Source organism: Acinetobacter sp. WU_MDCI_Abxb74 (assembly GCF_025513915.1).
In the GTDB taxonomy this organism is placed as follows: domain Bacteria; phylum Pseudomonadota; class Gammaproteobacteria; order Pseudomonadales; family Moraxellaceae; genus Acinetobacter; species Acinetobacter calcoaceticus_C.
On sequence record NZ_JAHPRP010000004.1, the window covers coordinates 115,343 to 230,685 of the forward strand.

Here is a 115,343-nt window from a genome sequence, read left to right on the forward strand (position 1 = left end):
TGACGATATTCAAGGGTAAAACCTGGCCAGTTATTGGTATTTTTGCCATCAGCAGTCTGGTACCAACTCGTACAACCTTGCGCCCATACGGTTTTCTTCATTTTTTCTTGAATGTTTTGGTTAAACTCGTGTTGAACTTCCGCACGAACATTGGTGAATAACAACTTATTTTTTATCAGTGTTTGAATGGCATCTAAAATATAATTCACCTGACTTTCAATCATATAGACAATTGAATTATGTCCAAGATTGGTATTTGGACCATAAAGCATAAAGAAATTAGGGAAACCGCTAACAGTTAAGCCAAGATATGCTTCTGCACCATCTTTCCATGTGTCTTTTAAGGTACGTCCGTCTAATCCAGTAATTTGCATTGGTGCCATAAATTCAGTTGCAGCAAAACCAGTACCATAAATAATGGTATCAACTTCGCGCAGATTTCCGTCCGTATCTAAAATGCCATTTTCAGTGATTTCTTGAATGCCTGTATGAATGACATCAACATGAGGTTGAGTGAGCGTTTCATACCAGTGGTTGGAAATTAAAATACGTTTACAGCCAATTGGATAGTCCGGCATTAAACGGTGACGTAATTTGGAGTCTTTCACCACTTTACGAATATGGCGCTGGAATAAATATTCCACTAAAGGCATTTCATTTAAAGATGTAGTGAAGGCAAGTAGGCGAATTTCATGGTGACCATATTGCAAAGCACGATCTAAACTTTGCAAAATCGGTAATTTACGAAAAGCTTTTTTCTCTAAAGGTTGATAAACCCGATCTGGTTTTGGAATGACGTAAGGTGCCGAACGTTGATAAACATCAAGATGAGCAACCTGTTTAGCAATTTCGGGAACAAACTGAATGGCGCTTGCACCTGTACCAATTACAGCAACACGTTTGCCAGTTAAGTCGTATTCATGGTCCCAGCGAGCGGAGTGAAAAGCTTTACCTTTAAAGTTTTCAATGCCCTTAAGTTTTGGATAGGCGGGGCGGTTGAGCTGGCCCACGGCACCTACTAAAAATTCGGCTTCAAAACGTTCGCCATTGGTACTTTGAATGTGCCAGACACCTTGTAGGGCATCAAATTCGGCACTGGCAATTTCGGTATTAAATTGAACATGCGGGCGAAGGTCATATTTATCAGCGCAGTGGCGTAAATATTGATAAATCTCTTGAGATGTGCCGTAACGGTTTTTCCAGCCGAGTTCCTGTTCAAAAGAAAAAGAATAAAGATGTGACGGAACATCACACGCAGCACCCGGATAAGTATTGTCGCGCCAGACACCACCAACATCGGCGGCTTTTTCATAGAGTGTAAATTGATCAAAACCAGCTTGTTTGAGTCGAATCGCCAGACCTAAACCACCAAAACCAGTGCCTATAATGGCGATACGTACATTTTTATTTGAATTAGATAACGAATTAAACATAGGCTGCTCTAAAATCCTTAAAAACAGTGGGCGAAAAAATCGCAATTTCCTATATACAGCATAGACATTTATTCTCTTGATTTAGAGGATGGATGAGGACAAAATATTGTGATTCGAGGACATTCTGGATGGTACAGTGACGTACACTTGGGCTTTTGAACGTAGCATACACAGTGTTCGCCTTATGGCTGATTTTGCAGCAGAAGCAGGTGTTTGTTATCAGACCATTTTAAAAGAGACAGGAATTAATCAACAGCAATTGCTTGACCCTAATATGGTGGTTTCAGGCCAACAAGAATTGCAGTTGATTCATAATCTAGTTGAGCAATTTGTAGATCGGCCTACTTTAGGCTTAGAAGTGGGAGCACGATACCACTTTACAACATTTGGACCATTAGGTATGGCCCTTATGAGTAGTGCCAGCATTCGTGAAGCCCTTGATTTTGCACTGACCTATTTTTCACTTACTTTTGCTTTTACTCGTTTTTTAGTTTCTGATACCGATGAAGGCACACGTATTGAGATTGAAGGTGAGGGCATACCTCCTTCAGTTAAAAAGTTTATTATTGAACGTGATGCCGCTGCTCTTATCACTGTGCAACGTGATTTAGTACAAGATAATTTTTGCCAATATTTGGCTTTTGCTTTTCAGCTTAAAGGGGATGCACAACCTTATATCGATTTGTTTGGAATTCTGCCGGAGTTTGGTGCAGCTCAGAACTTTGTTTTACTCGATCCACACAAAGTGGATCAAAAACTGCAAATGGCCAATGACCTGATTTTACATACGGCTGAAGAGCAGTGTCGGCAAATTTTAGATAAACGCCAATCGCAAAAAAAGTTTACGGCTTTAGTGCAGCAGCAATTAATGCATATTCGTGGAGAAATGCCATCTATGGAAATAGTTGCAGATCGATTGCATATAAATGCCCGTACTTTACGCCGTCATTTGGCACAAGAAGAGATGACTTTTATTCAAATACGTGAAGAAGTTAGGCAGGTTTTAGCAGAACAATATTTGGCTTTGCCTAAAATTTCAGTTGAGCAAATTGCCGAATGGTTAGGCTATGCAGAACCTGCCAGTTTTATTCATGCCTATAAAAGATGGTATGGAAAGACACCGCATGCGATGCGGTTAAGCATTAAATAATAACTGATTTTATTTATTCAAACGCAAATGCAATAAGCGTGTTGCTGCCGTATGACGGATTTCATCTGGGCGCGCATTGAAATAACGTTCAGTAATAGCTTCACCTGACAGATCTTCAACGACTTCAAATCCCATCTGTTCAACTGCACCATGTAAATCAGTTGGTTTGAATTGTCCCAATAAAGGTTCTTTGAGCAAATGCGTAAACTGTGCAACACCCATGCTACCAATGCGTTCAATGCCAGTTAACTCTTGAAAATCGGTTGAATAGTCGAGTACAACTTCACTGCCATTTACCGCAAATTCAGCAATACTTTTTAAAGTTTGCAAGGTGGTTTGAGGGTTTAAATAGTGAGTAGTACCCAGCCAAGAAAAGAAAGCTGGTGCTGTTTGTTGATATAAACTCCGAGCCAAAGCATCTGAAATCGATTCTTTCTCAAAATTAATTGCGACAAACTCAACAGTAGAGGGAAGGTCGCCTAGTTTTTTTAATTTAGATTGTTTTGCAGCTTGCGTATCGGGGTGATCAACTTCAAAGATTTTTAAAGTTGGGTAATGGTGCGATTGGCGTAATACAAAAGAGTCTAAGCCTGCACCCACTAATACATATTGTTGGATGTTTTGATGAACTGCCTGATCAAGCAAATCTTCGGCATAACGAGAGCGTCCGACGACTTGCCCAGTGAGTAAACCTAAAGTGCGGTTTAAAACCGCAGAATTCATTAATTTAACAAGAAGTGGGCTAGATAGAAGTTTTTTCCAGCCTTTGCTGGTCAGTTCAAAAGCATAAGGATCTGAAAATACAGGGCTGACCGTATTTTTAAAGTGATTTGCTCGTAATGCAGCAGCGGCTTCGGCAGTACGGCTTGATTGGCCTTCTTTCATCTTTATCCTGTTCTTTTATTTCTTGAAGATATTCAACGAAGAAGGCAGTGTATTTCATGAAAACATAAAAAACACTGCCCACTTCTTACAACTGATTTGATCAAAATTACAAATTAATGAGTTTTCGTCGTTTGATACGTTACTTCATAATCTTTCAAATCGACGCTTTTCAAACGTTGTTTAAGCTTTTTCAATGACCATGGCCATGCAGCAAAGTTACGTCCGTTGGCATCAAGATAATAGCTCTTACAACCACCACTATTAAAGACAGTTGTTTTTAAGTGCTTTTGCACCAGATCATTATGCTTTTTAATCACTTCGGGCTTAACATTGAACTTGCTAATACCTTTGTTCTTAATTTTCAATAAGCCATCTACAATATAGTCTAGCTGTGCTTCAGCCAAGCCAATAAAAGAGTCATAGACCAAGACATTCGGTCCTAAAATTAAAAATGCATTCGGTACATTTTCAATGTTGGTCCCTAAATAAGCCTCAGGCGAACTATCTTTCCATAAATCTTGTAAACGTTGACCTTTTTCATTATGAACACGTTTACCAATTGGTGGGTGAGATACCTCAAAACCAGTACCCCAAATAATTACATCAACTTCATGTCGTTCGCCATTGGCAGCAACAACCGTATTACCTTCAACTTTAACCAAACCATGAGGAATCAGGGTCGTGTTTGGTGCTTGTAGAGCTGGATAATAATTATTGGCAAATAAAATACGTTTACAGCCGATATCAAAGTTCGGTGTCACATTTTTACGCAGTACAGGGTCATTAATTTGTAGTTTTAGTAATTGCTTGCCCAGTAAGTTTACTGGTTTAAGTGCAAGTGGGTTACGTAAACCAAAATTAATTGCATTCAGTGTGAGAGCTACACTTTTACGCCAGCTCGCCTGAATGGATGGATATTTTGCAATGACTGATTTACTAAATTCGCCCAAGTCAGTGTCTGGTTTTGGTAGTACCCACGGAGCTGTGCGCTGGAACACCAAAAGCTCTTTCGCTTTTGGTTGAATTTGTGGCACAAACTGAATGGCAGAAGCACCTGTACCAATTACGGCAATTCGTTTACCAGTTAAATCATAATCATGATTCCATTTTGCTGAATGGAACATCTCGCCTTTAAACGTATCCAAACCTTCAAGACGTGGAATTTGAGCTTCGGTAATTGGACCTGTAGCGAAAATAACGGTTTTAGATAAATACTGACCTGTCGTTGTATCAAGCACCCATAAATGGCGTGAGTCATCCCATGCGGCATTTAGCAGTTCGTTGTTAAACTCGATTTTTGATGCGACATTAAACTCGTTACTTACATCTTCCAGATAACTTAAAATTTCCGGCTGACGAGCAAATAAATGGCTCCATTTTGCACTGGGTGCAAACGAGTAAGAATAAAGTGCTGAAGGGACATCACAACCACAACCTGGATAGGTGTTTTCACGCCATGTACCGCCTACACGACTCGCTTTTTCAATAATTTTATAATTGGTATAGCCCACTTGATCTAGGCGAATGGCAGTGGCTATACCTGAAATGCCGGCACCTACAATAAAGGTGTCGAAAACGTGGTTGGGTGAATTGACAGCTTTTTTTGCTGATGCATTTGTTTTCATTTGAGCAGTCATATGCGTACTACCTATAAATTTCTTATTTAAATAATTTGTAAGATGTGCCAAGGAACTTGGTATACAAGCTCGGTGATGCCCGCTTCATTAACCAGAATAACTTTGCATCAAGTTGAGGAATGGTATACAGCTCATCCTGATCTAATCGGTTAAGTGTTAATTTGGCTACATCATCACTTGTAGTCAGGGCATAGTTCATGAGTGCATGGTCTGCAAGCTTGGAGTAGCGTCCCGGAATCCGACCATTTTTAATGATATTGGTTGGAACCAAAGTAGGGCAGAGTACATTAACTTTAATATTGAACTTATGCAGTTCGGCAGAAAGCGTTTCTGACAGCGCACGCACACCTGCTTTAGTCACGTTGTAGGCTGTCATTTCTGGTGCGGCTGTATAAGATGCAGCAGATGCAACATTAATAATCGCGCCGTAACCCAACTTTTTAAACTTTGGAACGAATGCATGACAGCCATGAATAACACCCCAAAGGTTAATATTCATTACCCAGTTCCAGTCTTCCAAGCTAAGCTCATCAAACTTGCCACCTAAACCTACACCAGCATTATTAATCAGTAGGGTCACAGGGTGTTGCATTAAAATTTCAGCTTTTTCAGCTAGATGTGTAACCTGTTCAGCATTACCTACATCACAACGTATGGCAAAAGCTTTTGCACCTTGTTGCTCAAGTAATTTTACGGTCTCTTCAGCAGCTTCCAGATTAATGTCTGCACAAACTACACTGCCACCACGTTTTGCAAGTTCAATTGCAAAACTGCGTCCAATCCCACTGCCTGCACCTGTCACCACGGCATAAGCTTTTTGGCTTGGTTTAACTTTCTTTTTGCCAAATAAAATCATGATTCATCCATAAATAACTTTAAGAGAAACTAGCTATCTACGAGATAGCTAGTCATAAAGGACGATTAAGATACGCGTACAGGCGGGGTAAATTCTTTAACAAAGTAAGGGGCAATGGCTCCGCCTTCGTTCAGTAATTTCTTTTTGTAATACTCAAGATATTCAGTTGTATCATGGTCATTTGGGTGAAAGTCTGGGCGTAAATAGTCAAGAATCTGACCAATTGTACTTCCGAAAACACCATCTTTCGGACCAAAGATTAAACCTACGCCACGGCGGGCATCTTTCCAGAATTTTAAGGTGAACATCTCTTGCGGTTTTCTTAAAACTGGTACAAACAAAGTAGTCGCAGGAATTAGTCCCAAAATGGTAACTAGAGCAAGTAAGAAACCTGAAATTCGTAATGGATAGTTGCCATTTAAGAGTTGATAGACATCATAGGCAATATCTTTATGCTCAGATTCTTCAAGCATATGCCACATCCATAAAGCACGGCTCTTGGCATCATCTGAATGATAGAAATTCTTTTCATGCTTCATCATATATTCAGCAAGTACCGCGGTAAAATGCTCAATACCAGCCATCATCGATAACTTAAGCGGCTGTGGAAACTTCAAAAACACATATTTAAAGAAGTTCGAGCCAAGGAAACGATAGAGTGCAACAGGATAATTAGCATCCTGAAGTGCATCATTATATTCATTGTGCAATTTTGAATGAATTGCTTCTTGACCAATGAGCGACGTAACACGTTGTTTAAGTATCGGATCTTTAATAAACTCACGATGATGACGAGCTGTTTCGATCACCAGATCTTCACCATAAGTCAAAAACACAGAAAGTGTGGCAAAGAACAAGGTGGCAAATTGATTGTTCATATAGAACTTGACATCAATTTCCTTGCCATCAAAACCAATATTTAAATGACGGATTGGAATAGAGGCTTTACTAGCAAAATCAGGTAACTCGATTTCACGGTGAAATTTAAGTTTATTTAATGATTTTTTAACTGTGGTCGAGATCATGGCGACACCTTGAGACAAGTAGTGGTGCATTTTGCTGAAAACTAATAAATTCAATGATCAACAAAGCACTAATAAATTCCATTTTCAAAGGCAGAGTATTCTCTGTAATTGACTACGGTGTTGTTGCTCCGTTATTTATTTGATTATTTGGCTGAATAACGGAAAGAAGAGTCGATGCAGGCTAAAGCCAATGAATGACTCTTCTTTAATTTTTTCATATTAATCTGACTTTATGTTCGGATTCAATTCGGGTAAATTTTTAAATATAGCAACACTAATTTTACTTAAACTTTATAAAGTGATTATTAAATTTTAAAACAATATATATTTGAAAAATATCAATAAATTAAATTTTTAAATATGTAGAATCATAGATAGAATACATCTTAAATGATTTAGATAAGCTTGATTTTTTAGCTTTCTTTTAATGAAGTTTGACAACTATTCGGATTTTGTTTTTTTATTTCAACCGTGTCTGATTACATGCTAATCTGACTTTATGTTCGGATTATTGATTAGATCGTATGACCACGCGTAAACCTCGTCAAACTCGAGCCAAAGTTACTGTCGACACAATTATTGAAGCTGGTTTTATTGCGGTCGCGCTTCATGGTCCCAGCGGCACCACTACACGTCATATTGCAGAAATGGCAGGGGTGAGTGTCGGATCTTTATATGAATATTTTAAAAATAAAGAAGAAATTTATGATGCGATGAATCATTTTTTTGTTCGGGAAATTCTGGACATGATTACGGAACTTACACCGACGATTTTACAGTTGGAGTTAGAGCCTGTCATTGAAATGATTTTTTATACCTTTAGTGATTTACTAAAGAAAAATAATGACCGTTATTTGACTGTTTTACGTTATGCAGGTGAGTTGCAATACGATAAATATATTCCAAAAATTGAGCAGGCTTTAATGGAAGTCATCATGAAATATATGATGCATAATCCAAAATACCTAAAAATCAATAATTTGGCTGTTATCACTTATATCTGTATTAATAGTGGGATTTTTAATGTGGCACGACATCTTATTTTGCCAAATCCCTTCATTAGTTTCGATGAGATGGTGCAAGGTTTAACCACAATGATCATGAGCTATATCAATACAGAGATGGCACGCTCAGAAGAGCATTCATAAATTAGAATTTTTTCAATCGCAATATTAATGAAAAGCCCTCACATAAAGCTGTATGTGAGGGCTTAGTTATATTATGGCATGGTTGGAACTTCTTCCGGACGCATATCGAAAATCAAGATTTCGGCATTATCGCCATGGGTAAACGATAAGTTTCCGCCATCACGAATACGAGCAGCATCACCTGTGTTAAAGGTTTTACCATTTACATCAATACGGCCTTTCGCCACATGTAAGTACACATATCGACCATCAGGAATCGTAAAATCAGCAGTTTCTTCACCATCAAAAAGACCTGAATAAATATGAATGTCTTGTTTGATTGTTAAAGTTTTCTCACCACCTTTTGGTGAAATGATCAAATGCAATTTACCGCGTTTGTCTGCTTCATCAACGTGAATTTGTTGATAACCTGGATCTGTATTTACTTCATTTGGAACGACCCAAATTTGCAAGAAATGTACACCTTCTTGTGCTGAATGGTTAAATTCACTATGGGCAACTCCACGACCTGCACTCATCAACTGAATATCACCTGGGACAATCACAGAACCCGTACCCATTGAATCTTTATGCTCTAATGCACCTTCAAGTACATATGAAATAATTTCCATATTACGATGAGGGTGAGTACCAAAACCTTTAGATGGAGCAACGTTGTCATCATTAATTACGAGTAAATCTGAAAAACCGACTTGTTTTGGGTCCCAATAGTTAGCAAACGAAAAGCTATGTTTTGACTGTAACCAGCCGTGATGTGCTGCACCACGTTCATGAGATAAACGCATATCAAACATGATCTACTCCTAATTTAGTTTTTTCTGTCTATGAGCACATTTTATCGTATCGATTATTGTAATAAAGCTCTGAAAATGGAAAGCTTGGTGCGATTTATGGAACGATGAAAAAAGCTATAAAATGACTACTTTTCTAGTCGCTACAGATAGAGTAAAGGGGTATTCGAACTTAAAAAATAATTACTTCTTAAATGAGAAGGTGGAGGTTTTATTTGGAGCTGAAAATATCTTTTTAAGCTCGAGATGAATTCAAAAAAAAACAATCTAAATAGAAAATTTATAAGATAGAAAATTAAGTAAAAATAAAATTTTTTTATCCTATAGAATTTTTACAAAAACAGAGATATTTCAATTTATGTGTACCATTATTTTTAATCTATATATTTAAGTAAGCTTAAGAATTAAACCTGATAAAAACCTAATGTTAAAAATAACTAAACATTACAGATTGATAAATAAATTACTTTTCAAGAGAAAAGTTTTATATTTATCAATTAATAGTTGTGTATATCTAAAATCACTTTTCTTTTCAAATATTTGAGTAAATATGTGTTATTGTAAATAAATGTGAAAACATTCACAAAGCTATTTTTTTTTGTTAAGATCATTAACATTAAAAACATAGAGATAATAATAATGATCAATAAAGTATTAATAGTGTTATGTGTGGGTATTGTCTTTGTATTAGGGTATTGGGCTTACTTAGATACTCAAAATAAAAGACATCAAGAATTGATGCGGATTATTCAAGAAGCAGAAATAAATCTACAAAGTATCGAACGCAATCCGAATCATGCTCATCACAGCAATTTAGCTTCCTATAACATACAAGAATATATCGGCGAGAAAAAAGTTATTTTCTAATAATAAAGCGCTATAAATTTTTTAATTTTAACAATGTTATTGGTCATATCTTTTCATAAATTTTGATCATGTTTCTGTTGAATCTGTTAAACTTATTGAACGTATAGTAAAAAAGCTGCATAGGGGTTATGCAGCTTTTTTGTGTTTCAAGAGGGGCTGTGGTTATTTCCTATGTATGAACTAGAAACCAAATGAGTGGCATATTTGTTGCTTCTTTTATTTGAGGTTCTTGTTTATAGGTCTGAACAGAAAAACAATATTGTTCAGTTATCTACATAGAAGTAAATATTTCATAGTTCAGATTTTGCATAGAGGCTACTTATGGCGGCGCCCAATTCTTCGGCAGGCTGGTTAGAGCGTTTATTTAAGTTAAGCGACAACAAAACCACTTTCCGAACTGAAGTTCTTGCTGGTGTAACTACATTTCTAACGATGTGTTACATCATTATTGTCAATCCACTCATTTTATCTGAAACCGGCATGGATCATGGCGCCGTATTCGTTGCGACCTGTTTGGCAGCAGCAATCGGCTGTTTAGTGATGGGGATCATTGCTAATTATCCAATCGCATTGGCCCCTGGTATGGGTTTAAATGCTTACTTTACCTATTCAGTCTGTATGGGTATGGGTGTGCCATGGCAAACAGCTTTGGCTGCTGTTTTTGTTTCAGGTCTTGTCTTCCTTGCAATTAGCTTTTTCAAAATTCGTGAAGCGATTGTAAATGCAATTCCAATGTCGCTGAAGTTTGCGATTGGTGGAGGGATTGGTTTATTCCTTGCGCTTATTGCTTTAAAAAATTCAGGCATTATTGTTGCCAATCAAGCGACATTAGTTGGCTTAGGTGATATTAAACAACCTACAGTATTGTTAGCGTTATTTGGATTTTTAATGATTGTGGTTTTACACCAGTTAAAAGTTCGTGGCGCAATCATTATTAGTATTTTGGTTGTTACCGCAATTGCGACTGCTTTAGGTCTAAACGAATTTAAGGGTGTAGTGGGCCAAATTCCTTCAATTGCCCCAACATTCATGCAAATGGACTTTAAAGGTCTATTTACTGCAAGTATGGTTGGCGTAATCTTTGTATTCTTTATTGTCGACTTGTTTGATAGTACGGGTACTTTGGTTGGTGTTTCACATCGCGCCGGTCTTTTGCAAGATGGTAAATTACCTCGTTTGAAAAAAGCATTATTTGCAGACTCTACTGCAATTGTTGCGGGTGCCGCATTAGGTACATCTTCAACTACGCCATATATTGAGTCGGCTTCAGGTGTTGCGGCAGGTGGACGTACTGGTTTAACTGCTGTTGTGGTTGCGGTCTTATTTATTTGCTGTTTATTTCTAGCACCTCTTGCTCAATCTGTACCAGGTTTTGCAACAGCACCAGCTTTATTGTTCATTGGTGTGTTGATGATTCAAGGGATCACTCACATCGATTGGGATGATATTACAGAAGCTGTTCCAGCATTTTTAACCATTGTATTTATGCCATTTACCTATTCAATTGCTGATGGCATCGCAATGGGCTTTATCAGCTATGCATTAGTTAAATTATTCACGGGTAAGGCAAAAACTGTACCGTACATGGTATGGATTATTGCTGCACTTTGGGTATTTAAATTTATCGCGTTTGGCGGTTAATATGATTTTTTATAATTTTCTTCTTGAGCTGTCTTAGTCATAGTTTTTAATAAGAAGAAAATTATAGAAGGGTGTGATTTTTACCACACCCTTTTTTTCTTTAGATGTGGAGTTAATATGAATCAAGTCGAGCTGATTCGTGCCTTACCAAAAGCCGAATTGCATGTACATATTGAAGGGACGTTTGAACCTGAATTAATGTTTGCAATTGCCCAGCGCAATCAGATTCAGATTCCTTACAAATCTGTTGAAGAAGTAAAGCAAGCTTATAACTTTCATAATCTTCAATCATTTTTAGATATTTACTATGCTGGTGCAAATGTTCTTGTACATGAACAAGACTTTTATGATTTAGCATGGGCTTATTTTGAAAAATGTGCAGAAGATCATGTTGTTCATACAGAGATGTTCTTCGACCCGCAAACCCACACCGACCGTGGCGTTGCTTTCTCAACAGTTATTGGTGGTTTAAAGCGTGCATGTGCTGATGCCAAAGCTAAGTTTGGTATTAGTTCTCAACTGATTATGTGTTTCTTACGCCATTTAAGTGAAGAAGCTGCATTTGAAACACTTGAGCAGGCTTTGCCATTTAAGCAAGACATTATTGCTGTAGGGCTTGATTCAAGTGAAGTGGGGCATCCACCCGCTAAGTTTGAACGTGTTTTTGCTAAGGCACGTGAAGAGGGCTTCTTGATCGTTGCTCACGCTGGTGAAGAAGGTCCACCTGAATATGTTTGGGAAGCTTTAGATTTACTTAAGGTAAACCGTATTGACCATGGCGTTCGTTCTGAAGAAGATGAACAGTTAATGGAGCGTTTAATTAACGAAAAAATGCCTTTAACGGTTTGTCCTTTAAGTAATTTAAAGCTTTGTGTTGTAAATGATATGAAAGATCATAATATCCGCCGTCTATTGCAAAAAGGCGTAAACGTGACTGTTAACTCAGATGATCCTTCATATTTCGGTGGATATATGAATGATAACTTCTTTGCAATTCAGCAAGCACTAGACCTAAGCAATGACGAGTTAAAACAGCTCGCAGTGAACTCTTTTGAAGCTTCTTTCATCTCAGATGAAGAGAAACAGAAGTGGGTTACAGAAATCCAGAAAATCTAAATAAAAAAACCGCCTATCTCAGGCGGTTTTTTATATAATAAAATTATTTCGGTTGTTTGGTCATACTATTTAAAATATTGTCTTTATCAACAAAGTGATGTTTTAAAGCAGCAAGTACATGCCCAACAATGAGTAAGCCAGCAAACCAAGAAATATAAATATGTAAAGGTTTAACAACAGCTAAAAGCTCTGGGTTATCTTGTACTAAACGCGGAATTTCAAATAAATATAAAACAGGGGCAGGGTGACCAGCACTCCAGCTAAATAAGCAACCAGTGACAGGTAAAGCGACCAAAATCACATAAAGGAATAGATGACCAATATGTGCCAATGTTTTCATGGTCGGTGACATCGTATCTGGTAATTTTGGAGCTGGATGTGTATAGCGCCATAAAATCCGGATAATCACTAAAAAGATAATGGTTGTTGCAATATTCTTATGCAACGTAATCACGTCGCCTTTAAAGCTGCCATCAACGTCATAATTTAAAAAATTTCCACTATAGAAGCCAATAACCCACGCTGCGATGAAAATGATTGCCATCACCCAATGCAGGATTTGTGCGGTACGGGTGTAATACTGAGATGAAACAGCAGGCATAAAAGACCCTATTTTTTTGTCGTTTTGATTTTTGATTCTAGGGCAAAGTGCTGATTTTGAGAAATGTTTTAAATGTAACGGAGCGTGCTAAAAACAGAACGTTTAAGGAAAAATGCATTTGATAGCTAAGTTTTGCCAGGGAAAATAGATTGCATAAATGCATCAAATTATTTGTTTCTTCTAAAGTCGAGTTTAGGCACAATACGCGCTGCCAACGTTCAATCAAAGGAAAAAATGATGAAAAAATTGATGCTCGCTTTAGCACCAGTTGTTTTAGCTTTAACTGCATGTGCAACCACTACAGGTACTGGTACAGGCGCTACTTCAGCACAAACCACAACTCAACAGTTGGGTATGGCTGCATTAAAAGTTGCTGTAAATGCTAAATGTGTGACAGAAATTAATAATGTTGCGGCTTGGAAAACAGCAACAAAATATATGACTGCTGAACAAAGTGAGAGCATTCAAGCGAATGTTTGTGGTTGCGTAAGTGAAAAAGCACCGAATAGCGTTACTGCTGTTGATTTAGCTGCGGCTGCATTGGATGTGAATGCACGCGCAACAATTGTAAATCAAGTCGTATCTAAAACTGTAAATGCTTGCGTAGCAGAAGCTTTACAAAAATAATTAATGATTTGTGTGTTAAAGAAGGCTGATTACTATTGATCAGCCTCTTTTTTTAAAGGTGGAGAATTCATGTTTATTGCTGGCGTAGATGAGGCCGGGCGAGGTCCTTTAGTAGGTTCTGTTGTTGCAGCGGCTGTTATTTTAGATCCCAATAACCCAATTTTAGGGTTGAATGATTCTAAAAAATTAACTGAAAAGAAACGTGAAAAGTTGTTTATTGAAATACAAGAAAAAGCCTTAGCTTGGTCTATTGCTGAAGCAACGCATGGCGAAATTGATCAATTAAATATTTTGCAAGCGACTTTTTTAGCAATGCAGCGTGCAGTTGAAGGCTTAAAAACTCAGCCGCAAAAAGTAATTGTAGATGGTAATCAAATTCCAAAAGGAATCATTATTCCTTGTGAAGCGATTATTGGGGGAGATGCAAGTCATGCTGAAATTAGTGCTGCTAGTATTTTAGCAAAGGTTACGCGGGACCGACAAATGGTAGAATTAGATCAACAATATCCACTATTTGGTTTTGCTAAGCATAAAGGATATCCAACTAAAGCGCACTTTGAAGCTATTGCTGCACATGGAGTGATTGATCAACATCGCCGTAGTTATGCGCCTGTTAAACGTGCTTTAGGCTTATAAATACATTGTCCTAAAAAATTTAAAGCGACTAGAAAGTCGCTTTAATTAGGGAGAGAACAACTTCATACTAACGATTGAAGTTTTTCTGTGCATAATTTTCATCTTCAAATGTAACTTGATAATCTTGATCAAGGTGTTGAAGGTGTTCATGCATTGCACGTTCGTGTTGAATACGTTGGTAAATTTCTTCACGATGAACAGAAACCTCTTTTGGTGCATTTACACCAATACGAACTTGGTTTCCTTTGACGCCAAGCACAGTAACACTGACTTGATCCCCAATCATTAACGTTTCCCCGACACGGCGGGTCAGAATCAGCATGTTTATCTCCTTGCTAAACGCTTAAAACTGCAATAGTAATACCCAAATAAAAGCTCAACCTCAGTTTTCAGTCAGATTCTAACAGAAATATGAGAACAAAGTCATATTTTGATAATCTCTGCTAAAAAACTTTCCCTTTAATATAACAGAGCCGCTATAAAAAAAACTATAGCGGCTCTGTGTTTTATTTGATTATTGTCGGACAAGTATACATTTTTTAATGAATTATTGACCGATTGGTAAAATTAAGCGCGCGCGCTGCTTTCACCATGTTCACGATCTAAACCAAAAGCGGTGTGTAGACAACGAACAGCAAGTTCAAGATATTTCTCGTCAATAATGACAGAAACTTTAATTTCAGATGTTGAAATCATGAGGATATTAATACCTTCATCAGCAAGGGCAGTGAACATCTTGCTCGCTACGCCTGCATGTGAACGCATACCTACACCCACGATAGACACTTTAACGATATCATCACGTGTTGAAACTTCACGTGCACCAATATTTTTGGCAGTTTCGTTTAAGATTTTTTCAGCTTTAGCTAAATCAACACGGTTTACAGTAAAGGTGAAATCTGTTGTGCCATCTTCTTCAACATTTTGCACTATCATATCGACTTCGATATTGGCATCACTTACTGGTGATAAAATTTTAGAAGCAATACCTGGTTCATCAGGTACACCTAAAATCGTTAATTTTGCTTCGTCACGGTTAAAAGCAATACCTGCAATAATTGGCTGTTCCATAGTATCTTCCGCCTCAGTAGTAATGAGTGTACCTACATTTTCTTTAAATTCGTCGTCAAACACGCCGTCGTTATCATTATCAAAACTTGATAATACACGCAAAGGAACTTGATATTTTCCGGCAAATTCTACTGAGCGAATTTGTAAAACTTTTGAACCTAATGAAGCCATTTCTAACATTTCTTCAAAAGAAATACGGTCGATTTTTTTGGCTTTAGGAGCAACACGAGGGTCAGTGGTGTAAACGCCATCTACATCAGTGTAAATTTGGCATTCATCTGCTTTTAGAGCAGCAGCAAGAGCAACACCAGAAGTATCTGAACCGCCACGACCTAGAGTTGTGATATTTCCGTTAGCATCAAAGCCTTGGAAACCCGCAACGACAATAACACGGCCTGCATTTAGGTCATTGGTCATGACATCTGTATCAATAGACTCAATACGCGCCTTGGTAAATGCACTGTCAGTTTTAATACCGACTTGACGTCCGGTATAGGATTTAGCTTCCACACCAATCGAGTTAAGTGCCATAGCTAACATGGAAATCGTCACCTGTTCACCGGTTGAAACCATTTGGTCTAACTCGCGTGGGTCAGGTGTTTCGGTAATGGCTTTAGCGAGAGCTAGTAAGCGGTTTGTTTCACCACTCATTGCAGATACGACCACAACAACCTTGTGACCGTGATCATGCCAACGCTTCACACGACGAGCAACATTTAAAATGCGCTCGGGGGTACCCATAGAAGTACCGCCATATTTTTGAACGATTAATGCCATAGTTTTTCCATATAAGCCATGACCCTGAGAGGCTTTTCAGGGTCAGTTACACAAAAAGTGAAGTCTTATTTTTGTTCAAGCCATGCAGGTAATGCAGCAATAACTTGTCCAAACTTCTCGTTAAGTGGCGCGCCACCTTGTGCTAAGTCAGGTTTACCACCACCTTTACCACCTAGCTCGGTTGCTAGATGCTTGATGATGTCACCTGCTTTTAGATTTGCAGTGTATTGTGATGCAACTGAAGCAAGCAGGCTAACTTTGTCACCCTCTACGCCAGCTAACACAATGACTGCGTTCTCTAATTTTGATTTAACACTGTCGTGCAAGTTGCGAAGTGATTTCGCATCTACACCTTGAACAGTGGTAATAAGCGTTTGACGACCAGAAATCGTTTGTACCTGATCAATCAATTCTGACGCTTGGAAGTTTGCCAATTTCTGATTGAGTTGTTCAATCTGCTTTTGTAATGTAGAAACAAGCTCTACATTGGCTTGTACACGCTCAACAGTTTGGTCTTTCTGTGCTTTTAATAAGCCATTAATGTGCTGGATATCTGAATCAGTTTTTTGTACTACATCTAAAGCTTTAGTGCCTGTAACTGCTTCAATACGGCGTACACCAGCAGCCACACCACCTTCAGAAGTGATTTTAAATAAACCAATATCACCTGTACGCTTAACGTGAATACCACCACAAAGTTCAATCGAGAAGTTTTTCTCATCAATTACTGAACCCATAGCAAGAACACGAACTTCATTACCGTATTTTTCACCGAACAACATCATGGCACCTTTGGCTTTTGCCGCTTCGATGTCAAGTAGTTCAGTGGTTACTGCGGTATTTGCAATAATTTCTGCATTGACCAAACGCTCAACCTGTTGCAACTGTTCAAAAGTTACTGGTTGGTCATTAGCAAAGTCAAAACGTAAGATATCACTTGCAACTAAAGAACCTTTTTGTTGTACGTGTGATCCTAAAATTTGACGTAGAGCAGCATGTAATAGGTGAGTTGCCGAGTGGTTACGAGCTGTTGCATCACGAATGTCTGCTTTAACAATCGCTTCAACGTTTTGATCGGCTTTAAGATTACCAACGGTCACAATACCTTGATGAACAAAGGCACCTCCTGACTTTTTCGTATCTTGAACTTCAAAAATACCAGTTTCATTTTTGAAGATACCCGTATCACCAATCTGACCACCACTTTCTGCATAGAAAGGAGTTTGGTTTAAAACGATAAGTGCTTCATCACCTTCAGAAACTTCATCAACCTGTACGCCATCTTTGTAGATCGCTACAATTTGGCCTTGACCAGTGGTGTTGATATAACCGTCAAATTGGGTTTCGCCTTCAACTTGTACAATGCTGTTGTAATCAACTGCGAATTTACCAGCATCACGTGCACGTTGACGTTGTGCAGCCATTTCTACTTCGAAACCAGCTTCATCAATAATAAAGTCACGTTCACGTGCAATATCAGCAGTTAAGTCTGTTGGGAAGCCATAAGTGTCGTAAAGCTTAAATACAGTCGCGCCAGGAATGGTCTTATCTTTTAATTGAGCAAGTTCACCTTCGAGTAGTTTTAAACCTTGCTCAAGTGTTTTAGCAAATTGTTCTTCTTCACGAATTAAAGTTGCTTCAATTACATCTTTGCGCGCTATAAGTTCTGGATAAGCCTCACCCATAACTTCGATTAACGGTTGCAACATTTTGTAGAAGAATGTACCTGTTGCACCAAGTTTATTACCGTGACGCACAGCGCGGCGGATAATACGACGTAATACATAGCCGCGGCCTTCATTACTTGGATTTACACCATCAGCAATTAAGAAACAGCAAGAACGCGCATGGTCTGCAACTACGCGTAAAGAAGGTTGGCCTTCATCTTCAATACCAATAATATTTGCGGCAGCTTTTAATAAGTGCTGGAACAAGTCAATGTCATAGTTTGAATTAACATGTTGCAATACAGCTGAGATGCGTTCCAAGCCCATACCTGTATCAACAGATGGGGCAGGGAGTGGGTGAAGTACGCCATCAGCAGTACGATTAAACTGCATGAAAACGTTATTCCAAATTTCAATGAAACGGTCGCCATCTTCTTCTGGAGAGCCTGGTAAACCACCCCAAATGTGATCGCCATGGTCAAAGAAAATTTCAGAACATGGACCACATGGACCTGTGTCACCCATTGCCCAGAAGTTATCAGATGCGTATTTTTCGCCTTTATTATCACCAATACGGATAATGCGTTCAGGCGCTAAACCAATTTCTTTATTCCAGATGTCATAAGCTTCATCATCGGTGTGATAAACGGTCGCATATAAACGATCTTTAGGAAGTGCTAGCCACTCATCGCTAGTCAAAAATTCCCAAGCAAATTTAAGTGCATCACGCTTGAAATAATCACCAAATGAGAAATTACCTAACATTTCAAAGAATGTATGGTGACGAGCAGTGTAACCAACGTTGTCTAAATCATTATGTTTGCCGCCAGCACGTACACATTTTTGTGATGTGGTTGCACGTACATAGTCACGTTTTTCAAGACCTAAGAAGCAGTCTTTAAACTGGTTCATCCCAGCATTTGTAAATAATAAAGTTGGGTCGTTGGCAGGAACAAGAGAACTCGACGCGACACGTGTATGCCCTTGCGTCTCAAAGTAGCGCAAAAATGCTTCACGAATTTCAGCAGATGTCATTAAACGAGTACTCACAACCAAGTCACTCCATATTTTCGAATTTGGCTAAATGTATCAATGCCTGTTTGTTTATGCCAAACCTGAGCATTTGATACGGGGCTTATTTTTTAAAAACGCTAAATTGTAGCGGAAAAACCCCACCGAACCAACGATTTTAAAAGGAATATCTTACAAAACTGTGATTTGGCTAAAAATCTATATTCAATTGGCCGTGACGTGCTTTACTATATGCCTTCTTTAGCTTGTAGTTTTGTAGATAAGGATAGGTCATGCAACGTATCGCCATTAATGGGTTTGGTCGAATTGGACGTAATGTTTTACGTGCCTGGTTTGAGAGTCCAAAACAATTTCATTTTGAAATCGTGGCGATTAACGACATAGCAGATGTACAAACACTCGTACATTTATTTAAATATGACTCAACACATGGCCGTTTTAATGGAAATGTGGAAATCTTTATTGAAAATGAAAAAGTTTTTTTGAACATTCAATCAAATCAAAGAATGCTAAAAGTTGAAGTTTTGAAACAGGAAAAACCTGAGCTTTTGCCGTGGTCTAGTTTAGATATTGATGTCGTACTTGAGTGTACTGGACTGTTCCGTTCCCATGCCGATGCAACTCGCCATCTACAAGCTGGAGCAAAACGGGTAATTATTGGTGCAGCACCTTTTGACCATGTTGATGCAGCAATTGTTTATGGTGTGAACCATAATGAAGTTAAAGTAACAGATCAGATCATATCGAGTGTTTCATGTACTACGCAGGCTTTGGTCCCATTGGTAAAAATCATTGATGATGCTTTTGGTATTGAAACTGCGCTTATGACAGAAATCCATGCGGTGACAGCAGACCAGTCTGTACTTGATCACGCGCATCGTGATTTACGTCGTGCTAGAGCTTCTGGGCAAAATATTATACCGACCACTTCTAGCGCACTCGGTGCATTAAAGCGTGTTATGCCTAAAATGGAAGACCGTATCGATGGTTATTCAATTCGAGTACCTACCATTAATGTGGCGGCAATTGACTTAACTTTTATCGCTCAATCGCCAATTACTATTCATCATATTAATGAAGTATTGATTAAAGCTTCTCAAACAGATTATGCGGAAATTATGGCTGTTACTGATGAACCATTAGTTTCAAGTGATTTCAACCATTCTCCTTATTCTCTTATTGTTGATTTAACCCAGACAATGGTGGTGGGGCATCAGGCTAAAGTATTTGCTTGGTACGATAATGAATGGGGCTATGCAAATCGATTATTGGATTTGTGTGATTCTTTCTAAAAGTGAATTTAAATAATTTAAGGATGTTAAATTAACATCCTTTTTTATAATTACTAATTTGAAATATAAAAAGTTAAAAATAATTAAAATTCTAAATATTAGTGTTGTGTAAAATTATATCTATTTGTATGATTCGCAAACATTAAAATTTTAATTATAGAGTTCATATGAAATTTAACTCAAAAAAAATAAGTGGTTTTTTAGTTTTTACATCTACTATTATTTTAACTGCTTGTGGTGGTGGAGGCTCAGATCAAAATACTAATGATCAAGCTGAAAATAATTTAGAAAAAGACGATGCGATTTATCAAGTTTATTATCAACCTTCTAATTTTTCTTCAGAAGTTTATAGTGATTTTTTTGAAATCACTCAATATCCAATTAAAAATGATGAAATCTTCTTTGCAAAGTCACATAACAAACCGTTAGAAGCCGAACTTTTAACTGAAAAGAAAGTTTTAAATAAAGGCACACTACAAAAAAATGTTGTAAAAAGATTGAATCCTAGTAGTTGGACTTATGAACTAACCTCTGATCTGAAACAAAACTTAAATTTTGAAATCGTTAAGTTAGATGGGGAAAATATCTTTGACCGTGTATTACCGGGCTATAAAGAACATAAAAATCTAGAAACGGGCCTTCATAATCAACTTGATAAAAATTTAATTGAATTCTATCAAAACTATAATAGTGCTACATTTCCTAAAAATAGTTATTGTTACCGTTTAAAAGAGATGCAGTGGAATCAATCTTATATTTCATATATGTCTAGCTTTAATACAAACTCGTCTTTTAGTGAGCGAAAGCAGCAAATCATCGAAAGGTATAATAACTTAAGCCAAGATAGAAAGTATTTTAGGCTCCTAAATTCGCAATGGTATGGCTATAAATTAACTGTGTTGGAAAACTTAGAAACTGGTGATATTCAAAGTGCATTAGGAAATAATAATGACCAGTCTGCTTTGATCGATTTTGTATCAAGCAGCTTATGGAATGCTGATAGAAGTTTGGCATATGAGAAATCTCATCTTGTTTCTATAGAAGATAACCCGCTTAACCCTGTGTATTCATCAATTGCTTTAAAACAGAAACTAAAAATCGCAAATCTTGAAAAAGGTTGCTTTGCTTTTAATACTCAAGCAGCTCAAGCTATTCAAAGATTAAATCTGGTGAATTGGAAACAAGGCGATAGTTCAGTTATTGGCCCTTTCTTTGGTCGAAGAACTTTTGATTATAATTTAAGTGAGTGATAGTAAGATATTGAATCCATTTACTAATTCATGAAAACTTCTTTTTGACTTTAGAGTTTATTCAGAAAGATTTATGCAAATTGTCAGGTGCATGGCAGAAAGTATCATGCTACACTAAGAGAAATCGGGTGTGTTCCCGATTTTTTTATGTGGGGTCGTTCCACGTTGATCAGATTTTAGGCTTGAAATATGACCATTTCAGAGACATGGTTGCTGCCTGACGGGGTAGCAGATGTATTGCCGGAACAGGCACAAGTCATTGAAAAACTTCGCCGTGAAGCTTTAGATTTCCTCGCGGTGCGAGGTTATCAATTGGTATATACACCATTTATCGAATACATTGAATCGTTGTCTTCATTATCAGAATCAAATCAAGACTTAGATTTAGTAACTTTTAAGGTTATTGATCAGCTCTCAGGCCGTTTACTCGGTGTTCGTGCTGATATGACACCACAAGTTGCACGTATTGATGCACATGTAAGACCAGTTGAAGGCGTTGCACGTTACTGTTATTCAGGGACTGTATTACATACTAAACCACAAAATTTCAATGCTACTCGTGCACCTTTACAATTAGGTGCAGAGTTATATGGCCACGACAGTATCGAAGCTGATGTCGAAATGGTCGGTGTTATGCTGGGGTTGATTGAGAACATCTATACTTTGCAAGGCGCGCATTTAGATTTGGGCCATGTAGGGTTGTTCCGTAGTCTAGTCAAGTATGCTGGACTGCCAAAAAATGAAGAACATGAGCTGTCTGATCTTTATCAAAGAAAAGCGTTACCAGAGTTAGCAGAATTTACTCAAAGCCTGAATATGGGTTCTGATTTCTATGCGCTTGGCCGTTATTCTAGTGATCTAGAAGCATTACAGACGAATTTAAGTGCCAATATTTTGCAAGATTCTGAATTTAAGTCAGCATTAGATGCACTTAAAACGACGCTTAAGCAAATTAAAGGTCGTTGGCCAAATCTCAATATCGGTATCGATGTTGTAGAGCTACGTAGTTACCACTACCACACTGGTTTAATGTATGCAGTCTATGCGCCGAACCGTGCTGCGCCGTTAGCGCAGGGTGGTCGTTACGATGGTATTGGTGAGCATTTTGGTCGCGCACGTCCTGCTACTGGCTTTAGTTGTGATTTATATGCCTTAGGTGCAAATCAGTTCGCAGAGATCGAAACTGTTGTTGCTCCAAAAGGTACAGAACAGGATTTACTCAAAGCAATTTCTAATGCACGTGCTCAAGGTTTACGTGTGGTTCAATTGCTCGGTAATGATGATTTAAATTCTATTCCTTATTCTACACATCAACTTGTGTCGCAAAATGGACAATGGAATATTGAAAAGATTTAATCGCCACCAGTAAGTTTTACTGGCGGCTCTCAATTTTAACAGCATGATGTAATGAGGCTATTATGGGCAAAAATGTTGTGGTACTTGGTACCCAATGGGGCGACGAAGGTAAAGGTAAAATCGTCGACCTGCTCACAGATCAGGCGGCTGCGGTAGTACGTTATCAAGGCGGACATAACGCAGGTCATACTCTTGTCGTAGGTGGTAAAAAAACTGTATTGCACCTCATTCCATCAGGTATTTTACGTGAAAACGTATTGTGCTTAATTGGTAATGGCGTGGTACTTTCACCAGCCGCGTTAATTGAAGAAATGGGAATTTTGGAAGCGGAAGGAGTTCCTGTTAAAGAACGCCTTCGTATTTCTCCAAACTGTCCACTCATTTTGCCTAACCACATTGCACTTGATCAGGCGCGTGAAAAGAAACGTGGTAATGCTAAAATCGGTACTACAGGTCGTGGTATCGGCCCTGCGTACGAAGATAAAGTAGCTCGTCGTGCAGTGCGTGTTGCTGATCTTGTTCGTGGTGGCGCAGCATTAGAAGAAAAACTGTCTGAAATGCTTGAGTTACATAACTTCCAGTTAACTCAGTTCTACGGTGTAGAAGCTGTTAAATTTGAAGATGTATTGGCTCTTTGCAACCAATGGCGTGAAGTTCTTGCTCCATTAATAGTTGATGTTACTAAAGTGTTGCATGACTATCGCAAAGAAGGTAAGGCTGTAATGTTTGAAGGAGCTCAAGGCTCACTTCTAGATATTGACCACGGTACTTATCCATATGTTACAAGTTCAAATACAACTGCTGGTGGCGTAAGCTCTGGTTCAGGTATGGGACCTTTACATCTTGATTATGTATTAGGTATTACTAAAGCTTATACAACTCGTGTAGGTGCTGGTCCATTCCCAACTGAATTGGTTTACGATGCAGCAGCTGATGCTGGTGATCCAGTGGGTAAACACTTGGGTACAGTAGGTCATGAGTTTGGTGCTTCTACTGGTCGTCAACGTCGTTGCGGATGGTTTGATGCTGAAATCCTTCGCCGTTCTGTAGATGTAAACTCACTTTCTGGTATTTGCTTAACTAAACTTGACGTTTTAGATGGTTTAGAAGAAGTGAAAATCTGTGTGGGCTATGAAAATACAGATTCAGGTTGTGTAGGTTCTTCTGATGCGGTTTCTTTTGAATGCTTGAAACCAATTTATGAAACTATGCCTGGTTGGAGCGAGTCGACTGTTGGTTTAACCAGTATCGACCAATTACCAGCAAATGCTTTGGCATATGTGAAGCGTATTGAACAGTTAATCGAATGTCCGATTGATATTGTTTCAACTGGTCCAGACCGCGCAGAAACAATTGTTTTACGTCATCCATTCTCTGCTTAATTAGGCAAAGATTGAAAAGCCTCCTGAAAGGGGGGCTTTTTTTATACGCGACTAAAGTGCAGTTTTTGTTTTATTCGATTCAGATTAAAACGTTATATATAGATAAGGAATGATGGGCTCAGGATGAAGCTGCAACCAACTATTTCAAAAACAATTTTTTATTCTTTTTTATTTGCTATAGGTGGTTCACCAACATTAGCGATGTTAGTCATTTATGGACAAACATATCATAAAGATTTCTTTATGACTGCTTTTATGAGTTTGTCAGTATTGTTCGCATGCCTGTTAATTCCTGTTGTTTTCATACAAAATAGCTATTTACTCTGGAAAAGGAAAAGTCCTAATCTTGAAGAGAAAGTTAAGACCTTAAGTCATGTCTATCTTGGCTTAAATATAATATGTTTGATTTTCTGGATTTATTTGATGACTTTATCTGCTTGATCGTTACATAAATACTATGATCATGAAGAAATGAGACATTCAAAGCGTGAGCAGTATTTCTTATAATAAGTGTAAAAGAATAAACAGCTTTTTTAACGATTTAGGTGATCCATGTTATGAATAAAAAACTCTTTTTAAGCTTGTGTGCTGCAAGTGTGATGACCATTTCTGGCTGTGCAACCGTAGCTGATATGGCAGGTGCCGATACAGCGACCTTAAATGCTCAATCGGCTCAAGGTTTTAGTAAAATGGTGCAGGAAGCACGTGGTAAGGGTGCTCTCGATACAAGTTCTAGTACATATAACCGTATTAATTCTGTATTCAACCGTCTAAAGCCTTATGCTAACCAGATGAACCAGACTGGCCAGCCATTTAGTTGGCAGTTGGCAGTGTTGAAATCAGACACTATTAATGCTTATGTGGCGCCAGGCGGTAAGGTTGTCTTCTATACTGGTATTGTCAATAAATTGAACCTCACTGATGCGGAAATTGCAGCAGTTATGGGACATGAAATGACTCACGCTTTAGAAGAGCATGCAAAAAGTAAAATCGGTGCTCAGGCTTTAACTGATTTAGCTTTAGGCATTGGTCTAAGCTATGCTGGTAATAATGTCGGCCAACTTGGTACTGCTGCGGCTCAGTTGGGTTCGCAAGTGGGTGTAGGCTTACCATATTCTCGTAGCTTGGAAAGTCGTGCTGACCAAGGTGGTTTAATGTTGATGGCGCGCGCAGGTTATAATCCCAATGCAGCTATTACACTTTGGGAGAAAATGAACAAGCTTGAAGGTGGCGGTGGTTCATCTTTCTTGTCTACTCACCCATCTAACTCTCAGCGTATTGGCGAAATGCGTAAAAACTTGCCTGCGGCAATGGCAGTTTATAATAGCCGTAAATAAGATATAGATTTTTTATAGATAAAGAAAACGGATGCTTAAGCATCCGTTTTTTATTTAAGGCGCAGGGTTGGGTTGTTGGGTGTGTATGGCCTCAATACCTTGTAAAACTTCAGCAGATAATTCAATTTCAAATGCCTGAATATTTTCTTTAAGTTGGTCTAGATTAGTGGCGCCAATAATTGTGCTGGTCACAAAGAATTGTTGTTTGATAAATGCTAATGCCATTTGGGTTAAGCTTAACCCATGTTTCTCTGCTAGTTGTGCATATTGCTCAGTTGCCCACTCGCTTTGAGGGTTACTGTAGCGGCTAAAACGTGGAAATAATGTGACACGAGCATTGGCTGGTCGAGCGCCATTTCTAAACTTGCCAGAGAGATAGCCAAAAGCAAGAGGAGAGTAAGCGAGCAAACCAACATCTTCATATTTAGCAATTTCAGACATACCTATTTCATAAGTACGGTTGAGTAGACTATATGGATTTTGAACGCTTACGAACTTGCTTACACCTAACTTTTCAGCCAAATGTAAAAACTTCATAGTGCCCCATGGCGTTTCATTCGATAAACCAATATAGCGAATGCGCCCGCGGTTAATCTCTTCTTGTAGAGCAAGTAATGTTTCTTCTAAAGGAGTGGTGTCGTAATCATTTTGAGCTTGTTGGTTGCCATAAGCTAGCGTACCAAAAAAGTTGGTGTGACGTTCAGGCCAATGGAGTTGATAAAGGTCGATATAATCGGTTTGGAGACGTTTTAGTGAGTTATCTAGGGCTTTAGCAATATGATCGCTGTTGAAGCGCGTATGGCCTTCTCTGATGTGTGTTCCTCCAAAGCCTGGTCCGGCAATCTTAGAGGCGAGAAAGACTTTATCACGTTGACCATTTTGAGCAAACCAATTGCCAATAATGGTTTCTGTTGCACCATAAGTTTCAGGTTTTGGCGGAACCGAATACATCTCTGCCGTATCCCAAAAATATAAACCGTGTGCCAAAGCATAATTGATTTGTTCAAATGCTTCTTGCTGGGAGTTTTGCTCACCAAATGTCATGGTGCCTAAACAAATTTCTGGAAGCTTGAGGCCTGTGCGACTAAGTGGGTTAAATTGCATACAGCGGAATCCTTGGAAATTTTGAGTTAGCCTAACGGAGAATATGTATTCAACTTAAATCATAAAATTAGAATAGTTTGTAAGTTTTGTGTATTAACTCATTGTTGCATATAAAAAAAGCAAACCGAAGTTTGCTTTTTATTAAAAATTTAATAAATTTTATTCTTCATCTTCGAATTCTTCATCAGTAACAGGTGCCTCTTCTAATGAAACATCAAAAATAAGAATAGCTTTACCATCTGTCTGGATCATGCCTTGATCTTCTAAGGTTTTGAGTACACGGCCAACCATCTCACGTGAACAACCTACAATACGGCCAATTTCTTGACGAGTAATACGAATTTGACGACCATTTGGCAAAATCATTGCTTCTGGCTGTGAAGAGAGATCGATTAAACAACGCGCAATACGCCCAGACACATCAATAAATGCAAGATCTGTCATTTTACGGGTCGTATTTTTTAGACGGCGAACAAGCTGTGCAAAAACAGCATAACTTAAGTCTGGATATTGTTTGCTAAGTTCGTGGAAGTTGTCATAAGAAATTTCTGCAATTTCACAGACATCACGAGTACGAACTTCAGCTGTACGTTGAGGGTTCGGTTCGAAAAGCCCCATTTCCCCAAAGAAGTCGCCCGGATTCAAATATGCAACAACAATTTCACGTTCATCATCTTCACGTAAAATAATTGAAACTGAACCTTTTAAAATTAAATATAAAGATTTCGACTCTGTTCCTGCATCAACAATTGTGGTTCGTTTTGGATATCTGTTGATGTGAGCACGTTTTAACAATGCTTTAACGGATTCAGGTAGTTGCCCCGGGGATAAAGCATCTGTGCTGAGTTGTGAAAAATTTGAAGTCATGCTTAATATGTTCCGAATAGGGTAAACAATTCACACAAGCCCGAGATGAGCTATTACACAGAAGAGATGAAATTCCTTATCAACTCATTTTATGTTAGTGTACAAAACAAGGGTCTGTTGACATTTCACAGATGGTTGCGACATAAGACAATTCTTTTAGACGTTACCAAGCAAGAGCTATGAAATTTAGCCATTCTAAATAAATAGATCTTAACAACGGAACGTACAAAATAAAATAGTCTTGCGCTATGCCTGCGCTGCTTAAATGGCAACTCAGATTATGGCTGAAATTTCACAAACTATATAACAAAACTGGACAAAGGATTGCCATTGTCTGGGTTTTGCGTCTTATTTGGATTAATTTTTAGCTCTAACGCAATCCATAGATGAAATGTCAACAGACCCTGCTTAAATTTATAATTTTTTTTAGGTAGTTGCAATGCAAACAAGTGTACATTGGCTAGAGAATGTTGCTTTTGAAGCGAAATCTGATAGTGGGCATAGTATCATCATGGACGGCTCACCTGAGTATGGTGGTGAAAACCGTGGCCCACGTCCTATGGAGTTGCTATTAATGGGACTTGGTGGGTGTGCTTCGTTTGATATTGTGACTATTTTAAAGAAATCTCGACAAGATGTGACGAATGTCGTATGTAATTTAAAAGCTGAGCGCGCTGACACAATTCCGGCTGTTTTTACTAAAATCCACTTACACTTTGTGGTAACGGGCAAAGCTGTGAAAGAAAAACAGGTTGCGAAAGCGGTTGAATTGTCTGCTGAAAAATATTGTTCAGCGAGTAAAATGCTTTCCGATGGTGGTGTTGAAATTACCCATGACTTCGAAATTATTGAAGCGGAATAAGGCAGTTTTTTGATAGATAGAAAGAAGAAGCTAACATTAGAGTTGGCTTTTTTATTGTCAAAAATAACTAAAAAATAAGAGGGGGGATGAAAGTGAATATTCGTTTTGCTAAATGGGAAGATACTCATGCAATATGCGATTTACTTAAACAGATGGGCTACTCACAGCCACTAATTCTTATTCAAGAAAAATTTAAAATCTTACATAACGACCCAAAAGCAGTAATCTTGATTGCTGAAGAGGATGACCAGATTTTCGGTTTTTTATCGCTTTATTTTATTCCACAAATTGCATTACAAGGGGACTTTGCCAAAGTATGCTATTTGTGTGTTGATGAAAATATACGAAGTAAAGGTATTGGGCATTTGCTCTTACAACAGGCTGAGCAATTGGCAAGGCAGCAGGGATGTGACCGGATGGAACTGCATTCTGGAGAACAGAGAACATTGGCGCACCAGTTTTACTTGCGAGAAGGTTATGTTGATGCACCTAAATATTTTCGAAAAAAACTAAATTAGTGCGTTTTACCTAAGAATAACTGAGGATCTACTCGTGCATTATTCAGACTCATACCCCAATGTAAGTGCGGACCTGTAACACGTCCAGTTTTACCTACCAAGCCTAAAACTTCTCCTTGGCGAATATGTTGACCTTTCTCTACTTTAATTGCGCTTAAATGGCAGAACATACTGATTAAGCCTTGCCCATGATCAATTAATACCGTTTGACCATTAAAAAAATAAGATCCTGTTTGGATTACAACACCATCTGCTGGTGCAACTGCTTTTTGTCCTACTGGTGCAGGGATGTCTAAACCTGAGTGGGGTGCACGCTCTTCACCATTAAAGAAGCGTTTTCTTCCAAAAGAGTTGCTGAATTTCCCTGAAGTTGGGCGTATAAATGCTGGTAGGGCTTGCCATGAACTCTGTGTAAATGAGCTATACACATTATTTTGTTCTTTCGCTTCTTGAGCATAACGATCTAACTGACTTTGGTTGGGATTCACATAGTCTTGGTTAGTAACTTTAATCCGTTGCTCAGCGTAAGGATAGGACTTAACTTCTATTTGAATAGGGGTTTTGTTCGTATCAAGTTGTACAGTACCAAGTGGGGTAGATAACGGAATACCGAATACAGCATAACGCTGCTGGCCTTCCTGACTGATTAAAACTGGCTTTTGTTGAAAGGTGACCCGAGTAATATCACTTGTTAAAGGAATCACTGCGATTCCGCCAGCTCTTCTGGAGTCTTGGGGAAGCTCGGCAAAGCAGTAAAAAGGTATTGATGTAAAAATTAAAGTGGAGATGAGTTTTTTTATTAGCATAACAACAATAATTTTATAAAAGAATATTAGAGATTATATCAGTAAGTTTTAATTAAGAGATATTTTAATTTTTTTAACAATGAGTTTTATTTGTTATTTTATTTTAATAATTCAGTATTTTTTTAATATATTCATCTTTGTTTTTATATTTTTTATCTTATATTTTAAATTTTCTAAACTCATTTTTTATTAAAATTATTTGTTAATCCTTAGTATTTTTCTTTTATTTTAAATATCTTGTTATTTTAATTTTTATTGTCAATAATGATTTTTTGGTTAAATTTGTAATCAAAATTCTAATTATTATATAAATATTTTAAAGGACTTTAATATAATGTTAAATAACTCTTATGAAAATCGTTTTACTGAAGTATGGAAATATATGCAACGTGGGTTGGTTTATCCTTCACCCCATGCAATTTTTAGTACGGTTTGGCTTAATAAAGAGATTACACGGGAAAGAATTCGTCAGTTAATGATAGCTGTGCGTCAAGAGGTCAATAAGAATCCTGCACTTTCTAGTAAAAATACAACTTTGGCGATTGGAGTATCTTTTGATAACTGGGATGCAATTTGTAAAAAAGATGGTTTATCACGACCAAAAGGAATGCAATTACATTATCCAGAAGAAAAAAATCCAAATATCTCAAAAGTTTTTACTGATTCTAATGAAAGTTTTAAAAACTCGAATGGTGATATTTGGCTGCATGTGAAAAGTGATGATGCTAATGCATGTAAGATATTACAGGAATATATTAAGAAATTTTTAGCTTCAGATATTAAGGAAGTAGTGAGTCAGGTTACTGCTTCACAATCTAAAACTGGTCGCAATGGTAAGGTTCTAGGTTGTCGTTTTTCTGAGAACTTAAATAATCCGTCTGATCCAATTTCACTGGCAAAGCATACTTTAATTGGTGCAGAGGATATTGAGCACTTTGGTGGTTCATACATTTTATCTCAAAGGTTTCTGATTAACTGGGATCAAATCAACATGATGTCGGAAGATCAAATTGAAGATTTGATTGGACGTAAAACTGACGACACGATTATTCCAGACCGTGATAGCCGTTCGCACATTAAAGCTTCTCGTGTGCAAGATGAAAATGGAAATACTACACCTGTTTTGCGTCTGGGCTTACCGTTTGGCCGTGCTGAGGCAAATTCAAGTTTTAGAGTACCCAAATCGGTAACTAAAGCAGATGAAGAAGGGATTTACTTTGCTGGTTTTGCAAAAACTGCTGCCATTTTAGAAGAAGTGATGGCAAACCAAATTGGACCAAGACAAGATTCCATGAAAGGCTTCATGAATGATCGTCTATTCAATAATCTTCACTCAGACTTGGGCGGTATCTTCTATGTTCCGAGTTTAAAAGATTTAAAATTAGACGATGCTCCAGAATATTTAAATAATTTTAATTATCTGAACGACAACGACAACGACAACGACAACGACAACGACAACGACAACGACAACGACAACGACAACGACAACGACAACGACAACATGGATTGGGAGTCATTCCCAGGTATGGACTGGACGCGTTTTGATCGACATTATACGAACAGTTCTGATAATGGGTTAATGTATTACAACCACAGTAATTATCTTTTTAATATGGCGACTGGGCTAAATCCCCATAGTGATTTTTTTAATCCACCTTCTAATCGTATTTTAAGTCTACTAGAGAATACATTTTCTTTATGGCAAGACAACTGGTATTTCAATCGAAAACAAGAAGAAATTGAGCAAGGTGTAGATTATTACATTAACCAGTTTAATATCCATGATAAGCCTGAAAATATTATGGGTTTATCAATTATGCTACGTAAAGGCTGGGCCATCCGATTAAGCTTACAGTTATTCTCATCAGAAAAATATGGTTTCCGTGGACGGAAAATATTATTAAAAAATGGTGAAATGATTCCCTATTCGAGTAGACGTGAATGTGAAGGTAAGGTCATTTATGGATCAGATACGTATCGCATTATGCCTGATGAAATTATTGTTGGAGCTATGCCAAACCTGACTTTGGGTGAAGGCCGCTATGTAATGAAATATTTATCTGAGGAGGAGCGTCTTCAGGGCTTTCTGCGTAACTTAAGTGAAGCCTCAGGTGTAGGGCATGTTATTCCGAATTATAAAAAAGCACTAGATTTAGGTTTAGCTGGTCTACAACAAGAAATTGCTAAACATGCAAATAATGCTCAGACTCCAGAGAAGAAAGATTTCTATCAAGCTTCAGTATTGGCATTGAAAGGTATTTCTGAATATTTTTTAAATTACTCAAAACTCGCATTTAAAATTGCAGGGCAGATGCAAGAAGGACAAAAATTTGAAAAAGATAATTTAACTGCGATTGGTCATCGAATGGAAAAGTTGTCGAAGGATAAACCAGAGACATTTATTGAGGCAGTTCAATTTATTTTTACATTGCATAGCTGTTTGCATTTAAATGGGGAACCAACCGCATTTGGACGAATGGATCAACTGTTGCAACCTTTCTTGGACAACCATTCGGCTACGCTTGAAGAAGCGCAAGAAATTATCGATGCGTTCTATATTAAGTTAGATGAAAAAGTACAGCAGAACCGTATTTTTATGGAAGATCATCAACCTTTCGGTAATCTTGCGATGGGTGGCAGTTCAGGCCCTTATCCTCAAGGAGCATCATTGGGGCAATGGATTCAACAGATTACAGTGGGTGGCACAGTAGCTGATGGTGAAGCAGATTTTTTGAAAACCAAACCAGCTTACAATGAGGTCACCAAATTATTCATTCGTGCATCAGGTCGCTTACCATTAAATGCCCCGTGTTTGTCTTTAAGAACCCGAAAAGATATTCCTGAAGATATTTTAGAAGAAGCTGCCCATGCAATTTTGTCTGGTGGCGCTCATCCGATTTTATTAAATGATGAAAAACTCATTCCTAGTCTTCACCAGAGTGGAAATGGTGTAGGGGGAGATGCCCTATCTAATTTGCCAACTTGGAATTCTAAAGTCGATATTCGTTCAGCTCAAAATTATGCTTGCGATGGTTGTTATGAACCTCAGTTCCCAGGCGAAAACTGGTTCTCTTTAGGTGGTTTCTCAACTTTACAGCCGTTGGAGTGTGCACTAAATCAGGGTAAAACAATTTCAAGTGCTGGACAAAGTTATCTGTTTGGGCAAACTGTTTCATTAAATACTAAACCTGCCGATCAGATTGATAGTTTTGAAGAATTATTAGAGTTATACAAACAGCATTTTGAATTGCTCAATCGTAAGGCATTCAATGGGCAAATTCTAGGTTACGGTGCCAATACAGATATTTGTCCATCTCCAATTCTAAATATCTTGATGGATGACTGCTTGGCTAAAGGGCAAGATTTTTATAGTGGCGGTGCTAAATATAATATTTATGGACCGTGTTATATCTCGCTCAGTAATACGATTAACTCGTTGTATGCCATTAAGGCGATGGTTTTTGACCCGTTAACTGCAGTTACTACATTGCCTGAACTATTAGAGTGTCTGTGCTGTGACTGGGGATATAAAATGACTGAGCCATTTATTAGCAATTTAGCTGGCCATGCCCGTATTGCTGCTCAAGCGGATCGTTATAAGCGCTTACGTGAAATTGCTTTGGCACAACCACGTTATGGGCGAGGGAGTTCTGAAGTTGATAAACTAGGTGATGAGATTGTTAAAATGATTGCTGAGATATCAGTCAAGACATTTACTCATCCATGGCCACAATTCGCACAAAGTCTTAAAAGTTTGGCTGTACGCTATGGTTCAACAGAGCATCCATTTGGTATTCAGATTCAACCGGGTGTAGGAACTTTTGAAAATCATGTAGAAATGGGGGCATGGAATGGTGCGAGTGCTGATGGTCGCCGTTTAGGTACGACAGTAGCTTCTGATCTAAGTCCATCACCAAGTCCAGCAGATTTGGAAATTGATCATCAAAAAGTTGAGTTTAGCCGTGCTTTACAAGGTTTTGATGGTATCGGCACAGACTTAATGGCTGATGGAGCACCTACAGATTTTAATATTGGTGAAGACTTTGGAGTTAAAGAACTTGTAGCTATCCTGAAGCAATTTAGTCAAGGTAGTTCATCTAATATTTTAACAATAACAGTAGCTGACCCAGAAACATTTGCTCAAGCTGTGACATCACCTGAGCAATATAATTTGTTAAGAGTACGTACTGGTGGTTGGTCAAACTTCTTTACATCTGTGTTCCCTACTATTCAGGAGCAACATCAACGTCGTCCAGTGTCAACGCCAGACTTATCCAAAGAAAAAACAGAACAAGCAAAATGCCCATTTCATCAATAGATTAATCATTTTGTTAAGGCAGTCTTTTTAAATAAAGGCTGCCTTCAATTATTTTAATATTTAACAGTTATAACTTTTAAAAATATCACAGCTTTCAAATTGCCATTTGTTATAAAAATTCAGATAAAAACATGACATTTTTGCTTTCTCTTAAAAATTATACAAAATGTACTTGAAATAGGTCATTCATAAACCCATATTATAATGGAGTTTTACTCATTGTTATTTTAATAACATTATGAAAAATATATAAAAATTTATTTGAAATCCGAAGAAGTGTTCCCATCTATTAGACAAGTACAAATTTGTTGTGAGGAATAACAAGAATGCGTTTTGAAAAATTTACAAACCGCTTGCAGCAAGCCCTTTCAGATGCTCAATCTTTAGCGATGGGTAAAGACCATACCGCGATCGCAGGTATTCATATTTTGTCTACCCTATTACAAGAGCCATCAAATATTAGTTTGTTGCAACAAGCAGGTGCACGGTTACCTGAACTTAAACAAAAGCTTGAGCAAGCTATAAAAGATGCTCCGATCATTGCGAATCCGACTGGAGATGTCAATTTAAACCCTGAAGCTGTTAAAGCGCTTAATCTGGCAGATAGATATGCGCAAAAAGCGGGTGATGAATTTTTATCAACTGACTGGGTTCTATTAGGCTTAGCAGAGACAGGCGAAACTAAAAATATTTTAAGTGCCGTAGGTGTAACTCCTGACAGCTTACGTAAAGTTATTGAACATATTCGAGGTAGTGACAAAGTCATGAGTAATAATCACGAAGATCAGCGTGACTCACTTAATAAATATACGATTGATTTAACTGAACGTGCCTTAGCGGGAAAACTTGATCCGGTGATTGGGCGTGATGATGAAATTCGTCGTACTATTCAGGTCTTATCGCGTCGTACAAAAAACAACCCTGTACTCATTGGTGAGCCGGGTGTTGGTAAAACCGCTATTGTTGAAGGTTTGGCACAGCGTATTGTAAATGGTGAAGTACCAGAAGGCTTAAAAAGCAAACGAGTTTTATCATTAGATTTAGGTTCATTACTTGCTGGTGCTAAATATCGTGGTGAGTTTGAGGAACGCTTGAAAGCTGTTTTAAAAGATTTGGCTAAACATGAAGGCGAAATCATCCTGTTTATTGACGAGCTACATACACTTGTAGGCGCAGGTAAGGGTGATGGCGCAATGGACGCAGGTAATATGTTAAAACCTGCTTTAGCGCGTGGTGAGTTGCGTTGTGTAGGTGCAACAACCTTAGATGAGTATCGCCAATATATTGAAAAAGATGCTGCATTAGAGCGTCGCTTCCAAAAAGTGTTGGTTGATGAACCAAGTGTTGAAGATACCATTGCGATTTTACGTGGTCTAAAAGAGAAATATGCCACTCACCATGGTGTGCAGATTTTAGACTCAGCGATTATTGCTGCGGCAAAAATGTCTCATCGCTACATTACAGATCGTCAATTACCAGACAAAGCAATTGACTTGATTGATGAAGCAGCTTCTCGTATTAAGATGGAAATTGACTCCAAACCAGAAGCGCTTGATAAGCTCGATCGCCGTTTAATTCAGTTGAAAATGCAATTGGAAGCTGTAAAAAAAGATGAAGATGTAGGCAGTAAAGCCGAAGTTACTCATCTTGAAAAACAGATTGCTGAAGTCGAGAAAGAATACAACGATCTGGAAGAAATCTGGAAATCTGAGAAGACTCTTGTAGAAGGTACTAAACAAGCTCAGGTTGAACTTGATAAAGCGCGTATTGCATTTGAAAAGGCTCAGCGTGAGGGTGATTTGGCTGAAGCAGCACGTTTACAGTATGGTGTAATTCCAGAGCTTCAAAAACAACTTGAGCAAGATGAAGTTGCAGAAGAGAACGAAGAGCCAAAACTTATTCGTACTAAAGTAACTGAAAATGAAATTGCTGAAGTCGTGAGTGCTGCAACCGGAATTCCAGTTGCGAAAATGCTGCAAGGCGAGCGTGAAAAGCTACTTAATATGGAAGGTTTTTTACACGACCGCGTTGTAGGGCAAGATGAAGCTGTGGTTGCCGTTTCGAATGCAGTTCGTCGTTCGCGTGCAGGCTTGTCCGATCCGAATCGTCCAAGTGGTTCATTCTTGTTCTTGGGGCCAACAGGTGTTGGTAAAACTGAGTTAACAAAAGCGCTAGCGAACTTCTTGTTTGACAGTGATGATGCCATGATTCGTATCGATATGAGTGAATTCATGGAGAAACATTCGGTCAGCCGTTTGGTTGGTGCGCCTCCAGGATATGTGGGTTATGAAGAAGGTGGGGTTTTAACTGAAGCTGTTCGCCGTAAACCATATAGTGTGGTGTTGTTTGATGAGGTTGAAAAAGCGCATCCAGATGTATTCAATATCTTGCTACAAGTGTTGGACGACGGACGTTTAACAGACTCACAGGGTCGAGTAGTCGACTTTAAAAACACAGTTATTGTGATGACATCCAACTTAGGTTCACAAGATGTACGTGAGCTAGGTGAGGGTGCAACAGATGATGACGTGCGTGCCATTGTAATGAATGCGGTAAGTCAGCATTTCCGTCCGGAATTTATTAACCGGATTGATGAGCTTGTGATTTTCCATTCACTCAAGAAAGCACAAATTCGAGGCATTGCCGATATTCAGTTGGATCGATTACGTTCACGCCTTGTTGATCGTGATATGAGTTTAACTGTAGATGATACTGCCTTTGATTTATTGATTGATGCTGGTTTCGACCCTGTATATGGAGCGCGCCCATTGAAACGTGCGATTCAACAACAGATTGAAAACACATTAGCTCAAAAAATCTTGTCAGGTGATTTTGTCGCAGGCGATACCATTTTGGTTAAAGGCGAAAATGGGCATTTAGTCTTCGATAAAATGAAACTCAGCTAAGCTTTTTCTGCTAAAACCGAAAAGAGAATATGGAAACATATTCTCTTTTTTTATGGTGAGGCTGTTTGTGTTGTTGATGTGAGTAAAGCAACTAATGCATCTGAAACTTTCTGAGTTAATGTTCTTAATTTTTGTTCGGGGTGGCCAGATAAAAAATAATGGTAATGATAAATATGCTCTTGGTAAGAAATGCAGATAAAAAAAGTACCTACAGGCTTTTCTGGAGTTTCACTCCCTCCAGATTTTAATAGACCAGTACAACTTACAATAAGATCGGCTTGTTGAAATAACCTTTGACCCAGCTTACACATTTCTTCTGTGACTTGTGGTGACTCTGCTGTGTAAGTCTCTATTAACTTTGGATTGATATTTAAAATACTAACTTTAATGCTGGGGTCATAACTGACTAAACCGCCGAGTAAAATATCTGCACCGCTATTTTTATGAATGGAAAATTGGCTAGTCAAATAACCAGAACTGGCACTTTCAATAAATGCGACTTTAAGTTGAAGATTTTCTAATAATTGGCAGCACTGCTGAAGCATTATGTCACCTCGTATTGTGTCTACTTATAAATAAAATCAAATACAAATAAATTATAAAATCACAGTAAGTGATTTAGAGGTATCGTTCAAGTCTGAGATAACAATCTATAAAACGAATTGAATATTCAAAAATCTCTGTGAAAAAAATCAGATTTTAAAATGATCCATGTTAATGGTCGGGAAGTTTATTTATAACATTGCGACATGCTCAAAAAATTGTTAATTTTGTTCGATATAACAAACAATAACAATTTTAGGATGAATGAAATGAACAATAAACAAGGGTATATGCTGGGAATTTTGAGCGGTGTATCTGTATTATTATCAAATACATGGGCAGCACAACCAATGTCAGAAAGTGCGCTTGCAACTCAAACAGGAGCGATAACCACGTCTTTACCCGTCATTATTGCAAAAGCTCAGGACGATGCCAAAAAACCTGCGATAGAACAACAACAAGTGCGGCAGGCATTAGGAGATAACTATTTACAGCAAGTTCGATGGAATGCGCTTAGAACTAGCGTACTTTCTCCTTATCAAGAACAAAAACAGAATCATGTTATTGATAATAAAGAAAAGAAGAAGTTAGAAATGATTGCATTACCTGAAAGAGCAGATCGATTTACTAAATATGATTTTGAGTCAAAAAATGTTCATGGCGAGGTTATTATAACCGTGAAGTAATAATAACCTCTGATTCCATTAATATTGATCTAGAGCAGGGTGCTGGATTTTCCATGCACGGTGGATTTTTTGGTTACGTTTAAAATCAAGACCGATAGTTTCAGAAGTGATTTCTTCAATCTGAAAAATAGCTTCAATTTCTTCGTCCATTTCAAAACCGCGATAATTATTCGAGAAATAGAGCGTACCCTCACTGTGCAAACGGTTCATTGCGCGTTTAATAAGTGAAACATGGTCACGTTGTACATCGAATGTACCATAGAATTTTTTCGAGTTTGAGAATGTCGGTGGGTCAATAAAAATAAGGTCGTATTGTTCATGACCCTCTTTTAACCACTCAAAACAGTCACTGGCAAAGAACATGTGTTGTTCATCTGGGTGATCTACAGTTAAGCCATTTAAAACGAAGTTTTCTTTTGACCAGTTTAAGTAGGTATTCGACAAATCTACACTTGTTGTGCTGGCAGCACCGCCCAGCGCAGCATGTAAGCTTGCAGTAGACGTATAACTATATAAGTTCAAGAAGTGTTTGCCACGTGCTTCTTGAGCAATACGTAAACGCATCTGACGGTGATCAAGGAACAAACCTGTATCGAGATAGTCAGTCAAGTTAACTAAAATTTTAGCTTTACCTTCTTGAACGATAAAACGTTTTGAAGCCGTACTTTGTTTCGTATATTGAGTTGTACCAGTTTGACGTGCACGTGTCTTAATAAAGATGGCATCGCGGTTTAAACCAGTAACAGCACGAATCGCAGCAAGCGCTAAATTAAAACGTTTTTTAGCTTTTTCAGGATCAATTGTTTTTGGTGGTGCATATTCCTGAACGTGTAAACGGTCACCATATAAGTCAACAGCGACATTAAAGTCAGGTAAGTCTGCATCATACAAACGTAAGCAATAAATATTTTCTTTAGTTGCCCATTTTTTCAAGGCAATCATATTTTTTTGCAAGCGATTAGCGAAGTCTTGTGCTTCTTCCATCTCAATAGGTTGGGCTTGCCAATTTACTAAAAATGGTTGATTCACTTTTTCTGGTTTGATTACACCGAAACGAATATAGATTGGCAACTTACCATTCATTAAACGTAAAGTTTCAGGTGCTTCAAACGCTAAAACATCAGATTGTTCAATTTGAGCTGCAATAATTGCTGCATATTGATTTGGAAAATGTTTTTGTAAAAGTGCTGATAAACCTAGGTATAGAGAACGGTTTGAAGCTTTTTCACCTAAACGTTCACCATACGGCGGGTTAGTCACAATAAATGCAGTTTTGCCTTCAGCAGCAAAATCCGGCCAGTCAGCTAAAGTACGTTCTTCGATTTGAATCTGGCCTAATATATTTTCAAAGCCTGCCGCAATAATATTTTCACGGGTTGCTTTAATCGCTTCCCAGTCTGCATCGTAGGCATAAAATTTAGGTAAAGGTAACTCAAGTGCCTTTTCGTGACGCTCTGCTGCTTCTGCTTTAATTGAAAGCCAAAGGTCGCGGTCATGACCATGCCAGCCATTAAATCCGAAACGGCGAACAAGTCCTGGTGCACGGTCAGTTAAAATCATTAATGCTTCAATGATAAATGTGCCTGAACCACACATTGGGTCAAGTATAATCTCTGGATTACGCTGTTTGAGCTGAGCTTTTTGTAAAATTGCAGCAGCAAGGTTTTCTTTAATTGGTGCATCCGTCATAAAACGACGATAGCCACGTTTATGTAGTGAGTCACCTGATAAATCTAGGCAGTAAGTGTGTTCAGTTTTACCTGCCAAAGCATATATCGTAATTTCTGGCTGTTTGGTGTCAATGCTAGGACGGCGACCTACAGCTTCCATAAAGGAATCAACAACGCCATCTTTTACACGTAATGTAGCAAATTGCGTATTTACCATAATTTCACGTTCTGCATGTAAGCGGATTGCGAACGTACTTTGTGGTGCAAAAATAAGCGACCAATCAAAGCTCATTGCGCCTTCATAAAGCTCTTCTGCTACATCACGGGCATCATGCGTAAATTCAAGTTCATACGTATGAATAGGAAGTAAAACACGAGAAGCGAGACGCGACCACATACAAATGCGGTAAGCTTCTTCAAGCGTCCCTTCAATGATTAAACGTCCTGCTTTACGTTCTGTCACTTTGGTGCCAAGTTGTTCTATTTCTTCTTGTAAGAGGGGTTCTAAACCATCAGCACAAGTAATCCAATAGTGGTTTAAACGTAAAGAGGTATTCATAAACTCGATTGACCAAAACATATAAATATTAACGATGCAAAGTTTAACGTATTTTGATGCCTAAAGGTTTTTAAATTATTGCAACCTATCATTTAGCAACCAATAAACTGATTTTTAAAGAGGAATAGCTTGAAAATGGTATGTATTTTGCTAGACCGATATTATGGATGGTTATTTATTTAACAGACATAGTCGGTTTTTAACCATTTTTATAATTTTAATGGATGGGGATGTTATAAATGAAAGACATGATGGGGAATGGTTTTATTGCTAATGCGGATGCTTTCTCAGTAACCGCACAAATATATGTACGTATGCGTAGAGTGACAGGGCGAGTAATAGATGCAATGTACGTGATTCAAAATAAAGATTACGCAAAGTATGTAATTGCGTTGGCATTAGAAACAGAGGATGACGATTTAAGACGATGCGTTGAGAGATTAAAAATGTTGGTAGACACGCTACCTGAGCCTTCTGAAAAAGAAAAAATTGCTGTTGTTAAAGCCGATGAAGATTCAGAAATCACCGCCGAAGACATTTATCGGGCACAAGTTCCGCACCATTATATAGGTGCATTGAGATAATCTAGATCACGGTCTTAAATTTTCTGGTCAATTTAGGGCCTTATTCTGTAAAGTTCTTCTGCGAAAAGAGCGGAATTCAGCTACACTATGCACGTTTTCGCGATTCGACCCATAGGAATCCATTATGCATATTGCAGCGTTGCATCAGCCGAGTCAGGTTCAGCTCAATCAAGACGGAAATTTAAAACATTTTTTAACAATTGAGGGGCTTTCAAAAGAAAACCTCACTAAGATTTTAGATACCGCACAAAGCTTTTTAGATGATAATAATAATTTAATTAACCGTCCGCTCTTAGAAGGGTTGACGGTGATGAATCTTTTCTTTGAAAACTCCACCCGTACTCGTACTACTTTTGAAGCAGCAGCAAAACGCTTGTCTGCCAATGTACTGAATATTGATATTGCACGTTCAAGTACATCAAAAGGTGAGACGCTACGAGATACACTCTGGAACCTTGAGGCAATGGCTGCCGATATTTTTGTTGTCCGCCATTCATCTTCGGGTGCTGCACATTTCATTGCTAAAGATGTGTGTCCAAAGGTCGCGATTATTAATGCTGGAGATGGTCGTCATGCCCACCCAACGCAAGCGATGCTCGATATGCTTACAATTCGCCGTGAAACAAAGAAACCGTTTGAAGAGTTGAGCGTTGCCATTATTGGTGACATTAAACATTCTCGTGTAGCACGTTCTGATGTGGCTGCATTACAAACACTAGGCTGTAAAGATATTCGTGTGATTGCACCGAATACGTTATTACCAGTGGGCTTTTCCGAATATGGCGAACATGTCCGTTTGTTTAACAACATGGATGCAGGGATCGCAGATTGTGATGTGATTATTGCTCTACGTATTCAAAATGAGCGTATTGACTCTCCAGCATTATCTTCACAGTCTGAATTCTACCGAATGTATGGCCTAAACAAAGAACGTCTTGGTTTGGCTAAACCGGACTGTATCGTGATGCATCCGGGGCCAATGAATCGTGGTGTGGAAATTGACTCAAGTGTTGCGGATGGAGACCAGTCGGTTATTTTAAAACAAGTAACCAACGGTATTGCTGTACGTATGGCTGTGTTGGCACTGTCAATGCAAGGCCAACTCCAAGAGCAAGGTTTAATTGAAGCGATTACGTTGTAAGGAATGGATCACATGAGTATTGTAAAAATTGAAAATGTACGTGTGTTAGACCCAATCCAGAAAACAGACAACGTACAAACTGTATATATTCAAAATGGCAAGCTGATTGCTCCAGTAGAACAAGTTGAACAAACACTTGATGGCCAAGGCAAATGGTTAATGCCAACCATGGTTGATTTGTGCGCACGTTTACGTGAACCTGGCCAACAGCAACACGGTACACTTAAATCTGAAGGTAAGGCAGCACGTGCTAATGGCATTCTGCATGTCATTACCCCACCAGATTCAAAGCCGATTGTACAAGACAACGGTGCGCTTATTCATGGTTTGATTGAAAAGGCATGGCTTGATGGTGGCATTCATATGCATATCATTGGTGCTCAGACGCAAGGCTTAAATGGTAAACAACCTGCAAATATGGCTGGTCTGAAAAAGGGTGGTTGTACTGCTGTTTCAAATGCCAACGCCGCTTTTGAAAATGATGATGTGGTTATTCGTACTTTGGAATATGCAGCGGGTCTTGGCTTAACGGTTGTGTTCTATGCCGAAGAACCACAGATTGCTAAAGATGGATGTACACACGAAGGTTTTATTGCTTCTCGCCAAGGTCTGCCAATGATTCCGGCGCTTGCTGAAACTGTAGCGATTGCCAAATATTTGCTTATGATTGAAGCAACTGGCGTAAAAGCTCACTTTGGTTTGTTGTCTTGTGGTGCATCGGTTGACCTAATTCGTGCTGCTAAAGCAAAGGGCTTACCTGTGACTGCCGATGTTGCAATGCACCAGCTACATTTAACTGAACATTTAATAGACGGTTTTAATTCACTTGCACACGTTCGCCCACCATTGCGTTCTGAGCAAGATAAAGAACTTTTACGTCAAGGATTAAAAGAAGGTGTAATTGATGCAATTTGTACGCACCATGAGCCTTTAAGCAGTTCGGCAAAAATGGCGCCATTTGCAGAAACTCAGCCGGGTATTACAGCTTTTGATACCTATGTATCTTTAGGGATTCAACTCATTAATGAGGGTTTATTCGAACCACTCGAATGGGTTGCTAAAGTAACGAGCGTGCCAGCGCAGGTTGCCAATATGACCTCACGTTGGGAAGATGAAGCCGGATGGGTATTGGTAGATCCTGCTTTAAACTGGACAGTAAGCAAAGATACGATTTTATCGCAAGGGAAAAACACCCCTTTGTTAGGACAAACCTTAACGGGTAAAGTGCTTCAGACTTTTGCTAAATAATCAGACGATTAGTTAAAGTAATTTTAAAATATAAACAGGCAGATCAATACGATCTGCCTGTTTTGTAAATACTAGATGGAAAATTGTATATAAATTATATAAAAAACAACAAAAGGTTGAAGGAAGATTAGAATAAAAAACTATCAGCAAAGAGAACTATTTGAATAATCAAAAGTTGCTGGTTACGACGTATAAGATTCGGGAGAATAACCAATGTCGATAAACCCTATAGAATTGCTTAAAGAAAAAGTATCTTCAATATTATTAGATGAACAGGATGGATACCTAGGCGAAAAATCGAATGCTTTATCTAAGTTTTATCCAATTTTACTTTCATTATTAGCTGCTAAACCTGATCTTATCGGACAATTGAAAAACAGTTTGGCTCCTTCTTTATCAGACCTTTTTTCTCATAATGACCAAATCAAGAATACCGTGCTTACCCATTTAAGCGGTACAGCACCAAATAATGAAATAGAAAGTACACTCAACAGTGCAATTAAACCTAGCCTTAATGCAATTTCAGATGTTGCCGGAAATGATCAACAAAGTATTGTGAATTACTTGCGCCAACATGCAGATACTATTCGTTCATATTTACCAGCATGGGCAGTGGGTCTATTAGCGCCTTTAGGTGTTGGTGCAGGCTTATCTTCGGTTCCTCATTCAACTTCAACAGCTCCACCATTAGCTGCAGCAACTGAAAATACAGGTAAGTCTCGTGGGTTTTTGCCCATTATTGCTCTAATTATTTTGGGTCTTATCATTGCTTGGCTATGGCGTTCTTGTCAGCATAAAGAAGCTGTACCAGCACCAGAACCGTCAGCTGCAAGTGGTGTTGAAGCTGCTGCTGCACCCGCTAGCTTAACTTTAAGTACAGATGATAAAGGAGCAGTGAGTCAGTGTCAGGCTGGGATTGGTGATCAAGGCTTCTTGGCAACGCTACAAACCAACGTTAAGAAGGTTTTTTCGACAAATCAAGATTGTAATGTAGATACAAGCCAAACTTATGCGGCTTCATTTACAGATAAAGATGCGCTTGCAGGTGTGTTAGGTGCATTAAAAGGTGTGCCAAATGCATCTTTAGAATGGGTGGGTGACAAAATTACTTTGAAAGCGGGTGATGCGGCAGCATTAGAAGCTTTAACTGCAAAAGTAAAAGCATTGGTGCCACATACTGAGGTTGTTGGTACAGCACCAGCAACAGCTGAGCAATCTGTAAGCAATAGTTTAACTGCTTCGCAAACTGCTCTAGGCTCAATTGATCCGAACAATGTCGATGTAAATGCTTTGGTGAAAGCGCTTAACTTGCAAATTATTAATTTTGCGAGTGGTTCAAGTGATATTCCAGCAGATAACAAAGCCATTCTTGATCAAGCTGCAACGCTTTTAAATAAAGTGACTAGCGTCAAATTAAATGTCGGCGGGCATACCGACTCAACTGGTAATGCTGCTGCAAATAAAGCTTTGTCTCAACGTCGTGCTCAAGCTGTAGTAGATTATTTAACATCTAAAGGTGTAGACGCGTCTAAATTAGTTGCACAGGGTCATGGTTCTGATCAGCCCGTTGCAGAAAATACAACTGACGAAGGTCGCTTTAAAAACCGTCGTATTGAGTTTTCAGTAGCCCAATAATCGACTGATTTATGAAAAATTAGTTATTTTAATTTGAAAAAAGCTTCTCATTTTGAGAAGCTTTTTTTATAGAGATAAATAGTGTTGGGTTAATATGAAAATCAGTTTGATAGGAAGTGGACGAGTTGCCTTTCATTTGGCACAGGCTTTATTGGCTCAAGGGCATAACATCGTACAAGTCTATGCACGTGATTTTGAGAAAACCCAAAAATTTGCAGAGAAAATTCAAGCCAAAGCATGTCAGTCTCTTCAAGATTTTCAAATAACTGATTTAATTATTCTGGCAGTTTCAGATAGTGCAATTGCTGAGCTTGCAAAACAGGTACATGAATTATTTCCTAAAATACTTATTGTCCACACTTCGGGTAGCACCAATATTGAAGTCATCAGTCATGTGCATGAAAAAGCAGGGGTGTTTTATCCATTACAAACATTTAGCTTTGAAAGAGAGGTTGACTGGTCTGCAACGCCGTTGTTTGTTGAAGCAATTTATAAAGATGACTTAATCTTACTTTCAGATTTAGCAAATAGCCTAAGTAGTCGAGTATATCAATACACCTCGAAACAGCGCTTAACTTTGCATTTGGCGGCAGTGTTTGCCTGTAATTTTAGTAATTATTGTTTTGACATGGCAAAGCAGGTTACAGATGAAGAGCAGGTCGACTTTAGTTTACTTTATCCATTAATTGTGGAAACAGCAAAAAAAGCTACTGAAAATGATCCAAAGCAAATGCAGACAGGGCCAGCAGTACGAGGCGATCAAAATATCTTGGCTATGCATCAAAACTTATTAGCTCAAGCAGAACGAGATGATTTAAAACATGTCTATCAACTTTTAAGTGATGGCATCTTACAACGCCATCACTCGGCTTAAAGCTTATTTAAAAATTAAGGTTCGCCGTTATTTCCCCATTTTAAAAAGCCCGCACGTTGATTTAAACGTTCAAAATATTGGTCAACATGGTTAAGCGTTGGATGGTCAAAAGGCGTTGCCTTCCAGCGTTGTACAGACAGACCAATTGGAATATCAGCTAGAGTGAACTCTGTACCTGCAACATAGGCTTGAGTTTTTGCAAGTTGTTGATCAAGAATCTGCATATGATGATTCCAGTTATCAATACCTTGCTGTAATAAATTTGGATCTTGGTGATTTGGTGAATGTCTCAGCAGAGACATAATCGTATAAGTCCAGCTGTTATTCAGCTCGATCGCTTGCCAATCAAGCCACTGGTCTACAAAAAATCTTTCTTTCGCTTGAGTAGGGTAAAGCTGTTTTTCTTTATCGTAGGCATTTGCTAGATAACGGATAATACTATTGGACTGCCAAAGGACTAAATCACCATCTAAAACAACAGGAATTTGTCCATTTGGGTTTAATTGCAAAAATTCAGGCGATTGTGCTGAACGAACGCCTCTTCCCCAATCTTCTCTTTCATATTCAAGATTTAATTCTTCGCAGAGCCACAAGACTTTACGAACATTAATTGAGTTATCACGCCCTAAAATTTTTAGCATGTGTTGTCCTTATCGATTTTTAGTGTGACAAGTAAGTATTTCTATAAATATCTAGATTTGGCTCGATTGGCAATGATTAATTGGAAAGAAGAAATGAATAGATTGGCGCAGTGAATAAGATAGATTTTTTACTTATATAATTTTTTATAATCAAAAGAAAAAAGGCTTAGAGTGATTCTAAGCCTTTTTATTATTTACCTAATCTTTTTAAAAATAAAGTCATTAATCTTATGGCCTGACTCAATACCACGGCGTTCGAACTTGGTCACTGGGCGCCATTCTGGACGAGGGTAACTGTTGCCTTTACCTGCCAAGTTTTCAAGGTCTGGACGGTTATCTAATACATCAAGCATCCATTCTGCGTACGGTTCCCAATCTGTTGCAGCATGGAACGTACCGCCAAGCTCAAGTTTTTGTTCAACCAATGGCATACGCTCATGGGCAACAAAACGGCGTTTAAAATGACGTTTCTTTTGCCAAGGGTCAGGGAAGTAAAGTTGTACGCAGTTAATGCTGTTATCTGGCATTTCACGTAAAACCTGAATCGCGTCTGCATCAAGTACACGTAAGTTTTTAACTTCGGCTATACCTGCTTCATATAGGCATTGAGCAATACCAGGTACATGGACTTCAATACCCACATAGTTACGTTCAGGGTTCGCTTTTGCCATAAGTACTAACGAACGACCCATACCAAAACCGATTTCAACAGTTAAAGGACGCTCTGGGTGTTCGAAGTGTTGACGTAAGTCGCCAACAGGATATTCCAAAATTAAATCGCGATGTTGTTCTAATGCCGTGCGTTGAGACGTATTAAGTGGTGCTGAACGACGCATAAACGTCACAATTTCACGGTGTTCAGGCAAATTGTCTAAGTCTGCAATTTGCGTTTCTAACTGATCGATCGACATAACCTTGGCAATATTGAAATTCAAATGCGGTATTTTAAGTCTTCGGGTGGTCAAGTCAAATGTTTCGGTGTTTTTCTTCATGTAGATGTCATGTTCAATATTTAATCTATGAATCTATATAAATTTCAAATGAACATTTTTACTCATGAAAACTTTTCAATTAAGAACACTTTCTGTCTTTTTAAGTGCATTAGGCGCATTTTCATATAGTTCTGTTGCTCAGGCACAGCTCATGTTTAGCCAATATGTTGATGGCAGCAGCAATAAAAAAGGTTTGGAAATTTATAATCCAGATGGTGCTACAGTTAATTTAGCTGATTATGAGATTCAACAATTTAATAATGGTGGAACAGCAAAGACAGTGGCTTTTCGTTTACAAGGCACGTTAACCAGTAAGCAGAAGTTTTTGGTGGGTCGCTCTGAGTTGCAAACAGAACTTGGAAGCAAAGTTAATCAGGTTGCAGCGTTATCTTTTAATGGAGATGATGCAGTTGTACTTGTTTATAAAGGTACGCCTGTAGACCGTTTTGGCCGTATTGGTGAACGCCCAGCAGCGGGATGGGGGACGGTAGTTTCAAGCCTCGGAAATAGTTTTAAGCGTATTGAAACAGAAAATCCAGCTTTAAGTGTTGATGCAACAGCAGCATTTGATTTGGACCATTCATGGTCTGCTTGGACAAACCGAAATGACTTTTCAAATTTATCGGGTTCTACAACTCAGCCTCCTGTTGAAACGGTAAGTTGTTCAAGCTCAGATACAGCCATTGCTGACTTAACCACCGCAGCTCAAGACCAGACTTATACTGTGCGTGGTGTGATTACAGCTGACTATCGTTATGCCAATGGATTCTCTGGTTTTTATGTTCAGACGCCAGATACGAAAGCACGTGCACATGTCAGCAATGCAATTTTTGTTTATATTCCAAATAGTAGTGCTGTGAAAGGCGGACAAGTTGGTGATGAAGTTATTTTACGTGGCCGTTTAACAAGCTATCAAAACCAGCTACAGATAGATCAATTACAACAAGATATTCAAACCTGTAATAGCAATATGGCAAATCAGGTTCAGCCGATTAGCCTTGAACTTCCGTTTGCTAGTTTAACAGGTGGCTCAATTAATTCTCCGCAGCGTTATCAAGGTATGTTGGTCAAATTACCTCAGACTTTAACGGTGAGTGAGAACTATAATTATGGTCGCTATGGTGAGTTATCGCTAAGTTTAGGCCGTTTATATATTCCAACCAATTTATTTCCTGCGCTGTCTCCTGAAGCCAAAGCCCTAGCTCAGAAAAACTTATTATCGAAAATTATTTTTGATGATGGTTATAACAACCAAAACCGTACGCCATGGTTACCAAGTAATTTTAGTGCTGCCAATACGCTACGCTCGGGTTATCAACTTAAAAATGCTGAAGGTATTTTAGAGTACCGTTTTAATGGTTGGCGTGTGCAACCTGTGCTTGGGCGCAATCAACCTGAAGTTATTGCTCAACCAAATCCGCGTCAAAGTGTCCTTACCAAAAATGCCAATCATATTCGTGTTGCTTCATTTAACGTTTTGAATTATGACAACGGCGCAACAGGTTTCCCAACAGAACGTGGTGCAACGACCCAAGCTGAGTTTGATAAACAGCATCGTAAAATTGTGAGTGCACTCAAAGCGATTGATGCCGATGTATACGGTTTGATGGAAATTGCCAACAACGGTTATGGTCCAGACAGTGCTATTGCTAATTTGACCAAAGCTTTAGGTAGTGATTGGAAATACGTTGTTCCTGAAAATCTGGATCGTTTAGGTACTGATGCAATTGCGGTTGCCATTATCTATAACAGCAAACGTGTTAAACCATTAAATAAGCCTGTTGTGCTTGATTTGGGCGACAAGAACCGAACAACTTTGGCGCAAAGTTTCCAAGCAGTTCGTGGTAATAAAACGTTTACTGTTATTCCAAATCATCTTAAATCGAAAAGCTGTAGTGGGGTGGATGCTAGTTCTACTGATGCCGATCAGAAAGATGGACAAGGCTGCTGGAATCCAACTCGTGTGAAAGCCGTTGATCAAATTGTGCAATGGTTAGCGAAAAATCCAACTCAAGTGCAAAAGCAAAATGCTTTACTTGTAGGGGATATGAATAGTTACGCAAAAGAAGAGCCTATTTTGTCGTTTGAAAAAGCGAACTATAAAGTTTTGCTTAATGACGCTAAAGTAGGTCAGGGCACTCAGGCATATAGCTATGTTTTTGGTGTTGCGAGTGATGCTAACGGTAATGGTGGAGCAGGTAACTTAGACCATGCAATTGCTGATGCAGCTTTATATCCAAAAGTGGTCAGAACCTTTGCATGGCATATCAATGCAGATGAGCCAACAGTTCTAGATTACAACGAAGAATATAAAAAGGATGAGCAAAAGGCATTGTTCTATGGTGAAGATGCTTATCGTTCTTCGGATCATGACCCTATAATTGTAGATCTAGATTTAAATGGAAAAGACTCAAGCCATCCCGATGATGATAAGAAAAATGGTATTTTTGATTTCTTATCTGAATTAATGAATTGGCTTAGCCAGCTTTTTAAGCGTAATTAACGGAAAAATTGCGTGACGCAAATGTGTTTTATCATATTTTAAACAATCGTCACGCAAGACAACTTGCAAGGAATGATTTTTTCAAGAATATTAGATGGTGTAAGTATTTTATAAGTTTACGCTTTTTTACAATTAAAGAATTGTGCAAACCTTGCAGGTTTTCTAGAAGCAATTTAAAACGTTAATATGAGATAACAAGGATCAGATATGAAATTATATTATTCGCCAGGCGCATGTTCTTTAGCTGCACATATTATTTTAAATGAAATTAATGTTGATTTTGACTTAGAACGGGTAAATTTAAAAACACATAAAACAGAAAAAGGTGCGGATTATTACGAGATTAACCCGAAGGGATATGTACCCGCTTTAGAAATTAATCCGGGTTTGATGTTAACTGAAAATGTAGCGATTTTACCGTTTCTTGCTCAGCATGATCCTAAGCAGGATTTAATTCCGCCATCTGGTATGGGTCGTGCGAAAGTATTGGAGTGGTTGGGGTATTTAAACTCTGAATTACATGATGCTTATGCAGTCTTCTTTGGGACGCCTTTAACAACTGATGAAAAAACCAAAGCTTATGCAGAAATTGATCGCCTTTTAAAATATATCGATAATTATTTATCTGAATCTGATTACGATTATTTGGTAAATGATAATTTCGGTCCAGCAGATGCTTATCTATTTGTTTTAACAAATTGGTCAAACTCAATTGAGCACGATTTAACGCCTTATAAGCATATTATTGCATTGCGTAATAAAGTAGCAGAACGTCAATCTGTACAAATTGCGATGCGTGATGAAGGTTTAATTTCATAAAAGATTTTAAAGCCTAAAAAAAGCCCCTGTATGAACAGGGGCTTTTTTAATTCTGGAGATTAGTGCTGAGCATCTTTTTTTACTTCAGCAGCGGTATTTTCAACAGCTTGAGCTGTATCAGCAGTTGCTTTACGTGCAGTCGCTTCAGTTTGAGCAGCGGCATTAGCAGTTGCATCAGCAGCGTGATCTGTAGCAGCATCGATTTTATCAGTAGCATTATCAGTTGCAGTTGCAATATCGTCTGCAGCCTTGTCACCAGCAGATTTGATATCTGCACTTGCTTGTTGAGCTGCATTTTCTAAGTGTTCACCCGTTGTCGCACCTGTTTCTGGAGCTTTATCTTTATTACAACCAACAAGAGCAACGGTCGCAGCAAGACCTAAAGCAACAAGTAATTTATTCATTGTGTTTTTCCTTTTTTAATTTAAGGCATCCAAAAAATGGATGTTTAAAATATAAACATAAACTAACTAATTAATAAAGATCGAAAATTGTTAAAGAGTTGTAACTCTAATATTAAAAAAGCCTAGCATTTTGTAATGCTAGGCTTGATTTAAATAATTATGGTTTGATGATTTTACTGCCCAGAACGGATGATGTAGTCAAATGCAGAGAGTGATGCTTTAGCACCTTCACCTGTGGCAATAATGATTTGTTTGTACGGAACTGTCGTACAGTCTCCCGCAGCAAACACACCTTTCACATTGGTTTCGTTGCGGTCATTCACCATGATCTCACCACGATTGGTTAATTCAAGCTCACTGTCTTTTAAGAAATCAGTGTTTGGTAACAAACCAATCTGAACAAAGATGCCTGCAAGTTCTACCACATGCTCTTGATCAGTCGCACGATCTTTATATTTAAGACCCGTCACTTGTGAACCATCACCCAACACTTCTGTACTTAATGCATTCATAATCACAGTTGTATTTGGCAAGCTATGCAATTTGTTTTGCAACACTTGGTCAGCACGAAGTTTGGTGTCAAATTCAACCAAAGTGACATGCTCAACAATCCCTGCAAGGTCAATCGCAGCTTCTACACCTGAGTTACCCCCACCAATCACTGCAACACGTTTGCCTTTGAACAATGGACCATCACAGTGTGGGCAATACGCTACACCACGAGTACGGTATTCTTGTTCACCTGGTACATTCATTTCTCTCCAACGTGCACCTGTTGAAAGGATCACTGTTTTTGATTCAAGCTTTGCACCATTTTCAAGTTCAACTTCGACCAGACCATTTGTAGTCTGATCTGCACCAACGATTTTGCTGACACGTTGCAGGTTCATAATATCGACATCGTATTCACGGACATGTGCTTCCATTTCGGCAGCAAACTTAGGACCTTGAGTCTTTTGCACAGACGTGAAGTTTTCAATGTCCATGGTATCCATGACCTGACCACCGAAGCGTTCAGCCACAATACCTGTGTTAATGCCTTTACGTGCCGCATAGATTGCAGCCGTTGCACCCGCAGGGCCACCACCAATCACCAATACATCAAAGGCATCTTTGGCATTAAGCGCTGCTGCATCTTTTTCAGCAGAGTTGGTGTCGAGTTTCGCCACGATTTCTTCAATGGTCATACGGCCTTGACCAATGTGTTCGTTGTCTTGGAACACCATTGGAACCGCCATGATTTTGCGTTGTTCCACTTCGTCTTGGAAGAATGAACCATCAATCATGGTTGCGGTTGTGTTCGGGTTATAAATGGCAATCAGGTTAAGCGCTTGCACCACGTCCGGACAGTTATGACAGCTTAGCGATACAAATACATCGAAGTTGGCTTTCAGGTTTAAACCTTTAATCTGGTTCAGCACTTCATCAGAAACTTTAGGCGCATAACCAGACACCTGTAACAGTGCCAAGATCAAAGACGTAAACTCATGACCCATTGGTAAGCCGGCAAAGAACACACGAGGTTGTTCACCTGCGTTAGCCACACCAAAGCTTGGACGGCGTGTATTGTTGCCATCAAAACGGGCAGTCACCTTCTCAGAAAGTTCAGCAATTTCACTCACTAGCTCTTTAATTTGAGCAGCTTTATCCGATTCATCCAAAGCAGCAACTAATTCGATTGGACTTTCTAAACGTTCTAAATAAGCTTTTAATTGAGTTTTAATGTTTTGATCTAACATCTGTTTTTACTCCAATGCATCCAAATTCTTTCAATAGATGCATAGTACGTCAAAACATAAAATAGGTAAAACAGTATGTTTTTATAGATTTAATCGGTTTTTTGAATGTTGTTTTGAGATTTATAGCTGTTATAGAATGCTTTTATAAGAAAAAAATCGTTATTTCTACATAAATCATAGTATTTGAGCAATTTAAATTCTAACTCTAATTTTTGAGATGCTTTTTAATGAAAATATGTGAAATTTTATATATGTTATAAGGCTGTAAAGATTTTATATTATAACTTTAAAAGGTAGCTTCATGGCATTGCAACGCGGCATTTATCAGCATTATAAAGGTAATCTCTATCAAGTTTTTTCTGTGGCAAAACATAGTGAGACTGAAGAGGAGTTGGTCGTTTATCAGTGTCTTTATGGTGATTATTCAACTTGGGTACGTCCACTAGATATGTTTACTGAAACCGTTCAAGTGGTAGATGGAAGTATCGTACCGCGGTTTAAATTAGTCCAAAGCACTTAATCCAAACGGCTGTCATATAAAATAACAATTTAAAGGGTGAATGTATGACAAATACTGTTTTCTTAGAAAGAGTTGCAGATTTATATGACACCTTTAAACGACATGACGCCCAACAGGCAGATCGCTTACAGCGTTATCGTAATATTGAGGCCGAATCAGCCCAACTGCTTTCTCAACTTATTCGAATGCAGCAAGCTAAGACAATTTTAGAAATTGGAACCTCAACAGGCTATTCTACTTTATGGCTCGCAGAAGCAGCTCAGGCTACTCATGGACAAGTTATAACTCTCGAAATCGATGCAACTCGTAGTGCGGAAGCAAAACGCCACGTTACTGAATTAGAGTTGAGTGAAATGGTTAGTTTTTGGGTAGGAGATGCAGCCGATTATTTAAAAGAAGCTCAAGAAACTTATGATTTCATTTTATTAGATGCTGAGCGCAATGCTTATGAGAATTATTGGCCCGACTTAAAACGTCTTATCAAGCCAAAAGGTGGTGTATTGATTATTGATAATGTCATTTCACATGCTGCTGAAGTAAAGCCTTTACTTTCTTTAATTAAAAAAGATAGTACTTTTATGAGTACTATTTTACCTGTTGGCGCTGGTTTATGTGTTGTGGTCGCAAAATGAGTTGAGTAAAGTCATCATCAATGTTTTAAAAAAAGGTCTGTTCAAATCAGGCCTTTTTTTGTTCCTGCTAAGAAGCGTTCACTAAAGATAGACGCGTAAAATGTAAATCAAATTCTAAATATTTATGCACAAAAGCAGTTTTATCAGTTGAGCGTAGTAAATTGTCATAAATAAATACAGGCACAGGATGATAAAGGTCGCCTGAACCATCGCTATAAAATATTTTTAAATGACGTGATGTTGCATTGTATTTCCATGAAGTGACTGCCACTGTATTCGTCATAAATTTTTCCCCTTTTATTTCATATTACTTAAGCTCAAAAAAACATCAGTTCTGTATTCGACATTACTCAAAGTTCATGTAATCGGGAAGGGCAGAATTGTAAAAGTATCAGTAGAAAATGTGATGTGCTTATTCAAAACAAAAGAACCATCCGATGAAGGATGGTTCTTTAGGTTTTTAAAATCTAATTAGAGATTAGATTTTACCAACTAGGTCGATAGATGGAGCAAGAGTTGCTTCGCCTTCTTTCCATTTAGCTGGGCAAACTTCACCTGGGTGAGAGTGAACGTATTGAGCAGCTTTTACTTTACGAAGAAGTTCAGATGCGTCACGGCCGATACCGCCAGCGTTGAGTTCAACGATTTGGATTTTACCTTCTGGATCGATAACGAAAGTACCGCGGTCAGCTAAACCTTCAGATTCGATAAGAACGTCGAAGTTTTTAGAAAGAGTCCAAGTTGGGTCACCAACTAATGGATATTGGATTTTTTTGATTTCTTCAGAAGTGTCGTGCCAAGCTTTGTGTGTGAAGTGTGTATCAGTAGATACAGCATAAATTTCAACACCAAGTTTTTGGAATTCAGCGTAGTTGTCAGCTAAGTCACCAAGTTCAGTTGGGCAAACGAAAGTGAAGTCAGCTGGATAGAAGAATACAACAGACCACTTACCTTTAAGGTTAGTTTCGTTAACTTCAACAAATTGGCCGTTGTGGTAAGCAGTTGCTTGGAATGGTTTAACTTCAGTATTAATCAAGCTCATCATTGTCTCCATGATTGAGGTTTATATTTAAACTTGTTTACGAGATGTAGAATAAATAAAAATTCTTTATTGGGGAAATAGTATTTTTACATGACTAAAATCGGAAAATTGAATAAGTGATAAATTTACGATTTTTAAGTCCCCAAACACTGTATTCGATTTGACTGCAAAAACATGTAAATCAAATGACAGTTATAGTAAAAGAAACTTGCCTAACAACATGAAGTCTACTTAGTTAAAATTCAAGGGTAAAATGTAAAAAATTAAAAATATATAAAAAATCAACTGTTTTACCTTAAGGTCATTAAAGCGTAAAATAGCGGATTGGTGTATTTTCAGGAAAGTTTGTCTGTGCAGAATGGTTTAAATATAGATCAATGGGTGATGGCGAGAGATCGTTACCGTTTAAATCGTTTACGTAAAGATAAAAAAGCGAATACAGCAGAGATTGAGAAATTATTTGAACAGTCTAATGCCAAAGTAAGACAACGGTTTGAACGTTTACCTAAAATTAAACTAAATCAGGATTTACCTGTTTCTCAATACGCTGACCGTTTAATTGAAGCAATTCAAAAGCATCAGATCATTATTGTGGCAGGTGAAACTGGTTCAGGTAAAACCACGCAGCTTCCCCAAATTGCTATGTTAGCGGGCCGTGGCCTAACAGGCATGATTGGTCATACCCAGCCACGACGTTTGGCTGCGCGTAGTGTGTCACAGCGTATTGCTGAAGAAGTCGGCGAAAAGCTTGGCGAATCGATTGGTTTTAAAATCCGTTTTAATGAACAAGGTTCGCAAGACTCAATTGTAAGGTTAATGACTGACGGTATTTTGCTGGCAGAATTAGGCAATGACCGTTATTTGTCTAAATATGACACGATCATTATTGATGAAGCACATGAACGCTCGCTCAATATTGATTTTATTATGGGCTATTTAAAACAATTACTACCAAAACGCCCAGACTTAAAAGTCATTGTGACTTCGGCAACTTTAGATGTTAATCGTTTTAGCAGCTATTTTAACGATGCGCCAGTTTTCGAAGTTGAGGGTCGTAGTTTTCCGGTTGAAGTAATTTATCGTCCAATTTCCGAGATGAATATTGGCGGAAGTGACGACGACGAATTTGATGATTTTGAAGAAAATCTACCGCGTGCAGTCGTACAAGCAGTTGAAGAATGTTTTGCGGATGCAGAGGCAAAAGGTCATCCTGAATATGCCGATATTCTGATTTTCTCAAGCACCGAACAAGAAATTCGTGAATTACAAGAAACCTTGCAAAAGTACGGACCGAAACATACAGAAATTCTTCCTCTATATGCGCGCTTAGCGGTTTCTGAACAACAAAAGATTTTCAGTCCAAGTGGAAAGGGACGTCGTATTATTATTGCGACCAACGTTGCTGAAACAGCGCTTACGGTCCCAAATATTCGCTATGTGATTGATAGTGGTTTTGCACGTATTTCCCGTTATAACTACCGTTCACGGGTTCAACGTTTACCGATTGAAGCTATTTCTCAAGCGGCTGCAAACCAGCGTAAAGGGCGTTGTGGTCGTATTGCTGCTGGTGTCTGTATCCGTTTATACAGCGAAGAAGACTTTTTAAGCCGTCCTGAATTTACTGAACCAGAAATTAAACGGACAAACTTGGCTTCCGTCATTTTGCAAATGCAAAGTTTGGGGTTGGGTGAACTAGAAAACTTTGATTTTATTGAGCCACCAGATTTCCGCCTTGTAAATGATGGTCGAAAGCTCTTGATTGAGTTAGGGGCACTGAACGAAAAGAAAAGCGAGCTGACTAAAATCGGGCAAATGATGGCACGTATGCCGATCGACCCACGTTTAGCACGTATGATTATTGGTGGTGCTCATTTTGGCGTACTAAAAGAAATTTTAGTGGTAGTCAGTGCTTTGGCTGTTCAAGACCCACGTGAACGTCCAGCAGACAAACAAATGCAGGCCGATCAAAAACACGCATTGTTCAAAGAAGCAGATTCAGATTTTCTGTTTTATTTGAAACTTTGGGATACTCTAAATCCTAAAGGTGAAGCTGGAATGTCGGAAAATAAACGACGTCAGTTTGCAAAGCAGAATTTTTTAAGTTGGTTGCGTTTACGTGAATGGAAACAGACACATCAACAATTGGTTGAATTGGCGGAAGGTTTAAAACTCAGCTTTAATGAAAAAACTGCAAACTATGAAAACTTGCATCGCGCATTATTGACTGGTTTATTATCTTTCATTGCTAATAAAACTGATGAACGCAACACCTTTATGGCTGTACGTCAGCAAAAGGCAAAAGTTTTTCCGGCAAGTACTTTGCACAAAACCAATACCTCTTGGGTTATGGCCTTTGAAATGGTCGAAACGTCTCAGGTATATTTACGCACTTTGGCAAAAATTGACCCCGAATGGATTTTGCTTGCTGCACGTGACCTGTTGAAATATCACTATTTTGAGCCGCATTGGTCTAAAAAAGCTGGCATTGTAAACGCCTATGCACAAATTTCTTTATTTGGTTTAATTATTGAACCGAAGCGTTTGATTAATTTTGAAAAAGTTGATCAACCTGCTGCACATGAGATTTTCTTACGTGATGCATTAACTACAGGTAATTTGGGTATAGTCCCACCATTTCTAAAACATAATCTGCTTAAACTTGAAGAAGTGGAGCGAGTTGAAGATAAATTGCGTCGCCGTGATTTGGTGGTTGATGAAGAAACAATTTATCAGTTTTATGCCTCTAAAATTCCTGAAGAAATTGCAAGCCGTCGTAGTTTTGAAGACTGGCGGGCGACGGTAGAGGCAAATAATCCGCGTTATTTATTTGTTGAGGATGATTCACTTTGGTTGAATGACCGACCAACTACCCAACAATTTCCAGATTATTTACATAATGGCCAGCTACGTTTAGCGACAGCATATCATTTTGACCCAAGCCATGACGAAGATGGTGCAACAGTTCAGATTCCTGTTCAGGCACTGCCTCAGGTTGACGAAAATATCTGGTCATGGGGAATTCCGGGTTGGCGCCAAGATTTAATTGAGGCTTTACTCAAAGCTCTACCAAAAGATAAACGCCGTAATGTAGTGCCTATTCCAGATACAACTCGTAAACTCATGCAAGGCATTGATGCTGTACATTTACGACAGCATATCTTTAGTTATTTGGCTTTTGCCTTACGTGGTGAGCAAATTACTGAAAAAGATTTTTCGTTTGAGCGCATTGATCCATATTTAGTGCCTTTCATTAAGGTCATTGATGAAAAAGGAAAGCTGATTGCGAAAGGCCGTGATTTGCCAGAGCTCAAAGCGCGTTGTCGCGTTGAAACTCATCGTCCAGTAAAACAGCAAAAAGGTGAGTTTAAAGACTTTCCTGAAAACTTTAATTTTGAGGCTTCTCATAAAGTCACGGGTGTTGTTGTAAAACAATATCAGGCTTTAGTACCGACCAAAGCTTTTGCTGACCTTGAAGCGAAAGACGAATCTGGTATTGTCATCCAGACTTTTAATGATCAGGCTGAAGCTATTAAACAGCATCGTGAAGGCATTATTCGTCTGGTTCACATGCAGCTTGGTGATTTGGTCCGTCAATTGAAAAAGCAGATTTCAAAACCGCTTGCTTTGGCATACTCACCGCTGGGTGATAAAGCTAAACTTGAGCAGATGCTAGTTTATGCAACCTTGCAAATGGCGATTACGACTTTGCCAATCAATGCTGATGAATTTAATAAACTGCTAGAGCATGTCAAAAAACAATTTTTGAGTTATGGTCAGCAAGCACTTGAGCAATTGAGTGATATTTATATTCAATGGCAGCAAATTCGACGTCAGTTATTAGTGCTCGATCGAGACATATTTGGCCGTAGCGTTGATGATATTGAAGATCAGCTAGATTTAATGTCACTGAGTAATTTTGTTTATTGCCAGCCTGTCGATCTTTGGCAGGAATACCCGCGTTATTTAAAAGCGTTGCTATTGCGTTTAGATCGATTGCCCAATAATCTACAGCGAGATCATGCCGCTATTGATGATGTCGATCCATGGATGGACAAGGTATTTAAATTTAAAAATGATCCTAAAATCAAAGAATTGTATTTGATGTTGGAAGAATTTCGTATTTCTTTATTTTCTCAACCGATGAAAACCAAGATGCCTATTTCACCAACTCGACTGCAAAAGTTATGGGATCGTTTGGGAATCAGTTAAAATAGATATGGGTCTGTTTATGTTGTTTTTAGCGAACAACGCAATTTATAAATGAAAGATTAACAGACCCTTTTCATTTTTTTAGGAGTTTTACATGGGCATTCGTATTACAGGTACTGGGCTATTTCATCCAACAGAAACCATTTCTAATGAAGAACTGGCCGTCAGTTTAAATGCTTATGTGGAACAATATAACCAAGACAATGCAGAGAAAATTGCATCTGGTGAACTTGAAGAGTTACGTGGTTCAAGTGCTGAATTTATTGAAAAAGCTTCTGGTATTAAAAGTCGTTACGTAATCGAAAAATCAGGAATTCTCGATCCAACTCGTTTACGTCCTCGTTTGTCTGAGCGCTCAAATGACGAGTTGTCACTTCAGGCTGAATGGGGTGTTATTGCGGCTAAACAAGCCATGGAAAATGCAGGCGTGACTGCTGAAGATATCGATGTCGTCATCTTGGCATGTTCAAACATGCAACGTGCTTATCCGGCAGTTGCGATTGAAATCCAGTCAGCGCTAGGTATTCAAGGTTATGCATATGACATGAATGTTGCGTGTTCAGCTGCCACTTTTGGTTTGAAACAAGCAGCAGATGCAATTCGTTCAGGTGCTCGTCGTGTTTTATTGGTGAATGTTGAGATTACCTCTGGTCACCTAGACTACCGTAACCGTGATTGTCACTTCATTTTTGGTGATGTTGCGACAGCTTCTATTATTGAAGAGACTACGACTAAAACTGGTTTTGAAATTTTAGATATCCATCTATTTACTCAATTTTCAAACAACATCCGTAATAACTTCGGTTTCTTAAACCGTAGCGAAGATGCGATCGTTGACGACAAGTTATTCCGTCAAGATGGCCGCAAAGTATTTAAAGATGTTTGTCCATTGGTCGCAAAAATCATTAATGCGCAGTTGGAAAAAATGCAGTTAACTGCAAATGATATTAAGCGTTTCTGGTTACACCAAGCCAATGCCAACATGAATGAATTAATCTTGAAATATGTGGCTGGTAAAGAAGCAGATTTAAGCCGTGCGCCAATTATTTTAGATGAGTTTGCAAACACTTCTTCAGCAGGCGTAATTATTGCTTTACACCGCACAGGTCATGAAGTGAATGATGGCGAATATGGTGTGATTTCATCTTTCGGTGCTGGTTATTCAGTAGGTTCGATTGTTGTTCAAAAGCATGTGGCTTAAGTTAGAAGTTTGATTAAAAACGCTCGTAAGGGCGTTTTTTTATGGGTGAAATAATATAGAAAAAGCGGACCAAAAGTAGCCCGCTTAGATTAAATTAAAAAACTTTAGAACTTTTTGGTGTAATTGACGAATAGGCGATCTTCACCAAAGTCATTGCCATGTTTAACATTATAATCAATACGAATGTATTGAAGAGCAACGCCTTTTAAGAACGGCTGCTGAAACGCATAGTTAACAATCACATTCGACTCAGTTTCATTGTTTTTTTGGCCATTGGCTGCTTTAAAATCATGCCCATACACATATTTCACCATTGCATTTAAGCCCGGTACATAGTCCTTAAAGTCATAGCCGTACATCACATGGTAAGACTTTTCATCTTCTTTAAAGAAACCAGTAGCGTTCCAGTTAATAAAATAGGTTTCTGGCAAGAAACCATCCGGTAATGGATAAGCCGATTCACCCATGATTTGTTGGTAGCCTAAACCAAAGGTATGGTTTTTTACTTTGAGGGTTTCTAGCACTCCAATGTTTTGCGCATCAATATCAAAAGTATTGCCATCATCTTTGGCATTGAAGTATTTAAACTTGGAAGTCAGGGCAAAAGTTGGCTGCTTCCATGTATGCTCAAGTCCCACATAATACTTGTTATACAAATCCTCTAAATTACCAAAGTAGTACTTACCCTTGAGTGACGGCGTAAATTGATAACGAAGGTCTAAGTAGTTTAAGCCATCAGATTCTTTGGTAATTCCATTGGCCGTGAAGGAAAACTTTTTAAAGTCTTCTTCGTTTCGGGGAGATACTTTTTCAACCCGACCTATTTCGGCATAAAGCTGATCTGAAAGCTGTGATTTAAGATTGGTTCCCCAATACGAAGTAAGTAACTGACGGCTCGCATCTACCGCTGTAACTGGCAAATCTAACCACAGTTCACCTACACTCAAAAGCGTTTTGTCATAACCTAGCTTTAAGGTCGCGCCATATTTTAAAAAGTCGGACGCTTGTGATTGAGTATCTTTGTTAAAAGGCAAAACTGTATCGGCGATATGTTTGTCTGAACTTAAACGTACTGCGTATTGAACAGAAGCATCTGCACCAATGGTGATTGGCTTGTCTGCTATTACTAGTGGGGTTTCATGCATTTTCGATTTATAAAATAACGACGCGGCCTGAGACCAACTTCCCGTATCTTTGAGTGCATCGTTGTCAAAATTACGATTAATGTAGGCATTCTTTAAAGTGAATTTCCATTCATCTTCACTTTGTTGCGCGGTATCTGCTGCCCATAAATTTGAACTACTCAATAAACCTAGCAATGTTACTATCGCTAAAGTCTGCGGTTTAAAACGGTGTATTAATTCCATAATCCATTTCCGAGATAAATGCGCCAGTCCTCGGCGCATGTATGTTTACTGCTGGGTAAGCGTGTTTTGAGTGTTAAATGTTGATGGAGCTTGCGCACCAACAGAGGCTTTAAGATTGACCATAAATATTGCAAGTGCAGCAATCACCCCAGGAATCGCAATCGCTAAGAAATTGATTTGGTGAGGAAGCTCGAATGTGAGTAGGGCTCCGGTTAAAACTGGACCTATAATTGCACCAATGCGACCAATTCCTGATGCCCAGCCCATGCCGGTTGAGCGAAGTGCTGTCGGGTAGAACTGTGCAACAAACGTGTAGAGTAAAATTTGTGAACCAATTGTGGCAGCGCCAGCAATGGCAATTAGGCTATATAAAATAAATTGTGGACTATTAATGCCAAGTAAGATTAGAGCTGCTGAACCCACAATAAACATGATGGTAATGACAGGTTTTAAATGGAATCTATCTGCTAAAGCACCGCCACCAATTGCACCAACCATGCCACCAATGTTGAGTGCAAACAGGAACAACATACTCGCACCCAACGAATAGCCTGCTTGCAACATGAGTTTAGGTAACCAGCTTCCTAAGGCGTACACCATGAGTAAACACATAAAGAAAGCAATCCAGAACATAAATGTGCTGAAGGTACGGCCTTGTTGAAAAAGTGCGCGGACAGGTGCATCTGTTATAGTGCTTTCGTTTAACACCAGTTGAGTATTGGCATTTACCTGAGTTTGAGGCGCAATTTTGCTGACAACACTTTTTGCCTGTTCACTTTGGTTAGATTTCACTAAAAATGTGAGAGATTCAGGCAAAAATTTCCAGATCAGTGGGAGTAGTAAAAGTGGAACACCCGCAATTAAAAACATGATTTGCCAGCCCATATCCTTAACGAGCCATGCACCGAGTAGTGCAGATGTCATGCCACCAATCGCATATCCGCTAAACATGATTGCCACCAATGTACTGCGGATTTTTTTAGGTGCATATTCAGTCATAAGCGCGACCACGTTTGGCATGACCCCGCCAATACCAAGGCCAGCAATAAAGCGAAGAATTGCAAACTCAGCTGGCCCTTTAGCAAAAGCACCTAAAAAGGTAAATCCGCTAAATAAAGTCACGCAAATCAGAATGGTTTTTTTACGCCCGAGTTTGTCCGAAAGTGTGCCAAAAATCATGGCACCAAACATCATGCCAAATAAAGCAGCACTTGCCAGCAAACCTGCTTCAACAGCAGTTAATGACCATTGTTGCATTAATAAAGGAAGTGCAACGCCATAAATGACTAAATCATATCCATCAAAAATAATAATAAGTAAACACCAGATTAAAACTTTCCAATGAAAAGCTGTAAAACGGGCCTTATCAATGAGCTCATTAATATTAACCTTACTCGCATCCATTTTCTTCACCTCCAATTTGTGAAGTATCGCGTTATTGTTTAATAAACTATTTTGTTATTGAGTTAGAGTCAAAAACCTAATTGATATATCTTTATGTCTTTAAGGTATTGGGTTTTTAATAATTTAATTGTTTGAAAAATATAATTTTATTTTTAATGTGTGAACTGGGGTTTTTATTTTTTAAATGGGTTTAAATATTATATTATGAGAATTTTAAGGGTTTTATTGGTGTTTTATTCTTGATTTTATTGCTGAGAATCACCACTAAAAATATAGATTAGTTAATATTATGAATTGATCGGAAAAATATTAAGATGAAAGATTGAAATCTATTATTTAATTATTTTAGAAATTGACTTTGTAAAAAGAAATTTAATTGAAAATAAATAAAAATAGCCAAAACAGGGATAGCAAATTATTTACATCCTGATTTGACTATTAAGGCTTTATTTGGCTTGAATTACTTAGATAAAATTTAATTCGTGGCTGGAGCTGAGCGTGGTGTGAGAATGAAATGGGCGATTACACCAATAAAAATACCCCAAAAAACTGAGCTTAATCCGAGAAAATGCATGCCTGATGCTGTAGCTAAAAAGGTAATAAGTGCAGCATCACGTTGGCTGTCATTTCTCATGGCAACAGAAATATTGGTCGCAATTGCACCAAGCAAAGCTAAACCTGCAAGTGCTGCAACTAATTCTTTAGGGAGTAAGCTAAATAGCATGACAATACTGCCAGCAAATAAGCCTCCTAAAATATAAAAAATTCCGTTGGCGATCCCTGCGATATAACGTTTTTCTTTAAGTTCATGAGCGTCTTTGCCCATACATAAGGCCGCGGTAATTGAGGCAAGTACAATGGTAATACCGCCCACGCAGGCAACAGCTAAAGAGGCAATACTGGTAACACTAATAATCGGTTTGGCTGGCGTGTCGTAACCGCTGAGCTTCATAATCGCCATACCCGGTAAAAATTGACCAGTTAAGCTGACTAAAATGAGAGGTAAAGCAAGGTTAAGTGTTGAATTCCACGTCCATTCTGGGCTAATCCACTGCGGGATAGCTAGACTAAAACTCACATCAACAGGATTCATTTTGCCTAAAATGAGGCTTAATAAAATTCCGGCTCCTAACACCCAAATCATGGTATAGCGGGGCATTAAACGTTTAGCAATTAAAAACACAATGAGCATGCTAAAGACAATAAAAGGCATGCTATCAGATGCGGTAAATAGACCAATACCAAATTGAAAAAGGATACCTGCCATCATGCCGGCAGCGACATCTTGCGGAATCCATTTGAGTAATTTGTCGAAGTAACCTGTAACGCCAATTAAAAAAATAACAATCGCAGAAGTAATATAGGCGGCTACTGCTTCATTCAATGAGATATGCGGAAATAGAGTAACTAACAGGGCAGTACCCGGTGCAGACCATGCGGTAATGACAGGCGTTTTATATTTAATTGAAAGATAAATGCCTGAAACGGCGGCACCAATTGAAATTCCCCAAATCCATGACACCATCATATCGGTAGAAACATGGGCTCGCTGAGCAGCTTGAAAGAAAATAATCAGTGGGCCAGAGTAAGAAATTAAAACCGCAAGAAAACCCGCAACAGTTGCTGATATGGACCAGTCATTTTTTAATATTTTTAACAGGGTTGCCATTGTTTGATTGCCTCCATGCAAATCCTATTATGTATCAGATCATATAAAAAGATCAGGATTAACCCTGATCTCCACCTCCGACTGGAATGACTGATCCAGTCATATAAGATGCATCATCTGATGCGAGAAATAAAATTGCATTTACTTGTTCATGAATTGTGCCATAACGCCCCATAAATGTTCGATCTACAGTTTGATCTACCACTTGCTGCATCCAGTCTTTTTCATTTTGACTGAGTGGGTTGGCGTTACGTGGTACTTTGCGAGGTGGTGCTTCGGTTCCACCAGTCGCAACGGCATTGACTCGAATCCCGTCTTTAGCATGTTCAAAAGCAAGCGATGCTGTTAAAGCATTTACCCCCCCTTTAGATGCAGAGTAGGGAATGCGATTAATACCACGAGTTGCAATTGAAGATACATTTACAATAACACCCGATTGTTGCTTAATCATGGCTGGCAACACAGCTCGGCAGCACCATAAAGTTGGAAACAGTGAGCGGTTCACTTCCTTAATGATCTCTTCTTCAGAAAACTCTTCAAAAGGTTTCATCCAGATCGCGCCACCTACATTATTAATCAGGATATCTACCCGACCATAGTGGTCAATGGCTTTTGCAACAACCGCTTGTGCGCCTGCATAGGTTTCAAGGTCTGCATTAATCGTGACAGCATCGCCACCTGCACTCCGAATTTCTTTGAGAACCTCTTCAACATATTCAGAGCGGTCAGCCATGACGACTTGGCCGCCTTCAGCTGCAACTTGTAGTGCCACGCCACGACCAATACCTTGGGCACTACCCGTAACAATAACCACCTTATCAGTAAATCTTTGACGATTTGACATGGATAACTTCTCCACCTTGAATTAGTTTGCAGAGAATTTTTCAAACAAGAAACTAGCAGGTTTGATATTTTCAGTTTCTAACCAGCCACGCACAGCTTCTACCATTGGAACTGGACCACATAGATAAACATCAACATCGCCACCGTTTAACCATTCACTTTCAATATGACCAGTGACATAGCCTTTGCGTTCATGGTTACTTTCAGGGCTTGCAACCACAGTTCGATATTCGAACCATGGGAATTTCGCCTGCAACTCATTGAGTTTTTCTAGAGCAACCAAATCAAAGTCATTGGTTACGCCAAAGACTAAACGAACAGGCTGTTCTGAACCTTTTTCTTCGAGTACTTGTAACATCGACATAAATGGGGCAATGCCAGTACCGCCTGCCAGCATAAGCACAGGACGCGCTACATTACGTAAATAGAAGCTACCGAATGGACCCGTAAATGTCATTTTGTCGCCAGCTTGGGCATTCTTACTTAAAAATTCACTCATTTTGCCATTCGGTACGTTACGTACCACAAAGCCTGTTAAGCGATTGCCCGGTTTTGAGCTAAATGAATATGAACGTGTTTCGCCAGTTTCTGGAATTGCAACATTCACATACTGACCTGCAAGGAAATGAATATCCGGTTGGCCTTCGTCAAGTTGAATATCAAATGTGATGGTTGAGTCTGATAAGTTCTCAACGCGGGCTAATGTGCCTTGGAAGCTATGAATTTCTGTTTTGCAAACATCTGACGATGCTTGAATCTTGAACACCGCGTCTGAAGTTGGGCGGCATTGGCAAGCAAGAATATAACCTTGCTCGGCTTCTTCAGGTGTTAACGCATCTTCAATATAGGTTTCTTCTGGCATGTCATAATGACCTGACTCGCAAAATGCGCGGCAAGTTCCACATGCACCATCACGGCAATCCAAAGGAATATTAATTTTTTGGCGATAGGCTGCATCAGATAAGGTTTCACCTTGAGCTACGTTAATGAAACGTGTAACACCATCTTCAAATTGAAGTGCAACATTGTGATTTGACATGGCATGTATCCTACAAAATATTTGAAACTTTTACCCTCAGCCAACAGTCCGTTTAACTGAGGGGGGTATGTCTTAAAGGTGGTAAATATCAATAACCTGATTGATGTAGTCATTTTTTAAAACGACATACTTGCTCAAGATTTTTGGTTGATCACCTGAAAAATCGATCACATAACGTGACATACCGAAATAGCTGTAATTTGTCTTGTAACGGAAACTCAAGGTATTCCAGTTAAAGCGAACGGTAACTTTATCTCCATCGCGTTCTACGACTTCAACGTTGGCAATATTGTGGCTTGTGCGTGTGTCTGGCATGGTTGCAGATGAGCGCTCAGTTTTAATACGGAACACGCGATCTTCTAAACCTTGACGGTCTGGGTAATAAATGAGTGAAATTTCAGATTGCGGATCTTCAGTTAATTTATCGTCGTCATCCCAAGCTGGCATCCAGAAAGAAGCTTCCGGTGCATAGCATGCAAGCCAGTCATCCCATTGTTCATCATCTAAAAAACGAGCTTCGCGATAGAGAAACTGAGCAATATATTCTAAAGTTGCTTTGTCTTGAGTGCTCATGCTGTTTCTCCCTGATCAGCAATTTCTTTCTCTGTCGCAATCGCGTGTTTCATGGTGTGTAACCAATATTGATGTTGGGCAAGATAAAGTCCTTCATCTTCAGTTTTGATACCACTTAACATTGGTTTTAAACCAATTTCGTTTGCTGCATCGTCTGGCCCATAAATCCAGTGTTTAGAACCACGGCACATGTCATTCCATTCAAGTGCAATACCTGCGTAGCCTGCCTGACAAGCGCGGAATTCTTCTAAATCGTCTGGTGTTGCCATACCTGATGCATTAAAGAAATCTTCATATTGGCGAATACGACGGGTACGAGCTTCAGGTGCTTCGCCTTTAGGTGCAATACAGTAAATGGTGACTTCGGTTCTATTAACAGAAAGAGGACGAAGTACACGAATTTGCGAACCGAACTGATCCATCAAATAGACATTTGGATAGAGGCATAGGTTACGTGAACGTTCAATCATCCATTTCGACATCGCTTCGCCGTATTTTTCGGTGTATTCGTCTGCTTTCGGGAAGTTTGGACGGTCTTCTGGGTTTGCCCATTGTGTCCAGAGCAACATGTGACCATTTTCAAAACCATAAGAACCACCACCTTGTTTACCCCAAGCACCTGCGCTCATCGCGCGAATGTTATCGGCAGCTTGAGTTTCTTTACGGTGTTGAGTCGTTGCTGCGTAGTTCCAGTGAACAGCAGAAACATGGTAACCATCGGCACCATTTTCAGCAGTGAGTTTCCAGTTACCTTCGTAAGTGTAGGTTGATGAACCACGTAAAACTTCGAGACCATGTTCAGACTGGTCAACAATCATGTCGATGATTTTGCTGGTTTCACCCAAAAATTCTTCAAGTGAAGGAACATCTGGATTTAAGCTGCCAAACAAGAAGCCTTTATAGCTCTCAAAACGAGCCACTTTTTTAAGGTCATGTGAGCCATCTTGGTTAAAGCAGTCAGAGTAACCAGCTTCGCTTGGATCTTTAACTTTGAGTAATTTACCAGAGTTGTTGAAAGTCCAACCGTGGAAAGGGCAGGTATACGTTGCTTTATTACCACGCTTGTGACGGCAAAGTTGCGCTCCGCGATGTGAACACGCATTGATCATCGCATTCAATTCGCCGTTACGATTACGGGCAATAATGACGGGCTGATGACCAATGTAAGTGGTGTAGTAGTCATTATTATTTGGAATTTGGCTTTCGTGTGCTAAGTAAACCCAATTACCTTCGAAGATGTATTTCATTTCAAGGTCAAATAGGGCTTCGTCAGTAAACACTGAGCGATGAAGTTTAAATTCACCTGTATCGATATTATCTACAAGTAATTCATCAATACGGTCAAGATGGCTAGTATTGATTACAGGAATACGTGGCATGTCCGTTCTCCGACTTTCCAAAAGTGTGGAAGTCACCAAGGCCTTAGCTACGATCGAAAAGGTCTTGATATCCTAATATTGTCAATGAAGCGCATGAGCGCGACGGGTGTTTAACCGAGATTGATGAAGATGAATCACTTGAATATTGGCAAGAAGGTTTTTCACAAAGCAATTCATCGCTTCATCGGTTTGTTGCTTGTATATACCTTAAAAGAATGGTTAAACTGTGTCTAAGACTGAATTTGCATTTTTTTATATCTTAAAGGTATGGAAGCCTTATGGAACTAAGACATTTACGGTATTTTGTGGCGGTGGTCGAAGAACAAAGCTTCACCAAAGCCGCAGAAAAACTATTTATTGCTCAACCTCCTTTGAGTCGACAGATCCAAAATTTGGAAAGTGAGCTTGGAATTCAATTATTTGAGCGTGGAAGCCGCCCTTTACAGACAACGCCAGCCGGACATTTCTTTTATCAACACGCTCTTAAACTTTTGTCGAATGCTGAAGAAATAAAAAGTATGACCAAGCGGATTGGTCTGATTGAAAGAAGTGTGACGATTGGTTTTGTCGGGTCTTTACTCTATGGGTTGTTGCCTCGAATCATCTATTTATTTAGGCAGCAGCAACCGCATTTGAATATTCAACTGATGGAGTTGAGTACAACTGAGCAACTACAGGCATTAAAAGAAGGACGTATTGATGTCGGGTTTGGACGCTTAAGAATTAGTGATCCAGCCGTGAGACGAATTCTGCTGCGTAAAGAGCGATTGGTGGTTGCTGCACATACGAGTCATCCGATTGCTCAGCGTACGGAAGGGGTGTATTTGGCCGACCTGATTGATGAAAAGATGTTTATGTATCCCACTTCGCCGAAACCTAATTTTTCGACCCAGCTTTTGAATATTTTTGCCGAGCATAGTTTGGTTCCAAAAAATATGCATGAGATACGGGAAATTCAACTGGCTTTGGGCTTGGTGGCAGCGGGGGAAGGTCTATGTATTATTCCTGCCAGTGCCGATACCATTCGCTTTCCTCATTTAAATTACATACCAATTCTCGATAATGGCGCAGTCAGTCCGATTTTTATTACCGCACGCGCAATGGATAGAAGTGAGGACTTACAACTTTTATTTGACTGTATTTATCAAGTTTATGATTTAGAAGGAATACCTTATAAACGTACTGTTTTTACACTCGATCAGAATCCAATCGATGATTCAGACGGTATTGATTTTTAAATAAAGCGAGTGCATAGCCTCAAAGGTTGAAGCTATGCGTTAGGTAACTTCTTACTGCACTTGAGCTGGGAAACCATCTTCGTCAAGCGCTTCAGTAATTTTATCGACACTTTCACTGGTTTCGACAGTCACGATTTTTGTCGCTAAATCTACATCTACTTTTGCATTTGGGTCGACATCTTGAATAGTTGCTGTCACACCACGAGCACAGCCACCACAAGTCATATTTTCAATAAGTAATTTCATATTCATACTCCATTAAGAACGAGATGTTTGTTTGGATAACCCTAAGTCTAAACCTTGTCATGATTGTAAGGTCAAGACTAATTTTTTTAAAAAATATGCTTGACCTTCCCATGATGGGAATCTGTATGCTGAATGTAATTGATAAAATTTTGCAGATTTGCAGAGGTGTTTGATGGACTCAAAAAACACAAAATTGCCAGCATATAGTGAAACACTACCAATCGAAGGTATGACTTGTGCCTCTTGTGTCGGACGTGTCGAAAAGGCACTTAAGAAAGTCGAAAATATAGAAATTGCTAACGTTAATTTGGCAACAGAAAAAGCCGTTGTATATTCAAATCAACCAATTCAGCGCGAAGCACTCGTCAAAGCAGTTGAACGTGCGGGTTATGATGTTCCAAAAGCTGCACCAGTGGAATTGTCTATTGAGGGCATGACCTGCGCATCGTGTGTCGGACGTGTTGAAAAAGCGCTGAAGAAAGTAGACGGCGTTCAAGACGCAACAGTCAACTTGGCAACAGAACAGGCTTGGGTTCAGGCAGATGTATCAGTCAATGTTGAGGACCTGATTCGCGCTGTTAAAAAAGCAGGTTACGACGCTAAAGCAGCTGAAAAAAATCAAAATGAGCAGCTCGATAAAAAAGCTTCAGAGTTAGATCAGCTTAAAAAAGATTTGATTATTTCAATTGTATTGGCTTTACCAGTGTTTATTTTGGAAATGGGTTCACATCTAATTCCAGCTTTTCACATGTGGGTTATGCACACGATCGGTCAATACAATAGCTGGCTTTTACAGTTTGTTTTGACAACATTAGTGCTCGTTTTTCCCGGTCGCCGTTTTTACCAAAAAGGTATTCCAGCCTTATGGCGTTTAGCACCAGATATGAACTCGCTGGTCGCTGTTGGAACCTTGGCTGCCTACAGCTTCTCTGTCGTGGCAACCTTTATGCCGCATGTATTACCACAAGGTACGGTCAATGTTTACTTTGAAGCGGCTGCTGTAATTGTCAGTTTAATTTTGCTTGGGCGATATTTTGAAGCAAAAGCTAAAGGCCGTACTTCACAAGCCATTCAACATCTAGTTGGCATGCAACCCAAAACTGCCCGCATTCAGCGTGATGGTCAAGTGGTGGAAGTTACTGTTGCCGAAGTAGTCAGCGGAAGTATTGTAGAAATTCGTCCGGGTGAACGTGTGCCTGTCGATGGTGAGGTGGTTGAAGGGCATAGTTATATTGATGAATCTATGATTACGGGCGAGCCTGTTCCCGTTGAAAAAATAGTAGGGCAGCAAGTGGTTGGTGGTACGGTCAATCAAAACGGAACACTAAACATTCAGGCAACCGCAGTTGGTGCTTCGTCTGTACTTTCACAAATTATCCGCATGGTTGAGCAAGCCCAAGGTTCTAAACTACCCATTCAGGGTTTGGTCGATAAAGTCACCATGTGGTTTGTGCCAGCGGTGATGTTAATTGCTGCAATAACATTCATGGTCTGGTTTATTTTTGGGCCAGAGCCTGCGCTGACTTTTGGTTTGGTCAACGCCGTTGCAGTACTGATTATTGCTTGTCCTTGTGCAATGGGACTTGCAACACCAACTTCGATTATGGTCGGTACTGGACGTGGTGCTGAGCTCGGTGTCTTGTTCCGTAAAGGCGAGGCATTGCAGCTTTTACAAGAAGCGCAGGTGATTGCTGTTGATAAAACTGGAACGCTCACTGAAGGCAAACCAACACTAACAGACTTTAATGTGCAATCAGGTTTTGAGCGTCAGCAAGTGCTGACTTTAGTTGCCTCGGTCGAAGCTAAATCTGAACACCCGATTGCACTCGCTATTGTTCAAGCAGCACAGGCTGAGGGCCTAACCTTATTGCCAGTAATAGCTTTTAACTCGATTACAGGTTCAGGTATTGAAGCTGAAGTAGCGGGCCAAAAAGTACAAATTGGTGCAGATCGTTATATGCATCAGCTCGGTTTAAACACCAACTCATTCCAGGCGATTGCTGCACAGTTGGGTGAAGAAGGTAAAACGCCGCTTTATGTTGCTATCGACCAGCAACTTGCTGCGATTATTGCCGTTGCAGACCCAATTAAAGAAACAACTTATGCTGCGATTGAGGCCTTACATCAGTTAGGTCTAAAGGTTGCCATGATTACAGGGGACAACCGTCATACAGCGCAAGCGATTGCGAAAAAACTCAATATTGATGAAGTTGTGGCAGAGGTTTTACCCGAAGGCAAAGTAGACACCGTTCGCCAACTGCAAAAACAATATGGTCGCTTGGCCTTTGTAGGTGACGGCATTAACGATGCACCAGCCTTGGCGCAAGCAGATGTCGGCTTAGCCATTGGTACAGGCACAGATGTCGCCATTGAAGCTGCCGATGTTGTGCTTATGTCTGGTAGTTTAAAAGGTGTACCAAATGCAATTGCTTTAAGTAAAGCCACCATGCGAAACATACGTCAAAATCTGTTCTGGGCATTTGTATATAACGTTGCACTTATTCCAATTGCGGCAGGTGCGCTATATCCAGCATTTGGTATATTGCTTTCACCTATGTTTGCAGCAGGTGCAATGGCGCTTTCTTCAGTCTTTGTTTTAGGAAATGCGCTACGTTTAAAACGTTTTCATGCACCCGTGCAGTAAGCGTGCTGAAAATCATATTTTGGTTTAAGATCAAAACATCAGGTCTTAAACCAAATTTAATATTTGAGGTGTGAGATGAATATCGGTCAGGCATCCAAACAGTCTGGTATTTCTGCAAAAATGATTCGTTACTATGAAGAAATCGGTTTACTTGAAGCGGCACAGCGTTCTGCTTCGGGTTATCGTATTTATTCAGAAACAGACCTGAAAACTTTGAACTTCTTAAAACACGCCAGAGAGTTGGGTTTTTCATCTGAACAAATGAAAGAACTAATTTCGCTTTGGAAAAATACAGATCGACAGAGTGCAGAGGTGAAAGCCTTAACCGTAAAACATATTGCGGAACTCAATCAAAAAATTGCTCATCTACAAGAAATGGTTTCTATTTTGCAGGCTTCAGCCGATGATTGCTGTGGTAACCAACAGGCTTCTTGTGCCATTTTAGATCACATTGAAAAAGGTGTGGGTGTAAGCTAAACCTCATTAAAATAAAAAAGGAAAAATCATGGCTTATACAGCTTCTTGTCTTTGTAATGGTATTCAACTCCAAATTGATGCGGAATTAGCACCCATTATGGTTTGTCATTGTAATCAATGCCAAAAAGCCCAAGGTGCTGCTTTTGCTGCCATTACACAAGTACAAAAAAGTGATTTAAATATTTTGCAGGGAGAAAACCTGTTACAGGCTTATTTTTCATCTCCTAATAAAAAGAGGATGTTCTGTAAAACTTGTGGCTCGCCTGTCTGGAGTGAACGTTTAGATAAACCTGAAGTGGTGTGTTTAAGGGTAGGGCTGGTTAATGAAGAAATATCGACCCAAGTTAGCTCTCATGCTTTTGTCACTTCAAAAGTTAAATGGTATTCAATTTGCGATGATGCTCATCAATATCCAAACGGTGTGGAAAGTCCTTAAATATTAAGGTTTGGCCAAATTTTATTCATTTGTAAAAAAACGTGAACAGTACTAGCCATGAATAAATAATGTGCTATAACTGTACTTAAGGTAATCGTAATATCTCCTCGATCCACAGGGAAACTTGGGACAGGGCAAAAGATACGATAAGACCTTACATATAGCTAGCAAAGAGCATGTAAGAGATGGATAGACACAAATCTTAGATTGCTCACCGTTGCAGAAAAGCCCGTGAAACGGGCTTTTTTAATGCCTGTAAAAAGCTATTTATGGGGGGGGGGCACTGCATAAATAATGTTTTTCTATAAGGTTATTTTTCATTTCTTGTTCAGCAAATAAAACGATAAAGAAATAATAAAATATTTTAAATATACAGACTCTTCTGTATTGCAATTTAAATTTTTTATAGGTACATTTAGCTAACGGTTTAAAGTTCAAGTGTAATAATGAACTCATGGTCGTTGTGGGAGATCTAAGAGCCTGCATTCTTCCCCAAGATGCGGGTTTTTTTTATGCCTATAAAAAGTTGACTATTAACTTAATTTAAATAAAAAATATCTAATGTTTTGTTATTTATAAAATTTTAATGAGCCTACGATTTAAAGGTTGCGTAGGCTTATGTGTGTAAAATTATTTAGGCGCGATAAGCCAAACAAGCTTTAGCACAAGCTAAGCATGCTTTAGCACAGATCTGACAGTGTTCATGTTCATGTTTGCTGCATTCTGCTGCACAAAGTTGACAGGCATTGGCACACAATTGCATTGCCGATTCAGCCAGCTCGGAATTTCTTAACTCTAAAGATGTACACAGTTGGCACGTCTCTACACATGTCATGCAATGCTTAATACATTCTCGCATCATATGAACATGTTCCTCTTGCAAACATGCTGCTGCACAGGTTTTACAAGCGATCATGCATTCAATACAGGCTTGAATTGAGGTAGAGGTGTGACAAAATAAAGAGGAGGTTGTTTCTTGTTGAATTTCCATAAGAGTTTTCCTATCGAAGACTATTATTAAAAAATGGAATATCGTTATATTTTCTATTTTAGAAGATCATTTTTAAGCAAGGGCTGTTTGAGATGAAAGGGCTACAAATCGGTAATACACAATTAACCTCGTAGTAGAATGTTACATTCAGTTTTTAGCTTAAAGACCCTTAATTTTTGATGATAATAAATGTCAATAAAATTTAAGGATTGTGTTAAATTTAATTGCATATAATACTTTTGGCTAATTTCTTATTGTGTGAATATTAGGCAAATTAGGAATGTGAACTTTAAAGGACACGAAATGGAAAACGTTAATCAATACGCTCACGGAGCTGAGCATGAAGTCCACATCCATTGCAAACGATCATTAAGCACATTAATACTCAGTATGTTTGTATTAATTACAACTGGTCGTTAAAAGAAAAGCACCCGAGGGTGCTTTTTCTATATGCTGGCTCGAAATAGATATGTTTAAGAATCTAAAAACCACGGCGTTTTTTATAGGCTTTGCGGTCATAAGAAGGGATGTTGGATTGCTGGAGATCAATCGCCAGCTGTTTCTTGCGTTGAAACTGTACTTCGTTAAAAAGGGCAGTATAAATTTTGGGACGATCAGTTTTAAACTTTTCTACATCCAATGGAATCTTATCTTCATTCTTGACAACGTACAGGACAGAACCATTGGCATTCGTTTCGTAAACCGTCCAACCAACCCGTACAGTGTAAAGGCCAGTTTTTGGATTCTTTCCTAAGTAAGATTTAAAACCATCGGGATGAGGGCGAACATAAGCATTCATCATGCATCCTCCATCATTTGATTTATTTGATGAAAGCGACAATCAATGAATTGATGGGGAGTGAGACATCATATTCAGTAAAATCACGATTTCTGGTTGTTTATATATTGTTCAATTTTGAAATTTCAAGTGAGGGAAAAACTATTATTTATGAAGTTATATAAGTTCAAAATATTAAAAATAACAGCTGATTTTTGAGTAAAAAATTCTCAAATTAATTTGGTATGATTTAGAAGAAATAGTTCATTATTTTATATTTCTGTGATCGATTTTGCATATTCAAAATGATTGAAATCGTAAGTGAATTTATGGTCAGTTTAAGTTAATTGTTTGCTTTTAAAATAAAAAAATTAATTTCAATACTTCTTGTTACAACCATTTTATCGACAATAGATGCTCCTTTTTGACATATTTCGTCTAGCATAATTAAATTGCTTTTGGAACTGTATTCATTTCAAACAAAGTAACTTGGTTAAACCAACGTAATTTACAATGTACGGATGCATTTATTTTAAATTTTCTTTGTATGCCAATCGGCTATTCAGCGATTAGCTTATTTTAAACTTAACCCATTATTCATATTAAAAAATTTAATTTTCAGGAGATTTTTATGAAAAGATTAAAAGTAATTATTAAGGACCAGTTTAACCAAGAAACGATTGCTTTGGCAAAAGTTAGACCCATGAATGACCACGCCCTTGAGCTTCATAAAAGTGTTGAACATATTGAAATTGATGATGACATTATTTTACCCAATATGGATTTGCTATATGAAAACCCTAAAAATGGGAAAATTTATCAATTAATTGGAGCATTCAGTGAGGAATAGCCCTTAAAGCATATTTGAAAATAACCAAAAGTAGATGATGTGTTTAGGAGGATTTTAATCGAAGGACTTTTAGTTAAGAAGTGCTGAAAATAAAGTCAAACTAACGTAATAGACACAATTAAAATATTGAAGATCCCAAAGAGTTGTGGGACCATGCTTTTTGTAAAAGTGTGACCTAATCCACACTTTTGCATTTCAGGACTAAGTGGTTTTCACTAAGCCCATTCCTTCAATGAGAAGTAGGAATGGGCTTTTTCTATGGCATTTTATTCTTTAAATGTTTCATCTAAAGCTTGTTGAACAGCTTCTATACGTGACTTACAAGCTTTATAGGCAGTAATCGATTCTTCAACAATTTTCATTAAATTATCAATATCCGGACTTTCTTGAGACTCTAATAATTCGGCATTTTTTTTCAAAACGTCATGGCCGTCCTTAAACGTTAACTCTTCATTTTTCATTTGGAATTACCTGTGTAATGTTGGCTTCAATCACACCATCTTGCATTTCAATGGCAATGGCGGGGTTTGAAATTTGATGTATAGAGCGAATAGCTTTTCCTTCTGATCTAACAATTGCATAGCCTTTGGCTTGAACCTGTTTCGGATTTTGTAAAAGGATTTCTTTCATTAAAGATTCGATTTGGGCTAATGAAAATTTAACTTGTTGCTGTGAACTAAACTGAATACGTTCTTTTATCTGGTCAAGCAGGTGATGTGCTGAATTAAGTTGACCTTGGGCCGAAGATTTAATGTGCTGAAGTAGCTGATCATTCTTACTTTGATAAGTCGTGATTTGATGTTGTGAAAGAAGCTTAATCGTTTGCAGACTATCAACCGCTTCTTGTACGCGTTCAACAATATGGTTACGAATACCAGCAATCACTTTACTTGGCGTATCGAATGAACGATGGGCAATTTCATCAAGAATGGTACGGTCTTTTTCATGACCAATACCTACCCAAATGGGTACAGAGCGTTTGCAGAGTAGGGCTGCAAGTTCATAATCATTCAAATACGCCAAATCATTCACCGATCCACCACCACGAATAATTACTATGAGGTCAGGTGGAAATTTAAATGTGCTGGCCCATTGTCTTAAACCTGTACCTAAAGACTCTATCAAGCTGGTTGCTGCTGTATTTCCTTGAAAAGTAGCTGTGTGATACACAAAATGGCAAACACCATTTCTTTCTAGCGCATCGGCATCTTTTTTAAAGTCACCAAGTCCCGCAGCATTTTGAGGGGCAATGACTAAAACATTTTGAATATCAAAAGGAGTAGGGAGAAATTTGTTCTTGTGAATTAAACCTTCTTGAGTGAGTCGTTCAATAATTTGCCGATAACGTTTAGCAATTTCGCCTAAGGTAAAACTTGAATCGATCTCTTCAATATTCACTGAAAATCCATATTGAGGATCAAAACGTGCTCGAATTTTTATGAGAACATTTAAGTCACTTGAAATCTCAATACCAGTTTCACGCTCAAACTTTAAAACGATTTTACTTGCCGAAAATTTCCAGATCGTGGCCTTACAACTTGCAATGACCTTATCAGTATCTGCATCTTTTTCTGCAAGCTCTAAATAGTAATGACCTCCTTTAATATTTAAATTTCGAATCTCTGCTTTTACCCAAACTGGCTCCTCAAAGGCCAGACGTATAACTTCCTGAACTGTGCCGAGATATTCACTAAGGGAAAACTGAGGTTCAGTCATATGAAATAAAAATTAGAGGAATAAACTAGATAGTATAAAAAGCAACCCACCCAAGGCAATTGTTGTCTGTGAATTTAGGGTCTTGTTTAAAATAAATACAACAATTCAAAAGTTTAATTTTAAATTTAGCTTGTTGATGACTCGTTAATTCAAAATATAAAATTAATTAAAAAAGATAAAACTGATGAATTACAACAGATTAAAAAAAAGGGTTTGCTTTATAAAATATATGGGCGTATAAAGCTTACTTCCAATTGCGGGGTGGAGCAGTCTGGTAGCTCGTCGGGCTCATAACCCGAAGGTCGTTGGTTCAAATCCGACCCCCGCAACCAAAATATTATGCTCTGTGATGTACCACTTTTCATAATGCGAAAATTATGAAAAGCATTAGCTTATAAATAACCCTATATCAAGCTAAATATTAAATTCTAGACTGACTGTCCATACCTTAAATCTAGCGTTCTAATTAAATACCGTCAAATCACATGAGCTCAGTGATGAGTGAATGATTGTGAATATAGTAAATGAGTGGCTAATTGCCACAGCCGTAAATGGCAATGAGATTAATGTGAGGATTGTTCCTCATGTGCGTAAGCAAAACTCTCTCGATGGATATCGTTGGGTCGAAGTTGGTAAGAAAATTCAACTTCAAACAGGTGAAGAAATCGAGTTAAACCAAGATGGTAAAAGCTTTTATGCTGGATTTAATCAGCTTTATCGTTTAGCTACGTATTGTTGATAAAAATGTTTAGTTCTAAAGCTAAAAACCTATCTCTTTTAAAGGAGATAGGTTTTTTTTATCTATATGGGTTATAAATAATTAAAATTATAAAAAAGAGAAATATATAAAATCGATAGAATTATTATTTTAATTATATTTATAGCTAAACTAACCTGCTCGCCAGAATTGACGGCCCATAACCTTAAAGTTCTTTCCATTTTCTTCGGTTACACGTCGGTCTCTAAATTTCTCATTTAAACTATGCAAAATTAAAGAGCCATCTGCTTCTTTGAAAATTTGCTTAATCATTCCTTCGCCTGCAAAGTAAACCGCATAAATCTCCCCATCAATCACTTCAGTCTGAGAGATATCAATGCCGACTAAATCTCCATCTTTAATGTAGTCTGTCATGCTATCGCCTTTAGCTTTAATAATACGCATGCATTCTTGAGCAACCCGTTTTTCTTTAAAAAATGAGGCCGGAAAAGGAATTTTTCCATTAATTGCATCGAAGTGAAACTCGATGGACTCACCTGTACCACAAGAGAAATTAGCCTCTACAACTTCAATCCAGACATATTGATCGGTGGATTCAGCACTCACAACAGTAGGGCTAAATACATCACTTTCTCTAAAAGAATCCTCTGTATTTCCAGTGGTTAACCAATAACCATCTACGCCTAAAAATTGGGCAATTAATGGAAGAAAAGCAGATTTCAAATTTTTCCCTGACTCTAAAGCTTGATAGGCAGGCTGAGACATTTTTACTGCTTCTGCCACTTCCGCCTGAGTTTTTTTCGCTTTAATTCTAGAGTCTTTTAAACGGTCTTTAAGAGCCATAATGGTCACACCAGCAAACTTATAACAAATATATAACTAAAGTTATATCGAGTAAAACAACTATAGTTATTGACTAATAACAACTATAGTTATAATATCAGTTATATCTTAAGATGAATAGATAAAGTTTAAATAGTATTTAAATTTCTATTTATAGGCTTATCAACGTGTTGAGATGAAAGCTAAGTTTATTTTGTTTCTCTAGGCGGCAAAATAAAAGGGAGATAGCTCAATTAGTATGTGCAGATAGGCTATCAAAACAAAAATTGGAATAAAAAAAGCCCGATTCCGTGGATCAGGCTTAATGTTCGTCGATAAAGGGTATCAAGAACATGAAGAATTTAACAAAGATTTTGAGGCGTAACAAAAGTTTCCGATATACGGCAAAGCCTTATTTGAACTTTTTGGTCAAAAATTAAAGTTCGAAAAAAGCTTAAATTTAAGAACTTTAATACTTTTTTACAATTTCAAAAAAGGAAATATTTATTTTTAAATTAAAGCCTTAAATGCATATTGTTTGGTTCTATATGTTTGTTGTACCAGATGAAACGTTTCGAACACAAAATTGTAGCTATGACTTAGATATATTGCTCAAAGAATAGATCGAAACTTCAAGAATAACAAACGATAAAGATGCCTTACTAAACGAGTAAGTTGAGTTGGAGATAGTGAATGACTACAGCAATGCAGAACAGAGCTAAACAACTTAAAAATGCAAAACGTGGAGGGTATGTCCCAACAATTGCAAAAGATATAAACAAATATAAGGTACAAAAAATAAAAAGGGCACTTGAAGAGGCGAAGCAAATTGCAAGTGAGCTTGAAGATGAAGCGTTCGAATTCGATGATCAAGTCTCGATGCAAAAAGCGATAGGTGCAATCACCGTAATTGAGTTGATTGAACAAGCCTTAAACAGTGCACACTAACCCGCTTTAGCACACAAACATTCTTTCTTGGGCCCTAAAGTTAAACGGGTCAAGGTAAGTTCGTCTTGCAATTTAGCGCCGCTTTAAAGTGTTAGTGATTTTTATCGACTGTAATAAAGAAAACTAAGGGTATTTAAAAACTGAAAAACAACACGCTGGTTATCGTGGTGGATTTTCAAGTTTTACCCTTTAAAGCAGGACAAGATTATGACAACAGTTCCAACAAGTGGATTAGCCACATTTTTAAATTTTTATAGCATTACAATTATGGTGGCCTTAGCAGTCAGCTTAGTTGTCGCAGTTGTGTTGATGATGCGTTTCCCTCGCTCACCGCAAGAATGGATTGTTGGGCTGATATGTACAGTGGTTTCAAGCTTAACAGGCGGCTCATTTATTATCATGAAATGGAATTTACATGAATGGGTATTAGATATTTGGGGAATGATCACACTATGTGGATTCTTCTTCATTTGCGGTTTGCCTGGTTGGGCCATTGTGAGATGGATATTTAATTTCATCAATAAACAAGAAGGTAAAACAATTGTAGAAGTCATGAAAGACTTAAAAAAAGCGAAAGATGATCTGCAAAATAGCTAAAAACAGTTTTAATTATATAGGTAAAATAAAATGAATATTGACCAGTACCTAGACGCAATCATAAACAGAGAAGGTGGATATGTTAACCATCCATCAGATCGTGGACATGTCACCAAATTTGGCATTACCGAATCGGTCGCTCGATCACAAGGCTATCAAGGTGATATGCGAAATTTACCAATAGCTGTGGCTAAGTCTATTTATAAAAAACAATATTGGTTTGAACCCCAATTTGACCAGATCAATGAGATTAGCTCAGCTATTGCAGAAGAGTTATTTGATACGGGTGTAAATTGTGGCGTCAATTTTGCAAAACCTTTGTTACAACGTGCTTTAAATCTGCTGAATAAGCAGGGGAAAGAAGGTTGGCCAAATCTTGTTATAGATGGCCAATACGGGCCTCTCACTTTTCAAGCGCTTACAACGTATTTGAACAAGCGTCCTAAAGATGGAGAAATGGTATTAGTCCGCATTTTAAATATTATGCAAGGGCAGCACTATATCGAAATTACAGAGAAGAACCCAAATTATGAAGATTTCTTTTATGGTTGGATTTTAAACAGGGTATCGTTGTAAAAATTGTAATTAGATAAAAATATGCTGAATCATCGAAATGCTTTAAAAGTCTAAACATGAGTTAAGGCTTTTAAAGCATCATTCTTAAAATAATGATTTATTGTGCGATAAGTAAAATTGCAAGAAGAAAGAAAATAGCCCCACTGATTTTATTGAGTATAGAAAAATTATTTCCAGCTAACATCTTTTCTTTAAAAATTGAAGAGAAATTCGCATAGACCAAATGAATTAAAAAGCCAATAAAACAAAATGTTAAAGATAGAACTAAAAACTGATTTAAAATTTCTTTCTTTATATCAATAAATTGAGGGAAGAGGGCGATAAAAAATACGATTGTTTTAGGGTTAAGCAAAGATGCGAGTAGACCTTGATAAAATAGCTTCGATTTACTTACATTTTTATCGCTTTGCTGATCAGTAATTAAATCTTGCGATGGAATTTTTTTACTGAAGTTTTTATATCCTAAATACATTAAATAAAATGCACCAATAAATTTTAAAACCGTAAAAATAGTAGGGTTACTCGTAATAATAAGACCTACACCGCTAGCAGAAATTACAGCAATTACAAACATACCAATAATTAGGCCGCTAATACCGAATAAAGCGGTTTTAACACCATAATTGATTGAATTTGTGACAGTAAATAAAACACCGGGTCCAGGGCTTAATAAGGTAAGAAATGCAATTGTTATAAAAACTAAAAGACCGCTCACGCTGATATATCCTATTTATCAATTGAGACAAGATTATGTGATTACTTTAAATGAGAAAATACTTTATGTATACAGAAGGTTAAGTATATTTTTTAAAGTTATACCTAGCAAAAATAAATATGGAAGCTATTAATTAAAAATAGAGAGTGAAATAAATAGATAATCTATTTAAATAGCATAGCAGTTATTGCAACATAAACATACAACCCTGATAAGTAGGCATGTTAGTATGCTAAGTCTATACCTCAAGAAATGTACAGTATGACGATAAAAGAACGGCAGTTTAAATCTGGCGAATTTCGGTTTTCCTTTTTATCGTTTAAATATTGGGGTCTATGGGTTTTAGCTTTTGTTTTAATGTTATTTGCGATGTTACCGTGGGCTATTCAATGGCGTCTTGCCGATTTTCTTTCAAAAATAGCGTGGAAATCTTTAAGTTCAAGAAGAAAAACAACAATACGTAATTTAGAAGCATGCTTTCCTGAAAAAACACCTATGCAAATTGAAGTCAAAGCCAAACAGGTTTTTGTTGATACTTTAACGGGTGTATTTGAGGCTTTAAATGCTTGGTATAGTCCAAACTGGTTTAAAAACCGTGTTCACATAGATGGATTAGAGAATTTAACCAATAATCAGGAAAATGGCGTACTTTTACTAGGCACTCATAGCACCCTTTTAGATGCAGGCGGAGCCGCTTGTACCTTGTTTTTTAACATGGACGTAGTTTACCGACCTCAAAACAATCCCTTTTTAGATTTTCTGATTCATCGTAGCCGTGCAAGAGTGTATAAAAACCAGATTGCTCGAGACAACATGCGTGGACTTATCCAAAACCTCAAACATGGCCATGCAATATGGTATAGCCCAGATCAAGATTTTGGCTTAAAACAAGGTGTAATGGCATCATTTTTTGGAGTGCAGGCGGCTACCGTCACGGCCCACCGCAGACTCATGGATATCTCAAAAGCGGCAGCAGTACCTTTGTACTTTTACAGAAGTGGCGATATCAGAAACCCTCAATATCATGTTCTATTAGAACCTAAATTAGAAAATTTCCCGAGTGGATGTGAAGTGAGTGATGCTGAAAGAGTCAATAAAATTATTGAGAATCAAATTCGTATCGCTCCTACGCAATACATGTGGTTCCATCGACGTTTTAAGACGCGCCCAGCTGGTGAAAAGAAATTTTATTGATGGTCTATGGGGAAATAGTAGAGCCACTTCTTTCGATTAAAATGAAACAAAATTTAACTTTTAATTGAAAGGAATCTTAATTAAATCAACATGAAAGACCAAGAAAGAGAAGTATAGAATTTTTCTTTCTTTAATTATTTTGAATATCGATTGCAAATGTTTTTGAAGTGTGTATTATCGAGAATAACTAACAAAATATTCTAGTCATCATAAATTTCTATTTGCGCAGTTTTATTTATAATCCTTCGGTTTTTCAGTTATTTAAGTTTTGACGTCTATTTTTTAGTTAAATTGGTTTCACCAATAATAAGTTATAATATTTTAAGAGTTAGGATTAACATATGTCTACTAGTACTGGTACAGTAAAATGGTTCAATGAAACTAAAGGTTTTGGTTTTATTGTGACTGATGAAGGTAAAGATATTTTTGCTCATTTTACTGATATTCAAACACAAGGTTTTAAAGTTTTAATGGAAGGTCAACGTGTTGAGTTTACCGTAGTTCAGGGTAAAAAAGGCCCCCAAGCTTCAAACATTGTGATTCTTCAAAATTCATAATTAAATAAAATGCATGAATATTTTTAAATAAAGTATTTAAATAAATTTTATTTAAAAAGTATCGCATTTTAGCAGAGTTTAAAAACCCACTTTACTTTTGTGGGTTTTTTATAAATTTTAATTAAAATTATATTTAAAATAGAAAGAAGTGAAAATAATAGTTTTAAAAATGCTTCTATATTTTATGTTATAATATGAACAATTAGGTGTGTAGTATTAAAATGGATATTTGTATTGGTGGTATTTTTGACGGTCAAAAAGTAGAAAACGATAAAAATTATTTTAAAGTGGAAGACCATTATTCTGATAATAGTTCTGAATATATTAAACAACACTTTCATTTATTTGGAAAACTTTTTACTTTTTGGATTTGTGATGACCTAGACTTGGAGCAAGCAACCAGAAAGGCAGAGCGAATCTTAACGAAGAAAAAAGAAAATATTTAGTTCAAAAAACAAATTACCTTTATATTGTCTGTTAATTTAAAGGTTTTCTTATTTAATATTAAGCTATTTTCTTAGAAATTTAATTGAAATATTTTTAACAAGAAAAGTTAAGATCTTGAACGTAAATAATTTTGTTTTTAATATATAAAATAGTATTTACAATATTTTAGTATTAGTTACACACTTTAACAATTTGTATGTGGAATTCGCTAAATATAGTTATACATTAGACTTAAGTTGAAGCTGTTTTATTTATTGAGTAAATAAAACAAAACTCACTTTAATGTCATTTATTGGAGTGGTTTTTTATTAATTCGGTCATCTTTAATTCAATATTTATAATTAAACTATAGATAATATTCATTGTTGTAGCCTCCCTTAGAAAGGAAAACATTTTAAATGTTAAATGAAGTACAACCTAATATTTGCTTTATTGGCAGTAGTAATTTAGCTTTAGCTTTAATAGGAGGAATGATTTTAAAAGGATTTAAAAAAGAAAAGATACACTTGATTGAAGAGAAAAAAATTAATGATACAAATGCATTGAAGCAAAGAGAAGATGGTTTAAAAAAAGCTGACATTGTTGTGTTGTTATTAGATCCAAAACAATTAAAAGAGACACTTGCACCGTTTAAAAAATGGTTAGCAAATAAAATTATTGTTTCTATGATGGCAGGGATTGATATTGAAAACTTATCCCGTTTTACGGGTTCGAAAAAAATCGTTCGTGTGATTTCAAATCCACCTGTGCTTACGCATACAGGTACTCACGTGCTCATTGCTTCACAGCAAATGGACCAGCTTGATAAAGACTTAATTGAAACGTTGTACTCTGCAACAGGCCAGACTTTTTGGGCACCGTCTGAAACACAAACTGATGCCATCATTGCGTTATCTGGTTCAGGGCCAGCTTACTTTTTTTATATTTTAGATAGCATGATTAAGACAGGTGTTTCATTAGGGCTCGACAAACAATTTGCCTTAGATCTCGCACTTCAAGCAGCGACTGGAGCAGTTGAAATGATTCGTAAAAGCAATGTTGCTCCTGCGGATTTATGTGGAAAGGTCACTTTAGCTAACGGAATTACCGAATCTGCTTTACGAATGTTTGAATTAGGAAATGTATCTGATGATATACGTTTAGCCATGAAGGCCGCATACCATCGTAGTAAAGAAATTACTTCAGAAATTATTTCTGAGGTTCGTTAATACATTCTGTGGAGAAAACTAGCCTTTTAAAAAGTATTCCCAAATAATATAACCTAAACCAAACCCTATAAAAGAGTAGAGAGTAATAATAAAGAATACAAAACTGGCCTTATTTTTTTTCTTCAAAATGTTCATGGCGATGCCTCCAATTCAGATTAATTTTATTATGGAGATGAGGAGGCTGTAATCATAGATACAGAATTTTTTAAAAAAAATATAACAGACCCTTAATCTATTATGGTCTAAGCCGCTTAGCTTAATAAAAATTTTAGAATCAATAACTTAAGTTAATATGCTATAGGCGTTACGTCTTTTATTCAATTAACATTAAATCTGCTGTATTGGCAGACTTAAGAGGGCGTAGGGCAAAGGTTGAGCGTGTGTGGCGAATTCCTTTAATCGAATAAAGTTTTTTCCGTAAAAAACGTTCGTAATGTTCCGCATCTTTTACTGCTACTTTGACCAAATAATCATAGTCACCTGTAACCAGATGAGCTTCTACGACTTCTGGGATATCTGCTAATGCTTCGCTGAAATTTTCCAGCATTTCATCGTCATGACGCTCTAAAGTAATTTCAATAAAGAATACTTCATGAATACCAATCGCTTTGGGGTTTACGTTTACCGTATATCCTTCAATAATTTTTAAAGTTTCCAGACGTTTTAGTCGTGTCCAGCATGGTGAAGATGAAAGACCGACTTCTTCTGCTAATTGAGCAACGGTTAAACGACCATTACCACGTAATGCAGATAAAATTTTCCGATCTATACGATCTAGTGTGTATTCTGTTCTGTTCAAAATATAAACCAAAGAAGAATCTTCTGATAAAATTAAATATACTTTATTTTTATGCTGTGAACATTTAAAAATATTAAAAAATACAGGAAACATTTTGAGCTAAAGGTACATACACTATTTCTATGCATCGAACCTTTCTGGATAAGGGTGGTGATGGAGCAAAGAGCACTGTTTCAGTAAGGGTGACTAAACAGTGCTCTTTGCGAATTTCTTATAAATTTTTAAATCTATTTTTATTAATTGTCCTAGTGTATTAAAACAAATTAAATAATAACTTTTATTTATCAATTGAAGAAAAACTAATCATTATTTTTTATCTAACTTTTCCTTTATGGTGATTTCATTGCATAGAAGGAAGCAAGGTTATGATCACCCAGCATGATATAAATCAAAAACAATATCAAAATAAGTCCCTCGACTATTTGAATAGCCAAGCTCATTCTGAAGGAATTGAATTTAATAAATTTATTAATGAAATTCGGAAAATTGAAAAGGCTGTCGTTCTTGATTTAGGCTGTGGTGGAGGCCATGTCTCTTATAATGTTGCTCCGCATGCAGACCTTGTTTTTGCTTACGATTTATCTCATGAAATGTTAGATACTGTGTCTAAGGCTGCCAGCCAACGCAAATTAAAAAACATCTTTGTTCAGCAGGGTATTGCTGAAGATATGCCTTTTAGTGACCAGCAGTTTGATGTAGTGATTAGCCGATATTCTGCCCATCACTGGCAGCATGTTCCGAGTGCAATGAAAGAGGTCAACCGCGTTCTTAAGCCTGACGGCATTGTCATTTTTGTAGATATTATTAGTTCTAGCTCGCCGATATTAGATACGTTTTTACAGACGATCGAAACTATTCGAGACCCGAGTCATGTAAGAAACTATAGTGTGAAAGAGTGGGTTTATTTTATCGAAGATGCGGGCTTTGATTTGGTTGGCTTAGATAAACAAACGCTCTCGTTAGACTTTGACAGTTGGGTACAGCGTATGAAAACCCCGGAAGATCAAATTAAAACTTTGCGCTATTTGCAGGAAGGTTCATCTGACCTCGTTAAGAAGTATTTCAAAATTCAAAATGACGGTAGCTTTGAAAGCCATGTGGGTTATTTTGTCTTTAAGAAATTAGGGTTTTAAGTGGTGTAATGAATAGGGGTTTTAGTAGATAAGAAATGAATTAAATATCACTAAAACTCTTTTCTTGAATAGCTTGGATTATATTAAAGATAGGTATAAACCAAATCTAATATCATTTATTTGATAAAACGTAATCACACAATTTTTATAAGGTGATTAAATATTCAAAAGAGAAAGAGATTTATTTAATTTTCTTTTTATTAATAGACACTTATAAGTAATTATTATTTAATACGCCCGCAACATTACCACTAATACTTTTAATAACTTGTCGGGGAAATAATGCGTAATATTTTAGTAACGGTTTTCACTTTATTGGTAGGAACATCAATTCATGCTAGTCAAGAACCTAAAAGCCTTCTAGGGCAAACACACTGCGAGAAAGCAGTGGAACTACATGGTTTTTTAAGCCGCGCTCAACTTGATTGTAACTATCACTATTATTCAGAAGAGTTAAAGGATGCTGCAGCAAAATGTACTAAACATGAGCTAGGCGATAAATACGGTAGAGAAGTCATGAAATTTGGTATGAAGCAATTTGAAGAGCGCAAGAAAGAAGATACAAAAGGTCAATTATGTAGTAGGGTTTTAAAAGAGTTTCCAAAATATATTAAAAAATAAAATAAGGTTTTAAAAACCTCTTCTAGCAAGCCGATAAAATGAATTTAATTATTCATTTTATCGGTGTATCACCGTATATAATTTACCAGTTGAACCAGAAAACAAGCCTTAAGAAGCTGCCCAATACCACATTGACACTTAAAATCTCTTTTAAATGAATAGAACTGAAGAACTAATAGAGATATATTTTAAAAGGTATATTCATTTTTTAATACTAAAAGAGCTATTAGAAGGGCGTAAAATTATGACTATAAAGGAAGTTGCAAGTCCAATTGATCTAAGAAAAGCGGCTGATGCTTTAGAGTGGGCTGAAGAAGTAAATGTGAAACGCCCTTGGAGATATGAATTTTTTAGTATGTATGTGGCTGAGATTAAGTCACTTAATCTCAAAAAAACTAAGATTCTTGAGATAGGTGCTGGTCCTGGTTATCTGGCAAAAATTCTATTAGAAAATATAGAGTCTCTGGAATATACAGCTTTAGATTTTTCTGAAGCTATGCATGAGTTGTCCAGAAAAAACTTAGGATCATTTGCGAGTAAAGCCAACTACTTAACTGCCAATTTTAAAGATTCTGGTTGGTACAACGTATGCCAACACGAAACTTTCGATGTGGTCATCATTCACCAAGCTTTACATGAGTTAAGGCATAAAGATTTTGCTAAAGAGTTTCATATCGAAGTTAGAAATCATCTCTTAAATACAAATTCTTTATATATAGTGACGGACCATATAGTCAAAAATGAAGAAGGTATGAAAAATAAAGACTTATATATGACTATTGATGAGCATATAAATACATTTTCTTTAGCTGGTTTTAAGAGTGTTGAATTATTAAAAGAAAAGAATGCATTATGTTCTTTCAAAGTTTCTTAAGCTGCTTTCAATAATTATTCTATTTTATAAACCAAAGCTTCTGTATTGGATTAATAAATCCTTTTACTAAAATTATTTTAAAGCTTTATTTCTAGCCAATATCACATTGACACCTAAAACCCCTCCGATTATGCTTTGCCTGCTGGCCTACATTGCCAGTCAGCTTTTGACAGAGCTGGTACAAAAGGCGCACAACAACGTTTCGTTTTGTGCGTTCTCTTAAGTCACGCCTTTATGGTGAGGCTAGGAGGGGCACGCTTGCGTGCGCTGGTTTCCTTTTGTACCAGTCTGTCAACCCTTCTAGTCTTGCCACCATTATTTGACAGTAATTGGTAAGACTCTTCTAAATCAAAAGGAGTCCGCTCATGCGTACTAATTCGTCTCATTTATTGGTCTTTGCCAAACTCTCTCTATCTATACCGCCCAACTGGTCTTTAAGACGGTTTAACCGACTCTAGGTTTTTTACAACCTTAGCTCGTTACGACTAAAAAATCATAGCAACAATAAAACCTGAGATAGCTTAGGGCACATTTTTGTGCTGCTTTTGCATGCCTGTTTTTAGCACTCATTTTAAGAGTGACGGCATTTCTATCTTATTAACATACAACAAAAAACTATTTTAAGCGGTATTTCTATGCCAAATTTAGAATCTTCATTTAGAGTGCTACGAGTGCTTCACGCAGCTAAAGACTTATTTAATCAATATGGTTTTCATCAGGTCGGTGTCGACCGAATTATTGCGGAGGCCAAAGTCGCCAAAGCTACTTTCTATAACGACTTCCACTCAAAAGCACGACTCATCGAGATGTGTCTCACTTTTCAAAAGGACGCACTAAAAGACAAAGTGTTTTCAATTTCTAATTCATACAAAGAGCAAATGGTGCTTGATAAACTCAAGGAGATTTATTTTCTACATGCCGACTTAAATGGCTTTTATCATTTGCCATTTAAGGCAATTTTTGAAATTGAAAAGCTTTATCCTGTTGCCTATAAAATCGTGGTTGATTATCGAAATTGGTTAATTAGCGAAATATATAAACTGCTTTTGACCTTAAAAATGACGGCTTCAATCCAAGACGCTTACATGTTTTTATTTATGATTGATGGGGCAATGGTTCAGCTTTTAGGTGAAAATGGCGTAGATGAAAGCGCACGACTGTTGGATTATTTCTTTTTAAACTTTGTCTAATTGCTAGAACTTAATTAAGAAAAAGCCTCCAATGAAGGAGGCTTTTTCTTTGAAAGAATAAGCGTTTAGCTTAATGTTGCAGGTTGTGTAGGCTGCTGTGCCATTTGCTCAAAATATTGAACCGCAGGTGAACGAGCCATATAAGCCAAAGCTTGTTCAGTGTCACCTTCATGGATTGGATTAAATTTTGGAGAAACCCATCGTAAGGTCGCTTTCCACAAATATTTAATGGTCGGAAGGTTGTCTGACTGCGTTGCCGTTTTTTCAAATTCACGAATGAAATTAAAGAAGCCACGACGCATCAATTTTTGAATATCTTTATGCTCTAAATCCTGTTTGCCTAGGCTACGAGCAAAATCAGCAAGGAAAAAAATGAACAATGGGAAAACAGCGGCCATAATGACTTGGCGCGACACATAAAAACCCAATTTGTTTGTTAATAGGTGCTCAAATAAATTGTAGGCAACACAGCGATGTTCAACTTCTTCAGCCAGATGCCAACGGAATAAATCAGCCATTGCAGGGTCGGCGTTATCCCAAGACTTGCTGTCGAGTGTCCACTGTCCAATGGTTCCAGTAAAGTGCTCAATTGCGGCAATAACACCTACTCGAAAAAGTAACCAATATTCTTCAAGTTTCTCGCCTTTTACAAGTGGTAGACCAAAGGGTTTATCACCCAATAAAATGTTAAAAACAAAATGGGCACGGTTGAGCGGGTCTTGAATGTCGTAGCCATTTTCACGTAGAAAATCTTGAGCTTTTTCATGGGCACGTGCATGCGCCGCTTCTTGACGAACAAAGCCAATTACTTCTTGTTTTAATGTTTGATCGGTAATGAAGGGAAGGGTTTTATTAAACACGCGGCAAAACCAAAATTCACCAGCCGGCAAAAGCATATTAATACCATTTGCTACGTGTGAGCATAGCGGATCATTCGGCATCCAACATACAGATGACTCTGCAAAATCAAAATATACTTTTCGAGCTTTAAGCTGGTGGTTCCCTGTGATCATCTACGTCACCCTATTCATAATTGTTAATTTAATGTGAATGGACAATTTTTAGCATTAAGTAAAATCGATCACCATGTGAGTAAAGGACAAAAACATCCAACAACAGGCTTATAGAGATAAAAAAGGTCTAAATTAGAAGTTTGATCAATAAAAAAGGCTCCCGTACTAAAAGGAGCCTTCATTTTTTGTCAGTTAAGCTTTAAAGTTTTTAAGCCTATTTATTTTTTAAGCTGAAACTCTTTATTATAAAGTTCACGGTAATTCACTTATCGTGCTTAAAAGTCTAGATTGCTTGCCACTGATCTTTAACTTCTTCTGAATTTTTATTGAGTATGACTTGGTTTTCTTTGACTTCCCCAATCCATCCAGTAGGAATAAGGTGATGTTGGCCGCTTTCGTCTCGAGTCAGCTTTAATTGATTTTCACCATCGAGATGGTCAACTGTTCCTACTTTAGTACCACATGAAGCAATAACATCTGCGTGTTTTTTAATATCATTAATATTTAAAGTATTCATTTTGGACCTCTTCTTTACAAATAGAAAAACGGTAGAAACTAAGTTACTTGAAATAATCGGCTAAATGTTGGGTTTTTAATAATCCTTACATGACGGGTTTATAAGTTCACCTAATAAGTGCATTTGAATAACAATGAAATAATTAGATATAAATCTAATAATATTTATCTTTTTATTACAATTTATGTGTTTATTTAAACAGTTGGGTTCAGATAGGGTTAATTTAATACTTGTAAATAATTAATCGTAATGAATAGCAAAATACCTATAAACATGACGATATTGAGTATGTTGAGTGAATTTGAATATGCGTTAGCTGAAGATAAAAGTAAGCAGCGTCTAAATTTACTCTATCACTTGGTAAAATCAGCAGCGAACTTACCTTATCCTGCCTCTGGACAAACTTATCAACGTTGGCAGCTTTTTGCTCAGATTGCAGGTTTTGATTTAAGTCTAGCTAAATTGTTTGAATCACATTGTGATGCTCTAAGTATTTTAAACGAATTAGGTTACCAAGCTGAAATAGATAATCAGATTTGGGCGGTTTGGGCAGCAGACGGTGGACCAGCGCCTTTGCAAATAAAAGATAATCTTTGTAAGGGCATAAAACCTTGGTGCTCTGGGGCGGAATTTATTCAAAAAGCTTTAATAAGTTATAAAGATAACGAAGGCCAATCACAGCTTTGTATTGTTGATTTAAATCATTCATCAATTAGTACCGATTTAAGCCAATGGCATGCAGTAGGGATGCACGCTACGCAGACAGCCAGAGTCATTTTTGAAAATACGCCAGTTAAACCCATCGGTCAGCCTAACGCTTATTTAGAGCGTCCGGGGTTTTGGCATGGCGCTGCTGGGGTGGCGGCTTGTTGGTATGGTGCCGCCGTTCGTTTAGCGGTTTTTTTGCAACAGAGTTGTCAGGTAAATCCAAGTGCATTTAAAAAAATGTATTTAGGTGAATTAACTCAGCAGTTAGAAATCACTAAACAATATTTTCAATATGTCTCGGCTCTGATTGATAAGCAGTCCATGTTAAGTCATGAGCGAGAAGTGCGTATATTACGTGCGCAAACGGAGCAATGTTGTCAGAAAGCCATTGAACTGGTCGGAAAAGCATTAGGCGCTAGCCCTTTTTGTGAGCAATCTACTTTTGCAAATTTGATGGCTGATTTGCCTGTATTTATTCGGCAAAGTCATGCGGCTTTTGATTATGAGCAGATTGCGGAGCTTTGTTTGCCGGAGGAAAGTTTATGGGAACTTTAAATCATCCTCTTGTAGAAGACCGTATGATTTCGGGCGAAGGAACACCGAAGGAGAAATGGCTACAGGCATTTGAAGAGCATCCCTTAGATTCTCTTAATCTTGAGTCATTGCACTTTAAAAGAGTGGTGATTGTAGCTCCACATCCAGATGATGAAATTCTGGGTTGTGGGGGATTAATGCAGCAACTCATGGCGCAGAATTGCAAAATTATTATTTTAGCAGTCAGTAATGGAACACAAAGTCATCCTGATTCTAATAAATATAGTCCAGATGAGCTCAATATTCTTCGACCACAAGAAAGTTTGGCTGCTTTGAAGTGTTTAGGTGTTTCAGAAGCTGTCGAGAGAATTGAACTCAATTTATTAGATGGGCAGATACATTGCCAGACTACACAACTTTGGCAGGGCTTAAGCAGAATAGTTCAAGCAGAGGATATCCTCATTTGTAGCTATGCATTTGATGGTCACCCAGACCATGAAGCCGTGGGGAAAATAGTACAAGCTTTTGCAGAAGATCGGCAGTTAGTGTGTTTACACGTCTTAATCTGGGCGTGGCATTGGGCTATGCCTTTAGATCCGAGAATTGATTGGCATCGAGCAAAAGCTTATAAGCTGACAGAAGAACAATTAGCAAAAAAACATGAAGCAATATTGCAGTTTAAAACCCAAATTGAAGTAGATCAAAGCACGGGAAAGGCTGCAATTTTATCTCCAAATACAATTAGCCGTTTATTAATGCCTTATGAGGTTTATCTGAGTGATTCATTCTCGCGTCTATTTTGAGGAGTTGTATCGTAATAATAATGATCCATGGGGCTATGATTATCATTGGTATGAAGCTCGCAAAAGACAAATTTGTCTTGCATTATTAACACGACCACACTATCAAAAAGTTTTAGAAGTCGGCTGTTCAAATGGGCATTTGAGTGTTCATTTAGCTCAACGGGCTGCCCAGCTTTTGTGCCTAGACGTTTCTGATTATGCTGTTCAACTTGCCTCTCAACGCTTGCAGGCATTTGAACATGTGGTTGTTGAAAATAGAAAAATACCAGAAGAGTATTTAGTTCAAAAGTTCGATCTGATTCTTATTAGTGAAGTGGCCTATTATTTGTCCGAAGCCGAATTACATCAGTTTATAGAAAAATTAAAGCATAGTTTAAATGTCGATGGGGAAATTCTTTGCTGCCACTGGCGCCATGAAATTAAAGACTTTGAATTAAATGCTCAACAAGTACATCAAAGCTTTCAACAACATTTTCCATTTCATCATTATTTAAGTTTAAACGATCCAGATTTCATGGTTGATCTTTGGACAGTGAACTCATCGTCATTAGCACAGCAGGAAGAGCTAAGATGAAAATAGGCGTTGTCGTCCCAGCTCATAATGAAGAGCACTATTTATCAGCCTGTCTACACTCCATTCACGTTGCCAGAGAAAACGTGAGTAATTATCAAGTGGAAGTTGTTGTTGTACTTGATAATTGTACAGATCAATCATGGTCCGTGGTACAAAGCCATCAGGTTAATTGGATTGAGTGTCACTATGCTTGTGTTGGAAAGGCGAGAGATGTGGGTATTCGTCATTTAATTGAACGCGGAGTGACCTGGATTGCATGCACAGATGCAGATAGTGTAGTAAGTCCTGATTGGTTGCTATATCAAATTCAACATCAACCCACAGATGCAATTTGCGGTACGGTAAGTCTGGATGATTTAAGTCATTTATCCATGATCAAGCAGCAGAAATATTTAGCGCATTATCAAGATCAAATGAATCATCAGCATATTCATGGGGCAAACTTAAGTTTCAGTGCGGAGGTTTATCTTGAGGTGGGTGGTTTTGAGCCTATTTCGTGTCACGAAGATATTTCTTTAATTGAGAAATTTAAAAGAAAATCTAGGAGTATTACGTGGAGTAATTTAGTACGAGTGACAACAAGTAGCAGATTAAACGGACGCACTCCAGAGGGGCTATCGTACTTTTTAAACAATCTGTAAGAGGTCAAAGCATGATTTGATCTAATATAGAAATATTTTTTTTTAGATTTTTAGGGTCATACTTAATATTAATTATTTTACCTACTTTGTATTTGTTATGATCTTTCTTACGGATGATCACTTTTAGATTTTCAGTCTTTATCCATAAAATAAAAAATGTTATCGCCGTAAATAAATGGCGGTAGACCTGAATAACTCAGATGAGCGAAAAACAGGAATACAGTCAATGAAGCCAAGTATATAACCTACTTGTTGTATTTGTGACTACATATGTAAATAACTCTTATTATAAATTCACTTAACGCCTAAAATTCTCGAAAATAAAGTTTTAAGGGGTAGAAGATTGGATTTTTTAAGTTTTTTTCGTGAATTAAAAGTTGAATTAAGCCATTATCCATGGCTTGAGATGTTGGCTTCACTCACGATTTTGATTTTATTTGCAGCAATGGCAAATTTTATTGCTAAACGGATTATTGTTCGGGGCGTTCGGCACTTAATTACAAAACTCAAATCACCAAATCAATCTATTTTTGCTCAACATAGTGTCATAAAGAAATTTGCCAATATTGTGCCGGCCGTTGTCATTATGAACGGTATTGCAACCGTTCCACATCTAACGCAGAAGGTTATTTCTTTTGTAGAAATGGGGGCGCAGGCATTTATTTTTCTGACACTCGCGCTTACAGTCAGTGAGCTGTTAAATATCTTCAATCTTATTTATCAGCGGAATCCGAAATCTAGAAACAAGCCGATTAAAGGTTACTTACAACTTGTTAAATTAATTTTATTTGTCGTTTGTGGCCTGATGATTTTAGGGACATTTCTCAAAAAGGATGTGTTCACTTTACTTGCAGGTTTTGGTGCGATGGCAGCGGTATTAATGCTCGTTTTCCAAAATACCATTCTATCTTTGGTTGCCAGTGTGCAAATTGCATCTTATGACATGGTTCGTATTGGTGACTGGATTGAGATGCCTTCACTGAATGCAGATGGTGATGTAATTGATATTTCTTTACACACGGTGACTGTTCAAAATTTTGATAAAACGTACACCACTATTCCCACCAATAAGCTGGTTACCGATACTTTTAAAAACTGGCGAGGCATGAGTAATTCTGGCTGCCGTCGAATGAAACGTTCACTCTTTCTCGATCAAAGTAGTGTTCATTTTATGACTGATGAAGAACAACAAAAGCTCAAAGAATTTTTATTATTAGACCAATATCTTGATGCAAAGAATTCTGAAATTGAAGAGTTTAATAAGCAGTTAAGTAATCAGTCACGCTATAACAAACGCCGTTTAACCAACATCGGCACATTTAGAGCGTATGTTGAATTTTACTTGCGCCAGCATAAAGGTATTGCACAAAATCAAACAATTATGGTTCGCCAATTACAACCTACCAGCCAAGGTTTGCCTTTAGAAATTTATGCATTTAGCAATACAACCGCATGGGTTGCTTATGAAGCAATTCAGTCAGACATTTTTGATCATTTAATTGCGATTCTTCCTGAATTTGGTTTACGTGTTTACCAAGCACCTTCAGGTCATGATTTGCAAAGATTAACAGCAGAGATTAATCCAACTTAATTTTTGGTAGAGATGCTCACACTGAGCCTACTTCCATAAAAAGCTCCCATACGGGGGCTTTTTTTAATCTATGTTCTTGCCGCAGTTTTAAGCCTGATTATTTATTTTTCAAATGTGATTTGGGTTTTTGACTATTCTGACACCGGAATTGTCCTTTAAAGATATTAACAAGTTCCTTTTTAGAACTTAATGTGTATTTATCTTGAGGAAGAGAAAAAGAACATGTACCCAAACACATTCAAAGATATGGCTTCCAAAACTTTATGGCCTTTATTTCCACGTCGTGTCGCTTTTGAGTGGAATGAATCACCATTACACTGGATGCCACAATCTCCAATAGGAAGTCATGCTGTAAATCATTTCAGTTTTACGCTTGTGCGAGGAGAATACTTTTTCTGCCGTATTTTTAATAAGGCTTTGCCTTTTATAACCGATGAAAAATTAAAAAAAGATGTAGAAACTTTTATCCGCCAAGAAGCGATTCATGCTCAAGCACACAAAGAATCTGTTGAAAAATATATTCAGCGTTACGGAGTTGATATTGAAAAGCAGTATGAGCGCGTAATTGAACTATTTGATTATATGCTTGCAGATAAGCCTCTTGGAAAAGCGCTACCAAAGCGTATGCAAAAGCCTTGGTTATTGTTTCGTGTGGGCATTGTCGCTGCTGCTGAACATTACACCTGTGCATTAGGCCAATATGTTTTGACAAAAGCACATTGGGAAGAAAAAGGTTGTGACCCAGCAGTAAGTGATTTATTTACTTGGCACTGTGCAGAAGAAGTTGAACATAGAACAGTTGCTTTTGATTTATTTGAGCATTTAGGCGGTAGTTATACATTACGCGCTGCAATCATGAGTATTACGGCACCCATTTTTACTTATTTAATGGTTAAAGGCACGCAAGAGCTCGCAGCAGTAGATTGTAGCTTACCTAAATCTCAGCAAAGCTTAGGCCGTCTTGATTTTTGGCGACAATGGTTTAAAGCAAGCTCCCAGCAGTTGGTACCAAGTCCTATATGGTTTATGACGATCACTAAAAACTTTTTTAAACCTTCATATCATCCTTACTATGAAGGTTCAACCGAGCTTGCACTGGATTATATAAATCGTTCACCAGCGGTCAAACTTTATGAAGAAATACAAAAAGGATTGGTGAGTTAATATGAATACGGATATTGAAAAACAACAAAGGTATATTCAGTCAGCTGATGTCACTCTATCTATTTATGAATGGGGGCAGGCATCCGTAGGCCGTGAAACACTGGTCTTTATTCATGGTTATCCAGACGAGGCACAGATTTGGGATGACTTAGCTTCATTATTGAAATCAGATTTTCATATTGTGACTTACGATGTGCGAGGCACAGGTTTATCTGGAACTCCATTATCAGAAGCGGGTTATCACATGGATTATCTCGTTTCTGATATCAAAGAAGTGATTCAACAAACTAGTCCGCATCAACCCGTACATTTGATTGGCCATGATTTAGGTGCTCTTCAAGGTTGGGAAGCTATTTTGGATGATAGGTTAAAACCATATATCAAAAGTTATACGGCTTTAGCCCCAAGTATTGATCATGCAGGTATATGGTTTAAAGAAAACCTGAACAGTAAAGAGCCTGCGAAAAAGTTTGCGGCTATCAAGCGAATGATTTCTTCGAGTTACATGTTGTTTTTTAATATTCCAATTCTTCCAGAGTTAAGTTGGTATCTGGGGCTATCAAAAATATGGCCACAAGTGGTTTCTCAACTCGAAGGTAAGAAAGTTGCACCACATCCTAATCAACTTAAAAATGCCATACGTGGGTTAGGTTTCTATCGATTGAATTTATTTAAGCCATTAATCAACTCTAAAAAGCGTTATACCTCGGTACCTGTACATGTTTTATCAATGACCAAAGACCGCTTTGTGCCTCAACATATTGTAGATAAACAGGACAGATGGGTTAATTCATCTTTTACACGTACTGATATTCATGCGGGTCACTGGGGAATTGCTAGCCATCCTGATTTAATCGCAAAGCCTATTCGTAACTATATTCAAAAGCTCACTGCATAAAAATAAAGCTGGAGGTCTAAAATGAACAATGAATTAAAACTGGCGACACCATTTGTTTTAAAAGATAATTTTACGCTCAAGAATAGGCTGATTAAATCAGCTTTAAGTGAAGGGCTGGCGCATACAGATGGACGACCAAGTAAAGAGTTGATTCAACTATATCGAACTTGGTCGCAATCTGGAGTCGGGGTTTTGATTACTGGTAACGTAATGATTGACTCTAGAGCAATTGGCGAACCGGGCAATGTCATTATTGAAGACGAAAAAGATTTAGCCCTAATTCAAGAATGGGCAGAAGCTGCTAAATCGGGTGGTAGTGAAGTCTGGATGCAAATAAACCATCCCGGTAAACAAGCAATTCGAGGGTTAAATAAAGAAACTGTTTCGCCTTCAGCCGTGCCATTTGGCCCTAAAATGGCAGCCGTTTTTGCTACACCGCGCGAGCTGACTCATGACGAAATTCAAGACCTTATTCAACGCTACGCAAACACTGCCGAAATTGCCAAGAAAGCAGGGTTTACAGGTGTTCAGTTACATGGCGCACATGGTTATTTAATTAGTCAGTTCCTTTCTCCGCATCATAACCGCCGTACAGATCAGTGGGGCGGAAATATCAAAAATCGACGTAGGTTTGTTCTTGAGGTTTACAAGGAAATTCGCAATCGAGTCGGGCCCGACTATCCTGTAAGTATTAAATTGAACTCAGCCGATTTTCAAAGAGGCGGTTTTACCGAAGAAGAATCGCTGGCAACCATTCAAGCACTGGATGAGGTGGGAATCGACTTAATCGAGATTTCTGGCGGGACCTACGAAAAACCTATTATGCAGTTGGGAACTCCGAAAGAATCAACAATCTCTCGTGAAGCCTACTTTTTAGATTTTGCTAAAAAAGTTCGTGAACAAAGTAAAGTTTCACTTATGGTGACTGGAGGTTTTAGAAGTCTGCAAGGTATTGAAAGCGCATTATTAAATAATGATTTAGATTTTGTTGGCCTTGGCCGTATTTTTGCAATTGAACCGTTGGCATCAAAGCGTTTATTAAGTGGGCTTGAAACCATAAACCAAGTCAAACCTTTAACGACTGGATTTAAGTTTATTGATAATTTGGGGTCATTGGAAATTACTTGGTATACACGTCAAATGCATCGATTGGGGCGTGGGCGCTTACCAATTCCCGAGGAAAATGGACTTAAATCTTTTATTCTGGATATTAAAGATAAAGGGTTAGGCATTCTCAAAAATCGTCGGTTACGCGCGTCTTAAAATTATAAATTAACGTTTTATATCAATGAGGATATAAATTATGTCGGCAACTCATCAGATAAAAATATCTAGATTTAGTCTCGTTGCAAAGCTTATGGGAATTAGCTTTCTTCTATTTTTTGCAGGTGCAGCGCTTTTTATCTTTTTAAATATTCCTGCAACTTTACTTCAGTTTGAATGGGGTAAGTTTCTTGTTCGATTAGTTCGCTGGGGAGAGCTGCATGGTGGGGGTGAACATTACGAGTTGATGATCTCAGTCATCTATATTGTATGGGGCTGGTTTATACTAAAAGCGGCCAAAGACCCTCTAAAAAACTATCTATTTTTTGAATTTACCCTGTTTGCCAATATTGCTCATTTTGGTGCAATGCTTGTTATGGGGTTAGTAATGACACATGAAACTCCACATTTAATCGGAGATGTATTGTTGGGTTGGGTCATTCTCTTAATTTATATTTACTTCTGGTTACCTGTTAAAAAAATATATAAATCTGATATCAATCTAGTTTAATAAATCAGTTTGGGGCGGGGAGCGAGATTTGGCCTCGCCCCAACTATAGATTATCCTGCAAACCAAATGTTTTGATGATCACACATTGGGCTCAAATGTTTAATACGTAGGTTGTCTTGCTCAAAATTACCAAAACCCCCAACAATATCTAACTCATTACCTATGGCGATAAGTTTACCTTTATAACTTAAAGTGTCTTTTTCAGAATCCCACTGAGCAGTGTTTTCAGGAAAAATAATGAGGATATCGTTCACATAGAGGCATTCTTGTTTTAGCTGCAATATTCCTTTTAAGCGTGCTGATGCAAAAACGCCATTAGATTGATAAACAGGCAGTTTCACCGCACTCGTATTTTCGTTTGCCTCTTGCCGCTGACATCCCGCCAGAAGGGCAAATACAACTGCGAAAATCAATTTATTATTAATACCCAATTTTGTTCCTATACGGGGCTTATCTATTTCTAATAGTAACTGACTAACATTTCATATCAACATTTAGTTTGTCAGAGGAGATTTCATGAAGAATGACTTAAGGCGCGTAGCGTTCTCCACCAAAATAATAGCGCCAACAGACTAACACCTGCACCTAGAGCACACACACCAAGCCATCCTGCATAGGCGTAGGTAGCTGTTGTACTGATAGCACCTAGTCCACTGCCGATTGCATAAAATAGCATGTATAGCCCAACAAGCCGGCTATGAGCTTCGGGACGAGTACGAAAAATCATGCTCTGGTTGGTCACATGAAGAGCTTGTCCGCCCAAGTCTAGCAATACTATGCCAATTACCAGAGCCCAGAGTGAGTACGCCATGAGTGAAAGTGGCCCCCAAGCGATTAATAATATAACAAGTGCTGCCAAGCTTGTACGCTGAGCATATCCGCGGTCGGCCCACTGTCCAGCACGTGCAGCGGCCAGAGCGCCAACAACTCCGACAAGACCAAAAGACCCGATAATCGTATGTGAAAAACTATAAGGTGGCTTACTCAACGGTAATACTAGTGCACTCCAAAAAATATTGAATGCCGCGAACATGAGTAAAGCTAAGACACCGCGGACTTGAAGCACTTTTTCTTGGCGTAGTAGTTTTAGCATAGAGACTAGCAGATGCGGGTAGCGCATTGAAACGGGCTGAACATTTAAACGAGGGAGACGTTTCCAAAGTGGTAAAGCAATTACCAGCATGATTACAGCTGCACAAAAGTAAACGCCACGCCAACCCGCTACATCGCTAATTCCTCCTGAAAACACTCGGGCAAGCAGTAAACCAATGAATACACCACTTTGTGCGGTCCCGACCACATGTCCTTGCTCATGTGGGGCAGCAGCACTCGCAGCATAAGCAATAAGCCCTTGTGTCATGGCTGTGCCGAGTAAACCCACAGCAAGCATTCCTGCCAAAAGAACAACCGTAGAATGAGCAAAAGCAACTACTAGCAATGCAGATATCAATGCTACGAGTTGAATAGCCATTAAACGACGCCGATTTACAAGATCACCCAACGGCACTAGAAAGATTAGCGCCAGCGCACAACCAATTTGAGTGGCTGTAACTACACCACCGATGGCGGAATGACTAATGTTAAAGTCCCTAGCCAATATGTCGAGCAAAGGCTGGGCATAATAGACATTTGCTACGCTTGCACCACTTGCAATAGCAAACAGCAATATCAAGCTCTGAGACATCTCTATAACTTTTGCATTGTTCTGTCTTGCCGGCAATGCGGAGGTGTGAGAAGACTTCATAATTCTAAACTGGTTTTAAAATGAAACTAGTTGAATGTTAAGTCTACTAGTTTTAAAATGCAACTAGGTATCTTGTTCCTAATCACCCATAAGGAAATTTAATGGCGAACTCTACATCTTTAAAAGATGAGCCTTGTCCTGTTGCACGCTGTGTTAATCTCATCGGAGATCGGTGGTCACTGCTTATTGTGCGTGATGCTTTTGATGGAATGCGCCGTTTTGGAGACTTCCAGCGAAGTCTGGGAGTTGCGCGAAATATTCTTTCTGATCGACTGAAAAAGCTGGTTGATGCAGGCGTGCTTGAAATGCAAGATGCTTCGGATGGTACGGCCTATCAAGAATATGTATTGACCGCTAAAGGGGAGAGTTTGTTTCCAGTTGTTGTGGCTCTAAGGCAATGGGGTGAACATAACCTATTTGAAAATGGTGAGCGTCATTCGCTGTTAATTGATAAAAACACAGGTCAGCAAATTCCATTCATGGCGCCAGTCAGAGCAGATGGAAAAGTGCTTAATGCTTCTGATACTCAAGTGCAAAAGGTGAAATGAAATTAATCGCGCCGTCTTATTTTTTTGCAAGTGTAAAAGCGGAGAAAAGAAAAAGTAACCTTTCTTAACTTAAATTTTGGAAGATTAGTTGTTAACCTTGCGCGTCAAATTAAGGTGAGACTATGAGATTTATATTCCTCTTTATCAGCGCAATTTCTATTCCATGTTATGCAGCGTCAGAAGCAATGCAACTTCATTACTGTGAAACTGTTAAAAAAGCAGCAAGTGGCGTGATGGATGCTAGACAACATGAGGTGCCAGCTAAAGAGTTACACGACATAGCCAATCATCTTGAAGAGCAACAAGCCAAACAAATTTATCAAGAGCTTATCAAATCTGCATATTCTTCAAAATTATTTGAAGACCCTCTCATTAAATCAAAAGCTGTCGAAAATTTTCAAACCACTTGGCATGAACAATGTTTAGCAAAAGAATTGGCTAATGATATTTGAGGGGGTAGTGGGGAATAGCTAGCTGGGGTTTGGAAAATAGGTTTTTGATTCTTACTTACCTCTTAGTTATAAAAAGCCCTCGGAATTTCAGAGGGCTTTTTGTTGTGTATAAGTTAAGGTCAAATTATTTAACTATGTAAGATTAAGAAATTGGCAAGTTCATACTCTTCTGCAGTTAAAGGTGTTGATTCAAGGTTAATTTCTTCAAAGTTTCCTTTAATGCTGTCAATAAAGTTATTTTGCACTGCCGCAATAATTAACTGTACATCGTCAGGTGTATTACTAATTAAAATATTAAGCATATTATGATAATTATCAGAATCAATATCTTGTTGTCGTGGAGAGTCAATAATAAATGAAGGAGTAGATAACTCAGCATGAGAGTAGATGGAATTAAGGATAGTAAGCCTTTTCGCTAACACTGGCTAAGCGCGGTAAAGAAGGAGAGAAAGTATTAGTGCGAGTACTTAATATAATGCAGGGCCAATGTTACATTGAAATCTGTGAACGAAATTCTACCCAAGAGCAATTCTTTTATGGTTGGATCGCTAACCGCGTTTCACTATGAAGGTTCTGGTTTTACTGTGCATTCTGCTTTCAGGATGCACAGCTCATACGATATCTACAAAAGTGCATGTCACTGTTTGTGTGCAGTGTGTGAATTAAAGTCTTTAGGAGAACGCTTTTTTATAGATGTGCGAATAAGTTAAATTGGTTCAAATTTTCTTTAAATATATTTAATTTTAGCTTTAGTATCTATAAGTTAATATAACGAGCTTTATTGTTATTTTCGTAAAAATAAAAAATAAAAATTGTTTTTAAGTTAATGTTTTTTAAAATTATATATATTTTATATTTACATTAATAAGATTGGATACAGATGCATGATTCATTATTAAATTTATATCATCTACTTTAAATAAGCTATTTACCCTTTGCGAAGAATATTCAACGAGCGGTATAAGTATGGTTAATTGAAATAATGAATAAATAAACCCAACCTTGAATTTACAAGTAGGGATATAGAATGGAAATGTGAAAAAGCTACCCATAAGTGGAAATACTCATGAATTAAGTTAAAGGATATTGGTATGAAAGCTATTTTAACGAAGAAAATTATTAGCTGTATCGCAATTAGTGGTGTTTTAAGTTTCAGTGCATTTGAGATTATGGCAGCGAATCAACAAACTATAAATGATGGGAAGAATCACTCTAAAATATTAAATGAAAACCATGAAAATTTGACTGATAGTCAAATTTTCATGATATTAAGTACAGCTAATAATGGTGAAATTAAGCAGGCAAAAACTGCATTGCCAAAACTAAAAATGGATGAAGCTAAGAAATATGCTGAAATGATGATTAAAGAACATTCAGCCAATGAAAAAAATGCACAAGCGTTGGCAAGTCGGTTACAGTTGATTTCACAAACCAGTAATCTTAGTAAATCATTGCAAAATGATAGTGATAAAATTGTTAGTAAGCTTAATCAAATAACATCAGATACTGATAAAAATTATATGATGAGTCAAGTTAAAGTTCACCGTAAAGTTTTGATGATAATTGATAAGCAGTTAATACCAAACACGAAAAGTTCTGAATTAAAAAATATGCTCCTACAAACACGTGATGCTGTTGCGAAACACCTAAAAGCAGCTGAAGATACATTTAAAAAGATGAAGTAATATATAATTATTATCTTTTAAAAATACATTTAAAAAGCCTAGTATTAATTAACTAGGCTTTTTAAATTGTTTATAAATAAAATCATAATTTCTTATTGGTCAGGGTAAAGCTGGAATATTATCGGCAATGTTTATTCTAGCGAAATATAACGATTGTGAGATGAAGCATGATGTAATTGTGAAGACTCTCTGGACAAGAATTTTTATAAATGAGAAATACTTTTTATTAATTAATAACATCTCCTCACTTAATTAGGACACTAATAAAACACAACTAACCGAAACGTAAATTATACTAATAATTATTCAGCATATTCCAAAAATCCTTTTTATGTTCTAGCTCTTTTAAAAGACACTAGATTTTAAAATATAGGGAGTAAGAAAATGGTAAATACAAAACAATCAATTTCAGATGGTAATCATACGATTCAAAAAGAGCCATCTTCCAATAGTAATGTATTAAATAGCAAACCAATCCAAGATACTTCATCCACAAATGATAATGCTCGTCCAGATTTAAACTCACCACCGACCAATAACAATCATATACCTGATATGAATGAAGGGGGAGAAAATTTGGCAGCTGTAAGTGCAGGAACCTTGGGAGGAGCGGCTATAGGTGCTGCATTCGGTGTTGTTGGGGGTCCTCCAGGTGCTGTTGTTGGGGGGATTATTGGGGGTGTGGTAGGAGGAATAGCAGGTAATGATATAGCTCAAACAAATAATCAAAAACATGATAGTAATTACTGGCAAGAAGAAGATAATTATTGGCGAGAAAACTATAAAAAAATGCCATATTATACTGAAAACAAGAATCTAGAATATGATCGTGATTATCGGGCGGCTTATCGTTTAGGTTATGAAAATCGTGTACCTAATAATGCAGAAATTAATTTTTCCGATGTTGAATCTAAATTGAAAACTAAATGGGAACAAGTTAAAGGCAGTTCACGTTTACAGTGGGAGGAAGCTAAATTTGCTGTAGAAGATGGATTGAAAAAAATTCATCCTTAATTCATTTAATACTTAGAAAGTCTCCTCAATGGGGGAGACTTTGCGATAATATACTTTTAAGCCAATTTTTAATTTCAATATCAATAAAAACTTAATGATGGGTTTAATCATAAAATATTAATTATATTTTCATTATTCTTTTTTCTTTAGGCATTTAAGCATTTGAACAATTAAGCGGGCACTCTTCATTTTTCTGCCTTCTTCTTGATAGTACTGTTCAAAAAGGGCATAGAAGGAGATATGGATTTTTTCAGACTCAGGATTAGCCTGTTAAGATTATAATTCTAATAATTTTTTAGCGGCCCATTGTTCACACTCACTCGCAGTATCTCGAGTAGCTGTATAACGTTTGCCTAAATAACGGACAGTGATGCGCCACGCGTCCCCGCGCTTAACCGGCTTTTTCATAATAACACTCCAAATTTCATGGTACTGCAATGGAAATATAAAGCGTTTTTTAATGCGAATTTTGAATTGACCAATAGACAATAAAAAAACCACCTAATCCTTTCGAATTAAGTGGTTTTTAAATTTTGGAGCGGGAAACGAGACTCGAACTCGCGACCCCAACCTTGGCAAGGTTATGCTCTACCAACTGAGCTATTCCCGCAATGTGAGCACATTATAGAGTGTTTCACTAAAGTGTCAACACTCTTGTGATTTAATTGAACATTTAATCAGCACGGCGCCAAACTGTACCTTGACGCGTATCTTCTAATACAACACCTTGGTCGAGTAAAGACTGACGAATACCGTCTGCTTTAGCAAAATCTTTTGCTTTTTTCGCATCAACGCGTTGTTGAATGAAATCTTCAATTTCGGCATCAGACAAAGCAAGCGCTTCTTGTCCAATATCTGATTTTAAGAAAGCATCTACATCGTGTTGTACCAAACCTAAAATGTTGGTGAGGTGACGTAACGTTGAATAAAGCACAGTTGCTTGGTCAGCTTGCTCTTCTTTTACAGCACGGTTCAATTCTTTGTTAAGTTCAAACAATACAGCCATAGCTTCGGCAGTGTTGAAGTCATCACACATCGCATTGTTAAAGCGTTCAATAAAGTTTTGATCAAGCGTTTCAGTTGTCGTTTGACCATACACTTGTTGATAAGCTTTAAATGAATGATAGAAGCGAGTTAAAGAAGTTTTTGCTTCTTTCAATGCCACATCAGAGAAGTTCACAGGACTACGATAGTGTGAAGACACAATAAAGTAGCGAATCACTTCAGGGTGGAATTTCTCCATCACATCACGAATGGTAAAGAAGTTGCCTAAAGACTTAGACATCTTTTCGCCATCAACGTTAATGAAGCCAACATGCATCCAGTAGTTTACATATTGCTCACCAGTTGACGCTTCGCTTTGCGCAATTTCATTTTCATGGTGTGGGAACATTAAATCTGAACCGCCACCATGAATATCAAAGTGATTGCCTAGGCAGCAAGTCGACATTGCAGAACATTCAATGTGCCAACCCGGACGGCCATTGCCCCAAGGTGACGCCCACGATGGTTCATTTTCTTTGGCATGTTTCCAAAGTACAAAGTCAAACGGATGTTTCTTTTCAACTTCTACGTCGACACGGTCACTTGCGCCAGCTTGCATATCATCAAGCTTGCGTCCAGAGAGACGACCATATTTCTCAAATTTGGTGACTTCAAAATAAACATCGCCATTTGAAGCAGGGTAAGCAGAACCTTTATTGACCAGATTGCCAATCATATTTTGCATCTGATCAATATATTCAGTCGCTTTAGGTGCTTCATCAGGTGCGGCACAGCCTAAATTGGCTGCATCTTCATTCATTGCATCAATGAAACGAGTGGTGAGCTGCTGAATGGTTTCACCATTTTCATTCGCACGCTTAATGATTTTGTCGTCAATGTCGGTAATGTTACGAATATAACGAACACTCCAGCCTTGACTACGTAAGAAACGTATAATGTAGTCAAATGCAACCATAACTCGAGCATGCCCGATATGACAGTAATCGTAAACGGTCATTCCGCAGACGTACATATCGATGTGACCTTCTTTGCGAGGTACAAATTCAACTTTTTTTCGTTGCTCAGAGTTATATAAAACAAACGGTTGCATAAGGGTTTTCAAACACTCAACAAAAACAGTGTTACATCATAACTGATGCATCATTTTTCACAAAGTTTTATGCAAGAATTTTATAAGCTTGTGAAATCTTATACATTTAAAAACGTGTATATGATTGAGTTATGTTAGAATGCCCCCAAATCTTTTGATTAAAATCACCGATCTTCACAAGAGATCAGATCAATTATTTTGAGTCAAACTCGTATGCCCAACCCTACAGATTTTCAAAGCAGCGCATTAGCAACATTGCGTATTGAGCAGCAAGCCATAGACGTGTTAGCAACACAAATTAATGACAGTTTTAATCAGGCTTGTGAAATATTGTTACAGTGTAAAGGCCGTGTTGTGATTACTGGCATGGGGAAGTCAGGGCATATTGGCCGTAAAATGGCTGCGACTTTTGCTTCAACTGGCACACCATCTTTCTTTATGCATCCGGGCGAAGCTGGGCATGGCGATTTGGGAATGCTGGTTCGTGGCGACGTATTAATTGCGATTTCCAATTCTGGAAAAAGTGATGAAATCATGATGTTAATGCCACTCATCAAACATCTTGGTGTACCTCTTATTACTATTAGCCGTACTGATAAAGGGCCAATGCCTCAAAATGCCGACATTGCTTTAACTTTAGGTGAGTCTGACGAAGCGTGCCCATTAGGGTTAGCTCCGACATCGAGCACGACAGCGACGTTAGTATTGGGTGATGCGCTGGCTGTTGCTTTACTTGAAGCTCGTGGTTTTACCGCAGATGATTTTGCTCGCTCGCATCCTGCTGGAGCATTGGGTAAGCGCTTACTTTTACATGTAAAACATCTGATGCATACAGGCGATGAATTGCCAAAAGTTTCACCAAATACGCCAATGAATCAAGTGCTTTACGAAATTTCTAATAAGCGTTTAGGCTTGACGACGATTGTTGATGATGAGGAACATTTGCTGGGTATTTTTACCGACGGTGACTTGCGTCGTTTAATTGATAGACAGCAAGGTTTCGACGTGAATTTACCGGTTTCTGAAGTGATGACAAAAAAACCGTCAACTATTTCTCAAGAAGCACGTGCGGTGGAAGCTCTACAACAGCTTAACCTGAAAAAAATTAGTCAATTTGTTGTGGTGGATGACCAAAATAAAGTGATTGGTGTAATTAGTATGCATGACCTTATTCAGGCAGGGGTAAATTAATCAATGGCATCTTATGCATTGTTAGAACAAGCACGTCATTTACAGGCATTGGTTCTGGATGTTGATGGTATTTTGAGTGATGGCTTTGTAACTTTAACGAATAGTGGCGATGAGATTAAGTCGTTTGATATTCGTGATGGTTTAGGAATGAAACTTGCACAGCAAGCGGGCATGAAGATCATTATTATCACAGGCCGAAAAAGTAATATCGTTGAAAAACGTATGTTTGATTTAGGTGTAGATCTCGTTTTTCAAGGCCGTGAAGACAAAGGCTCTGCATTACGCGAAGCTTGTGCACAGTTTAATATTTTGCCTGCCGATTGCTTGTATATGGGTGATGACTGGCCTGATTTATCTGCTTTTGCAATAGCAGGAATGAGTGTCACGGTGCCAAATGGTCATGAAGAAGTGCGTCGCCGTGCGCATTTAGTTACCCAGTCAATGGGCGGGCGTGGTGCTGTACGTGAAGTCTGTGATATGTTACTGATCGCAAAAGGCATTTACCAAGAACTTCTTGAAAAATATCTTGCAGTACCGCATTAATAATAAGATTACTTAAAAAGGTAGGCTATTCCTGCTCATGGATACCAGAGTTTTATCTATTGTTGCTGTAGTTATTGCTGCTATAAGTGGTGGTTATTACTACTATAGTGGCAAAGCAAAAAAACTAGACATTGGTTCGGCGAAGAATATGACATATTCGGCGCAGGGCGTCCATTTGACTCAAACTGATGATCAAGGCAATTTGTATATTCGTGCTGAAGTTCGTCAGCTTGAACAGGATATGCAACAAAAAACATCAAAGTTGGACCAACTTAATGCCTCTATGTATAAAGATGGCAAAGTTGATGCGACGTTCTTTGCAAAACAGGCAAATGGCTATGATGATAACCGTAAAGTTATATTATCGGGTGATGTGGTAGCAACTAAACTTGCTCCACAGGGGAAAATTGAATTCCAGACCGATGAGTTAACTGGATATCCAAAGACCAGAGAAATTGAAACGAATCATCAAGTGATTGTTCAGTCTCCACAGGGCAATTTTGTCAGCAAAGGATTAAAAGCCAATTTGAATAACGGTCAGTACGAATTTTTTAATATTCGAGGAAAGTATGCACCAAAGTCTTAATTTAAAACGTTCTTCAGCTTTCCTAAAACAAGCTGCGGTCATTACATTCGTTGCTTTATCATCAGCTTCGACTTTTGCATTGCCGTCTGACCGTAGTCAACAAATTTCACTCGTGGCAGACCGTGCAACGTATAACGAAAAAACTGGTTTGACGACTTACACTGGCAATGTCGTGATTGAGCAAGGCACGATGAAGCTTCAAGCCGATTCAATTGTTGCTACGCTAAACTCTAAACGTGAAATTCAAACCATTACTGCCAAGGGCAGACCGTCTAAGTTTCAGCAACAAATAAGTGCTGATAAAGGTGTGGCACGTGGTGAGGGGCAGACCATTGTTTATAATGCAGATACAGGCATTATTACATTAAATGGTGGTGCATATTTATATCAAGATGGTTCAAGCATTCGTGGTAATTCATTGAAATATAGTATGAACAAAGGTGATGTTGAAGCTCAAGGCTCATCGACAAATCGTGTTCAAATTATTATTCCACCATCAAGTTCAAAAAGCTTTCCAGGAGCGCGTGACTAATGCAGCAAGCTCTTCAACAACCCCAAACTTTGTGTATTAAGCACTTAGGAAAAAACTATAGTAAGCGTTGGGTCGTCAAAGACGTATCTTTTAGTATGCAAAGTGGACAGATTGTTGGTTTGCTTGGTCCTAACGGTGCAGGTAAAACAACAAGCTTCTATATGGTTGTAGGGCTAGTGCGTATGGACAAAGGTGAAATTCACCTTGATGATCTTGATATGTCTGATTTAGCAATGCATGAACGGGCACGTAAGGGAATTGGATATCTTCCGCAAGAGGCTTCTATTTTTAGAAAGCTGACCATTGCTGAAAATATTATGTCCATTTTAGAAACACGCAAAGACTTAAATAAGCAACAGCGCCAGCAACGTCTTACTGAATTATTAAATGACTTTAAAATTAGTCATATTAAAGATTCATTGGGAATGAGTGTATCTGGTGGTGAACGCCGCCGTGCTGAAATTGCACGTGCATTGGCTGCAGATCCTAAGTTTATGTTACTTGATGAGCCATTTGCCGGCGTTGACCCAATCTCGGTTGGAGATATTAAAGATATTATCCAGACTCTGAAAGATCGTGGTATCGGTGTACTCATTACTGACCATAACGTACGTGAAACTCTGGCAATTTGTGAACGTGCCTATATTGTGAGTGAAGGGGCGGTAATTGCAGAAGGTACACCACAAGAAATTCTGGATAACGAACAAGTCCGTAAAGTCTACTTAGGTGACGATTTTACAGTTTAAATAAAATAGTTAATCTATTTGTCTAAAAAGAGGTCAATGCCTCTTTTTAGTTTTTTTTATATTTATCTATTAAAAACAATAAATTAATTCATTCACCTGATGAAAATATAATGTGTGAATTATTCCTGTAATTATGCTTCTTTATGCAAAAAAATATGTAGAATGTAAAAGCTTTTAAACGATAACAAACAAGATCAACAAGACAAGCATGATTGGATATAACCAGAGAAGAGTAACAAGGACATGTAAAAAGCCGGCTTTCCTGAAAGGGTTGATGCTTTTAACTTCATTGCATGTACCTATGGTGATATATGCTGCTAAACCCAGTGAGCAATATCACACCTTAAAAGACAACTTATCACAACTTTTTGCCCCTAAAAGTAGTGATGAATTTAAAGTTGCCAAGATGCAAGAGCTGAGTAATTTTAAGTTAGATCAATCTAGAGTTAAGGAGTTTCCTACTGTTCAACTCAATGATAGAGCAGCTTCATCTTATTCAAATTTGCCATCAAGGAAAATGACTTTGCAGGAAGCGGTGAAAATCGCAATCCAGCGCAACCCTGATATTTCTCAAGCCATTTCCACTTTAGCTGGCCAAAACGCGGGTATTGATTTTGCTAAGGCAGGTTATTATCCACAGCTTTCAGGTGGTATTACCACAGGTGACTTGAGTAGCGGTGAGCGCGGTCGGCAGTTATTGACCCTAAATGCGACTCAAATGCTCTATGATTTTGGTAAAATTAAATCAGGCGTAGATGTTGAGCAAGCCAAGGTCCAGGTGGAACAGGCCAACGTGCTGGTCAGCATTGATGATATTGCACTTGATGTTGCACAATCGATTGTTAATATTCAGCGCTATCTTCAATTAAATAAAATTGCCGAGCAGCAAATTGCAGGTATTCAACGAATTCAGGACATTGCTAATTTACGTGCAAATGCAGGTATTAGTAGCCAAGCTGATCCAATTCAAGCCCAGTCTTATTTGCAAGCTGCCCAGTCTGGTTTGATTGCTCAGCAATCTTTATTACGTCAGTACCAACAACATTTAAGAACATTGCTGGGTGCAGATGTATCTCGAACTGGCTGGATTATTTCAGATGATCTGGTGAAAGTATCTGATTTATATGGTGAACCTGAATTCAATACCATCCCAAAAATGATTGCAGCACAAGCAAGTGTTGAAGTTGCCAAGGCACAAAAGGAACAGACTCGACTGAGTCGGTATCCGACTTTGGCGGTAAAAGGTTCCTTAAGTCAGGCCATTAATGGCAGAAATCCAAACAATGATAAAGATGACGGTCTATATAGTTCCGTCATGCTTGAAGCAAGCAGTCAGTTTTATCAAGGTGGCGCAGTTTCTTCTCAGGTTAAAATGGCAAGTTATGCCGAAGAAGCAGCAAAGTCTAAAGTGAATTCTGTTTATATGGATGTTCTCGACCAGATTAGAACCAGCCGTGAGCAAATTGAAAATAAACAACGTCAAATGCAGGTGCTGACTAATCGTCAGGCAACAACCGTTCGTACACGTGAACTTTATCAAGAGCAGTACAAACTGGGTACACGTTCATTGGTCGATTTGTTGAATGCAGAACAGGCCATTCATAGTGCCAATTCAGAACTCGAATCAGCACGTTATGACATCTATAACAGTATTATTCAGTACATTTCGGCAACAGGACGTTCCCGCCAAGCTTATGACTTAAATAATATTTCAATTCAGGGGTTCGAAGTACAACCATGATGACAAAAATAAACTACCAGCCCTGGTTACAGTCGGTCTTAACGATTGCTAAACATTATCGAATTGAGCCTTCAGAAGAAAGAATCCGTTTACAACTTGACTGGAACCAGAATCAAAACCTTGATGATGTTTTACAGCTCATTACCCGTCAGGTTGGACTAAATTTACGTAAAGTACCGTTTTCTTTAGAAGTGCTGAACCCGTGGCGCTTACCTGTTATGGTCGAGTTTAATGACGGACAGGTCGGTGTTATTGATAAAGCCGATACCCAGGGAAATGTCAGTATCCAGTTGAGTGGAGATCATGGCCTTTCTCAAAATTTAAGCCTAGATGTCTTAAAAAATACGATTAAGAATGTCTATATTCTGCGTCCTGAAACTTCTATTCCCGATGCGCGTATTGATGAATATATCAAACCGTATGAAGCAAGCTGGTTCTGGTCAATTGTTCTAAGAGACTGGAAGCGCTACGTTGATATTATGTTTGCCTCACTCATTGCCAATGTATTGGCATTGGCAACCATTATTTTCTCAATGCAAGTCTATGACCGCGTTGTTCCATCGCAGTCCATCCCGACTTTATGGGTTCTGGCAGGTGGTGTACTCATTGCTGCTATTTTTGAGTTTACCTTACGTATATCAAGGGTGTATTTATCCGACATTATTGGTAAACGTGCTGATTTACGGGTTTCTGACCGTGTATTTGGTCATGCCTTAAGAATCAAGAATAAAGACCGTTCAAAGTCTACCGGTAGTTTTATTTCCCAGATTCGTGAACTCGAAGGTGTTCGTGAACTGGTGACTTCAACCACCATTAGTGCAATTGCAGATTTCCCATTCTTTTTCCTGTTCCTGATCATCTTTGCCATCATTGGCGGCAAGCTGTTCTGGGTGATGTTGCTGGTTGTTCCGCTTATGATTTTGCCGGGTATTCTGGTGCAGAAAAAGCTAGCGCAACTTGCACAGGAAGGTATGAGAGAATCTTCAATCCGTAACGCAATTCTGGTTGAAGCGGTGCAGGGTATTGAAGATATCAAGCTATTGCGTGCCGAATCGCGTTTCCAGAACCAGTGGAACCACATGAACGAAGTTTCAGCCGATATTGGGATGAGACAGCGTAAAATTGTCGGTACCTTAATGTCATGGACTCAAATGCTTCAGGGTCTGACCTATGCGATTGTGGTTCTGGTTGGATGTTTTGCGGTAATGGAGGGTGAAATGACTACGGGTGCTTTAGTGGCCTGTTCAATTTTATCTTCACGAATGTTAGGGCCGATTGCACAAATTACGGGTGTTTTAGGACGTTTACAGCAGGCGAAAGTTGCTAAACAAAGTCTGGATGAACTCATGCAACGTCCGATCGATCAGGCTGACCATTCACATCTGGTACACAAGGCTGCTTTAAATGGTGACTATGAATTAAAAAATGTCTTGTTCCAATATGGAGAAGAAGACCCGAAACCAAGTTTGGCAATCCGTCATTTAAAAATTCGTGCTGGTGAAAAAATTGCAATTCTGGGGCGCAATGGTGCAGGTAAATCGACCCTGCTTCAGCTTCTATCAGGAATGCAAGTTCCAACTCAAGGTGCCGTGCATTT

Annotated in this window: 111 protein-coding genes, 2 tRNA genes and 4 pseudogenes (2 of these 117 running past the window's edge); 71 read left to right on the top strand and 46 right to left on the bottom strand. The window is 38.0% G+C overall.

The window, feature by feature from the left end; translation table 11 throughout:
• Positions 1-1,433 carry the 5' portion of a flavin-containing monooxygenase gene (locus KTH84_RS09410; RefSeq protein ID WP_262472955.1) on the bottom strand. The gene continues 55 nt to the left of window position 1, outside the view, so the window shows 1,433 of its 1,488 coding nt (coding positions 1-1,433); its start codon is at positions 1,431-1,433; the stop codon falls past the left edge of the window.
• A gap of 136 nt (positions 1,434-1,569) precedes the next feature.
• Between KTH84_RS09410 and KTH84_RS09415 the strand changes: the two genes are divergently transcribed.
• Entirely contained in the window at positions 1,570-2,583 is a 1,014-nt protein-coding gene (locus KTH84_RS09415) for an AraC family transcriptional regulator (protein WP_262472956.1), read from the top strand.
• Positions 2,584-2,592: 9 nt separating this feature from the next.
• On the opposite strand, the gene KTH84_RS09420 is transcribed toward KTH84_RS09415, so the two are convergent.
• From KTH84_RS09420 to KTH84_RS09435, 4 genes are all read right to left on the bottom strand, one after another.
• Positions 2,593-3,468, bottom strand: a complete 876-nt coding sequence (locus KTH84_RS09420; protein ID WP_262472957.1) for a class I SAM-dependent methyltransferase — start codon at positions 3,466-3,468, stop codon at positions 2,593-2,595.
• 113 nt (positions 3,469-3,581) lie between these two features.
• Positions 3,582-5,105, bottom strand: a complete 1,524-nt coding sequence (locus tag KTH84_RS09425) for a flavin-containing monooxygenase (protein ID WP_262472958.1) — start codon at positions 5,103-5,105, stop codon at positions 3,582-3,584.
• Positions 5,106-5,127: 22 nt separating this feature from the next.
• The gene (locus KTH84_RS09430; RefSeq protein WP_262472959.1) at positions 5,128-5,961 is read right to left on the bottom strand and encodes an SDR family NAD(P)-dependent oxidoreductase; all 834 of its coding nucleotides are present in this window, start codon (positions 5,959-5,961) and stop codon (positions 5,128-5,130) included.
• 65 nt (positions 5,962-6,026) lie between these two features.
• Complete coding sequence (locus tag KTH84_RS09435; RefSeq protein ID WP_262472960.1) at positions 6,027-6,986, bottom strand: metal-dependent hydrolase; 960 nt, start codon at positions 6,984-6,986, stop codon at positions 6,027-6,029.
• Positions 6,987-7,510: 524 nt separating this feature from the next.
• On the opposite strand from KTH84_RS09435, the gene KTH84_RS09440 reads away from it, so the two are divergent.
• Complete coding sequence (locus KTH84_RS09440) at positions 7,511-8,134, top strand: TetR/AcrR family transcriptional regulator (protein WP_133974563.1); 624 nt, start codon at positions 7,511-7,513, stop codon at positions 8,132-8,134.
• Between the two features lie 71 nt (positions 8,135-8,205).
• On the opposite strand, the gene KTH84_RS09445 is transcribed toward KTH84_RS09440, so the two are convergent.
• Positions 8,206-8,928, bottom strand: a complete 723-nt coding sequence (locus KTH84_RS09445; RefSeq protein WP_262472961.1) for a pirin family protein — start codon at positions 8,926-8,928, stop codon at positions 8,206-8,208.
• A 636-nt stretch (positions 8,929-9,564) separates the two neighbouring features.
• Between KTH84_RS09445 and KTH84_RS09450 the strand changes: the two genes are divergently transcribed.
• The 3 genes from KTH84_RS09450 (at position 9,565) to KTH84_RS09460 (ending at position 12,549) form a co-directional block, all read left to right on the top strand.
• Complete coding sequence (locus tag KTH84_RS09450; RefSeq protein ID WP_262472962.1) at positions 9,565-9,792, top strand: hypothetical protein; 228 nt, start codon at positions 9,565-9,567, stop codon at positions 9,790-9,792.
• A gap of 321 nt (positions 9,793-10,113) precedes the next feature.
• The gene (locus KTH84_RS09455; protein ID WP_042897881.1) at positions 10,114-11,433 is read left to right on the top strand and encodes an NCS2 family permease; all 1,320 of its coding nucleotides are present in this window, start codon (positions 10,114-10,116) and stop codon (positions 11,431-11,433) included.
• A 117-nt stretch (positions 11,434-11,550) separates the two neighbouring features.
• Positions 11,551-12,549, top strand: coding sequence for an adenosine deaminase (locus KTH84_RS09460; protein WP_262472963.1), 999 nt, complete (start codon positions 11,551-11,553; stop codon positions 12,547-12,549).
• A gap of 43 nt (positions 12,550-12,592) precedes the next feature.
• On the opposite strand, the gene KTH84_RS09465 is transcribed toward KTH84_RS09460, so the two are convergent.
• Positions 12,593-13,150: a cytochrome b gene (locus KTH84_RS09465; protein ID WP_202742858.1), complete on the bottom strand. Its 558-nt coding sequence runs from the start codon at positions 13,148-13,150 to the stop codon at positions 12,593-12,595.
• 237 nt (positions 13,151-13,387) lie between these two features.
• Here KTH84_RS09465 and KTH84_RS09470 point away from each other — a divergent pair, with 237 nt between their 5' ends.
• Positions 13,388-13,777, top strand: coding sequence for a hypothetical protein (locus KTH84_RS09470; RefSeq protein WP_202742938.1), 390 nt, complete (start codon positions 13,388-13,390; stop codon positions 13,775-13,777).
• Positions 13,778-13,846: 69 nt separating this feature from the next.
• The gene (gene rnhB, locus KTH84_RS09475; protein ID WP_009387830.1) at positions 13,847-14,413 is read left to right on the top strand and encodes a ribonuclease HII; all 567 of its coding nucleotides are present in this window, start codon (positions 13,847-13,849) and stop codon (positions 14,411-14,413) included.
• A 67-nt stretch (positions 14,414-14,480) separates the two neighbouring features.
• Here the strand turns inward: rnhB and csrA are convergent, their stop codons facing one another.
• The 3 genes from csrA to alaS all read right to left on the bottom strand — a co-directional run bounded on the left by csrA (position 14,481) and on the right by alaS (position 18,963).
• Positions 14,481-14,735, bottom strand: coding sequence for a carbon storage regulator CsrA (csrA, locus tag KTH84_RS09480; protein ID WP_009387775.1), 255 nt, complete (start codon positions 14,733-14,735; stop codon positions 14,481-14,483).
• A 245-nt stretch (positions 14,736-14,980) separates the two neighbouring features.
• Positions 14,981-16,261, bottom strand: a complete 1,281-nt coding sequence (locus KTH84_RS09485; RefSeq protein ID WP_009387738.1) for an aspartate kinase — start codon at positions 16,259-16,261, stop codon at positions 14,981-14,983.
• Positions 16,262-16,326: 65 nt separating this feature from the next.
• Complete coding sequence (gene alaS / locus KTH84_RS09490; protein ID WP_262473026.1) at positions 16,327-18,963, bottom strand: alanine--tRNA ligase; 2,637 nt, start codon at positions 18,961-18,963, stop codon at positions 16,327-16,329.
• A 269-nt stretch (positions 18,964-19,232) separates the two neighbouring features.
• Here alaS and KTH84_RS09495 point away from each other — a divergent pair, with 269 nt between their 5' ends.
• From KTH84_RS09495 to KTH84_RS09520, 6 genes are all read left to right on the top strand, one after another.
• Positions 19,233-20,252 carry a type I glyceraldehyde-3-phosphate dehydrogenase gene (locus tag KTH84_RS09495; RefSeq protein WP_133974552.1) on the top strand — a complete coding sequence of 340 codons (1,020 nt, stop codon included), beginning with the start codon at positions 19,233-19,235 and terminating at the stop codon, positions 20,250-20,252.
• A gap of 167 nt (positions 20,253-20,419) precedes the next feature.
• Positions 20,420-21,502 carry a hypothetical protein gene (locus tag KTH84_RS09500; RefSeq protein ID WP_262472964.1) on the top strand — a complete coding sequence of 361 codons (1,083 nt, stop codon included), beginning with the start codon at positions 20,420-20,422 and terminating at the stop codon, positions 21,500-21,502.
• A gap of 189 nt (positions 21,503-21,691) precedes the next feature.
• Entirely contained in the window at positions 21,692-22,858 is a 1,167-nt protein-coding gene (locus KTH84_RS09505) for an ATP phosphoribosyltransferase regulatory subunit (protein WP_262472965.1), read from the top strand.
• Between the two features lie 62 nt (positions 22,859-22,920).
• Positions 22,921-24,240, top strand: coding sequence for an adenylosuccinate synthase (locus KTH84_RS09510; RefSeq protein ID WP_042897899.1), 1,320 nt, complete (start codon positions 22,921-22,923; stop codon positions 24,238-24,240).
• Positions 24,241-24,363: 123 nt separating this feature from the next.
• Entirely contained in the window at positions 24,364-24,681 is a 318-nt protein-coding gene (locus KTH84_RS09515) for a hypothetical protein (protein ID WP_262472966.1), read from the top strand.
• Between the two features lie 116 nt (positions 24,682-24,797).
• Positions 24,798-25,577 (top strand): M48 family metallopeptidase, encoded by a 780-nt coding sequence (locus KTH84_RS09520; RefSeq protein WP_262472967.1) that lies wholly within the window; start codon positions 24,798-24,800, stop codon positions 25,575-25,577.
• Positions 25,578-25,631: 54 nt separating this feature from the next.
• Here KTH84_RS09520 and KTH84_RS09525 read toward each other — a convergent pair whose 3' ends face one another.
• Positions 25,632-26,681: an NADP(H)-dependent aldo-keto reductase gene (locus tag KTH84_RS09525; protein WP_262472968.1), complete on the bottom strand. Its 1,050-nt coding sequence runs from the start codon at positions 26,679-26,681 to the stop codon at positions 25,632-25,634.
• Positions 26,682-26,840: 159 nt separating this feature from the next.
• Positions 26,841-27,548, bottom strand: coding sequence for a cAMP-activated global transcriptional regulator CRP (gene crp / locus KTH84_RS09530; protein ID WP_042897906.1), 708 nt, complete (start codon positions 27,546-27,548; stop codon positions 26,841-26,843).
• A gap of 241 nt (positions 27,549-27,789) precedes the next feature.
• Here crp and KTH84_RS09535 point away from each other — a divergent pair.
• The 3 genes and pseudogenes from KTH84_RS09535 to KTH84_RS09545 form a co-directional block, all read left to right on the top strand.
• A pseudogene (locus tag KTH84_RS09535) lies at positions 27,790-27,852 on the top strand (hypothetical protein); the annotation flags it as partial.
• 135 nt (positions 27,853-27,987) lie between these two features.
• A complete protein-coding gene (locus tag KTH84_RS09540) occupies positions 27,988-28,410 on the top strand; it encodes an OsmC family protein (RefSeq protein ID WP_202742862.1) in 423 nt (140 codons plus the stop codon).
• 92 nt (positions 28,411-28,502) lie between these two features.
• A complete protein-coding gene (locus KTH84_RS09545) occupies positions 28,503-28,928 on the top strand; it encodes a GNAT family N-acetyltransferase (RefSeq protein WP_202742940.1) in 426 nt (141 codons plus the stop codon).
• Here the strand turns inward: KTH84_RS09545 and KTH84_RS09550 are convergent.
• Positions 28,925-29,734, bottom strand: a complete 810-nt coding sequence (locus tag KTH84_RS09550; protein WP_202742863.1) for a M23 family metallopeptidase — start codon at positions 29,732-29,734, stop codon at positions 28,925-28,927. The two genes, KTH84_RS09545 and KTH84_RS09550, sit on opposite strands and share 4 nt — an antisense overlap.
• Positions 29,735-30,068: 334 nt before the next feature.
• Here KTH84_RS09550 and KTH84_RS09555 point away from each other — a divergent pair, with 334 nt between their 5' ends.
• The gene (locus KTH84_RS09555; RefSeq protein WP_262472969.1) at positions 30,069-34,055 is read left to right on the top strand and encodes a Dyp-type peroxidase; all 3,987 of its coding nucleotides are present in this window, start codon (positions 30,069-30,071) and stop codon (positions 34,053-34,055) included.
• 326 nt (positions 34,056-34,381) lie between these two features.
• Entirely contained in the window at positions 34,382-36,961 is a 2,580-nt protein-coding gene (gene clpB, locus KTH84_RS09560; protein ID WP_262472970.1) for an ATP-dependent chaperone ClpB, read from the top strand.
• A gap of 50 nt (positions 36,962-37,011) precedes the next feature.
• Here clpB and KTH84_RS09565 read toward each other — a convergent pair whose 3' ends face one another.
• Positions 37,012-37,506, bottom strand: coding sequence for a CinA family protein (locus KTH84_RS09565; RefSeq protein WP_262472971.1), 495 nt, complete (start codon positions 37,504-37,506; stop codon positions 37,012-37,014).
• Positions 37,507-37,773: 267 nt separating this feature from the next.
• Between KTH84_RS09565 and KTH84_RS09570 the strand changes: the two genes are divergently transcribed.
• The gene (locus KTH84_RS09570) at positions 37,774-38,190 is read left to right on the top strand and encodes a hypothetical protein (RefSeq protein ID WP_042897912.1); all 417 of its coding nucleotides are present in this window, start codon (positions 37,774-37,776) and stop codon (positions 38,188-38,190) included.
• A gap of 18 nt (positions 38,191-38,208) precedes the next feature.
• On the opposite strand, the gene rlmKL is transcribed toward KTH84_RS09570, so the two are convergent.
• Positions 38,209-40,419, bottom strand: coding sequence for a bifunctional 23S rRNA (guanine(2069)-N(7))-methyltransferase RlmK/23S rRNA (guanine(2445)-N(2))-methyltransferase RlmL (gene rlmKL, locus KTH84_RS09575; RefSeq protein ID WP_262472972.1), 2,211 nt, complete (start codon positions 40,417-40,419; stop codon positions 38,209-38,211).
• 239 nt (positions 40,420-40,658) lie between these two features.
• Here rlmKL and KTH84_RS09580 point away from each other — a divergent pair, with 239 nt between their 5' ends.
• The 5 genes from KTH84_RS09580 (at position 40,659) to KTH84_RS09600 (ending at position 45,901) form a co-directional block, all read left to right on the top strand.
• Entirely contained in the window at positions 40,659-41,003 is a 345-nt protein-coding gene (locus tag KTH84_RS09580) for a hypothetical protein (protein ID WP_262472973.1), read from the top strand.
• A 124-nt stretch (positions 41,004-41,127) separates the two neighbouring features.
• On the top strand, positions 41,128-42,144 hold the full coding sequence (locus KTH84_RS09585) for an aspartate carbamoyltransferase catalytic subunit (protein WP_003652674.1): 1,017 nt from the start codon (positions 41,128-41,130) through the stop codon (positions 42,142-42,144).
• Between the two features lie 12 nt (positions 42,145-42,156).
• Positions 42,157-43,392, top strand: coding sequence for a dihydroorotase (locus KTH84_RS09590; RefSeq protein ID WP_197730916.1), 1,236 nt, complete (start codon positions 42,157-42,159; stop codon positions 43,390-43,392).
• Between the two features lie 213 nt (positions 43,393-43,605).
• The gene (locus tag KTH84_RS09595; RefSeq protein ID WP_262472974.1) at positions 43,606-45,027 is read left to right on the top strand and encodes an OmpA family protein; all 1,422 of its coding nucleotides are present in this window, start codon (positions 43,606-43,608) and stop codon (positions 45,025-45,027) included.
• A 94-nt stretch (positions 45,028-45,121) separates the two neighbouring features.
• Positions 45,122-45,901, top strand: a complete 780-nt coding sequence (locus KTH84_RS09600) for a Rossmann-like and DUF2520 domain-containing protein (RefSeq protein ID WP_262472975.1) — start codon at positions 45,122-45,124, stop codon at positions 45,899-45,901.
• A 14-nt stretch (positions 45,902-45,915) separates the two neighbouring features.
• Here KTH84_RS09600 and KTH84_RS09605 read toward each other — a convergent pair whose 3' ends face one another.
• Entirely contained in the window at positions 45,916-46,542 is a 627-nt protein-coding gene (locus tag KTH84_RS09605) for a glutathione S-transferase family protein (protein WP_202742871.1), read from the bottom strand.
• Between the two features lie 194 nt (positions 46,543-46,736).
• On the bottom strand, positions 46,737-47,453 hold the full coding sequence (gene trmB / locus KTH84_RS09610; RefSeq protein WP_262473027.1) for a tRNA (guanosine(46)-N7)-methyltransferase TrmB: 717 nt from the start codon (positions 47,451-47,453) through the stop codon (positions 46,737-46,739).
• Between the two features lie 145 nt (positions 47,454-47,598).
• Between trmB and KTH84_RS09615 the strand changes: the two genes are divergently transcribed.
• The gene (locus tag KTH84_RS09615; protein ID WP_262472976.1) at positions 47,599-50,037 is read left to right on the top strand and encodes an ExeM/NucH family extracellular endonuclease; all 2,439 of its coding nucleotides are present in this window, start codon (positions 47,599-47,601) and stop codon (positions 50,035-50,037) included.
• A 207-nt stretch (positions 50,038-50,244) separates the two neighbouring features.
• Positions 50,245-50,856: a glutathione binding-like protein gene (locus tag KTH84_RS09620; protein WP_262472977.1), complete on the top strand. Its 612-nt coding sequence runs from the start codon at positions 50,245-50,247 to the stop codon at positions 50,854-50,856.
• Between the two features lie 59 nt (positions 50,857-50,915).
• Here KTH84_RS09620 and KTH84_RS09625 read toward each other — a convergent pair whose 3' ends face one another.
• Both KTH84_RS09625 and ahpF read right to left on the bottom strand, forming a co-directional pair.
• A complete protein-coding gene (locus tag KTH84_RS09625; RefSeq protein ID WP_042897933.1) occupies positions 50,916-51,260 on the bottom strand; it encodes a hypothetical protein in 345 nt (114 codons plus the stop codon).
• Positions 51,261-51,433: 173 nt separating this feature from the next.
• Positions 51,434-52,999 carry an alkyl hydroperoxide reductase subunit F gene (ahpF, locus tag KTH84_RS09630; RefSeq protein WP_262472978.1) on the bottom strand — a complete coding sequence of 522 codons (1,566 nt, stop codon included), beginning with the start codon at positions 52,997-52,999 and terminating at the stop codon, positions 51,434-51,436.
• Between the two features lie 301 nt (positions 53,000-53,300).
• Here ahpF and KTH84_RS09635 point away from each other — a divergent pair, with 301 nt between their 5' ends.
• Positions 53,301-53,519, top strand: coding sequence for a DUF1653 domain-containing protein (locus tag KTH84_RS09635; RefSeq protein ID WP_133974512.1), 219 nt, complete (start codon positions 53,301-53,303; stop codon positions 53,517-53,519).
• 44 nt (positions 53,520-53,563) lie between these two features.
• Positions 53,564-54,151 carry an O-methyltransferase gene (locus tag KTH84_RS09640; protein WP_133974510.1) on the top strand — a complete coding sequence of 196 codons (588 nt, stop codon included), beginning with the start codon at positions 53,564-53,566 and terminating at the stop codon, positions 54,149-54,151.
• Positions 54,152-54,218: 67 nt separating this feature from the next.
• On the opposite strand, the gene KTH84_RS09645 is transcribed toward KTH84_RS09640, so the two are convergent.
• Together KTH84_RS09645 and ahpC are read right to left on the bottom strand one after the other, a co-directional pair.
• On the bottom strand, positions 54,219-54,434 hold the full coding sequence (locus tag KTH84_RS09645) for a KTSC domain-containing protein (RefSeq protein WP_133974507.1): 216 nt from the start codon (positions 54,432-54,434) through the stop codon (positions 54,219-54,221).
• 195 nt (positions 54,435-54,629) lie between these two features.
• The gene (gene ahpC, locus KTH84_RS09650) at positions 54,630-55,193 is read right to left on the bottom strand and encodes an alkyl hydroperoxide reductase subunit C (protein ID WP_016138759.1); all 564 of its coding nucleotides are present in this window, start codon (positions 55,191-55,193) and stop codon (positions 54,630-54,632) included.
• 351 nt (positions 55,194-55,544) lie between these two features.
• On the opposite strand from ahpC, the gene hrpA reads away from it, so the two are divergent.
• Positions 55,545-59,402 carry an ATP-dependent RNA helicase HrpA gene (gene hrpA, locus KTH84_RS09655; RefSeq protein ID WP_262472979.1) on the top strand — a complete coding sequence of 1,286 codons (3,858 nt, stop codon included), beginning with the start codon at positions 55,545-55,547 and terminating at the stop codon, positions 59,400-59,402.
• Between the two features lie 94 nt (positions 59,403-59,496).
• On the top strand, positions 59,497-60,603 hold the full coding sequence (locus KTH84_RS09660; RefSeq protein ID WP_004642034.1) for a beta-ketoacyl-ACP synthase III: 1,107 nt from the start codon (positions 59,497-59,499) through the stop codon (positions 60,601-60,603).
• Between the two features lie 104 nt (positions 60,604-60,707).
• On the opposite strand, the gene KTH84_RS09665 is transcribed toward KTH84_RS09660, so the two are convergent.
• From KTH84_RS09665 to benA, 7 genes are all read right to left on the bottom strand, one after another.
• A complete protein-coding gene (locus tag KTH84_RS09665) occupies positions 60,708-61,970 on the bottom strand; it encodes an OprD family porin (RefSeq protein ID WP_262472980.1) in 1,263 nt (420 codons plus the stop codon).
• Between the two features lie 45 nt (positions 61,971-62,015).
• Positions 62,016-63,374: an aromatic acid/H+ symport family MFS transporter gene (locus KTH84_RS09670; RefSeq protein WP_262472981.1), complete on the bottom strand. Its 1,359-nt coding sequence runs from the start codon at positions 63,372-63,374 to the stop codon at positions 62,016-62,018.
• A gap of 475 nt (positions 63,375-63,849) precedes the next feature.
• Positions 63,850-65,043 carry a benzoate/H(+) symporter BenE gene (benE, locus tag KTH84_RS09675; RefSeq protein ID WP_262472982.1) on the bottom strand — a complete coding sequence of 398 codons (1,194 nt, stop codon included), beginning with the start codon at positions 65,041-65,043 and terminating at the stop codon, positions 63,850-63,852.
• Positions 65,044-65,101: 58 nt separating this feature from the next.
• Positions 65,102-65,887 carry a 1,6-dihydroxycyclohexa-2,4-diene-1-carboxylate dehydrogenase gene (locus tag KTH84_RS09680; protein ID WP_262472983.1) on the bottom strand — a complete coding sequence of 262 codons (786 nt, stop codon included), beginning with the start codon at positions 65,885-65,887 and terminating at the stop codon, positions 65,102-65,104.
• Between the two features lie 21 nt (positions 65,888-65,908).
• Positions 65,909-66,925: a benzoate 1,2-dioxygenase electron transfer component BenC gene (gene benC / locus KTH84_RS09685; protein ID WP_262472984.1), complete on the bottom strand. Its 1,017-nt coding sequence runs from the start codon at positions 66,923-66,925 to the stop codon at positions 65,909-65,911.
• Positions 66,926-66,997: 72 nt separating this feature from the next.
• The gene (gene benB, locus KTH84_RS09690; RefSeq protein WP_202742885.1) at positions 66,998-67,498 is read right to left on the bottom strand and encodes a benzoate 1,2-dioxygenase small subunit; all 501 of its coding nucleotides are present in this window, start codon (positions 67,496-67,498) and stop codon (positions 66,998-67,000) included.
• Positions 67,495-68,877: a benzoate 1,2-dioxygenase large subunit gene (gene benA, locus KTH84_RS09695; RefSeq protein WP_262472985.1), complete on the bottom strand. Its 1,383-nt coding sequence runs from the start codon at positions 68,875-68,877 to the stop codon at positions 67,495-67,497. Before benA ends, benB begins: the two co-directional genes overlap by 4 nt.
• A gap of 123 nt (positions 68,878-69,000) precedes the next feature.
• Here benA and KTH84_RS09700 point away from each other — a divergent pair, with 123 nt between their 5' ends.
• Both KTH84_RS09700 and KTH84_RS09705 read left to right on the top strand, forming a co-directional pair.
• Positions 69,001-69,111 carry a hypothetical protein gene (locus KTH84_RS09700; RefSeq protein ID WP_262472986.1) on the top strand — a complete coding sequence of 37 codons (111 nt, stop codon included), beginning with the start codon at positions 69,001-69,003 and terminating at the stop codon, positions 69,109-69,111.
• A 44-nt stretch (positions 69,112-69,155) separates the two neighbouring features.
• Positions 69,156-70,115 (top strand): LysR family transcriptional regulator, encoded by a 960-nt coding sequence (locus tag KTH84_RS09705; protein ID WP_004702719.1) that lies wholly within the window; start codon positions 69,156-69,158, stop codon positions 70,113-70,115.
• 51 nt (positions 70,116-70,166) lie between these two features.
• On the opposite strand, the gene KTH84_RS09710 is transcribed toward KTH84_RS09705, so the two are convergent.
• Positions 70,167-70,367 (bottom strand): heavy-metal-associated domain-containing protein, encoded by a 201-nt coding sequence (locus tag KTH84_RS09710; protein WP_080026604.1) that lies wholly within the window; start codon positions 70,365-70,367, stop codon positions 70,167-70,169.
• Positions 70,368-70,533: 166 nt separating this feature from the next.
• Between KTH84_RS09710 and KTH84_RS09715 the strand changes: the two genes are divergently transcribed.
• From KTH84_RS09715 to KTH84_RS09725, 3 genes are all read left to right on the top strand, one after another.
• Complete coding sequence (locus KTH84_RS09715) at positions 70,534-73,005, top strand: heavy metal translocating P-type ATPase (RefSeq protein WP_262472987.1); 2,472 nt, start codon at positions 70,534-70,536, stop codon at positions 73,003-73,005.
• A gap of 75 nt (positions 73,006-73,080) precedes the next feature.
• Positions 73,081-73,482 carry a Cu(I)-responsive transcriptional regulator gene (gene cueR, locus KTH84_RS09720; protein WP_042897953.1) on the top strand — a complete coding sequence of 134 codons (402 nt, stop codon included), beginning with the start codon at positions 73,081-73,083 and terminating at the stop codon, positions 73,480-73,482.
• A gap of 28 nt (positions 73,483-73,510) precedes the next feature.
• Positions 73,511-73,918: a GFA family protein gene (locus KTH84_RS09725; RefSeq protein ID WP_262472988.1), complete on the top strand. Its 408-nt coding sequence runs from the start codon at positions 73,511-73,513 to the stop codon at positions 73,916-73,918.
• 634 nt (positions 73,919-74,552) lie between these two features.
• Here KTH84_RS09725 and KTH84_RS09730 read toward each other — a convergent pair.
• Positions 74,553-74,909, bottom strand: coding sequence for a four-helix bundle copper-binding protein (locus KTH84_RS09730; RefSeq protein ID WP_042897957.1), 357 nt, complete (start codon positions 74,907-74,909; stop codon positions 74,553-74,555).
• Positions 74,910-75,390: 481 nt separating this feature from the next.
• The gene (locus tag KTH84_RS09735) at positions 75,391-75,711 is read right to left on the bottom strand and encodes a hypothetical protein (RefSeq protein ID WP_262472989.1); all 321 of its coding nucleotides are present in this window, start codon (positions 75,709-75,711) and stop codon (positions 75,391-75,393) included.
• A gap of 427 nt (positions 75,712-76,138) precedes the next feature.
• Here KTH84_RS09735 and KTH84_RS09740 point away from each other — a divergent pair.
• Together KTH84_RS09740 and KTH84_RS09745 are read left to right on the top strand one after the other, a co-directional pair.
• Positions 76,139-76,270 (top strand): annotated as a pseudogene (locus KTH84_RS09740) (LysE family translocator); the annotation flags it as partial.
• A 48-nt stretch (positions 76,271-76,318) separates the two neighbouring features.
• Entirely contained in the window at positions 76,319-76,537 is a 219-nt protein-coding gene (locus KTH84_RS09745) for a hypothetical protein (protein ID WP_133974483.1), read from the top strand.
• A 266-nt stretch (positions 76,538-76,803) separates the two neighbouring features.
• On the opposite strand, the gene xseB is transcribed toward KTH84_RS09745, so the two are convergent.
• Positions 76,804-76,998, bottom strand: a complete 195-nt coding sequence (gene xseB / locus KTH84_RS09750) for an exodeoxyribonuclease VII small subunit (RefSeq protein WP_042897961.1) — start codon at positions 76,996-76,998, stop codon at positions 76,804-76,806.
• A complete protein-coding gene (gene xseA, locus KTH84_RS09755) occupies positions 76,988-78,253 on the bottom strand; it encodes an exodeoxyribonuclease VII large subunit (RefSeq protein ID WP_262472990.1) in 1,266 nt (421 codons plus the stop codon). Before xseA ends, xseB begins: the two co-directional genes overlap by 11 nt.
• Positions 78,254-78,508: 255 nt before the next feature.
• On the opposite strand from xseA, the gene KTH84_RS09760 reads away from it, so the two are divergent.
• Positions 78,509-78,585 (top strand) — tRNA-Met (locus KTH84_RS09760).
• A gap of 173 nt (positions 78,586-78,758) precedes the next feature.
• Positions 78,759-78,992, top strand: coding sequence for a transposase (locus KTH84_RS09765; RefSeq protein ID WP_133974479.1), 234 nt, complete (start codon positions 78,759-78,761; stop codon positions 78,990-78,992).
• Between the two features lie 150 nt (positions 78,993-79,142).
• On the opposite strand, the gene KTH84_RS09770 is transcribed toward KTH84_RS09765, so the two are convergent.
• Positions 79,143-79,814, bottom strand: a complete 672-nt coding sequence (locus KTH84_RS09770) for an XRE family transcriptional regulator (RefSeq protein ID WP_002119885.1) — start codon at positions 79,812-79,814, stop codon at positions 79,143-79,145.
• Between the two features lie 672 nt (positions 79,815-80,486).
• Here KTH84_RS09770 and KTH84_RS09775 point away from each other — a divergent pair.
• From KTH84_RS09775 to KTH84_RS09785, 3 genes are all read left to right on the top strand, one after another.
• Positions 80,487-80,741 (top strand): hypothetical protein, encoded by a 255-nt coding sequence (locus KTH84_RS09775; RefSeq protein WP_042897964.1) that lies wholly within the window; start codon positions 80,487-80,489, stop codon positions 80,739-80,741.
• 207 nt (positions 80,742-80,948) lie between these two features.
• The gene (locus KTH84_RS09780) at positions 80,949-81,338 is read left to right on the top strand and encodes a hypothetical protein (protein ID WP_262472991.1); all 390 of its coding nucleotides are present in this window, start codon (positions 80,949-80,951) and stop codon (positions 81,336-81,338) included.
• Positions 81,339-81,368: 30 nt separating this feature from the next.
• Complete coding sequence (locus tag KTH84_RS09785) at positions 81,369-81,914, top strand: glycoside hydrolase family 108 protein (RefSeq protein ID WP_262472992.1); 546 nt, start codon at positions 81,369-81,371, stop codon at positions 81,912-81,914.
• Between the two features lie 97 nt (positions 81,915-82,011).
• On the opposite strand, the gene KTH84_RS09790 is transcribed toward KTH84_RS09785, so the two are convergent.
• Entirely contained in the window at positions 82,012-82,629 is a 618-nt protein-coding gene (locus tag KTH84_RS09790; protein ID WP_202742893.1) for a LysE family translocator, read from the bottom strand.
• 261 nt (positions 82,630-82,890) lie between these two features.
• Between KTH84_RS09790 and KTH84_RS09795 the strand changes: the two genes are divergently transcribed.
• From KTH84_RS09795 to KTH84_RS09810, 4 genes are all read left to right on the top strand, one after another.
• The gene (locus tag KTH84_RS09795) at positions 82,891-83,823 is read left to right on the top strand and encodes a lauroyl acyltransferase (protein WP_133974475.1); all 933 of its coding nucleotides are present in this window, start codon (positions 82,891-82,893) and stop codon (positions 83,821-83,823) included.
• A 341-nt stretch (positions 83,824-84,164) separates the two neighbouring features.
• Positions 84,165-84,380 carry a cold-shock protein gene (locus tag KTH84_RS09800; protein WP_133974472.1) on the top strand — a complete coding sequence of 72 codons (216 nt, stop codon included), beginning with the start codon at positions 84,165-84,167 and terminating at the stop codon, positions 84,378-84,380.
• Positions 84,381-84,601: 221 nt separating this feature from the next.
• Positions 84,602-84,826 (top strand): hypothetical protein, encoded by a 225-nt coding sequence (locus KTH84_RS09805; protein WP_262472993.1) that lies wholly within the window; start codon positions 84,602-84,604, stop codon positions 84,824-84,826.
• Between the two features lie 399 nt (positions 84,827-85,225).
• Entirely contained in the window at positions 85,226-86,035 is an 810-nt protein-coding gene (locus tag KTH84_RS09810; RefSeq protein WP_133974470.1) for a pyrroline-5-carboxylate reductase family protein, read from the top strand.
• Between the two features lie 18 nt (positions 86,036-86,053).
• On the opposite strand, the gene KTH84_RS09815 is transcribed toward KTH84_RS09810, so the two are convergent.
• Entirely contained in the window at positions 86,054-86,170 is a 117-nt protein-coding gene (locus KTH84_RS09815; protein WP_128814490.1) for a hypothetical protein, read from the bottom strand.
• A 178-nt stretch (positions 86,171-86,348) separates the two neighbouring features.
• Positions 86,349-86,834: an Lrp/AsnC family transcriptional regulator gene (locus KTH84_RS09820; RefSeq protein WP_034677787.1), complete on the bottom strand. Its 486-nt coding sequence runs from the start codon at positions 86,832-86,834 to the stop codon at positions 86,349-86,351.
• A 365-nt stretch (positions 86,835-87,199) separates the two neighbouring features.
• Here KTH84_RS09820 and KTH84_RS09825 point away from each other — a divergent pair, with 365 nt between their 5' ends.
• The 4 genes from KTH84_RS09825 to KTH84_RS09840 all read left to right on the top strand — a co-directional run bounded on the left by KTH84_RS09825 (position 87,200) and on the right by KTH84_RS09840 (position 90,652).
• The gene (locus KTH84_RS09825) at positions 87,200-87,967 is read left to right on the top strand and encodes a class I SAM-dependent methyltransferase (protein ID WP_202742898.1); all 768 of its coding nucleotides are present in this window, start codon (positions 87,200-87,202) and stop codon (positions 87,965-87,967) included.
• Positions 87,968-88,249: 282 nt separating this feature from the next.
• On the top strand, positions 88,250-88,588 hold the full coding sequence (locus tag KTH84_RS09830; protein ID WP_262472994.1) for a hypothetical protein: 339 nt from the start codon (positions 88,250-88,252) through the stop codon (positions 88,586-88,588).
• 244 nt (positions 88,589-88,832) lie between these two features.
• Positions 88,833-89,462 (top strand): class I SAM-dependent methyltransferase, encoded by a 630-nt coding sequence (locus KTH84_RS09835; RefSeq protein WP_262473028.1) that lies wholly within the window; start codon positions 88,833-88,835, stop codon positions 89,460-89,462.
• A gap of 635 nt (positions 89,463-90,097) precedes the next feature.
• Complete coding sequence (locus KTH84_RS09840; RefSeq protein WP_262472995.1) at positions 90,098-90,652, top strand: TetR/AcrR family transcriptional regulator; 555 nt, start codon at positions 90,098-90,100, stop codon at positions 90,650-90,652.
• Positions 90,653-90,717: 65 nt separating this feature from the next.
• Here the strand turns inward: KTH84_RS09840 and KTH84_RS09845 are convergent, their stop codons facing one another.
• Together KTH84_RS09845 and KTH84_RS09855 are read right to left on the bottom strand one after the other, a co-directional pair.
• Positions 90,718-91,665 (bottom strand): metal-dependent hydrolase, encoded by a 948-nt coding sequence (locus KTH84_RS09845; RefSeq protein WP_262472996.1) that lies wholly within the window; start codon positions 91,663-91,665, stop codon positions 90,718-90,720.
• Positions 91,666-91,948: 283 nt separating this feature from the next.
• The gene (locus KTH84_RS09855) at positions 91,949-92,182 is read right to left on the bottom strand and encodes a DUF2171 domain-containing protein (RefSeq protein WP_042897977.1); all 234 of its coding nucleotides are present in this window, start codon (positions 92,180-92,182) and stop codon (positions 91,949-91,951) included.
• 249 nt (positions 92,183-92,431) lie between these two features.
• On the opposite strand from KTH84_RS09855, the gene KTH84_RS09860 reads away from it, so the two are divergent.
• Genes KTH84_RS09860 through KTH84_RS09875 form a run of 4 tightly spaced genes read left to right on the top strand, consistent with a single transcriptional unit; the run spans position 92,432 to position 95,442 of the window.
• Positions 92,432-93,445 (top strand): acyl-CoA/acyl-ACP dehydrogenase, encoded by a 1,014-nt coding sequence (locus KTH84_RS09860; protein ID WP_202742902.1) that lies wholly within the window; start codon positions 92,432-92,434, stop codon positions 93,443-93,445.
• A complete protein-coding gene (locus KTH84_RS09865) occupies positions 93,433-94,227 on the top strand; it encodes a PIG-L deacetylase family protein (RefSeq protein ID WP_133974456.1) in 795 nt (264 codons plus the stop codon). Before KTH84_RS09860 ends, KTH84_RS09865 begins: the two co-directional genes overlap by 13 nt.
• Complete coding sequence (locus tag KTH84_RS09870; protein WP_133974453.1) at positions 94,202-94,801, top strand: class I SAM-dependent methyltransferase; 600 nt, start codon at positions 94,202-94,204, stop codon at positions 94,799-94,801. The genes KTH84_RS09865 and KTH84_RS09870 overlap by 26 nt, the downstream gene beginning before the upstream one ends.
• Positions 94,798-95,442, top strand: a complete 645-nt coding sequence (locus tag KTH84_RS09875) for a glycosyltransferase (RefSeq protein WP_262472997.1) — start codon at positions 94,798-94,800, stop codon at positions 95,440-95,442. The genes KTH84_RS09870 and KTH84_RS09875 overlap by 4 nt, the downstream gene beginning before the upstream one ends.
• Positions 95,443-95,446: 4 nt before the next feature.
• Here KTH84_RS09875 and KTH84_RS19010 read toward each other — a convergent pair.
• Positions 95,447-95,578 (bottom strand): annotated as a pseudogene (locus KTH84_RS19010) (hypothetical protein); the annotation flags it as partial.
• 207 nt (positions 95,579-95,785) lie between these two features.
• On the opposite strand from KTH84_RS19010, the gene KTH84_RS09880 reads away from it, so the two are divergent.
• The 5 genes from KTH84_RS09880 to KTH84_RS09900 all read left to right on the top strand — a co-directional run bounded on the left by KTH84_RS09880 (position 95,786) and on the right by KTH84_RS09900 (position 100,869).
• Positions 95,786-97,033, top strand: a complete 1,248-nt coding sequence (locus KTH84_RS09880; RefSeq protein ID WP_262472998.1) for a mechanosensitive ion channel family protein — start codon at positions 95,786-95,788, stop codon at positions 97,031-97,033.
• Positions 97,034-97,255: 222 nt separating this feature from the next.
• Entirely contained in the window at positions 97,256-98,197 is a 942-nt protein-coding gene (locus tag KTH84_RS09885) for a metal-dependent hydrolase (RefSeq protein WP_262472999.1), read from the top strand.
• Position 98,198: 1 nt separating this feature from the next.
• On the top strand, positions 98,199-99,095 hold the full coding sequence (locus KTH84_RS09890; RefSeq protein WP_262473000.1) for an alpha/beta fold hydrolase: 897 nt from the start codon (positions 98,199-98,201) through the stop codon (positions 99,093-99,095).
• 21 nt (positions 99,096-99,116) lie between these two features.
• Positions 99,117-100,358, top strand: a complete 1,242-nt coding sequence (locus KTH84_RS09895) for an NADH:flavin oxidoreductase/NADH oxidase family protein (RefSeq protein WP_262473001.1) — start codon at positions 99,117-99,119, stop codon at positions 100,356-100,358.
• A gap of 40 nt (positions 100,359-100,398) precedes the next feature.
• Positions 100,399-100,869 (top strand): DUF6632 domain-containing protein, encoded by a 471-nt coding sequence (locus KTH84_RS09900; protein ID WP_262473002.1) that lies wholly within the window; start codon positions 100,399-100,401, stop codon positions 100,867-100,869.
• Positions 100,870-100,919: 50 nt separating this feature from the next.
• Here the strand turns inward: KTH84_RS09900 and KTH84_RS09905 are convergent, their stop codons facing one another.
• Positions 100,920-101,312 (bottom strand): hypothetical protein, encoded by a 393-nt coding sequence (locus tag KTH84_RS09905; protein WP_410374402.1) that lies wholly within the window; start codon positions 101,310-101,312, stop codon positions 100,920-100,922.
• Positions 101,313-101,383: 71 nt separating this feature from the next.
• Entirely contained in the window at positions 101,384-102,553 is a 1,170-nt protein-coding gene (locus KTH84_RS09910; protein ID WP_410374401.1) for an MFS transporter, read from the bottom strand.
• Positions 102,554-102,714: 161 nt separating this feature from the next.
• On the opposite strand from KTH84_RS09910, the gene KTH84_RS09915 reads away from it, so the two are divergent.
• Both KTH84_RS09915 and KTH84_RS09920 read left to right on the top strand, forming a co-directional pair.
• On the top strand, positions 102,715-103,161 hold the full coding sequence (locus KTH84_RS09915) for a winged helix-turn-helix transcriptional regulator (protein WP_262473004.1): 447 nt from the start codon (positions 102,715-102,717) through the stop codon (positions 103,159-103,161).
• 122 nt (positions 103,162-103,283) lie between these two features.
• Positions 103,284-103,613, top strand: a complete 330-nt coding sequence (locus KTH84_RS09920; protein ID WP_171459068.1) for a hypothetical protein — start codon at positions 103,284-103,286, stop codon at positions 103,611-103,613.
• Positions 103,614-103,741: 128 nt separating this feature from the next.
• On the opposite strand, the gene KTH84_RS09925 is transcribed toward KTH84_RS09920, so the two are convergent.
• Positions 103,742-103,915: a hypothetical protein gene (locus tag KTH84_RS09925; protein WP_227549200.1), complete on the bottom strand. Its 174-nt coding sequence runs from the start codon at positions 103,913-103,915 to the stop codon at positions 103,742-103,744.
• 104 nt (positions 103,916-104,019) lie between these two features.
• Here KTH84_RS09925 and KTH84_RS09930 point away from each other — a divergent pair.
• From KTH84_RS09930 to KTH84_RS09940, 3 genes and pseudogenes are all read left to right on the top strand, one after another.
• Positions 104,020-104,181 (top strand): annotated as a pseudogene (locus KTH84_RS09930) (putative peptidoglycan-binding domain-containing protein); the annotation flags it as partial.
• 523 nt (positions 104,182-104,704) lie between these two features.
• Complete coding sequence (locus tag KTH84_RS09935; RefSeq protein ID WP_262473005.1) at positions 104,705-105,298, top strand: DUF4142 domain-containing protein; 594 nt, start codon at positions 104,705-104,707, stop codon at positions 105,296-105,298.
• A 384-nt stretch (positions 105,299-105,682) separates the two neighbouring features.
• Positions 105,683-106,312 (top strand): hypothetical protein, encoded by a 630-nt coding sequence (locus KTH84_RS09940; RefSeq protein WP_262473006.1) that lies wholly within the window; start codon positions 105,683-105,685, stop codon positions 106,310-106,312.
• A gap of 276 nt (positions 106,313-106,588) precedes the next feature.
• Here KTH84_RS09940 and KTH84_RS19015 read toward each other — a convergent pair whose 3' ends face one another.
• The 3 genes from KTH84_RS19015 to cysS all read right to left on the bottom strand — a co-directional run bounded on the left by KTH84_RS19015 (position 106,589) and on the right by cysS (position 108,407).
• Positions 106,589-106,720 carry an integrase gene (locus tag KTH84_RS19015; protein ID WP_316249454.1) on the bottom strand — a complete coding sequence of 44 codons (132 nt, stop codon included), beginning with the start codon at positions 106,718-106,720 and terminating at the stop codon, positions 106,589-106,591.
• Positions 106,721-106,846: 126 nt separating this feature from the next.
• A tRNA-Gly gene (locus KTH84_RS09950) sits at positions 106,847-106,922 on the bottom strand.
• Positions 106,923-106,985: 63 nt separating this feature from the next.
• Complete coding sequence (gene cysS / locus KTH84_RS09955; RefSeq protein WP_262473008.1) at positions 106,986-108,407, bottom strand: cysteine--tRNA ligase; 1,422 nt, start codon at positions 108,405-108,407, stop codon at positions 106,986-106,988.
• Between the two features lie 213 nt (positions 108,408-108,620).
• Between cysS and KTH84_RS09960 the strand changes: the two genes are divergently transcribed.
• From KTH84_RS09960 to KTH84_RS09990, 7 genes are all read left to right on the top strand, one after another.
• Positions 108,621-109,598, top strand: coding sequence for an SIS domain-containing protein (locus KTH84_RS09960; RefSeq protein ID WP_133974425.1), 978 nt, complete (start codon positions 108,621-108,623; stop codon positions 109,596-109,598).
• A gap of 3 nt (positions 109,599-109,601) precedes the next feature.
• A complete protein-coding gene (locus KTH84_RS09965; protein WP_262473009.1) occupies positions 109,602-110,141 on the top strand; it encodes a KdsC family phosphatase in 540 nt (179 codons plus the stop codon).
• A gap of 37 nt (positions 110,142-110,178) precedes the next feature.
• The gene (gene lptC / locus KTH84_RS09970; protein WP_042897993.1) at positions 110,179-110,727 is read left to right on the top strand and encodes an LPS export ABC transporter periplasmic protein LptC; all 549 of its coding nucleotides are present in this window, start codon (positions 110,179-110,181) and stop codon (positions 110,725-110,727) included.
• The gene (gene lptA, locus KTH84_RS09975) at positions 110,711-111,259 is read left to right on the top strand and encodes a lipopolysaccharide transport periplasmic protein LptA (protein WP_042897994.1); all 549 of its coding nucleotides are present in this window, start codon (positions 110,711-110,713) and stop codon (positions 111,257-111,259) included. The genes lptC and lptA overlap by 17 nt, the downstream gene beginning before the upstream one ends.
• Entirely contained in the window at positions 111,259-112,005 is a 747-nt protein-coding gene (gene lptB, locus KTH84_RS09980) for an LPS export ABC transporter ATP-binding protein (RefSeq protein WP_003650837.1), read from the top strand. Before lptA ends, lptB begins: the two co-directional genes overlap by 1 nt.
• 274 nt (positions 112,006-112,279) lie before the next feature.
• On the top strand, positions 112,280-113,746 hold the full coding sequence (locus tag KTH84_RS09985) for a TolC family outer membrane protein (protein ID WP_042897995.1): 1,467 nt from the start codon (positions 112,280-112,282) through the stop codon (positions 113,744-113,746).
• On the top strand, positions 113,743-115,343 hold the 5' portion of the coding sequence (locus KTH84_RS09990; RefSeq protein WP_262473010.1) for a type I secretion system permease/ATPase. Its footprint extends 541 nt past the window's final position; 1,601 of the gene's 2,142 nt are visible here — the first part of the coding sequence; the start codon lies at positions 113,743-113,745; the stop codon falls past the right edge of the window. The genes KTH84_RS09985 and KTH84_RS09990 overlap by 4 nt, the downstream gene beginning before the upstream one ends.

Excerpts from the sequence above, each read along its gene's own strand:
- KTH84_RS09420 (WP_262472957.1), bottom strand. The coding sequence starts at position 3,468 with ATGAAAGAAGGCCAATCAAGCCGTACTGCCGAAGCCGCTGCTGCATTA.
- KTH84_RS09425 (WP_262472958.1), bottom strand. The coding sequence starts at position 5,105 with ATGACTGCTCAAATGAAAACAAATGCATCAGCAAAAAAAGCTGTCAAT.
- KTH84_RS09430 (WP_262472959.1), bottom strand. The coding sequence starts at position 5,961 with ATGATTTTATTTGGCAAAAAGAAAGTTAAACCAAGCCAAAAAGCTTAT.
- KTH84_RS09435 (WP_262472960.1), bottom strand. The coding sequence starts at position 6,986 with ATGATCTCGACCACAGTTAAAAAATCATTAAATAAACTTAAATTTCAC.
- KTH84_RS09440 (WP_133974563.1), top strand. The coding sequence starts at position 7,511 with ATGACCACGCGTAAACCTCGTCAAACTCGAGCCAAAGTTACTGTCGAC.
- KTH84_RS09445 (WP_262472961.1), bottom strand. The coding sequence starts at position 8,928 with ATGTTTGATATGCGTTTATCTCATGAACGTGGTGCAGCACATCACGGC.
- KTH84_RS09450 (WP_262472962.1), top strand. The coding sequence starts at position 9,565 with ATGATCAATAAAGTATTAATAGTGTTATGTGTGGGTATTGTCTTTGTA.
- KTH84_RS09455 (WP_042897881.1), top strand. The coding sequence starts at position 10,114 with ATGGCGGCGCCCAATTCTTCGGCAGGCTGGTTAGAGCGTTTATTTAAG.
- KTH84_RS09460 (WP_262472963.1), top strand. The coding sequence starts at position 11,551 with ATGAATCAAGTCGAGCTGATTCGTGCCTTACCAAAAGCCGAATTGCAT.
- KTH84_RS09465 (WP_202742858.1), bottom strand. The coding sequence starts at position 13,150 with ATGCCTGCTGTTTCATCTCAGTATTACACCCGTACCGCACAAATCCTG.
- KTH84_RS09470 (WP_202742938.1), top strand. The coding sequence starts at position 13,388 with ATGAAAAAATTGATGCTCGCTTTAGCACCAGTTGTTTTAGCTTTAACT.
- rnhB (WP_009387830.1), top strand. The coding sequence starts at position 13,847 with ATGTTTATTGCTGGCGTAGATGAGGCCGGGCGAGGTCCTTTAGTAGGT.
- csrA (WP_009387775.1), bottom strand. The coding sequence starts at position 14,735 with ATGCTGATTCTGACCCGCCGTGTCGGGGAAACGTTAATGATTGGGGAT.
- KTH84_RS09485 (WP_009387738.1), bottom strand. The coding sequence starts at position 16,261 with ATGGCATTAATCGTTCAAAAATATGGCGGTACTTCTATGGGTACCCCC.
- alaS (WP_262473026.1), bottom strand. The coding sequence starts at position 18,963 with ATGACATCTGCTGAAATTCGTGAAGCATTTTTGCGCTACTTTGAGACG.
- KTH84_RS09495 (WP_133974552.1), top strand. The coding sequence starts at position 19,233 with ATGCAACGTATCGCCATTAATGGGTTTGGTCGAATTGGACGTAATGTT.
- KTH84_RS09500 (WP_262472964.1), top strand. The coding sequence starts at position 20,420 with ATGAAATTTAACTCAAAAAAAATAAGTGGTTTTTTAGTTTTTACATCT.
- KTH84_RS09505 (WP_262472965.1), top strand. The coding sequence starts at position 21,692 with ATGACCATTTCAGAGACATGGTTGCTGCCTGACGGGGTAGCAGATGTA.
- KTH84_RS09510 (WP_042897899.1), top strand. The coding sequence starts at position 22,921 with ATGGGCAAAAATGTTGTGGTACTTGGTACCCAATGGGGCGACGAAGGT.
- KTH84_RS09515 (WP_262472966.1), top strand. The coding sequence starts at position 24,364 with ATGAAGCTGCAACCAACTATTTCAAAAACAATTTTTTATTCTTTTTTA.
- KTH84_RS09520 (WP_262472967.1), top strand. The coding sequence starts at position 24,798 with ATGAATAAAAAACTCTTTTTAAGCTTGTGTGCTGCAAGTGTGATGACC.
- KTH84_RS09525 (WP_262472968.1), bottom strand. The coding sequence starts at position 26,681 with ATGCAATTTAACCCACTTAGTCGCACAGGCCTCAAGCTTCCAGAAATT.
- crp (WP_042897906.1), bottom strand. The coding sequence starts at position 27,548 with ATGACTTCAAATTTTTCACAACTCAGCACAGATGCTTTATCCCCGGGG.
- KTH84_RS09540 (WP_202742862.1), top strand. The coding sequence starts at position 27,988 with ATGCAAACAAGTGTACATTGGCTAGAGAATGTTGCTTTTGAAGCGAAA.
- KTH84_RS09550 (WP_202742863.1), bottom strand. The coding sequence starts at position 29,734 with ATGCTAATAAAAAAACTCATCTCCACTTTAATTTTTACATCAATACCT.
- KTH84_RS09555 (WP_262472969.1), top strand. The coding sequence starts at position 30,069 with ATGTTAAATAACTCTTATGAAAATCGTTTTACTGAAGTATGGAAATAT.
- clpB (WP_262472970.1), top strand. The coding sequence starts at position 34,382 with ATGCGTTTTGAAAAATTTACAAACCGCTTGCAGCAAGCCCTTTCAGAT.
- KTH84_RS09565 (WP_262472971.1), bottom strand. The coding sequence starts at position 37,506 with ATGCTTCAGCAGTGCTGCCAATTATTAGAAAATCTTCAACTTAAAGTC.
- KTH84_RS09570 (WP_042897912.1), top strand. The coding sequence starts at position 37,774 with ATGAACAATAAACAAGGGTATATGCTGGGAATTTTGAGCGGTGTATCT.
- rlmKL (WP_262472972.1), bottom strand. The coding sequence starts at position 40,419 with ATGAATACCTCTTTACGTTTAAACCACTATTGGATTACTTGTGCTGAT.
- KTH84_RS09580 (WP_262472973.1), top strand. The coding sequence starts at position 40,659 with ATGAAAGACATGATGGGGAATGGTTTTATTGCTAATGCGGATGCTTTC.
- KTH84_RS09585 (WP_003652674.1), top strand. The coding sequence starts at position 41,128 with ATGCATATTGCAGCGTTGCATCAGCCGAGTCAGGTTCAGCTCAATCAA.
- KTH84_RS09590 (WP_197730916.1), top strand. The coding sequence starts at position 42,157 with ATGAGTATTGTAAAAATTGAAAATGTACGTGTGTTAGACCCAATCCAG.
- KTH84_RS09595 (WP_262472974.1), top strand. The coding sequence starts at position 43,606 with ATGTCGATAAACCCTATAGAATTGCTTAAAGAAAAAGTATCTTCAATA.
- KTH84_RS09600 (WP_262472975.1), top strand. The coding sequence starts at position 45,122 with ATGAAAATCAGTTTGATAGGAAGTGGACGAGTTGCCTTTCATTTGGCA.
- KTH84_RS09605 (WP_202742871.1), bottom strand. The coding sequence starts at position 46,542 with ATGCTAAAAATTTTAGGGCGTGATAACTCAATTAATGTTCGTAAAGTC.
- trmB (WP_262473027.1), bottom strand. The coding sequence starts at position 47,453 with ATGTCGATCGATCAGTTAGAAACGCAAATTGCAGACTTAGACAATTTG.
- KTH84_RS09615 (WP_262472976.1), top strand. The coding sequence starts at position 47,599 with ATGAAAACTTTTCAATTAAGAACACTTTCTGTCTTTTTAAGTGCATTA.
- KTH84_RS09620 (WP_262472977.1), top strand. The coding sequence starts at position 50,245 with ATGAAATTATATTATTCGCCAGGCGCATGTTCTTTAGCTGCACATATT.
- KTH84_RS09625 (WP_042897933.1), bottom strand. The coding sequence starts at position 51,260 with ATGAATAAATTACTTGTTGCTTTAGGTCTTGCTGCGACCGTTGCTCTT.
- ahpF (WP_262472978.1), bottom strand. The coding sequence starts at position 52,999 with ATGTTAGATCAAAACATTAAAACTCAATTAAAAGCTTATTTAGAACGT.
- KTH84_RS09635 (WP_133974512.1), top strand. The coding sequence starts at position 53,301 with ATGGCATTGCAACGCGGCATTTATCAGCATTATAAAGGTAATCTCTAT.
- KTH84_RS09640 (WP_133974510.1), top strand. The coding sequence starts at position 53,564 with ATGACAAATACTGTTTTCTTAGAAAGAGTTGCAGATTTATATGACACC.
- KTH84_RS09645 (WP_133974507.1), bottom strand. The coding sequence starts at position 54,434 with ATGACGAATACAGTGGCAGTCACTTCATGGAAATACAATGCAACATCA.
- ahpC (WP_016138759.1), bottom strand. The coding sequence starts at position 55,193 with ATGAGCTTGATTAATACTGAAGTTAAACCATTCCAAGCAACTGCTTAC.
- KTH84_RS09660 (WP_004642034.1), top strand. The coding sequence starts at position 59,497 with ATGGGCATTCGTATTACAGGTACTGGGCTATTTCATCCAACAGAAACC.
- KTH84_RS09665 (WP_262472980.1), bottom strand. The coding sequence starts at position 61,970 with ATGGAATTAATACACCGTTTTAAACCGCAGACTTTAGCGATAGTAACA.
- KTH84_RS09670 (WP_262472981.1), bottom strand. The coding sequence starts at position 63,374 with ATGGATGCGAGTAAGGTTAATATTAATGAGCTCATTGATAAGGCCCGT.
- benE (WP_262472982.1), bottom strand. The coding sequence starts at position 65,043 with ATGGCAACCCTGTTAAAAATATTAAAAAATGACTGGTCCATATCAGCA.
- KTH84_RS09680 (WP_262472983.1), bottom strand. The coding sequence starts at position 65,887 with ATGTCAAATCGTCAAAGATTTACTGATAAGGTGGTTATTGTTACGGGT.
- benC (WP_262472984.1), bottom strand. The coding sequence starts at position 66,925 with ATGTCAAATCACAATGTTGCACTTCAATTTGAAGATGGTGTTACACGT.
- benB (WP_202742885.1), bottom strand. The coding sequence starts at position 67,498 with ATGAGCACTCAAGACAAAGCAACTTTAGAATATATTGCTCAGTTTCTC.
- benA (WP_262472985.1), bottom strand. The coding sequence starts at position 68,877 with ATGCCACGTATTCCTGTAATCAATACTAGCCATCTTGACCGTATTGAT.
- KTH84_RS09700 (WP_262472986.1), top strand. The coding sequence starts at position 69,001 with ATGAAGATGAATCACTTGAATATTGGCAAGAAGGTTTTTCACAAAGCA.
- KTH84_RS09705 (WP_004702719.1), top strand. The coding sequence starts at position 69,156 with ATGGAACTAAGACATTTACGGTATTTTGTGGCGGTGGTCGAAGAACAA.
- KTH84_RS09710 (WP_080026604.1), bottom strand. The coding sequence starts at position 70,367 with ATGAATATGAAATTACTTATTGAAAATATGACTTGTGGTGGCTGTGCT.
- KTH84_RS09715 (WP_262472987.1), top strand. The coding sequence starts at position 70,534 with ATGGACTCAAAAAACACAAAATTGCCAGCATATAGTGAAACACTACCA.
- cueR (WP_042897953.1), top strand. The coding sequence starts at position 73,081 with ATGAATATCGGTCAGGCATCCAAACAGTCTGGTATTTCTGCAAAAATG.
- KTH84_RS09725 (WP_262472988.1), top strand. The coding sequence starts at position 73,511 with ATGGCTTATACAGCTTCTTGTCTTTGTAATGGTATTCAACTCCAAATT.
- KTH84_RS09730 (WP_042897957.1), bottom strand. The coding sequence starts at position 74,909 with ATGGAAATTCAACAAGAAACAACCTCCTCTTTATTTTGTCACACCTCT.
- KTH84_RS09735 (WP_262472989.1), bottom strand. The coding sequence starts at position 75,711 with ATGATGAATGCTTATGTTCGCCCTCATCCCGATGGTTTTAAATCTTAC.
- KTH84_RS09745 (WP_133974483.1), top strand. The coding sequence starts at position 76,319 with ATGAAAAGATTAAAAGTAATTATTAAGGACCAGTTTAACCAAGAAACG.
- xseB (WP_042897961.1), bottom strand. The coding sequence starts at position 76,998 with ATGAAAAATGAAGAGTTAACGTTTAAGGACGGCCATGACGTTTTGAAA.
- xseA (WP_262472990.1), bottom strand. The coding sequence starts at position 78,253 with ATGACTGAACCTCAGTTTTCCCTTAGTGAATATCTCGGCACAGTTCAG.
- KTH84_RS09765 (WP_133974479.1), top strand. The coding sequence starts at position 78,759 with ATGATTGTGAATATAGTAAATGAGTGGCTAATTGCCACAGCCGTAAAT.
- KTH84_RS09770 (WP_002119885.1), bottom strand. The coding sequence starts at position 79,814 with ATGGCTCTTAAAGACCGTTTAAAAGACTCTAGAATTAAAGCGAAAAAA.
- KTH84_RS09775 (WP_042897964.1), top strand. The coding sequence starts at position 80,487 with ATGACTACAGCAATGCAGAACAGAGCTAAACAACTTAAAAATGCAAAA.
- KTH84_RS09780 (WP_262472991.1), top strand. The coding sequence starts at position 80,949 with ATGACAACAGTTCCAACAAGTGGATTAGCCACATTTTTAAATTTTTAT.
- KTH84_RS09785 (WP_262472992.1), top strand. The coding sequence starts at position 81,369 with ATGAATATTGACCAGTACCTAGACGCAATCATAAACAGAGAAGGTGGA.
- KTH84_RS09795 (WP_133974475.1), top strand. The coding sequence starts at position 82,891 with ATGACGATAAAAGAACGGCAGTTTAAATCTGGCGAATTTCGGTTTTCC.
- KTH84_RS09800 (WP_133974472.1), top strand. The coding sequence starts at position 84,165 with ATGTCTACTAGTACTGGTACAGTAAAATGGTTCAATGAAACTAAAGGT.
- KTH84_RS09805 (WP_262472993.1), top strand. The coding sequence starts at position 84,602 with ATGGATATTTGTATTGGTGGTATTTTTGACGGTCAAAAAGTAGAAAAC.
- KTH84_RS09810 (WP_133974470.1), top strand. The coding sequence starts at position 85,226 with ATGTTAAATGAAGTACAACCTAATATTTGCTTTATTGGCAGTAGTAAT.
- KTH84_RS09815 (WP_128814490.1), bottom strand. The coding sequence starts at position 86,170 with ATGAACATTTTGAAGAAAAAAAATAAGGCCAGTTTTGTATTCTTTATT.
- KTH84_RS09825 (WP_202742898.1), top strand. The coding sequence starts at position 87,200 with ATGATCACCCAGCATGATATAAATCAAAAACAATATCAAAATAAGTCC.
- KTH84_RS09830 (WP_262472994.1), top strand. The coding sequence starts at position 88,250 with ATGCGTAATATTTTAGTAACGGTTTTCACTTTATTGGTAGGAACATCA.
- KTH84_RS09835 (WP_262473028.1), top strand. The coding sequence starts at position 88,833 with ATGACTATAAAGGAAGTTGCAAGTCCAATTGATCTAAGAAAAGCGGCT.
- KTH84_RS09840 (WP_262472995.1), top strand. The coding sequence starts at position 90,098 with ATGCCAAATTTAGAATCTTCATTTAGAGTGCTACGAGTGCTTCACGCA.
- KTH84_RS09845 (WP_262472996.1), bottom strand. The coding sequence starts at position 91,665 with ATGATCACAGGGAACCACCAGCTTAAAGCTCGAAAAGTATATTTTGAT.
- KTH84_RS09855 (WP_042897977.1), bottom strand. The coding sequence starts at position 92,182 with ATGAATACTTTAAATATTAATGATATTAAAAAACACGCAGATGTTATT.
- KTH84_RS09860 (WP_202742902.1), top strand. The coding sequence starts at position 92,432 with ATGAATAGCAAAATACCTATAAACATGACGATATTGAGTATGTTGAGT.
- KTH84_RS09865 (WP_133974456.1), top strand. The coding sequence starts at position 93,433 with ATGGGAACTTTAAATCATCCTCTTGTAGAAGACCGTATGATTTCGGGC.
- KTH84_RS09875 (WP_262472997.1), top strand. The coding sequence starts at position 94,798 with ATGAAAATAGGCGTTGTCGTCCCAGCTCATAATGAAGAGCACTATTTA.
- KTH84_RS09885 (WP_262472999.1), top strand. The coding sequence starts at position 97,256 with ATGTACCCAAACACATTCAAAGATATGGCTTCCAAAACTTTATGGCCT.
- KTH84_RS09890 (WP_262473000.1), top strand. The coding sequence starts at position 98,199 with ATGAATACGGATATTGAAAAACAACAAAGGTATATTCAGTCAGCTGAT.
- KTH84_RS09895 (WP_262473001.1), top strand. The coding sequence starts at position 99,117 with ATGAACAATGAATTAAAACTGGCGACACCATTTGTTTTAAAAGATAAT.
- KTH84_RS09900 (WP_262473002.1), top strand. The coding sequence starts at position 100,399 with ATGTCGGCAACTCATCAGATAAAAATATCTAGATTTAGTCTCGTTGCA.
- KTH84_RS09910 (WP_410374401.1), bottom strand. The coding sequence starts at position 102,553 with ATGTCTCAGAGCTTGATATTGCTGTTTGCTATTGCAAGTGGTGCAAGC.
- KTH84_RS09915 (WP_262473004.1), top strand. The coding sequence starts at position 102,715 with ATGGCGAACTCTACATCTTTAAAAGATGAGCCTTGTCCTGTTGCACGC.
- KTH84_RS09920 (WP_171459068.1), top strand. The coding sequence starts at position 103,284 with ATGAGATTTATATTCCTCTTTATCAGCGCAATTTCTATTCCATGTTAT.
- KTH84_RS09925 (WP_227549200.1), bottom strand. The coding sequence starts at position 103,915 with ATGCTTAATATTTTAATTAGTAATACACCTGACGATGTACAGTTAATT.
- KTH84_RS09935 (WP_262473005.1), top strand. The coding sequence starts at position 104,705 with ATGAAAGCTATTTTAACGAAGAAAATTATTAGCTGTATCGCAATTAGT.
- KTH84_RS09940 (WP_262473006.1), top strand. The coding sequence starts at position 105,683 with ATGGTAAATACAAAACAATCAATTTCAGATGGTAATCATACGATTCAA.
- KTH84_RS19015 (WP_316249454.1), bottom strand. The coding sequence starts at position 106,720 with ATGAAAAAGCCGGTTAAGCGCGGGGACGCGTGGCGCATCACTGTCCGT.
- cysS (WP_262473008.1), bottom strand. The coding sequence starts at position 108,407 with ATGCAACCGTTTGTTTTATATAACTCTGAGCAACGAAAAAAAGTTGAA.
- KTH84_RS09960 (WP_133974425.1), top strand. The coding sequence starts at position 108,621 with ATGCCCAACCCTACAGATTTTCAAAGCAGCGCATTAGCAACATTGCGT.
- KTH84_RS09965 (WP_262473009.1), top strand. The coding sequence starts at position 109,602 with ATGGCATCTTATGCATTGTTAGAACAAGCACGTCATTTACAGGCATTG.
- lptC (WP_042897993.1), top strand. The coding sequence starts at position 110,179 with ATGGATACCAGAGTTTTATCTATTGTTGCTGTAGTTATTGCTGCTATA.
- lptA (WP_042897994.1), top strand. The coding sequence starts at position 110,711 with ATGCACCAAAGTCTTAATTTAAAACGTTCTTCAGCTTTCCTAAAACAA.
- lptB (WP_003650837.1), top strand. The coding sequence starts at position 111,259 with ATGCAGCAAGCTCTTCAACAACCCCAAACTTTGTGTATTAAGCACTTA.
- KTH84_RS09985 (WP_042897995.1), top strand. The coding sequence starts at position 112,280 with ATGCTTTTAACTTCATTGCATGTACCTATGGTGATATATGCTGCTAAA.